This window comes from Carboxylicivirga linearis (assembly GCF_018271995.1).
In the GTDB taxonomy this organism is placed as follows: Bacteria; Bacteroidota; Bacteroidia; order Bacteroidales; family Marinilabiliaceae; genus Carboxylicivirga; species Carboxylicivirga linearis.
Genome location: NZ_JAGUCO010000010.1, coordinates 1 through 115,343, shown reverse-complemented (window position 1 = coordinate 115,343; position 115,343 = coordinate 1). Strand labels below are relative to the sequence as shown.

Sequence of the window (115,343 nt, the reverse complement as noted above, 5' to 3'; positions counted from 1 at the left end):
CCATTGGTTACTGTAACCGTAACACTACCTGTTCCTTCAGCTGCAACATCATACGTACCTACTCCGCTAACGGTGGAATTATCATGCATAGCGGAAGCTTCAACTGTAAACTGAGTGGTTTCTGCCGGCAATACCACACGATACTCAGTAACCGTAGCATTAAATGAAGGTATTAAAGCATTGTCAAGAACACTTAACGACTCTAAATATGTATTATATTGAGTTTCTAACTGATTTGGAGTAACAATTGACCACACAGCCAATTCATTTCCATCCCATTTATCTGAGTAAACACCACCAAACAGGTCAGAATTATTGGTTCCCATAAATACATTTTCGAATTCATTGGCACGGGCCACTGAAATAATCTGGAAACGTCCTTGTTCAAATTCGTTCAACTCAAAACGACAGCTATCCTCGTCGGTCATTATTGATGACTGCATAATCATATCCCAAACCTGGTCTCCTTCAGCAGGAGCTAATCTCAGGTAATTTTCGTTTTGATTCTGGATATAATACTGACCATCCACATCGGTTGCAACAAACTTAAACAACTGAGTAGGTTCGTTATAAGGTTCGTATATTTTTATAAGGTTATATTCTTCTTCACTTTCACTCAAAACATAACCCGAAGCTTCGTGCTGTAAATAATAATCAACTCCGGTTGTTACTTCTGTTGCGTAAATAGTTACGTTATAATCCATTTCACTATTGGTATCTTCCGATACAACATGAATGGTAGTCGTTGCTACACCATCAGTAAGGTTAATTTCACCATCGCCTGTTACCGTTGCATTAGCCCCAAAAGGCACACCGGTAATATTAACAGAAGTAGCTCCGTAATCGGCTCTGATATTGTAGGCTGTTGTGTCTGGATTAAAATCACCTATTAAAGTACCACCAACAACCTCTATATCTGATAAACGTTCTGAAGTTTCGGCAGCATAGTGAAGAACCTCCACATAATAATATTTTTCATTTCCACTTAATGCAGTAACATGAATAGTTAAATACTCTCCTGCTTCATCGAAAGTTATTACTCCATCATCTTCTACAACTGATCCATCGTCGGTATAAATCACATAGTTTGAAGCACCTGCAACTGCTTCAGCAGAAACAACAGTTAGGGTATCTCCGTAAGGCACATATACAATATAATCTTGCTCATTAGCATCAAACTCAGGTGTCATATCACCCGGAGCAAATGCAAGAGAGCCTAAATCAGCATTTACATAATCTTCTCCTACATAGTCGATATAATTACTTTCAACTGTAGCGGCATCCATTTCGCCTTCATAAATGTTGAATTGATCAATAACACCCTCCCATGTTGGATCACCCCAATAGGCACGTCCGATGTAGGCATAGGCAGCATCAATTGCATAGGTTTCTGTAAGCTCTTCACCAACCAGAGCTCCATCAGCATACATTGCGATTTTAGTATCGGTCATAATCACAACTACATGATGATACTTACCATCATCGTTACTAGCAACTGTAATTTTAGGATCGGTATTATTTTTATATAGTCTATATTCACCCCAGGTATTTACCCCTGCCATAATACTACTGGCACCTGATTCTCCTCCAAAATAAGTAATCCAGTTCCAGTGATCGGCATTTGCACCCACTGTTGAATTATACATAAACTCAATGGTAATACCCCCAGTATATGCATTTAAATCCATTACAGTACCATCAAAAGATACATAGTCACCGTTGGCTGCTAATACTAATTCGCCACCAGTAACACTGGCAGCACCTTGTAGTGTACCGTTTGCTGAACCTATTTGATCATAAACAGTAGTACCTTCAAAAGTACCATCTTCAAAAGTATACGAATGTTTTAATGTTTGTGAAACACCCGGTAGTGTAATAATGCTAAATAGCATAAGCACACACCACCCTTTAAAAGGTAATTTTTTCATTTTCATAATAACTTGATTAAAATTTGTTGTTCCCTTAAATCTTTTTTATTGCGGATCAAAACTATAATTTTCACTTTATCGAACACAATTTAACCCTAGCATATAATCACATATTTCTTTCATTTTTTCAACATCAAAGTCACCTTTTTCACCAACACCAAACACACAAGAAGCCTTGCATATTAAGTCTTTCGTGTAATTTTACCCCAACCTGTAAACTTGTATTTAAAAATAAATTCAGTTCATTTATGCATGTAATATTTCTGAATTACCAACTGTTTTTGCTGATTATATGACTATAAAAACACCACTTGCCAACACACAATTAACAGATATAAACAATTATTCAAGAAAAAAAAGGCAATCATTTTCTTTGTTTGTTATATAATAAATTTATATTATTGTAACTCAACAACAGGCCAACAACTATGAATTTACCTTTATACTTTACTCATACCTTTTTAAGCAAGAGCCCAAAACCAGAGAAAACAAATCTCGATTGTTTAATCACGAATAGAAAACTTCAAAGTTTAGGTCGTAATTAAATAATTGAAGTAAGAATACTGCAGAAGACACCTCGCAATTACACAATTGAAGCCTTACCGCACAGGTTTCTGGACACAAACAAAAAATTACAGCTAAATAATCCATTTATCAGTTAAACTAAAAACGATTTTTATGAAAAAACTTTCCAGAATTATTAACACAATTCGCGTAGCCGAACTTGCCGACCTGGGAATTGATATTAAGAGCACCCTTGATACAACCGGCATTGAAGACGAAAATCTTAAAACAATTAGTAAACAAATTGAAGTACAGCAGGTAACATTAATTACAGCCATCAATCAGGATAAGGCTAAATCGGATTTAAACACCTTTGATGATAACCGCGATAGCATATACAGTTCAATTCTTCGCCTTACCGAAGGTTATACGCACCATCCGGATGCTCAAATAAGCCAAACAGCTACCCAGGTTTTAGAGATAATGAACAAGTATGGTTATGAATTAACAAAGGCCAATTATTCGGCTCAATCGGCCTTAACCGAATCTTTTTTAAAGGATGTACTACAACCCGAAACCGTTATTAAAACAGAACTTTTACCGGGCGTTAAAAACCTGATTCAAAAACTAAAAAACGAGCAAAAACAGTTTAAACAGGCTGAAAATACCTGGGAGCAGAATCAGAAAGAAAACCAAAATGCTATCAGCGCTTCTGCTGTTAAGAAAGAATTAATACGAATTATTAACAGCACCCTAATCAATTATCTTATAGGAATGGGAGGTGTACAACCAGAAGTATATAACGATTTGATTGAAAGCATGGCTTTGAAGATTGATAGGATTAATGGCGTAATAAAACAACGTAAACAAGATAATTAACCAACTTTATTGATTATGGAATAGCAAGAGATCATTGGTTAAACACTGGTGGTCTCTTTTTTTTCTGGCCTAATTAACTATAGATATATTCACTCTTCTGCCAGCAATACTAAATCTACACCACCATTAAACTGAAGGTTATTACAAGCTCATACATGAAAGAAAGAATAAAATTTTACGTCGAACTCAGCTAAGAAGATTTATGTACATGAAAAAGGCGATCCGTAAATAAATTACGAACCGCCCCTCTCTAATAATTAATATTTGCTACTAATCTATTGTTTGAAGACCTTAAATAATTTAGTATCTCCATCAGAATCTACTTTTACAATGTACATACCTTTTTGATCCAATGAGATAACCTCGCGTTGTGCATTTGTTTTTACTTGTTTTACCAAACCGCCAGCTAAATCATATACACTAATCACTGATGTTTTACCTTCCATTTCAATTGTAAACTCACCTGTTGAAACGGTTGGATAAACTTTGATTGTTCCTTTATTAATATCGCTTCCAATACCAGTGGCAATTTCGAAGTTAATTGTGTAAGTATTTTCAACTCCACCGTTGGCTACAACAATTGTTGCGGCACCCGGAACTTCGGTAGCCTGAGTAACAACTGGCGTCACTCCGGAAGTAGCTGTTGCACCTACAACAGGTATAGCAGCTCCTTCATCAACAGCTACAGTGTATACCAGTGTGGCAGCATTAAAATCTTCCATAGGAACACCATCAATAGTAATCTCACTTAAAGTAGCATCCACCACATCATCAGCAGGCCAATTAATAGAATGAGCCATAACTGTTAACTCATCCATTGCTCCTGAGTAAATATTAAACTCTTCGATTTCACCTAACCATGTGGGATCGTTATAACCACCATAACATAACCAGGCATTTTCGTTACTTAACTGAGGAATATAGTATGCATCATTTATAGCAGTTGTTTCAATATGTGTTCCATTCAAATAAAGTGAAATGGAATCATTTGTTAAAGTGGTTACCAAATGCAAAGACGCATCACTAGTTGCTTCCTGTGGATTAATTGCTCTTGATGCTCCAGAACCTTGATCAATTACGGCTTTTATGTTATCATCGTCATTTTGAATTGATGTCCAGTAAGTATTACTTCCGGTTAAACCTCCAAAGTAGGTAAGCATCGACCATCCATTATTAACACCCACATTTTTAATATAAACTTCCATTGTGATAGAAGGATAAGTATTGATAGCGATTTCTTCGGCAGGAAAAGTGATATATGAAGAGTCTGAAGCATTAGCAAATATACCTTCAGCAAATACACCTCCATTAGTAATACCATGAGCACTACCCACTACATCCTTTGCAGTTCCGTCAGCAAAAGTATATGAGTGCATAAGAGTAAGAGCTGTATCCTTAATGTAATGGATTACATAGTCTTTTGTATATGCTTCATCTGCGGTAGTTACGGTAACTGTAATTATTCCACTGGCATCAGTAACTGAAACACTACCAGCACCTACAATGTCAGAAGTTGCTTCCTCTGCCACAGCTGTTATATCAATAGAAGTTGTTCCTTCTGGTAATGTTACATAATACTCTGTTACTGTCGCATTGAATACAGGCTTAATGTTGGCTGCATCAATACTAAGATCTAATAAATAAGCATCTGGTGGAAATACCTCTTCAGGTGTACGAACAACCCACACACCTCGTTCATTAGTAACGCCTTTATCGCAATACAATGAGCTTCCGGCAGAGGTCGCATCAGTAGCAATGTAACCATTATTACCTGCGGCATCTTTTGCTACAGATATCATACGGAATTTACCCGGCTCCATTTCATTAATAATAAAAGCACAACTATCTGTATTCTGCGTCAGCTCATCAAGCATTACCATATTCCAGGTATTGGATGATGAAATTGACATATACTGACTATCTTTGTTTTTAATAAAGAATACTCCTTCTGCGCCTGCATCTTCAAACTGCATTAATTGTGTACTTTCACTTTTCAATGCTTCATAAATATGAACACCTTCACCAATCACCAAACCAGATGCTTCCTGCTCAATATAAAAATCTTCACCGGTTCTGATTTGCGATTCATAAATACTTAATGTATAAGTAGTAGTAGCAGTTCCATCTTGTGAAGTTACTGTAAGTGTAGCAGATCCTTCGCCATCAGTTAAGGTAACGGTACCATTTCCTGTTAAAACGGCATCATCCCACGCTTTAATTCCCGTAACATCAACACTGGTTGTACCATATGGTACCATAGCTGTATATTCAGTAACCGTTTGATCAAAATCAGTTATTAATGACCCGGTTGATAATTGTATATCACTAAGGTATGCGTTTGAAGCACCTTCTTCAAAGTCAATGTATACAATATAAGTAGCCTCACTACCATCAAAAGCTGTAACATTAATATAGGCATCCGCTCCTTCTGGTGTTAATGGAATAACACCTCCTTCATACGGATTCATATCATAATCACCGATCAATACATCAGCGCCTATTCCATTAGTTGCAGCAGTTAGTGTTACCTCTGTAGTGCCATAAGGTACATACAACTCATACTCTCCATATTCTGCATCTATTAAAGTAAGTTCACCAATACTTGCGCTTAACTCACGTAGGGTAGCATCATCACTGGTTTGCAACTCTATACTCTTAACTTCTACAGAATCGGGCTCTGCATCCGGGTTATGTATAGTCGTCCATTTATTAATGGCAACTATATCTGTTTTTCTAAAACCAGCATTTTCATCAAACACCAATTCAGGATAATCCATATCAATATTCTGCACATAAGTTTTACAAGATAAGTTTGGAACATCCAATGCAATCCATACTTTCGTAACTTCACCTGCAACCGGTATAATATCTCTTGATTTTGAAAAACCACCCCCGTTTCGCACCACAAAACCTTCATCATAAAAAGCCAATGCTGTTGAGTAATCGCCCCATGCTTTTACTGTGTCTTCTGCCAGGTTAAAAGAGGCATCAAAATTGCCATCCTCATCCACATCATGTAACATTACTTCGGCATAAACAATATGTCTGGCCGATAAGCCCGGATCAAAAATGCCAATAGTGTCAGTTTGTTGAGCCATTGACATTGATATTCCCAAAAAGGAAATAACACCAAGCAATGCATACTTTAAAAGTAAATTTTTTAATTTCATAATAGATTGTTTAAATGATACTTCAAGTTAGTGCGATAAAAGTAGGTATATGCACCTATCATGAGTTGCAGGTATTTGACATCTATTTTCATTTTTTCACAATCAATCTTTTTTATTTTTATCACTACACTCTGGACATTAAAACAACGAAATACCAAAAACCAACACTATACAACTGTTTTATTGCACATTAACCAACTTAGACCTCGTAAACACTTTTTTACATTGCTTAATTTGTATTAGTAATTTGCATATTTCTTGCACATATGTGTAAGAAGATAGGATAATTTTGCAGTAACCTTCCTTCGCTTTTAACTAGAGTTAGCAGTATGAATTTTAAGTAGTAAAATAAAAATGAGTAGCAGATTAAGTAATTACAGGTTGAAGCTTGTCCTTTCAGTATTTAGTATTGTTCTATTTTTAAGTTCTTGTACCCAAAAAGAAGAGTATTCAGGTTATTTATTTGCCTATTTTGTGGGTAATGGTCCTGGTCAGGAACAAATACATTATGCCGTTAGTGAAGACGGATATAATTTCAGAGCTTTAAACAATAACCATCCTATTATCGACTCCAAAACAATCAGCAACTCTGGAGGGGTACGCGACCCTCATATACTGCGTGGAAAGGATGGTAAAACGTTCTATATGGTAGTTACCGATTTGTATGTACCTGAGATGGGCTGGAATAATGTTGCTATGACATTGCTTAAATCAACTGACCTGATTAACTGGACTTCAAGTGTATTAACTATTCCTGAGTTGTACCCTGAAGAATTTGGTCAGGTAAATCGCGTTTGGGCTCCACAAACCATCTATGATAAAGAAGCTGATAAATACATGGTGTATTTCTCTATGAAATCGAACGGCGACCCGGATATTATTTATTACGCTTATGCCAATAAAGACTTTACCGGTTTTGAGGAAGCTCCCAAACAGCTTTATTTCAGTCCAACCAACAACGCCTGTATTGATGGTGATATAGTTGAGAAAGATGGAAAATATCATTTCTTCTTTAAGTCTGAAGATGGAAAACCAGGTATTAAATTGGCTATTTCAGATAAACTAACAGAAGGATATGTGCAACAAGGCAGTCAGCGTGTAGATAAAGAATCTCATAATGTTGAGGGATCGTGCGTATTTAAAATTAATAATAAAGAGGAATGGATTCTGATGTATGATGTGTACATGAAAGGTACTTATCAGTTTGCAAAATCATCTGACTTAATCAATTTTGAAGTGATAGATCACGAAATATCCATGAACTTTCACCCTCGACATGGTACTGTTGTACCCATCACCAAATCTGAGATGGAGCGTTTAATCAGTAAGTGGGGAAGCTCTAGTGATCCTATTATTGAAGCAACCTCATTGCAACTAAAACTGAATAATGTTAATATCAAAGGTGATAAGAAAACCATTCATTTGCCTGTTAAAAACGGAACTGACCTTAGTGCATTTGATCCTCAATTTATTGGTTTTTCGGGTTTTTCAATGAGTCCGGCTGGCCCTCAGAATTTCTCTAAAGGTGCAGTCAAATATAACTTAACCATTAAAGACCAAGGTTCGACCGAATACACAGTAACTGCTAGTGAAGATCACAACCCCGTTTTGGATGGTTATTATGCCGATCCTGAAATTTTGTATTCCAAAAAAACAGGTAAATATTACATCTATCCTACCAGCGACGGATTCTGGGGATGGTCTGGCACCTACTTTAAAGTTTTCTCATCAGACGACATGGTTAACTGGAAAGAAGAAAACATTATCCTCGACCTGGAAAAAGATGTTAGCTGGGCCGACCGTAATGCCTGGGCTCCTTGTATTGTTGAAAAGAAAATTAACGGAGAATATAAGTATTTCTATTACTTCACAGCTGCCCAAAAAATTGGAGTTGCAGTGGCTGATAACCCAACAGGGCCTTTTGTTGATATGGGTAAACCTCTGTTCGGTGAACACCCCAAAGGAATTAACCGCGGTCAGGTTATTGACCCGGATGTTTTTACCGATCCTCAAACAAACAAAAGTTATATTTATTGGGGTAATGGCTTTTTAGCTGGTGCTGAGTTAAACGATGACATGATGTCGATCAAAAAGAACTCATTAAAAATAATGACACCAGACAGAACCTTCCGCGAAGGAGCCTACGTTATCTTCCGCAATGGAACCTATTATTTTATGTGGAGCGAGGATGATACACGCAGCCCTAATTACCGGGTTCGTTATGCCACAGCCAAATCTCCGTTGGGTAAATTAACCATTCCTGAAAATAATATGGTGATAGAGAAAGATCCTTCGCAAGGCATCTATGGTACCGGACATAACTCGGCTATTCAAATACCAGGAACTGACGATTGGTACATCGTTTATCACCGCTTTACTTTACCTAAAGGAATTGACATGGGAAGACCTGCCGGATTTCACCGTGAAACTTGTATCGATAAATTAAACTTCGATGAAGAAGGTAACATTGTACAGGTTCAACCCACTTTAGAAGGAATTCAACCAGTAAAATAATATAATTTCGACTGATTAATTTTTAATAAAATGACCTTAAAAAAAAAAGCTTTAACACTATTTTTTGCTGTCTTGGGGCTATCATTTGCAACTCAAGCGCAAAACAACAATTCGAATAATACCTTTCAATTAGATAATCCCAATTACGACATTAGTCCGTATACGGGCATGACAAGGCAGCATTGGCACGATGCTGCCTTGTATTTGTTAAAGGGAGCCTTTACTTACATCGATGATTTGGATGATCCGATGAAATTCCCCAAACAACCGGGAAAAAGTTACCCTCACAATGAAGGTCGCGTACCAACCGAAAAGCTCGAAGGATTATGCCGTACCCTTTTTATTGCTGCTCCTCTCCTACACGAAAATCCAGAACTTACCATTAACAACATCAACGTTGGAGAATATTACCGCCATCAGATTAAACAATTAATCAACCCTGATAGTCCGGCCTATATTGTGCACCGGGCTAAAAACGGTGGCCCCAGCCAAAATCTGGTTGAGTATGGTGCTTTAGCTATCTCCTTATTTGTGGTACCCGAAGTTATTTGGGAGCCTCTTTCACAACAAGATAAAGATGACTTGGCAGCCTCAATGCTTAGTTATGGCGATGGCCCAACGGTTGATTCCAATTGGAAGTTCTTTAACATTTTTGTTTTGAGCTTCTTTAAGGATCAGGGCTATGATGTAAATGAAGAGTTACTGGAAAAATACCTTGCTCGTTCATTAACTCATTATAGAAGTGATGGCTGGTATAACGATAGTCCGGCTTACGATTATTACAGCATGTGGGCATTTCAGTTATACGGAGTTCTTTGGACCGAAGTATTCGGAAATAAGTACTACCCTGAGTATGCCGAAAAATTCCTGGCCAACTTTAAAGACCTTTACAATTCATACCCACATATGTTTGCCAAAGATGGTTCGATGATGATGTATGGCCGATCAATCTCTTATCGAATGGGATCTATTTCGCCTTTCCCATTTATGGGCAAATACGGAGGAGATGATGTGAATTTGGGCTGGTTAAGAATGATTTCATCCAAAACCATCCTTCAGTTCTTGCAACATCCCGATTTTTTAAAGGATAATGTTCCAACACTTGGCTTCTACGGAGCCTATGAACCAACTGTTCAAAACTATAGCTGCCGGGGTAGTGTATTCTGGATGGGCAAAGCCTTTTTATCGCTATTACTGCCCGAAGATAATCCATTCTGGACAGTTAAAGAAGATCAGGGTGATTGGAAAGACTATGAAAATGACAAGGTATACAACTATTTTGCCTCCTCACCGGAATTGTTGATAACTGACTATCCTGAGTCAGGAGCTTCTGAAATAAGAGCCTGGTGTCATGAAAAAGTAAAAGACGACTGGCAAAAATTCCGTTCAACAGAGAATTACAACCGTCTATCATACAATAGTATTTTCCCATGGCAAGCCGATGGTTCCAATGGTGAAGTGGCCATGAACTACGCCTTCCTTAATCAGAAGAATGAATGGGAAGTATTCAGACTTTATTCTTTCCAGAAATTTGAAGATGGAGCTTATTATAGAGATGCTGTTTTGGAAACAGATGAGCAAATAAAAATGAACCTGGTTGACATTCCTCTTCCAAATGGTATTTTAAGAGTGGACAGAAACATCACTGATAAAGATGTTAAAATGCGTTTAGGGCATTATGCATTGCCTGAATTTGAAACTCCAATAACTTCTACAACAAAAAAAGCGGGTAAGTACAAAGCCACCATTATTGACAATGGTAAACACCAATTAGCCATGATTCCTGTTATGGGATGGACTGATTTGGAAGTAATCGAAACAGAAGGGTTGCATCCCGAAAGTAAAAAAAGCAGTATTATCAATGCTACCTATCAGCACAAAGCTTCTGACACTCCCGAATTCCATATTTCATTAATGCTTTGGAAGGAATCGGGTAAAAAATGGAAATCAAAAGAAATCAACCCAATTAAATCATTGGAGTTTACAAACAATAACAAAAGCCTTATTTTGCATTTCCATAATGGCGACGTAAAAACCGTTCAGTTTGACTAATATTAAAGAATCCATACGTTATGAAGAGACATTTTTTATTGATCCTGCTGCTGGTTGGCATTTCAATAACAAGTAAATCCTATGCCAATGAGCCTGACTCTGCATATATTTTCAGTTATGCAACCGCTAAAAATTACAATCACAATGGATTGCATTTTGCATGGAGCGTTGACAAAGAAAACTGGCACACCATTGGTCCTGAATACAAGTTTTTAGGTAGTGATTTTGGTCGCTGGGGATCTCAAAAACGAATGATTAATCCCTACTTATTTATCGATAACGAAGGTGAATGGCATTGTATCTGGTCGTTAAACGAAAAGGTGGAGCAATTTGCTCTTGCCTCATCGTCCGACCTTTATAATTGGGGGCGTCAATACTATCCGTATATTATGGAAGAAGGGCCTATTGAAAAACCTGAAATACATTTTAATTCAGAAAAGGAAGTGTATTCCATTACATGGCTGAGTGAAGATCAGGCTTATCTATCAGAAACAACTGATTTTAAAACCTTTTCAGAGGCACAAAAGATAGATACAGATCAAAGACAGGATAACAGAGTTAGCCAATACATTAATGGTGAAAAACAAACGGGTGTTATCAATAAAACCGATTGGGCAACCATTCAAAATCTGATTGTTCGATACGAATGGATGAAATTTAAGGATCAGGAGAATGCTGAAAAAATGAAGGATGATGCCTCTCGTTTTGGCTATCTTGAGGAACTGACTGCTGATATTTCTTTTCAACCTGAGAAAAGTAAAGCCATTAGCGATAAATTAATCGGTGTCTTTTTTGAAGATATTAATTATGCTGCCGACGGTGGAATTTACGCTGAATTGATTCAGAATAGAGGATTTGAATATAACCTACACGATAAATTAGGAAGAGACAAAAGCTGGACTCACGATAAGGCCTGGAGTGTAAAAGGTGAAGGTTTAACTTTTACAATAGATACTGTTGCCCCTATTCATATCAACAATAAGCATTTTGCGGTATTAGATGTTCAACAAAATGGAGCTGCTCTGATAAATGAGGGCTTTGATGGCATTGCTGTTAAAGGAGGCGAACAGTATAACTTCTCTGTATTTGCCCGTTCAATGGATGAAGCAAAATACAGTGCAAAAGTCCAATTAGTAGCTAAGGACGGTACGGTTGTGGGAGAAACAATCATTAAAAACATCAAAGGTAACTGGGCCAAAAAAGAGGCTGTAATTAAAGCTACTCAAACCGTTAATGATGCACAACTGCATATTATTCCTATGCAATCGGGTAAGTTGGCTTTAGATATGATTTCATTGTTTCCCAAAAACACTTTTAAAGGACGTAAAAACGGTTTGCGGAAAGATTTGGCTCAAGTGGTTGCCGATATTCATCCTAAGTTTGTTCGTTTCCCGGGTGGTTGTGTGGCTCACGGTGACGGAATAGGAAATATCTACCATTGGAAAAACACCATCGGTCCTTTAGAAGCTCGTAAACCCAATCGAAATCTTTGGGGATATCATCAAACAGCCGGTTTAGGCTATTTCGAGTATTTCCAATATTGCGAAGATATCGGTGCAGAACCTCTACCGGTAGTTGCTGCAGGTGTTCCTTGTCAGAATTCAGGGGATTGCGGCCACGGACAACAAGGTGGAATTCCAATGTGCGAAATGGATAGTTACGTTCAGGATGTTTTGGATCTGATTGAATGGGCTAATGGCGATAAAAACACGAAGTGGGGTAAAGTAAGAGCCGAAGCAGGTCATCCAAAACCGTTTAACCTAAAATACCTGGGGGTCGGTAATGAGGATCTGATCACGGATATTTTTGAAGAACGTTTTACTATGATCTACAACGCCGTCAAAGAAAAATACCCTGATATTGTTGTAATCGGAACGGTAGGTCCCTTCTATTATGGAACCGATTATGTAGAAGGTTGGGATCTGGCAACCAAGCTTGAAGTGCCTATGGTAGATGAGCATTACTACCTTCCTCCGGGTTGGTTTATCAACAATCAGGATTATTACGACCGTTATGATCGTTCTAAGCCTAAGGTTTACCTGGGAGAATATGCCTCTCACCTACCCAACCGCCATATGAATATTGAAACAGCTCTTTCTGAGGCACTATACCTAACAGCGGTTGAACGCAATGCAGATGTTGTTGAAATGACATCTTTTGCTCCACTTCTGGCTAAACATGGTCACACTCAATGGAATCCTGATTTGATTTATTTCAATAATACCGAAATTCACCCAACCGTTGATTACTATGTGCAGAAGCTATTTGGCCAAAACAGCGGCGATGAATACATCCCTAACCAAATTAATTTATCGGATTCCAACACAAAAGCTCAGAAAAGAGTTGGTGTATCAATGGTGAAAGACAGTCAAACAGGTGATTACATTATTAAGATGGCCAACTTATTACCAATTGAAGTTGCCGCCAATATCGACCTTAATCAATTTATTTCTGAAGAGGCTGAGGTACAAATAAACGTATTAAAAGGAGCTCCTGATGACAGAAAAGCCGTTCCATCAGAAGAAACAATGACAGTAAAACCTGATGCGGTTTATTCTATGCCAGCCTATTCATTTACTGTTATACGCATACCCGCTCAAAAGAAATAAAAACATAAGAAGCTAAATAAAATTCAGATGAAAAAAACTATTAGTTCAATGGCAGCAATGGCAATATCACTTGCATTATCAGCACAGATCCAGATGACTGTGAATGCAAAAAAGCCTGGCGCTGAAATTCAGCCTGAAATGTATGGTGTTTTCTTTGAAGATATCAACTTTGGCGCCGATGGTGGAGTTTACGCTGAGTTAATTAAAAACCGATCGTTTGAGTTTGAACATCCGTTTGTTGGGTGGACTCCCTTTGGAGATGTGGTGGTTAAAAACGATGATGCATGTTTTGATAAAAATCCCAACTACGTTCGCGTTACTGGTAAAGGTCTTCGTACTTTCTCCGGACTAGAAAATAATGGTTTTAAAGGTATTGGAATAAAAAAAGACGCTGAATACCACCTATCCTTCCATGCTCGCGTTGAGAAAGGTAAGACCATTAAGCTAAAACTGGAGATTATCAATTCTCATAACGATCCTATCTCAGTAAAACACATTGAAGTTACAGGTGATGACTGGCAAAAACACACAACAGTTTTAACTGCTAATTCAACCGATGCTCATAGTAAATTCAGGTTGATGGTTGAAAACTGGGGATACATCGACATGGACCATATCTCTTTATTCCCTGGTGATACGTGGAAGGGTCGTGAAAATGGCTTACGAAAAGATCTGGTTCAGGCCTTATATGATTTAAACCCCGGTGTATTTCGCTTTCCGGGCGGTTGCATTGTGGAAGGAAACACTTTGGAGAGTCGCTACCAATGGAAAAATAGTGTAGGTCCTGTAGAGAATCGTCCATTGAATATCAACCGTTGGAATTATACTTTCAAACACAAGTTCTTCCCTGATTATTACCAATCGTATGGAATGGGCTTTTATGAATACTTCTTGCTTAGTGAAGACTTAGGCGCAGAGCCTCTTCCTGTTTTGAGTTGTGGACTGGCTTGCCAATACGAAAGCAAAGAGTTAGTATCATTAGAAGATTTAGAACCTTACATTCAAGATGCTTTAGATTTAATTGAATTTGCCAACGGAGCTACCACTACCAAATGGGGTAAAGTGCGCGCCGACATGGGCCACCCTGAATCATTCAACTTAAAATTTCTGGCTATTGGAAACGAGCAATGGGGTGAAGTTTATGTGGAACGTTTGCAGCGATTTATTGATGTACTAAGCAAAAAACATCCTGAGATTGTTTTAATCGGATCATCGGGTCCTCAGCCAGATGGTAAAGATTTTGATTACCTGTGGCCCGAAATGAAAAAGCTGGACGTAGCTTTGGTTGATGAGCATTATTATCGCAGCCCTGAATGGTTCTTGGAGAATGCTGGTCGCTACGATTCATATGACCGAAAAGGTCCTAAAGTGTTTGCCGGAGAGTATGCTGCTCATCCCAAAAACAGAGATAATAACTTTGAAGGAGCTTTGGCCGAAGCTGCTTTCATGACCGGTTTGGAGCGAAATGCAGATATGGTTCAAATGGCAACCTACGCACCTTTATTTGCACATGTTGAGGCATGGCAATGGTGCCCCGATATGATCTGGTTTGATAACCTAAAATGTGTTCGTACTCCTAATTACTATGTGCAGCAAATGTATGGCACTAATGCTGGAACCCATGTCCTTTCTCTACAAGCCGAAGGATTTGATTTAAAAGGTCAGGATGGTATTTATGCCAGCTCTGTTATCGATAAGAACAAATCGGAGATTATTATAAAAGTGGCCAACACTAATACTGAGACAAAAGATCTATCATTAACGATTGAAGGCCTAAAGAAAGGATTGAATTCAAACAAAGCAGAAATCACCATGATTCAATCCAATGATTTAAGTGTTGTTAATACTTTGGATAATCCACTTAATATTATTCCTCAGAATTTCACTGAAAGTATTTCTGGCAGCACCTTAAACCTCAAATTGACGAAAAATTCATTCTATGTGATTAAATTCTCATACTAGATTAATTTTTAATCTCATTCTCAACCGTGTTAATATTTCTTCAATAGAAAAATTAACACGGTTTTTTAAATTACTGTCACTTGCTAACAGTCAACAATTATAATTTTACCTTTACGATTAGAATAAAAACACAACTATTCTCCAAATCTAAATCATATTAATAGTTTACAACCAATTACAATAATTTAATGAAGAAACTGGTATTATTATCGCTCCTGACTTTGGGTATTTGTAAGCCCTTTCAAGCACAGGATAACGATTGGGAAAATCCGGCTGTTTTCGGGATTAATAAAGAAGCCCCCAGAGCAACAGCTTTTCCTTATGCAAATGCACAACAAGCTCTGAAAGGAAATCCGGCTGCATCGCCTTTTTACTATTCTCTTAACGGAGAATGGAAATTTAACTGGGTGTACAAACCAGCTGACAGACCTGTTGATTTTTACAAAACAGATTATGATGTAAGTAAATGGGATAACATTCAGGTTCCGGGCAATTGGGAATTGCAAGGATATGGTACACCTATTTATACCAATATTAAGTATCCTTTCCCAAAAAATCCTCCATTTATCGATCATAAACACAATCCGGTAGGTTCTTACCGTCGCACCTTTAATTTACCTGAAGACTGGAAAGGTCGTGAAGTATATCTTCATTTTGAAGCCGGAACATCAGCCATGTACATTTGGGTGAATGGACAAAAAGTTGGATATAGCCAGGTAACAAAGAGTCCGGCTGAATTCAATATTACACCATACCTTCAAAAAGGTAGTAATATGATTGCCCTTGAAGTTTACCGTTGGTCTGATGGTTCGTATATTGAGGATCAGGACTTCTGGCGTCTTTCTGGTTTCGACAGAGGAATATCATTGTATTCTACTCAACCAACTCGAATCCAGGATATCTTTGCCAAAGGAGGTTTAGATAAGAACTATGTACATGGTTTGTTAGATGCAACCATCGACATTAAAAGCCTGGCAAAGAAAGGATCGAAAAACAAGGTGACTGTTACTTTATATGATGCCGATAAAAAAGAAGTTTACTCTGCAACTCAAGATGTAACCGTTGACAAAAATGCTACTTCGCAGGTTAACTTTTCAAAGACTATTATTGATCCGTTGAAATGGAATGCAGAAACTCCTAATCTGTACAAATTAGTAGTTGAGCTGAAGAACTCAAAAGGTAAGACTATTGAAGCTACCTCAACAAACCTGGGTTTCCGAACTGTTGAAATTAAAGATAGCCAGCTATTGGTGAATGGTAAATATGTTTTAGTGAAAGGGGTAAACCTGCACGAGCACCATCAAACCATGGGACACCATGTTGACCGTGCCACTATGCTAAAAGATATTGAAGTGATGAAGCAGCACAACGTAAATGCTGTTCGTACCAGTCACTACCCACATAGCACCGAGTGGATTGAACTTTGCGATGAATATGGATTGTATTTAGTGGATGAGTGTAACATCGAAACACACGATATGGGTGCCACTTTCCAAAATTGGTTTGATAAAGGCAAACACCCAGCATATTTACCAGAATGGCATGCAGCTCATATGGATCGTATCCACCGTTTGGTAGAACGCGACAAAAACCATCCATCGGTAATTATCTGGAGTATGGGAAATGAGTGTGGTAATGGCCAGGTATTTTTTGACGCATACGAATGGATGAAAGAACGTGACAATACACGTCCTGTTCAATTCGAACAAGCTGGTCAGGAATCAAATACTGACATCGTATGTCCGATGTATCCGGGTATGGGATCAATGCATGAATATGCCAACAAAGAAAATCCGGGTCGACCATTCATTATGTGTGAGTATTCTCATGCTATGGGTAACAGTAATGGTAACTTCAAAGAATACTGGGATTTAATCCGTTCTAAACCACATATGCAAGGTGGTTTCATCTGGGATTGGGTTGATCAGGGATTAGTTACCCAAAACGAGCAAGGCGAAGAGTTTTGGGCCTATGGTGGTGACCTTGGTGGTGAAAAATACACCAACGACGAAAACTTCTGTCTAAATGGAGTGGTAAACCCTGACAGAACACCTCATCCTGGACTATATGAAGTAAAAAAAGTATATCAAGATATATTATTTGATGTAGTTGACATCAGAAATGGTTCTTTTAAAATCACCAATGAGTTTTCTTTCACTTCAACCAAAGATTACCAGTTTAAATGGCAATTGATTGGAAACGGAAAAGTGGTTGAAACCGGATTATTTACTGCAGATGTGCCTGCTTTAGACTTTAAGATTGTAGATATTGAAATGCCTGAAGTAGATTTCAACAATGGAGTTGAGTATTTCTTTAACTTATTTGCATACACAACAAAAGACGCTCCGTTTATTCCTTCGGGACATGAAGTAGCTCGTGAGCAGTTTAAACTATCACCTGAAGCTTATTCTCCTCAATTGAAAAGCTGTACTGCTCCGGTTAATGTAATCGATACCAAAGAAAGCTTTATCATTAGCAACGGAAAAATTCAAACGGTTATCAGTAAATCAACCGGTCTAATCAGCAGTTATACGATTGATGGCACTGAATTAGTTGATGAAGCGCTGGCTCCTAATTTCTGGCGTACTCCTGTTGATAATGATTTTGGAAATCACATGCAAAACAACAGTGCTGTATGGCGCGAAGCGGGTGCTAAAGCTAAGCTTATCTCTTTAACTAAACAGAAAGGGAAAGATGCCGTATTTACTGCCAAATTAGCTCTGAATGATGTTAAAGCTGATTACACTTTAACTTATACTTTCAATGCTGGTGGTGCTGTTAAAGTAGATGTTGCTTATAAGACATCAGAAGAAGAGATTGCAGAAATGCCTCGTTTTGGTATGATGATGACTCTTGCCAAGGATTTTGATAACTTCTGTTATTACGGTCGCGGACCATGGGAGAACTATTCAGACAGAAATACTTCTTCTTTTATTGGAGAGTACAGTTCTAAAGTACAAGATCAGTATTTTGCTTATATCCGTCCGCAGGAAAATGGTAATAAAACAGATGTGCGTTGGTTATCATTAACTAATAACAATGGTGTTGGAATTAAAGTTACCGGAATGGTTCCTTTAAGTGCAAGTGCATTGCCATTCAGCCCTGCTGATTTAGATCCGGGTAAAAGCAAAGATCAACGTCATACGGATGATGTTCCTGCATTCTCAAATGTTTATTTATCAATCGACCTTGTACAAAGAGGTGTTGGTGGAGACAACAGCTGGGGAGCTCTTCCGCATAAACAATACCGCTTACTGGATAAAGCTTATTCATATTCGTATGTGATAAGTCCGGTTTGGTAACACACAAATAAGCAAAATTAATAATAAGCGTCTATCTATATTATAGATGGGCGTTTATTTTATATTAAGGCACTAGATCATTACTCTAGCTATTTAAATAGAGCACATACCTTAAATTAAATGTTAAATTTTGTTTTATTTTGTCATTTTAACTACATTGCTAACCACTATCTAAATCCAAAACCTAATGTCTACTGATCGAAATGATATTGACTTAATTGATCAACTAAAAAATGATAACTCAATAGCATTTGATTCAATTTTCAATAAGTATTCTAATCGATTATATGCCTTTTCTCTCCGTTATCTAAAATCGGAAAGCGAAGCTGAAGAATTAGTACATAATGTTTTTGTAAAAGTTTGGGAGAAGAGAAAAACTATTAAAAAAGAGGCTTCCATTAAAGCTTTTTTATTTACTGTTGCCTATAACGATATACTCAAACATTTTCGAAAACAGAACTATCACCAACTATATTTGTCTAATATTGTAGAGAATAACAGCAACGAACTTTCTGAACGATTAGAGTATGCTTCCATTTTAGAATATATAGATGAACTTATTGATCAACTTCCTGAACGTAAAAAACAAATCTTTTTAAAAAGCCGTATGGAAGGTAAATCAGCAAAAGAAATTGCTGAAGAATTAAACCTATCACCAGGTACAATCGATAACATAGTATCAGAAACAATTAAATTTATTAAAGAAAGAGTGAATAAAGAATCTATCGCATTGTTGCTGTTTATTGCCCTCTTTCTTTAGTTGTCATTACCCAACATCAAGGTATAGTACTCGATTGAAATTTAAAATATTTTTATTTTTTTAACTTTTTGAATGAGATTTTCTCGCCTCATGGATCTTACCTATAGACAAGCCAATAAATAAGATTACATGACTAAGTTTAAGAATAAAAAAATCCTTGAGAAATATGTTTCCGGTCAAACAACTTCAACGCAAGACAAAGTTATACAATCGTGGCTTGTTGAAAATAGTGAGGACAGTGACGTAAGATCTTACTTTAAGAACGATTGGAACAATTTTTTAAGCACATTTAGTAAAAATGAAGAAAAGAAGCTAATTCATATTTTAAATAAAGTACACCATACCATTAGAACCAATGAGGAAAAACAAAAAGAACGCCTTTCAAAAAGATTTATAAAATGGTATTACAGAGCTGCAGCTATCTTGTTTATACCTTTGCTATTAGGAACTTTTAGTTATTTTGGAATAACCTCCTATTTTTTCAGTTCTAACGAAGATTCAACTGTTCAAGTAATTTGTCCTCTGGGAAGTAAAATGGCTTTTGCTTTACCTGACGGAACTACAGGAATGCTCAACAGCGATTCATACATCGAATACGCAATGCCATTTAATAAGAGAGCACGTAACGTAAATATCTCCGGAGAAGTCTATTTTAATGTCTTTCATGATAAACAAAGGCCTTTCACTGTGCATTCAACCCAATCCGAGATAACTGTTCTGGGTACCTCCTTTAATGTAAGAGCATATGAAGATGAAGCCACAGAAATTGTTTTAGTTAATGGAAAAATCAGCTGCATACCTTTCAATTCTGCTAAAGAAATTATTCTTAAACCGAATGAAAAACTGGTAATAAAAAAAGATAAGATTACAAGATTATCAATAAATGCAGCGTCCTATACCTCTTGGAAAGAAGGAATATTGATTTTCAGAGGCGAATCAATGAAAGAATCCCTAAACAAATTAAGCAGATGGTATAACATTGATATTGAAGTAACCGATGATGAAATATGGACCTATTCCTTTACTGGTACATTTATTAACGACTCATTGGATGAAGTACTTAAATTATTAAAACTAACTTCTCCAATGAATTACAAAATTATTCCCCGTACTCAAAAAACAGATGGGAGCTGGACTAAACAAAAGGTATTATTATCCAGCAGCACAACTCATTAACCAATACTATTTAAAAGCTAAATCCAATTACTAATTATGAAAATGAACCTAAAGCCACCGTAAGAAAAAACAGGGAACCGCTGCAACGATTCCCTGAAAATCAGTTGTTTTTTTATTAATCTTTAAATCACACAAATTTATGAAAAAAATCCATGAGTTATGTGCATGGGATAATTATGCCATAACCAAAACACTCAGAGTTATGCGATTAACCATATTATTCCTGATGGTTGGTGCAATGCAAATTTTTGCAACATCTTCTTATTCCCAGAAAACGAGGGTTACTCTAGACCTTACAGATACTTCTATTGAAGAGGTTTTAATGAATATAGAATCACAAAGTGAATTCTACTTCCTGTATAATAGAAAACTTGTCGACATAGAACGAAAAGTTAATGTCTCAAAAACAAATTCTACTATTGATCAAGTACTGGATGATATTTTTGCAGGTACAAATACGGAACATCAGGTAGTAGATAGAAAAATCATTTTGGCACCCGCTGAAATAATCTCATCTCAACAAGACAAAATAACCGTTTCAGGTATTGTCAGCGATACTAAAGGAGATCCTCTACCTGGAGTATCCATTGTTATTAAAGGCACTACAGTGGGTACAATAACCGATATTAATGGTCAATACTCACTAAATAACGTGCCTTCAGATGCTACGCTGGTTTATTCTTTTATTGGAATGGAAACAAGCGAAATAATGGTGGGTGGCGAGTTACAGATTAACATTACCATGAAAGAAAGCTCGTTTGGAATGGATGAAGTGATTGTTGTTGGTTACGGTACACAAAAGAAATCAGATATTACCGGATCGGTAACTTCCGTTTCTAGTGAGCGCTTAAGTAAAATACCTGTTAGTAACGTTATGCAGGCAGTTCAAGGATCTGTTTCAGGTGTGGTTATTAACCAAACCTCATCTATTCCGGGTGAAGCTCCTGATATTACAGTACGTGGAGGAGGATCCATTACTGCATCAAACAGTCCTTATGTGGTGGTGGATGGTATACCTATTACTAAAATGGGCGGTTCAATTAACGATATTAACCCAAACGACATCCAATCCATCGAAATATTGAAAGATGCTTCAGCAGTTGCCATTTATGGTATGAACGGTGCCAATGGTGTTATTTTAATTACTACGAAAAAAGGTAAATCAGGCAAACCTGTTATTCGTTACTCGGGTTACGTGGGTGTTGAACATTTCGCGCACATACCCGATATGGTTTCTCCGGAAGAATTAATTGCTCGTTACAAAGAAGGTAACCGTATCAATGGTTCACCAATGTATCACGAAGAAGTGAAGTATGAGTACGAAGTGGAGAACTATGAAAACGGTCATACCATCGATTGGATAGATGCTGTTTCGCAAACCGGTATTCAACAAAACCATAATATTAGTATTTCCGGAGCCAACGAGAGCTTAACTTACTATATATCTGGTGACATATTGGACCAAAAAGGAGTTGTAAAAGGATACAATTACAAGCGATATTCATTACGTACCAACCTGGAAGCCAATGTTACGGATTACTTGAAAGTGGGTACCAATTCATCTATTGTGGCTCATAACAGGGATGGTGGACGTGCCAATCTATTAAATGCTGAAGCCATGAGTCCTTATGGCAGAATGTATGAAGAAGACGGATCTTATACCATTTACCCCATGTTTGGTGAAACCTTATGGGCAAATCCTTTATTACCAACCACAACTGATCCTGAACGTCGCCAATACAATGTGAATATTAATGGATATGCTGATCTTGATTTTGGTAAAATATGGAAACCTCTGACAGGTTTAACTTATAAGTTAAATGCTGGATTCTCTTATATCCCACGCCGCACCAGTAGCTACACCGGAGCATCTGTTAATGACTTATTAGGTACTGCCCAAATATGGCATTACGAAACACAAGCTTATACTGTTGAAAATATCTTAGGATACAGTAAAGATTTTGGTAAGAACCACATTGATTTAACAGCTGTGTACTCGGCACAAGAACGCAATTACAACGAGAACTGGGCACGAGCTCAAAACTTTGTTAATGATGAGTTGGAATGGAACCGTATGCAAGCAGGGGCTACCTCTTCGGTTAGTTCATACGCCGATCGTTATGCAGCCGTATCACAAATGGGACGTTTAAATTATGCCTACGACAGCAGATACCTGTTTACTTTCACCGTTCGTCGTGATGGATCTTCTGTATTCTCACAGGATTTAAAATACGGAACCTTCCCTTCTGTTGCTTTGGGTTGGAACATGCACCACGAGAACTTTATGAGCGGGCTGGAAGCCATTAACAACTTAAAGCTACGCTTATCATATGGTACTTCCGGTAATGAGGCGGTATCAGTTTATAAAACTTTTACCACCATGACAGATGTTCAGATTGCCATGGGTGGTGAAACCAACATCGCCATGGTTGCCAATCAACTAGGTAACTCTGATTTAAGTTGGGAAAGCAAAAAGAGCTTAAACGTTGGTTTAGACTTTGGATTCTTCAGAAACCGTATTAATGGTTCGCTAGAAATATACCAGGCCACCAATACTGATTTATTACTATCACGTAAGCTTCCTTCAGCTTCGGGTTTCTCTGATGTAACAGCTAATATTGGGGAAACCAAAAGCCATGGTATTGAACTAACGCTTAACACCGTTAATATTAATTCTTCCGATTTCAGATGGAACAGTTCATTGGTTTTCTCTGCTAATAAAAATGAAATTGTAGAATTGTATGGAGATGGTCAAGACGATTTGGGTAGTGGCTGGTTTATTGGTGAACCCATTGGTGTAATCCGCGACTTTCAAAAGGTAGGTATCTGGCAGGAAGATGAAATTGCCAATGGTGATCATCTGAATTGGGATCCTGTAGCTAAACCGGGTGATGTCAAATTAGCTGATATCAGTGGCCCTGATGGTGTACCTGATGGAATCATCGACGACAACGATCGCCAGATATTAGGACAAACAGCCCCTAAGTGGACAGGTGGTTTAACCAATACATTTACCTACAAAAACTGGACGTTGAATATCTTCATACAAACCGTTCAAGGTGCTATGCGAAACAACCATCATATTGGTATGGCGTCAGACGAGTTAGAACGTCGTAACAGTTTTGCCGAAGTGGGTTACTGGACACCTGAAAACCAAAGCAACGAGTGGCGATCATTAAATAAAAACTCTAATCCGCATGGATATGGTTTCCCTGTTAAGAACAATTACACCCGAATTAAAGACATTACATTGAACTACGATTTCTCAAAACGTATTACTAATAAAATTGGAGTAGATGCATTAAGCATGTATATCAGTGGACGTAACTTGTATACTTTCACCGACTGGATTGGATGGGATCCTGAAGAAAGAAGCGACGGCCGTGGATCAGGTAATTGGGAGATAAACTACCCAAGTGTGAGAACAATTGTATGTGGAATAAACGTGACCTTATAAAAAGAAGCTATGAAGACAAGAAAATTCACAATGATAGTAGCGATGGCTTTCATTTTTATAGCCATCTCATGTAGTGATGATTTTTTAGATGAAACACCCTATTCATCTTATGCACCCGAAACCTTAACTGACGAAGCTGGTATTGAAGCAGCACTAAAAGGTTTACACTACCGTTTTGGACAATTATGGACATGGTCTAACCGTCAGGGATGGAACTGTGTGTGGCAAGTGGGAACCGATGTATGTTCTCCTGGTGGTATTGAAGGGGTTGAGATACCGTTCTTTAAATATGAAGACCTGAATGGTGAAAATGGTGCCGTAAGTTATATGTGGAGCCAATGTTACCAAATCATCAACAACGCCAACAATACTCTTAAAGCCATTGGCGAAGATGGTGATCCTGAAAAAATTGGTGAAGCATTATTCTTCAGAGCATACGCCTATAATCTTTTGGCGACACTGTATGGCGATGTTCCTTTATTAACGGAACCAACTTCATCGGCTAAAACGGATTTTGTACGTACACCCGTTGCAGAAGTAAACGCTCAAATTATTGCCGACTTAATTTATGCAGCCGATAATCTTCCTGCCATAGACGGAACAGTTTCTGAAAGCAGAGCCAATAAACATATGGCCATGCAATGCCTTGGCGAAGTTTATCTGAGAACCGACCAACCTTCTTTGGCTGAGGAAGTGTTAACTACCATCATTCAAAGTGGCAAATTCAATTTGATTGAAGATCGGTACGGAATTGCAGAGGCTAAAGACGGAGATTATTTTCATGATATGTTTATGTATGGTAACCAACGTCGTTCTCAAGGTAATATGGAAGCCATCTGGACTTTTGAGTTGGAATATACCAAAAACGTAAGTGGTGGATTTACCAATGCTCCTCAGCAACGCCGTGTTTGGGTTCCTGCTTATCACAATGTTCCAGGTATGGCTTATGAAGTAAATGATCCGGATGAAGGAATTATCAGTCCGTATGGTGGACGTGGTAACGGCAGAATGCGTCCTAGCAACTGGGTTAAATATGAGTTATATGAAGAGGGTGATATGCGTAATTCCGAATTTAACATCACTCGAACATTCCATTACAATGCTGCTGATTGGAGCGCTACTATTGGAATAGATGCTGATGGTTATCGTGTTTCTGCCGATTCACCGGATGCTGTTGAAGTACGTGAAGTAAAAACAGGCGATCAGGTTGTAATTGCCAGAGCTGATACTTTAGAAGCAATGTTCCCTTATACCCGCAAATGGGACTCATTTGACCCAGATGATGCATGGGGATGGACTTGTATTAAAGATTTTCCAATGATGCGCCTTGGTGAAACATACTTATTAAGAGCTGAAGCCCGATTTAAAAACAACAATCCGGGCGGAGCCTCAGACGATATTAATATTATTCGTAATAGAGCCTTTAAGAATGCCAGAATAGAATCAGGTAACAGCACTTTAGGCGAAGTGAGCTCCTCGGATATTACCATGGATTTCATCCTTGATGAAAGAGCCCGTGAGTTATTTGCGGAAGAGAACCGAAGAATTACACTAATGCGAACAGGTACTTTGATTGAAAGAGCTCAAATCAACACCGATGTTTCCATTAAAGGAACCATTAGTGGTCTTGAGCCGCGAATAATGTTATTACCTATTCCGTTGAGCGAAATTCAACGAAATACAGATATTAAATGGGATCAAAACCCAGGGTATAATTAATAGAACACTTAGAAAGAAACAAAGGCTACCTGTAATATTAGGTAGCCTTTTTCTTTTCCAACTAGGTTTTACTTGCCAAAAAGTAATTGATAAAATAATTATTAAACCATATCGATTTATGGGAGTTGTTGTATTTTATATACCTTGATTGCAAGCACCACATCTAATAACTGATGCTTAATGATTTTTTACAAACCTAAATCGGGTAATACAAAAGATTTAGAATTCGGATGCAGCCTGATCCATAATCCAGGGTTGGCATTAAGCTGTTTCATCAATTCATCTTTATCGGAACTCAATTGAGTGCTTAGTACATTTGAAAAGGTTTGGACCTTTGCCGGAGCTGTGCTGGCATCAACCACTGACTGAACTACCTTTTTGGCATGTAATATGGCAGCAGGCCCTAAAGTAAGAATAAACTCAGCTGATCTGCATTCCTTTTCATCACTTTCACTTACAACACTTCCACCCGCTTTAAACTTACTGATGTGATGCTCTAAAATACTGCTTGATATGGGAATGATTCCTGCTACATTATGATATTGAGCCCCGGAAAAAGGCTTTATATAGGCTAAATGAGAAGCTTGATTTTCTTCCGGACCATGGCCAATAAAAAAGATATCTAATCCGCCTAAGTCCTCCAATTTTGTGAGATACTCCATAAATGCCGATTCAAGATCTTTTGTATCCGTTCGCATGGGAGTAAAGCTTTTGATTTTCTTAAAAAAGTCTTCGCCTAAAATTCGCTCAAAATCCCTGACAAAACTAAAACCATTACTCATACCCATTGGCGCCAAAGCATCCTGAGTAAACACATTTAACCGGGCAAACAAGTCATCCTGTTCTGATGACTTGGCAAGTTCTCCTAACAAACGATGTAATTCCTGTGCACCTCTTCCTCCAAGTAGAGCAATATTAATATCCCCCTCTTTTGATGCAGCAGTTTGGTATAGTTCGTTTAACATAGCCTTACCTACTTCCGCTTCACTATTAAGCACAGTTGGCTTTATGCCATAATCAGTAAAGGTAATTTCCTGATCGCTATTTTTCGACAACCAAACATTATTGTTGTCTTCATATCTTGTAAATTGCATATTCTTTTCACTCATAACAAATACCTATTTTATTGCGATAGAGATTAGTTTTTTATTTACTTAACGCAAAATACACATTTTCGAAGGGAATTGAAGTATCAAGTATTTACACATGGCTTTCTTTGTTCTAAAATCTGATTTTTTGGTTTAAAGAAGTTAATTTTGGACTATATCTAAATTGATTATCCAGCATGCACTTAATTCTATTTAAAAATCGTCGCTTAGAAAGGGCCGACTATGCCTCAACCCATGGAAAATATCAAATGGCGATTAAACTTGCGAAGCCCATGGTACACTCTCGAAATAAGGTAATTGCATTTAAATCGAATCGAATCTGTGGATTATCACTTTATAAACGAAAGAAATACAATGAAAGTATCGTTTACCTGAAAGAAGCATGTCATTTAGGAAACTACCGACACGATTGGTATAACCTGGCAATGGCTTATGCATTTAGTGGCAAATTAAACATGGCAGAACAAGCTTTTCAAAACATTTATCGCACCAATGTGCAACCCGGCTATATGTATGCTGTTCCTGTTCCTGGATTGATTTTTCAATATACAAAGGCTTTAATCCAAAAACAGTTTATGGAGGCTGCAAAAAAAAGAACAAGAGAGTTGAAGCAAATGTATCAGGGTGTTGGAAATGATATTACCAAACAGGTTCAGCGAGGTCTTCCTTCTTACCCTATGTTTCAGAAGGAAATAGAATTAAAATTACAGATACAATAATAAAACTAAAGGCTGCCTGAAAATACTTCAAACAGCCTTTTAATATATACACGTCAAATTAATTTACTTATTCGCTTTAGCTTTTATATAAGCAGTGGGCAGCATTCCATACTCTTCCTTAAAATACTTACTAAAATAACGTGGACTGTTAAATCCAACTTCATATGCTATTTCAGCAACAGTCAACTGACTTTTTTCCAGTAACTGAGCTCCTCGTTTCAATCTTATTATACGAATAAATTCAACCGGACTTTTACCCGTTATGGCCATTAGTTTCTTGTAAAGATAAACCCGACTCATTCCCAATTCTCTACTTAAATCTTCCACCGAGAATTTTGATTCGGATAAATTCTTCTCAACACAAGCAATGGCTTTTTTTATAAGTTTTTCATCTAACGAAGTTATTTCAACTTTTGATGGAGCTATATCAACATTCTTTTGAAATTGACTTTGGACTTTCTGTCTTTTTTCAACCAAATTCTGAATTCGAAGCAATAACAAATCCATATTAAAAGGCTTAGTAATATAATCATCTGCACCTATTTCCAAACCTTTAATTTTATCTTCATCTGCCGTACGAGCGGTTAAGAGAATTAAAGGAATATGCGAAGTTCGGATGTCACTTTTCAGTTTCTTACACATCTCCAAACCATCCATTCGTGGCATCATTACATCACTTATAATCATATCCGGTATTACCTTATACACCAGCTCATATCCTTCTACTCCGTCTGCAGCTTCTTTTACTTCATACAATTCCTCCAGGGTCTCACGCATAAATGATCTGAAGTCGAAATTATCTTCTATTAACAGAATAACCGGTTTACCTTTACTCTTACTTTTTTTCGGTGTTGGAGCCTTTGGTTTTTCTTCTGGTACAACTTCTTTTTGCACCTCTTCAACCAGAGCTTCTGCTGGAATAGGTATCGATACAATAAATTCTGCTCCCTGATTGGGCTTTGATTTCACTGTGATGGTCCCTTGATGAAGCTCAACCATTTCTTTTACCAGATTCAAACCTATTCCACTTCCCGAAAAACCCAATGCGCTACTGTTGCTTGATTGATAAAATCTTTCAAAAATCTTATCATGATCTTCTTCTGCAATACCAACGCCATTATCTTTTACCGAAATAATAATCTGCTTTTGACCATCTACATTACTTATTGACTGATCTACATTGAGTTTCACCCAACCTCCTTTTTGTGTAAATTTAAGTGCATTAGACAGTAAGTTCATCGTTACTTTATTCAGTTTCTCATGGTCAAAGCGGAAGAATAACTGGTTAATGGAACATTGAAACGAGAACTGAATTCCAGCTTTCTGAAAAGAATCTGAAAAGTTATTACAAACACCACTTAAAAACTTAACAATATCGCCGTACGACGGATTAAATTGTAAACCATGAAGATCCAGTCTTCTAAAATCAAGCAATTGATTGACCAGATTTAATAATTCATGCGTATTTCTATTGATAGTTTCCAACAGCTTATGCTCACCAGGCTCCTTATCCATTTTCAATAATTTCTCCAACGGAGTCAATATCAATGTTAACGGAGTCCTAAACTCATGACTAACATTGGTTAAAAAACGAAGCTTCATCTCATCCATCTCATGATGCTTCTTTGCCAGAATTCTATCATTCTCCATTTGTAACTTTATCCGCTCTTTTTTTAGCATTGAATAGCGGATATAAATGAGAATACATGCAATAATTATAAAATAGATTACAAATGCTAAAGTAGAAGCATAAAATGGTGGAAGTATGGTAATTTTTAATTCCACGGGTGTTTCGTTCCAAAAGCCATCATTATTACAGGCTTTTACTTTAAAAACATAATCACCCCTGTTTAAATTCGTGTAGGTTACTTTGGGGTTTTTACTTGATTTCTCAATCCAATCCTGATCAAACCCCTCAAGCATGTACTTGTACTTTATTTTTTGAGGATTGAAAAAGCTTAAAGCTGCAAACTCAATTGAAAACACATTCATTGAATGCTTAAGGGTAATTTCATTTGTTTCTGTTATTGATTCTTGCAGAACCTGACGACCATTGATTTTTTCTCCAACATTTAATGACTTATTAAATATCTGCAAATCGGTAAAGACTACATCAGGAAGAACTTTATTAAACTTTATACTCTTGGTTTCAAATAAATTAAAACCATTGGGACCACCAAAAATCAATTCATTTTCAGAGGTTCGCAAACTGGCATTTACATTAAATTCCTTCCCTTGCAAACCATCATCCTCGGTATAATTGATAACATTAAATCCGTATTGATTTACCTGAGCAACAGGTTTAGGAATAATCTGAGATAAACCGGATGATTTACTGATCCAAATGGTTTGAAATTCATCCTCTAATATACAATTAATAATTTCAGCCGGCAGTCCGTCATCATCATCAAACGATCTGATATAATCATTGTTAGGATCAAACATGGTTAAACCCTCACGCGTTGCAATCCAAATCCACCCGCGGCTATCCTCAAATACATCGTTTACATTATTATTACTAATAGGCAAAGCTGAGTTTTTTACCTCTTTTGGATGGTATCGGTACCTTTTTTCTTGCATATCGTAAAAAACTACTCCTAAAGCAGTTCCAAATACAAGATTACCTGAACTCATTTTATATATCTGACTAACAAACGGTGAAGGAAGTTGCACATTTCCGGTATTGGGTATATCAATAAACTTACTGGTTTGTTTATCAAATAAACTTACTCCACCTCCTAAGGTTGCAATCCATAAGCGGTGTTCGTTATCTTCTACTATATCCCAAATATCATTACTTGAAATAGAATGCTCGTCGCCTTTTATCGTTTTATAGTGAGTGAAGTTTCTGCCGTCAAAAGAATTTAATCCGCCAGTATATGTTCCAATCCATAAGGTGCCATCAGAGTCAACAAGCAACCCCACAATAACATTACTGCTTAAGCTATTTGTATTTTTGGGATTGTGTCTATACCTGGTATATGTATTCTTCTTTCTATTAAAATAAATGAGTCCACCGCCATTAGTTCCAATCCATAAATTTCCGTTTTCATCTTCGGCAAAACAATTTACATCGTTAAACGGAAGTGTATTGTGAAGATTACTGGTACTATGATAATGTGAGAATTTATGTATGCTCTCGTGATAGTAAGATATTCCATTTTTAAAAGTACCCACCCACATAATGTTGTTACTATCTAAAAATAGTCCTGTAATGGTATTTTGTGATATACTTGTTGGATTATCTCTTTGATAATACAAAGTCTGAACCTTTTGAGAATACTTATTAATTAAATCAATACCTCCGTGGTCGGTACCTACCCAAATTAAACCTTTACCATCTTGCTCTATCTTGCGAATAATATTACTCGATAACTGAATTCCGGAATCTGTAGTTAAATGTTTCCATTCTTTTTCGGCTGAATGATAATAATAAATCCCGTCATTATTTCCGTACACATATAAATCACCATCGTCATCTACAAAAAGCACTGGAAGGTGATCATTTGAATAGATTTGTGTTATTTCATTATATGCATGAATTAACTGATAATTTTGGTCATTGTAAATTTCAATCTTACCATTTTCATATAGGAGATAATACAATCCTTGTTTATGAATTAATTGCTGCTGACTATCATTCTCTGTATGAAAGGGATCATACAATTGTTTCGAAACAGAGTCAATTAATAAGTATTTACCGCTGGCTCCCGACCGATACCAGGTTTCCTTATTCATATCAACATAAACTCTGGATATCTGCTCAGTAATTCCCTTGGGTAAAAGATAGTCGCTTATATTATTAGTAAACTGATTGGTTAATGGATTATATATCGACATTTCCCAGCGGGTCTCAATCCAAAGCAAACCATCTTTATCTTCCTGAATATTTGAAATATAATTATCTCGAATACTTGTTGAATCGTCTCTATTGTGGGAGTAATTTACAAAATGGGTGCCATCAAAGCGACTTAGTCCGGAGGTAGTTCCAATCCAGATAAAACCTTTTGAATCCTCAAATAAATAGGTAACCTGGTTATTAATTAGTCCGTCACGAGCACTCAAACGAAGAAATGAATATTGCTCTGCAGCTGATATAGAGGAAGGTAAAATTAAGATCAGCAGAAGTAACTTAACAAACAACTTACGTATATTGAGACCCATTCAATTAATTTTTATTGAAGGTCTTCACCAACTAAATTTAATTGATGAAGACCTTGTAATAGTTATTTAACCGAAACTTTTATTTTCTTTTTAATATTATCAGATGCTGTTCCAACATAAACCACATACTGACCTTTTTCAAGTTCCCAGTCACTTTTATCAGTACAATAATAAGCTAAATCATCAATATTGATCGTAATATTCACCGATTGTTTACCATTAGCAGCTACCTGAATTTTATCAAATCCTTTCAATTCTTTTACTGCTCTCTCCACTTCTGATTTTGGTTTACCCACATAAACCTGCACCACCTCAGCTCCATCAACTTCTCCAACATTAGCAACATCGCAACTAACAGTCATAGTTTCACCGGCAAAATAACTATCCTTATCGGTTTTAATATTACTCATCTCAAATGAGCTATATGATAAACCATGACCAAAAGCGAATAATGGTTTAACTTTTTTAGTATCGTGCCAACGGTATCCTACCAATATTCCTTCTTTGTAATACTGATCAATACTATCGCCAGGATAAGATAACTCGCCATAAAAATGCGCTGCATTATCCTCCAATTTAGCAGGGAACGAGAATGGCAGTTTACCTGATGGATTCACATCTCCACTTACTACATCAGCAATGGCATTTCCGGTTTCACTTCCTAAGTACCAAGCTTGAATCATCGCTTTAACATCCTTCAACCAAGGCATAGCTACTGCATTACCACTGATCATTACCATACCTACGTTTGGATTGACTTCAATGATATCGTTCAACAAGGCATCCTGATTAAATGGTAATTCAAAAGCCAAACGATCGCCACCTTCACAATCCTGATGATGGTTTTTATTTAAACCACCTACGAACAAAACAATATCTGCTTTTTTTGCCGTTTCAACAGCTGCTGCATGTAAACTATCCTGATCTAAATATGGAGGAATAACGCGTCCGTATGCTGAAGGACCTGATGAATAACCCATTGAATGCAAAATAGTAGCTTTGGTAAAACGTTGTTTGATGCCCTCCAAAGGACTGATTTCGTATTGTGCTTTCAACTCAGAAGAACCTCCGCCGATGGTCATCATCTTTGTTGCATTTTCTCCGATTACAGCAATGGTCATCTCTTTTTCTGAATCGAGAGGGAAGAAATTCTTTTCGTTTTTCATCAGTACGATACCCTCGGTGGCCACCTTACGTGCCACATCATGATGCTCTTTATTGTTCATTCGGCCTAAAGGACGTTCCATATTCATATTAGTACGGAACATTAAACGCAGAATACGACGTACTTTTTCATCCACAACAGACTCATCAATTTCACCACTTTTCAACAATTCATAAAAGGGATCAGCCAAATAGTAGTTGTCGTAAGCAAAATTGGTTGAAGAAGTCAAACCATCGGTCCAGGTTCCCATTTCAATATCCAAACCGTTATAGGCTGCCTCTTTGGTATTGTGAGCACTTCCCCAGTCTGTTACTAATACGCCGTCGAAGCCCCAATCTCCTTTTAAAATCTTATTTACTAAAACCTCGTGATGACTGGTGTGCTGACCATTATACTGGTTATAAGCACCCATTACCGACCAAACATGTCCTTTTTCAACAGCCGCCTTAAAAGCAGGTAAATAAATTTCGTGTAAAGTTCTGTCATCCACATTTACGTTGATATGGCCTCGCCATTCTTCCTGGTTATTTAAAGCATAGTGCTTAAGACAGGCAGCTACTCCGTTTTCCTGCACACCTTGCACATAAGGAACAACCATTATTGATGCCAAATAGGGATCTTCTCCCATATACTCGAAGTTGCGACCATTTAAAGGTGTACGGTAAATATTTACACCAGGTCCTAGCAAAATATCTTTTCTGCGATAGCGAGCTTCTTCACCTACAGCCACACCATACTGGTGTGATAAATCAGGATTAAAAGTGGATGCCAAACAGGTTAAAGCCGGAAAGGCAGTTATTGAATCGTTGGTCCATCCTGCATAACCCCAGTTATCCCAGTTTATTTCACCACGTACACCATGTGGCCCATCCGACATCCATATCTCAGGAATACCCAATCGGGGAACACCAGGAGAGCTGAACTTAGACTGTGCATGACACATATTGACTTTCTCTTTCAAAGTCAATTGTTTGATAATTTCATCGATTTTTTTCTCAACATCCTGCTGGTTTTGTTGAGCCGTAATGAGCTGACCTAACAGCGCCAACACTACAATTAAAAAAGTCTGTTTCATTAAGTTGTATTTAGCAATATTTTTAAGGTTTTCAACACAAAAGAAATATCATTGATATTCCATTCCTGTTGTATCTTTCAGTTCCATCGCAATTTAATAAATCTACAAGGCAGATCATAATAGGAAACTTAAACTTACATCTCTTCCTTCACTTCTTCTTATTATTTGATATTTAGACGCTCAAGCCGCGGAGGCTTTTCATTTCTTGTTTTAACACAAGAAACGAAACAAAGAAAGTCAAGACTACAAAAAAATATGAACATTGATTATTGTAGTATTTAAGTGCGGCCGAGAGATCTTCGAACAAGTTCTCAGCTTCTCGGTCTTACTAAAACACTTCTGTAAGTCAGATTCCATATTTTTTAAGGTCATCCAAATTGAAATATTAAAAAATTATGTATTTAATTCAATTAAAAATCCCGACAACCTTTCGATTGCCGGGATTTGTATTTTCCCGGTTACTTGTTATTGCATTTTAATGGTTAATTCTTCACCACTATATTTTTGCACTTTACCTTTAGTTATTTGAGCAGCATCAATACCCATAGCTTTATCTTTGGATACGAATACAACATTGAATTCACGATCTTTAATCATACCCTCAAACTCACCTTTACGGGCACCAATGGTAAGTGTTTTTTCAGCTTCATTATACGAGAATGGAATTTGAGCGTATTTTCCTTTTTCGTAGTCATAATTGGTTCCTTCATCTTCATAAAGTGTGAAAGATCCATCTGCTCCGGTATAAACAACCAAAGTAATGTTATCTGCTGGCTTTTGCGTTGTATACTCAATTTCAGGTCCTAATGGAAGAATTGAACCAGCTTTAACAAACATAGGCATTTTTTCGTATGGTGCATCAGCAGTTATTTTGATGCCAGCATCCAACCATTTACCTGTGTAAGCATCGTACCATCCGGCTGTTTTTGGTAAATACACTTCACGCGAGCGAGCTTTATATTCATATACCGGACAAACCATTAATGATGGTCCAAACATATACTGATCACCAATATTGTAAACATTTTTATCAGATGTAAAATCCATCGCTAAACCACGCATCATAGTATAATCATCGAAGTGAGTCATACCGGCCAATGTGTAAATATATGGCATTAAACGATAACGTAATTTATTGTAATACACCATTGATTTATAAGCTTGATGCTTTTCAGGTGCAATATTCCAGACTTCGCGGAAAGGATATTGACCATGCACACGGAAAAGAGGTACAAAAGCACCAAACTGGTACCAGCGAGTGTTTAACTCTCTCCACTCTTCCATATCTTCGCTGCCTTCTTTGGCTACTTCGTAACGTTTTTCAACGCAGAAACCACCAATATCCATTGTCCAGTATGGAAGTCCAGACATAGCAAAGTTGATACCTGCAGAAATCTGAGCTTTCATATCTTCCCAAACGGTTCCAATATCACCACTCCAGGTAACAGCACCATAACGTTGTAATCCAGCAAAACCTGAACGAGTTAGAATAAACACGCGAGTATCGTTATCTACCTCACGTTGACCTTCATAAATACCTTTAGCATTCATTAAAGCATAGGCATTGAAGTATTCGGTTGAAGGACCTAAGGCTGTTGGATTCATCAAATCTTTGCGATATTCGATGCTTGCATTTGATAAGATATCCGGCTCTGAAGCATCCATCCACCAGGCATCAAAACCTTTGGTATATAATTTATCATGAATCTGATCCCAGAATAGTTCACGGGCACCCTCTGAATAAGCATCGTAGAAAGAACCAATATATCCCTGACCAATCCAGTCGCGAACACTGTCTTCGACGGCTTGCGTATACATCCAGCCTTTTTCGTCGAATTGTTTATAATGCTCTGTATTGTGATAGAATTTAGGCCAAACTGAAATCATTACATGAGCATTTTGTTCATGAATTTGATCATTCATTGCCTGAGCATCAGGAAAACGAGTCTTATCAAAATCATGGCTTCCCCATTCTGTTTCGGGCCAGTACGACCAGTCAACCACAATGTTATCCAACGGAATTTTACGTTCTCTAAATTCTACTAACACATCTAATAGCTCATCCTGTGTTTTGTAACGTTCGCGACTTTGCCAGAATCCCATCGACCATTTAGGCATTACCTGAGCTTTACCAGTAACGGTTCTGTACTGGCTGATAACATCATCCATTGAAGAACCCGTCATCATATAATAACGAATCTCTTGTCCCATTTCAGAGAAGAAAGAAAGATCGTTCTTTGCCTCTTCGCTTCGTGGTGATAAGGTTTTCAAACCAATATATGAAACACCACCGTCAGGCAACCATTCAAGTTTAATATGCTTTTTAACGCCTTTCTCCATGGCAACATGAAATTTAGCTACTGAAGGATTCCAGGCAGTACGCCATTTATCGAATTGCAATTCGCCGTCAACCCACAATTTGGTATAACCTGCATAATAGCACAAGAAGTTATACACGCCATTTTCATCTCCTTCGATAAAACCTTCCCATGTTATTTTGGCATGCTGAAAATTAAATCCTTCGGGAAACTTTTCGATGGTAGTTAAATTCTCGTAGTCAATTGTTTCCTCAGTACGAACTAAAAATTCATGACCTTTATTTAAATCATCGATGTAGGTAGCAGTTAAACCACCTTCGTTGCCCTCTTTATCATACAACTTTAAAGTATTGATATTGCTGTATGGGCGAGGATCACCAAAACGAGTCAGTGAATAATTATCCCAAAGCACACCATACTTTTTAGTTGATACCACAAAAGGTATTGACACTTTGGTATTGTACTGAAACAACTCCTCGTTTTTACCCTTATAGTTCATTTCATCGGCCTGATGCTGACCTAAACCATATAAGGCTTCATCTTCGGGCGAATCAAACACCTGAGATAATTCAAAACCATCAGTTCCATCTATAGTAATCTTTTTGAAATGACGCTTGCCGGCATCTTCTTTCATAATCAACTCTCCGTTAGCATCAAAAAAAGACACTTCACCCGTGACAGTAGATACTTTAGCTGTAGCTTTATCTGTTTTGATCACAACCATTTCGCCTTGGGCAGATGTTGAAAATTCAACATCTTTGGTTGATATGCTTATCAAACTTTCTTCAGCTGTAAGTTCAGATGCGGCTGTAGCTCTCACTTCAAATGTTTGATCGCTCACCGGTTGAACTCTAATAACTTTTGCTCCCCTCTGGGTTGGGTTGGTAGGATAAACCGTAATTCCCCCAGCGTCCTCTTTCCAACTTTGACCACAAGCCATCATTACTAAAGCCAGTGCCAAAAACACAAATAGTCTATTCATTTTGTATATATTTGATTTCACCTAAAATTTACTTAATTCGTTGCTCCTTCAATAATGGCCTGTATAGCACCGGAATTCACCTGTTCGGCTGTATAACGATTAAACAAACCAAAATCATCACCACCGTTATCCCATATAAATGGCACCATACCGCTAGCCTTGGCTTCACCTGTAACTGTTTTTAAGAAATAATTACGTGACTCATTATGAAGAATCAATTCATTACCTGTTAAATTTGAACGATACATTGCACCGTACTCTCCCAATATAATCGGAATTCCTTTATCGTAGAACTCCTCTTTCATTGATGCAAATGTACTTTGCACGTAATCTTCTTGTCCCCAATAAGAGTTGTCGTAACCTTCTCCCCAGAGTGTTTTTAGTCCGTCTCCATTATTCAGAGTAAAGTCATACGGATCATAGTAATGTACTTCAACAAATAAACGGCCATCCACTTCGTCGGTTGGCATATTATGTAGTTCTACTCCCCAACCAATATTGGTATTATAGGTTTGCACTATTAAATTACGATAGGCATTTTTACCTCCTGTTGATCTTACAGCATTAACAAATGTTTGATTAAATGACTGTTGAACTTCAATATTTTCATTGGTAGGTTTTGTATAAACATTTTCAACATGAACTTCATTTGTTCCTGCAAATAATAAATGTTCATCATAAATTCGGAAATAAATACCTACTTGTTGCCAAATAGCATACAATTGCTCATTTACCTCTTCTTGCTTGTCATAGGTCGGATTATTCTCTAACCATCCTCCATCCCAATGGGTGTTAATAATCGCATACATATCATTATCGATACAATAATCAACTACTTCTTTTACGCGAATTAACCATGCAGGATCAATTTCGAATGTTTCTCTATCAATGATATATCCATCCCAAGCACAAGGAATACGAACCGCATTGAATCCAGCTGCTTTAACAGCATCAATCACATCTTTGGTTACTTTTGGGTTATTCCAGTTGGTTTCTCCTCCGGGTACTTCCAAGGAGTTACCTACATTCCAACCTGCTATCATTTTTGCAGCCAGTTCAATGGCTGTACTTTCTACACCTGTTTGATCTGCAGGAATTGTAATATCATCTCCATTTTGGTAAATAGTAGCAGTTTCAACTATGTCACCCATTGTAAATGTAATGGTTCCTTTTCTGGTCAAAAAAGCTAAATTGGCATCTATCACAAAAACTTTAGAATCTTGTATCTCGCTTTTTAATTCTTTAAGTGAAATCCAACTATTGTTTATTGTAATTTCCACTTCATCAGAGCGTGTAAACGCAATGGTTAATTCCTGAGCTTCCCGGGTTAAGGTAAATTCATTTTCTTCTAAAACGAGTAGATTATTTTTATCCTGACTAATTGTAATTGTCTCTGTTAAATCACCGGCTGTGATAATTAATTGAGCAGTACGCTGGTCCGTAGTGCTATTAGCCTCTGCTGTTACTTTTACAGGTTCAACACCTGATGAACCAGATAAGGGGGTTACGGTACACCACGATTCTGTGCATTCTAATATCCAATCAACATTTGATGTGATTTTAAAAGCTTTTTGCTGTCCTTCATTTGAAAAACTCAACTCTGTTACCGAAACTTCTAATTCAGGTGTAACCCTAGGTGAGTCTTCTTCACAAGCTATAAAGGCAATAAATGTGAATAAAACCACAAACATTTTCCAGTGTAAATTTATCATCTCTGTTGTTATAATATCCCCGCCCATTAGGGCGGGGATTCAAGTACACATTATCTTTTATTTTATTCTCCAGGAACAAAAACATATGTCATAGCAAATGCATCTTCACCTGAGCGATCTGCATCTCTCATTACTTTAAGTAACAGAGCTCCATCTTCAATTCGATGAATATCAATATCACCCCAATTCAGCACATAATAATCGCATGTCCAAGGGTGAACGACTCCTACAGTCATTAGTAATTTACCATTATCTAAGTCAATACTCCATGAACCAGTCAAGTCTACAACATCCTCTGTCTCCAAAACATCTCCTTCCTGTGGATCACCATGCCTTTCTAAAGTTTCACCTGAAACTTCATCAACGTAAGTATAAATTCTTCTACGTTGCTGTACTGTAACGGTACCATTCATATCAAACTTCATACTTCCATAATCAACTCCTGCTTCACCTGCTGCATATTGCTCTCCAGGAAGAGGATTCCATGACCAGGTTGCAAAATCGGAGAAGATGACAGGACCTTGTTCCCATCCCCAGCTATATTCTTTCTCATAGGTTCTATCAGAATCTAATTTCCAGGTATTGGCAGTAAGGATATTTTTAATATTAGCCAAAGCATCATCACCACCGGCAACCTCAGGAACTAACTTCCAACACATATATTCAGGCTTGTCTGTTGATAACGCACCAACCCACATACCTGTTACAGCGCCTGTTGCACCTTTCTCAATAGAAAGAATTCTCCACTGATTTTCATTAGTTGTATATAAGTTAACCCATCCATTGCAGATAGTAAAGAAAGGAGTTACTCCTGTAAAAGTATATATACCTTTTTCATCTAACTCATAAGTACCACTTGACTCTGTTCCATCAGGCAACACCATGGCAATCGAATTATCCTGAGAATTCATAGTTAACGAAAAATCAGCATACGTTTCGGGTACATCAGCATTCATACCTGTCCAGTCTGCATAGGTATCAGGCGACACCCAACCTGTATTCATTAAAGAACCATCCAGATTAGCCCAGTTAAATGGAGTTTCGGGTGACAATACCCACTTAATAGTTGAATTAGTTGTTGATGAGATATCGTTTTCCCAACCATCTGGCAACTCAGGTTCTGGATCAGGCGTATCTTCAGGTACCCAGTTATCAAAATAATCTTTTGAGATAAAATTATAAACCAATAAACAAGGACCTTCTCCAGATAATGCTTCATCACGCAATGCTGCTAATTGCATATAGTCTTCTGTTAAGGATAATATTTTTAAATCACCCCAATCAATAACCTGACCATCACGTCCTGCATCATGCAATGGACCTGCATCATACATCTTAAGTGTTTTTGCATCAGCATCAAGAAAGTATGTTCCAACTTCTTCTCTACCTAACATTAAATGTTCTGCATGTACATTAGCATTTCCTTGTAAATCAAATGTTATTGATCCATAGTCTCCAGCATCCATTAGCCATGAGTTCCCTGGATAATCAGGATTCCAATTCCAACAGTCTTCACCATAACATTCTCCTAACCAGCCATTGTCGGTTCCATAAAAATAGAGTGGTCCGGCAAAATAACGACTCAGTCCATCAGCATCTAAATCTAAATACCATGTTTTACTATTACCTACACCACCTGAGATTAGCTCCCAAAGTGGATCATTTATGTAATCAAAGTTGGTGGTTGTAATGTTTACAACTTCATCATCAGCTTGGATATATCCACCTGGAGACTGCACTCCATAGGCAAATGTATATTCATCCGGGAAAGCTAATTTAACGGTATCAATAACACGAGTTGACCTTCCTAAAGGAGTAATCCAATGTGGTGTAACTCCAGGTGTCAGGCTTTCCAATATCACCATATTCGGATCCTCTTCGTTTTGAGTGATTATGTATTTCAAATCATCCTTCGAAATTACTTCACCCAATTCTAGCGTTTCCGGAGTACAGGCATTAAATACTACCAATATCCCCAAAAAGGCTGCTAATATGTAATTTATAAATCTTTTCATGATTTAGAATTTTTATCGATTATTACCATCCAGCATTCTGAGTTAAAACTCCACTTGATCGGGTAATCTGATATTGTGGTATCTGCTGTAACCCTTTACATTCAACAATCTTGCTTTCAAGAATAACTTTACTTGTTTCAACGCCTCCGTTTTGAACTTTTGTGTCAATGCTGATTACATCAGCTGCTGTATTTACTCCCTGACGTAACAAATCCCAATAACGAATACCTTCAAAGGCAAATTCATAGCGTCTCTCTCTCATTATATTAGATTGAGTTGCTGATACAGCTGTAAGTCCGGCACGGCTTCGAACCTGATTTAAATAATTATCGGCATTGGCACTACCTAATTCTGCTGCCATTAATAAAACATCGGCATAACGCATTACTACATAATCCTGAAACTGACCAATCATAAAATTAGTACCTCCATGTATAACAGGCAATTGACCAACCTGGATACTTCCATCATCATCAACATAAGGACTGGCCATTGGAGTATACTTTTTATTGGTATACCCTGTAAATTCTCTTTGTCCTCCGTTATCAAATTCAAGACCTTCACCATTAATTGAAATAATAGAAGCATCACGACGAAGATCTCCTTCTGCATAAGAAGTAAATAATTCAGGTAGTACTGTACATGCTCCCCACCCCTGTCCATAAGGAGGATATAAAGTTGAAGAAGCATCGCGAAGACCTAACATTACCAACCAATGATTACCATCGGTATTTCCATTATAATCTGATGTAATGTTATATTTAATCGCAAAAATAGTTTCCATATTATCTTTACCAGCATAGGTGGTTTCTAAACCATCGCCTGCCTCATTAACTTCAGACGAGGCAGCAGGCCAGAGGTTTTTATATTCATCTACCAAGCCATAACTCGAGTTTCCAACAACATCTTCCAAACCAGCTAACACATAGTCTTTATCAACAACACCTACCAAATTATCTTTTTCATAATAACCGGTATAAAACAGAAATACACGCCCGAGCAAAGCTTTACCTGCATATTGATTTACTCGTCCGGCTTCTACTATATCTGAGCCATATTCAGCAACATATTTCAAATCTTCTGCAATCACTTTATATGTGCTGTCAGCCGGGCTTTGTGGTATATTTCCACTCATTGGTTCTGTCAACAATGGAACTCGTTCCCATAAACGAACCATATCGAAGTAACAATAAGCTCTTAAAAAACGAGCTTGTGCTTCAATATTCGTTTTATATTCTTCATCGCCTTCCCAGTCTATTTGCTCCATTTTTGATAATAACATGTTCATGCGATATATAGCCTTATAATACCCAATCCAAGTATCATTTAAGATATCAACTTCTCCGGCAGATGTATTAATATCAAATTCATCTAATACCTGATAGTTGTATCCATCGGTATTTCCAACTCCTCCGAAGCAATTATCAGATACTACTTCTGACAAAACTGGAAAGGCAATGCCGTATGCATACAATGCTTGCACTCCATCGTAGCACCCTACAATGGCTTGTTCTGCATCGGCCTTTGTTCTGTAGAAATTTTCTTCAGTGATTTCTGTTATTGGCTCACTATCCAGGAAATCTGAACAGCTCGAAAACAGAAGAGCACTTAACGCCATTATATATATCGAAAATCTTTTCATTTCTCCTTGATTTAAAATTTAATATTTACACCCATTAAATAAGTCTTAGGACGTGGGTAGAAACCTAAATCTACTCCAGCAGAACCATTCTCCAAACCGTATCCAACTTCTGGATCCATTCCATCATATTTTGTGAAGGTGAATGCATTTTGTGCAGTAGCGTACAAACGAACCTGCTTGAATAAACCTTTATCAATGATTCGTGAAAAGTCGTACCCTAAAGTGATATTACTTATGCGAAGGAAGTCACCGTCCTGAACGTAAATATCAGAAAACTGCCAGTTTACATTAGTTTCTGTAACACGAGGCATTGAATTAGATGTTCCTTCTCCATGCCAGCGACCTAAAATAGCAGTGGTATAATTAGCATACGAATTTGCATGATTACGATATGATTGCACAATTTGATTACCGGCAACACCATTAGCTAAAACTGAAAAATCAAATCCTTTATAGCTAAACCCAACATTAAAACCATAGGTAAAGTCAGGATTTGGATCGCCAATCATGTGTTTATCATCATCATCAATTACACCGTCTCCATTGCGATCAACATAGATTAAATCGCCCGGTTTAGCATTCGGCTGAATCATATTACCTTCTGTATCGGTATAATTTCTAACCTGATCTTCATTCTGGAATACTCCATCTGTTGACCATCCCCAGAAATAACCAATTGGCATACCTGTTTCTGCTCTTCTATAGAAAATACCAGCATTGTCGTATAATTGATTAGCCAAACCAGGAACTATACCATCGTCGGTAGGTACCTCTGTAACATCATTTTTATTTTTAGCAACATTAGCAGAAATGAAATATTTGAAATCTCCTATATTATCATTCCAGGATAGAACTAATTCAATCCCGGTATTAGTTACTTTACCACCATTAAAATAAGGAGGATTCGCACCATCTGTTGCATACCCTGGAGCTTCAAGCAACCAGTCTTTTGTTTGCTTTTCGTACCAATCGAAGTTTACCCCTAAACGAGCATCTAAAAAGCGGGCGTCAAAACCAATGTTTAATTGCTCTGATGTTTCCCAAATAATTTCAGGATTACCTAAACGGCTTGGATAAGATCCAATGGTGTTTCCGGAAGCATCAAAATCAGCTGATCCGAAATAGTAATTAGCATCACCTGTACTGATAGGAGCTAAATACTGCCATGCAGCAATATTTTGGTTACCTACTTGTCCCCAACTACCACGCAATTTAAAGAAGTCAACCCAGTCTTGTCCTTCTGCAAACGTTTCGTTGGTTACCACCCATCCTGCTGATACAGAAGGGAAATATCCCCAGCGGTTATCTTTTGCAAATCGAGATGATCCATCAGCTCTGAAAGTAGCATTCAACATGTAACGCTCTTTATAATTATAGCTTAAACGACCAAAGTATGAAAGTAACATTGACTCATCATAAGGTGCCCCTCCAATAGACAAACGCGTCAAATCCTGATTGGTAGTATTATCAATCCAGGCATGATCTAAATCTCCAATTGTTAAATCAGCATTAGAAGCATTAAGCCATGAACCAGAATTAGTATAAGCTGATGTACCCACCATTGTGGTAAAAGCATGATCTGCTATTTTAAAATCATAAGTAGCATAATTATCCCATGTTAGAGCTAAACCTTTACCAAAACTCTGACTTGCCGAATCAAATAAGCGTTGAGCATATATTGACAATTGGTACTGAGGAGAGTAAGAACGATATTCGCTTGTGTAAAAATCAACACCCAAACGAGTACGAACTTTTAAATTTTTAATTGGACTAATTTCCATGTAAACATCACCAAATAGTTTTTGGTTATTGCTAACATTTTGGTTATTAAGCATCATAGACGCATATGGATTACTTTCTCCATCAGCCCATGGCACCCATTCTTCTCCCTGATACATTACTCCTGCACCGGCAGTATTATTCAAATAATTACCATCATCGTCATATACAGGTAAAAACGGACTAGTATTAAAAGCACCTCTTAACGAGTTATTATACTGGTTACCAACAGAAATACCATTATTATCAACATAACTAAATGTCAAATGCTGACCAACTGTAACAATATCATCAAATAATTTATGTTCTGAATTAACACGGAATACATATCTATTATAATCTGAAACTTCGGGACCTCCAATAATACCTTCCTGACCAGTGTATGACAACGACATTGAATAAACAGACATGTCGTTACCACCATTCAAACCTAACGAATAGTTTTGGGTAACTGCATTTGGATAAGCCATTTGATCTAGCCAGTCAGTACCTTCACCCATTGCAATAATCTCCTCTTGAGAAAAATAAGGAAGTTTACCAGAATTGATCGCAGATTCATTCATTATAACAGCATACTCTTTACTGTTAAGCATACTAATTTGACGTGTAGGATTCTGAACACCATAATAAGCATCCAAATTCACATTCATCTTACCGGACTTACCTGTTTTGGTTGTTATTAACACTACTCCGTTAGCCGCCTGCGAACCATAGATGGCAGCAGATGCAGCATCTTTTAAAATATCGATACTTTCGATATCGGCATTGTTCAAATATGAGATATCACCAGTTTGCACCCCATCAACCACATATAAAGGACCTGAGTTACCAATAGTACCTACACCACGAATTTTTACACTCATGCCCTCACCAGGTTGGCCAGAAGTAGAGGTAATTTGCACACCTGCAGTTTGCCCCTGCAATCCTTCTAACGCACTTGTTGTACTCTGTTTGGCTACGTCATCACCTTTTACCTGAACAGTAGCTCCGGTAACCAGCTTCTTTTGTTGAACACCGTATCCAACAACAACTACCTCATCAAATTCAGATACTTCTTCTACAAGAGATACATTTAATGAAACTTGATTTGAAACGAGGATTTCCTGAGTTTGAAATCCAATAAATGAGAATACTAATGTCTCATTGCTCGATGCCTGAATAGAATAATTTCCATCCATATCTGTAATTACCCCACGTGTAGTACCTTTTACAAAAACATTTGTTCCAGGTATAGGGGTATTATCTGATTCAGAAAGCACTGTACCCGTAATGGTTTGTGTTTCCTGCCCATAAGCTATCGTACTTGATAGCATCATTAAAACAATTCCTGTAAGTACTAACCATTGTTTTGGTATAGCAAAAACCGGAATCAGATTTTTGGCTTTTTTAATCATGATTGATTCAGATTTAATTAAAACTTGATTTTTAATTATCGAAGCCAAATGTATAGTATGCCGGATGCGAACATGTAAATTTTTGTTAATGATATATGTTCAAATGATAACTCCAATGGCTATTTTGTAATGTATGTGTACACAATTAGTTAACAAGCATCAATACAATATAATACGCAAAGCATTTATTATCTGATATTTATAAAGCCAACCTAATTCAATAACATTTTTTCACAATTAGCATCCAAATCTTAAGTACAGGATAGAAGAGAGAACAGGGATTAAACCCTTCAATCGAAAAATTCGCAATAAACTTTCAAATCCGTTCAATTATATTAATTGACTGATGCTAGCAAATATACCAAACCGGCCTGCCAGTTTATGGCAATTTCGTTATGACTATAACTAGCCTCTTTATCTACCCAATCGGTAGCTGTGTGCCCTCCACCAACAATATAACCCGGCCATGGAGCTTCAATTGAATCAGCGGCACTTCTACGGGAATGTGGAAACATAGGTGGATTTACTCCTAAACCGGTAACAAACGACCTACCATAATAATTACAACCAAACAAGTGACCTACAATGCTAACTGTTGCATCTATGTATTTCTTATCTGGTTTAAGAAGATTAGCCACACTTAAATTAATAGACTGACGAGCGACTGTACCATTGCATCCCCAGAAGTATTTATCCATTGGTCGGCCATACACATCTTGTTGAGTATTGCTTACAATTGCATCTGCAATTGAAATAACAGCCTCTTTCACTTTTCTGTATAATTCCTCGTTTTGAGCTTCATCAGCATGTAACACATACCCGAAAACACCCAGATTGCCAACATTACCCCAATCCCAATTTAATTCAACAGGATTTTCTATGGCTGATAAACGCTGTTCGAAATCATCAAGGTATTGCTTTTCACCGGTAGCCAGCCACATTTCTGATGCAGCCCATAATCTATCATCAGAATCATCGGTTTGGTACCCTCCGGTAGAGAATTCGCCTTGTTCGAATTTAACATGCATTGGATGTTCTAATAGACACTGATAGCTTACTTTAGCTGCAGCCAGACAACTATCAGCATATGTTTCATCATATTGCCTGAAATTACGCGATGCCATTGCCATCATTGCAACAAAATCAGCCGTAGCAGCAGAACTCCATGTGGTAAAATATCGTTTTTCGTTATCTTCTTCAGGCATAATGAAACCTGAGAAATTCTTACGAGTTAGTTTATGAGATACTCGGCCCGATCCATCGGTGTATTGCATCTTAAACAACCAATCTATCTCGTACTTTATTTCTTTTAGAAAATCCGGAAAGTGAGCATTGCTTTCATCAGAAGGTAATTGCAGATCTAGATTTGACAACTTATCATTAAAATGCTCCCAGGTTAAAAATAATGCACCAACGGTAACACCGGCATTAACTGTGTATTTTCCATAATCACCTGCATCATGCCAGCCACCTACTCCATCTTTTTTTTGCTCTTTGCCATCTTCATATGCGATATAGCCATCATCAGTATGACATGCTGCATGTTTATACATTTGCCCGTTATGTTCACCTTCAACAGCTTCACCACATCGCCATAAATACATAGCACGCATTGAGGTGTATAATGAAGATTTGTAAACATCTTCACTGATTTCGAAAACAGAAGACTTAACATCTCCTACTTTGATGTAATATTTTCCGGGTTGTTTTAGTTTTGTGAAATTTATTCTCGCCACTTTCTCATTAACATCAGACTGATAAACAGGTTGATTAATGTTTCCTTCGATAACGATTTCTTGGGTTTGATTATATACTATCGAGAAGGTTGATGCAGCAGGTTGAGTAACGCTTGCAATCTTCGCATCATTAGGCCTAAATCCTAATGAATTGACTTTTATGCTTGTTTTTTGCGCACAAGACGCAATAGAAATGATAAGAAGTAAATTAAGGAAAGTGATTTTCATAGGGCTGGAATTTAAGGGAACAGCCTGCATCTGATTTTTGATACAGGCTGCAATTGTAAATTATTTCTTTGGTGTTAGTCTGATCATCAACACATCATGTCCTTGGATAGTAGATTTCAGACTCTTTTTAGTAGTTACTAAATCCTTATGATTATAAAGATCTCTGATAGTGTATTCAATGCGATCAACTGCTAATTCTCTTCCCGACAAATCATCTTTTACCGGATGCCATGACCAATTGTGATTGATTTCTACAGGCTCTTCAGTCATGTTAACTATTGCAAAAGCCCATTCTCCATCAGCCATTGGCTTAGCCCACATTTCAATTTTACCTTCATCGGAATGACAATAAGCCTGCACACCCAATTTATCTTGATTAACGGCAATAACTTCCTTGTTGGTTAATATTTCGATGGTTTCTTTAGAAGCTGAACGCAAATCATTACCCATAATCAATGGCGAAGATAGCATTACCCACATAGCAAAATGTACACGATCTTCAGCAGCTGTCATGCCATTACCTACTTCCATCATATCAAAATCGTTCCAATGGCCAGGTCCGGTATATTTACGAATATCTTTACGTAATTTGATGATAGGCCAAACACCTAATGACGACCAGGTTCCATGGCCAACCTTACAATCCCAGCAATTGATAATATCGCCGGTAACACGCCACATGTGCCCCATTTCTTCGCCCCATTTCCATGGATCGTTATCACCCCATTCGCAAATACTGAATAGAATAGGACGACCAGTAGCATGTATGGCATCTCGCATGGTTTGATAAGCACCTTTAGCATTTAAATTTTCAGTATCACACCAGTCATATTTCAAAAAATCAACACCCCATTCGGCATATAACTTAGCATCCTGAAACTCAAAACCACGACTACCAGGATAACCAGCACATGTTGTTGCTCCTGCACAGTTGTAAATACCAAATTTTAAACCTTTGCTGTGCACATAATCCACAACAGCCTTCATTCCATTAGGAAACTTTTTGGGATCGGGAACCAGATTGTAATTCTCATCACGCTCTCTTGCCATCCAGCCGTCATCTAACACTAAGTAATCATATCCGGCATCTTTTAAACCTAAATCAACAAAGGCATCGGCAATATCTTTTACCAATTGCTCATTAATGTCGGTTCCAAAAGTATTCCAACTATTCCATCCCATAGGAGGTGTTAAGGCAAGGTTTTCTGCTTTTTGAGCATTAAGTGAAATACTCAAGATCAATAATGCCACAAAAGTTATTTGCTTCTTCATTCTGATTAATTTTAGTTTTAATTAGAGATTCTGTATATCTCTTTCTTAAACTGTTTTCAATAAACCTATTTAAATTATTCTTTCACAGATTGAGTAATTGCATCCGCTATCTCAGGTTGAAACCACTCAATGTTTCTACGATCAAAGATTCCAAACTCATTACTATTACCATTATCCCACCAAATAGGACAAATACCCCGTTGAATACAACCTTCGGCATAGTATTGCGCATGTCGGATCCTGTCTTCCAAATTATCATGATTTAAATTACCCCATTCTCCCAGAACGACAGCTGTTCCATTAGCAATAAATTTGTTATAGATTCGATCAAATTCATTATCCAAAGCCTCTTTATCGGCATCTGTCCCCCAGTCTTTACCATTTTCTCCCAGGCATAATTCGTAAGGATAGTAATTATGAATTGAGACAATCAGATTTGATGATAATGGTAACTTTAATCCATCCATAGCAATTGTGGTAGCTGATGCAGCATAAGTAGAAATCATAATATAACGATCAGTATTATTCTCACCTGTATTGCGAATGGCCTCCACGGCTACCTGGTGAAACTGATTAAGACAATCGCGCCCCTCTGCACTACCTCCACTCCATTCGTTAGCTGATCCTTTTAACCGCGGCTCATTTAGTGTTTCGAATAATAAGTGCTTATCATACGCTTTAAATCGTGTGGCTATTTGAGTCCACACTTTTCCTAATTGATCTTTTACAATATCAGCCTCAGCATAGGTAGGTATAATCCATTCTTCGTCGTGATGAATATTGACAATAACATGCATCTCATTATCCAAACCATAATTAACAATTTCTTCTACCCTATCTAACCATTCCTCTTCAATAAGGTAATCCGGAGCATCACCTATGTGATATTGCCAGGTAACAGGAACCCTGAGTGTTTGAAATCCTTTAGCTTTAATGGCATCTATCATCTCTTTTGAGGTATACGGATTGCCCCAAACCGTTTCATCCAAACCTTTGGCATCAAGAGTATTTCCTAAATTCCACCCCACACCCATATTAGCTACAAATTTCATAGCCTCATCATCAATTACCGGAGCCTCAATAGTTGTAAAAGAAACTTTAACTTCATCGGCCAATAAAATTCCGGAAGTATTAACAAGAGCACCTTTAGGAATAACAATCTCATATATTGTACCATGCACTAGTTCAGCGGTAAATATTAATTTAGTATAAGCTTCCTCAATATCAATCGGTTCGCCATTTATAGTTATTCCATGATCTGCTACAAGTTTTACCACCTCACTAAAAGTGAATACAATTTCAGTTGATAATTCTACATCTTGAGCATTATTCTCTGGAATACTTGATTTAAATACAGGAACTGGTTTTGGTTCCTCTTTCTGCCCCTTTGAACATGCAGTAAATAAAAGAAATTGCGCTAAAACCAACGTCCAAATATAGATTGTTTTCATGGCTGCATGTTTTTATTCAATACCTAATAACGAAAGCATCATTTCAGCGTATCTCTCACCTAATAAACGATACCCGGCCGAGTTAAAATGTGCATTATCCTGACCAGGGCATCCTTCGGATGAAATAATATGAGCCGTTGGCACATATTCAGGCAAAGTATTAATAATGTCATTCATACTACTACAACAATTCTCCTCTCCGGCAAATACTTCACCGGCCAATATAGGCACATCATCAGCACTGAGAGTTAAATCATCAAGCATATCCTCATATATTTTTTTTACGTACAAAGGCCATTGATCGTCGCCCGTATTGGTTTCACCCTGATGCAACAAAATGCCTTTAATCACACCGTCTTCTTGAGCTAATTTTGCCAGATTGATCAAGTACTGATATGGATTACCTTCATAAGCTGCTATTTTATCCTGAAACCAGCTTTCTGTATACGTATTGGTATAATCCTGATAGATATCTTTATCGAATAATCGAATATCACATCCACCAATAGCTACATTAATAACGCCTACAGTAACGTCGGTAGGAAGATTATCGATAAGTGTCCTACCAAAATAATCGGCAGGCGACAAACCTGATGCGCATTGACAAAGAGGAGGTACAGCAACACGCCACTCGCCCTTTGTTCCTAATTCGGAGCAATCTAAAGCTTGCATCACCTGAAAACGCTCATTAACAGTTTTGTCCTGAGATTCAATAGCGCCTTGCCCTTCCATATTAGACTGGCCAAAACACAAGTAAATATGAAAGTTGGGATCTTTTTCATGTTCAATCTTTTCTTTAGTAGAAAAGCTAAATTCAATTTCTTCCTTTAATTCAATGCCCGAGGTATTTATTACAGCTCCTGAAGGAATATTTACTGTATATGTGGAATTATTATCCAATTGGGCTTTAACCATCAGTTTTGTATATGATTCCTCAACATCTGTTGCTTTATTATTAATAGTGATTCCATGATTAGGTGTAAGTTTTACTACCTCATTAAAAGTGACCACAATTTCAGTTGAAAGCTCAACATTTTGTGCATTGTTTTCTGGAATACTTGCTCTGAACTCAGGAGCAGGTTTAGGCGCCTCTTCTTGCCCTTTTGAACAAGCAATGCAAAAAAGCGACTGCAAAAGAATAAAAGTAAAAATGTTAATTATTTTCATATACTACTCCTTATTTTACTATTAGATAAATCACTAAAAAAAATGTCAACCTATTGTTATTGAGCTTAAAACACAAATAATTATTTATCTAACATCTTCAATCGATTGATAACCTCTATTAAAGCCCTGGAATTATGGTAAGGACATTTCCAAAACCCAATTTTACATTCTTCAACATCCGGATTCCCATTCAAATGAACCTTTCCAAACCACTCACCACACTCACTATCTTTCACATTGTTTTTAATGAAAGTCCATACTTTAGTCATTGCTTCCATGTATGCTTCATCACCGGTATTTTGATATACATCCATCAAACCTACCATAGCTTCTGCCTGCGGCCACCAGTGCTTATCAGTATCTAAATGACCATTTTCTTTTTCATAGAAAATGCTACCATCATTATCCATTCCTTCATTGATGGTAACATCTACCATTCGTTTTCCAATTTCTTTCATTTGAATTAGCAACTCATCATCCTTTATTTCATGAGCCGCCTCGGTTAGTAACCAGGCTCCTTCAATATCATGACCATATGAAACAATCTCGGACTTAACTGTCCAATCCATATCAAAGAACAAATTGAAATGCGCTGTTTGCTGATCAATGATATGATCGCGAAAAACTTCCAGCAAATGTTGAATTTTAGTTTTCAATACCGTATCTGGCCATACTCTGTAAAGATTTGTATAAGGCTCGATGATATGAAGATGTGTATTCATCGATTTGGGCTCATTTGCATCCTTAGCACTTAATCGCATATCTTCCAAGGGCGACCAATCATTATCCAGTGCTTCAATATATCCCCCGAACTTATCATCTTTAAAATGCTTTTCAATCAGATGATAGAGAACAATCGCTTCATCCAGGCTTTCTTTTTTACCTGATGCACGATAATATTCCGACAAACCATAGATTCCAAACCCCTGAGCGTATGCCTGTTTACGACGATTAGCAACTTTTCCGTTATTATCAACAGCCCAATACAAACCTCCAAACTTCTGATCTTTGAAATACTCCATCAAATAATCGTAAGCTCTGTCTGCTAACTCAAGGTATTTGGTATCCTTGCTATAATTGTAAGCTGCTGAATAAGTCCACAATAAACGAGCGTTTAAAACCGCACCTTTATCAGCATCTTCAACCTGAACTCCCTCACGGTTTGTTTCACCGATAAAGCCACCATTAACATCATCTATTGATTTATCTGCCCAAAACTGAAGTACCTCTTTCAACTCCTGATCCTGTTCTGAGATCAGTTTAGCTATTTTGTCTGTTTTCATTTTGTCTTTGTTGTAAACTAAATAGATTGCAGATTATTTAATATCTGAATTAAAACATGAGGCCGGTAATCCATCACTATTAAATAAACCGGGCGTAGCAGCATTACTCCAGGCAAAACGCACTGCCTGTGGAGATTTTACAATGCTACTCAATACAATGGTGTTTTTTCTAACCTTTGCTTTGGCTGTATGCCAATTCCCTTCTTCATCCTTAATCTCGAAGAGCGATAAAGCATCTCCTTTTACATTTAAACCATCAGCATGATCGAACAACACAGTTACTTTTTTCCCTTTAACTTCGTATGATGAATACAATGGTCCAAAAACAGGTAAATCGGTTTTACCGTAAGTTTTATGTAATGCCAGATTGGCAAAACGTATTCCAACATCTTTCTTATTACGAGGATGAATATCAACGGTATCACCAATGTCGCTAGTCACAATCATTCCTGTATTATCAAGGCTTAAAGCTCTTCGCTGAGCTTCCCTAATTTCAACTCCGGTTGTTCCACCATAATCTTTCCATGGAGCTATTTGAGCAAAGTAGAAAGGTAGATCTTTATCAAAATCGTTACGCCATGATTTAATCAACATCTGCAGCATCTCGGTATAAGTAGCTGGATTTGCAGTATTAGCCTCTCCCTGATACCAAAGCACACCGGCAAAATTAAAAGGAATCATTGGAGCAATCATTGCATTATAGGCTCTGCCCGGTTCCACAGGCCCCCATGGAACAGGCTCTAACGATTGTGCTGACTTTAATAAATAAGGATCAGAATTAATAACATCTTCCGACATCCAGACTTCAGCAGGGGTTCCACCCCAGCTGGAACATACTAAACCGATTGGTACATCCAGATTCTTGTTAAGAATTTTACCAAAATAATATCCCACAGAACTGAAATCAAGCATCGTTTCCGGAGTACAAATTGCCCATTCACCGCTCACATCATGTGTTGGTGCAAGTGCTGTACGAGGTGTAACGGTAAAAAGACGAATATTAGGTAAGTCAGCTTCTTTAATAGCATCTTCTTTAGTTGTTATGCCGCCTCTGGTAGTCCATTCCATATTAGATTGACCGGATAGCAACCAAACCTCACCAATCATTATATCTTTTAGAATAACCTCATTATATCCCTGCATTTTAATCTCGTATGGACCACCTGCTTCAGGCGTTTGAATCTCAACCATCCAATGTCCTTGATTATCAACTACAGTATTTAAAGTATCTACATTCCAACCTACAGTTACCTTAACTTTTTCCAAAGGTTTACCCCATCCCCATAATTTAATGTTGCTTTGTTGTTGAAGCACCATATGATCAGCAAAAACAGCTGGAACTGATATATTGGCAAATAAGGTTGTTGTAAATAACGCAGACAGAACAGCTGCAAACACTCGTTGAATTTGTTTCATTTTGATTGATTTAATATCCACTTAACAGTTTGAAAAAGGTTTAAAATCCTAAAGATTTTTCAAACAAACCATTCTATACAAAACTAACTTTAGACTTATCAACCCGCAAGTATGATTTAGTCATTATTAAATGATTTTTTATCATGCCAATAAATAAAAATGCTACCTACTAAGCATAGCAGATAGCATTCAATTATATTTTATTCATTATTTTAAGTCAGGCATTTGATCACGAGTAATAACATATGATTGATTCATTGCATCAATCCACCAATTGGCATCTGCATGTTCATGTGTTGTACCAGTAAAATTATCACTATTCATATCATTGGTACGATCATAATCATACCAAGGCATAAAATATGACCATTTAGCACCCACATTCCATTGGTCTGACAGCTTAGAAATATTTCCCATCTCACTTAGAGTAACCATTTTATTCGGATAGGTATCCTGAATGGCATTAAACTGTAAATCTATATCTGAAGGATCTGAATTGTTATATATATCCCTTCCTATAATATCCACATAATCATCTCCCGGATAAAACTCATTATCCTTAGTTTGAGTAGTCCAAACCCAAATCAAGTTGTTTAACCCTCGAGATTCGAAATATTCAAACATATAAATCCACAAGTCCTTATACGTATCAGCTCCATCGGCTCCCCACCAAAACCAGGCTGTACCATTATTAAACTCATAAATATTTCCGGCTGCCTCATGAAATGGACGCCATATCAATGGAATATCATTTTCCTGTAAAAGCTTTAAGTAATCGGCTAGTTTTTCAAGATCTGCCTTTGCAATTTCATTTTCCCAGGTTCCTTCCACTAAAACATTAGAAGCTTTAAATGTGGTTTCTTCAGGTTTATATGTATAATCGTATGAAAGAGGAGCTCCTTCGTAAGGAGGCACAATCCAATGCCAATTAGCACATAGCAAACCATTATTATCCCACCAATCCTTTACTACAGTTAAATCGCTATAATCAATCCACCCTTCAGAGGCATATGGTATATGTATATAATCCATAGTGTTCATGGCTGGATATTTATCGGTATGTTGCTTCACCCATTCTGCCTCATTTATATTCCAATTTACATTGGCATGGGTCGCCGACAAAGATTTTTTACCATAGTTTTCTAATAAGAAATTATAAACGTTAACGGCCTGAGTAGATGGATTAACACAAACCGGATCTTCATCAATGTTGATAGAAACACCTTCTTCTGTTGAAAAAGTAAACTGTATGTCATCAGCCAATGGTACATCATCCATATTAATTAATGATCCTTTAGGAATAAGCACTACATAATCTTCTCCCTTTTCCAGAGTTGTATTGATTATTATCTTGGTATAAGATTCAATAACTTCTGTAGCTTCATTATTTACAGTGATATCAACATCATCCACTACATAAACAACCTCGTTAAAACTAACTTCAATTTGCGTTGATACACTTACATCCTTAGCATTATTTTCAGGAATACTACTTTTAAACACGGGTGGATTTGCACCTATTCCATTACCTTCATCATTACTGCAAGAAGTAAACATTAATACAAATCCTAAAAATCCTATCCACAATCTCGTCATGAAATATTAATTAAGAGATAGCCTTCTCAATATGAAAAGGCTATCTGAAATTTTAATTCTTGTTTTTCGTTTTGAAAAACCTATTGTTACTTGAGTGCCACTTTAGTGACAACAAAATCACCTCCATAAACACCTAATCCACCATTATTCTGGATAGAGTTTATATCATCGGCAGTTAACTTAAATGATATACTAGATGTTCCAGCGGGTATCGTAATATTTCCTTCATCTGAAGTATCTCCCGATTCTTTAGCTATTGCAATAGTTGAAGGCAAGGCAGCCCAATTACCATTTCCAATACGCATTGTGGCATAAGAATCTGCAGTATAATATACATACATGGTTTGCCCAACTTTTAATCCGCTAAAATCGTATCCACCCCATGTCAGTGTTGTAAAAGCTGTACCCCAACCAATAACTTCCGCTGAACCTTCCCAAATAGCTGTTGGTGCAGAGTAGTCAATAATCATAGAAATAGAAGATACAATAACGCCATCAGCATTAAACATTATCTTACCATCCCACCATGGATTATCATTTTCATCATGGAAGACAGAGAAATCAACATCGACATAACCTTTACTCAATTCTTCAGGAGAGAACTTAATTACATTTTTCTTGGCATCATCGGTAATAGCCCAATTAGGTCCCATTCCCCAATAACCATCCATTACTTGAAGTTCGGAATTTGCCTGTGCAACTCTGATTCGAATTTTAGCATTGGCAGGTAGTGGAACTTCAACTATATACGGTAGAGTAGCTCCTCCCCATCCTACCACTTCAAGAGGAATATCATACAGTACAGTTTCAACAAGTCCGGCACCAACTACTTCAACTTCGTAATCAACTTCTGTTGCATCACTTGATACGAGTGTCATCTTCTGAATACCGGTATTATACCCTACATTAACAAAAAGAGTGTTTCCATTAAGAATATATCCTGTACTAACGTCATTCAGTTTAACATCGGTCAGGTTTGCTCCATTGACCACAGTACATCTAAGTAAGTCTCCAATTGAAGTAGTTTCTTCGGCAAATTCATCTACTGCACAGAATGTATATGCATTGATGGACATACTTCCCAAATCAACAGTTTCATCATTATCCATCACTAGTGTAACATTTCCTGATACTGCCTCCAATGGAACAACTACTGTAAATCCATCACCTGCATCCGTAGCTTCAGCTTCAACTTCACCAAACAAAAGCATTTTTACACGATTACTCAAAGTAGATTCGATAGTAAGCTCATCCAATGGTGTGGCACTGGATGGTAGTGTGGCAACTGGCTTTGTAGTTACAAAACCCTCAACTGATACAATTGTGCCATTGTTTGTGGTTAATGTTATAGGTCCACTTTGTGCTTCTGCAGTTACTTTTAAATTTATTTTCCCTTCAGTAAGAGTTACCGGAACAGCATCTGCACCTGTAAATGCAGCTGTTGTAAATAAATCTATATCAGCACCTCCGATAACAACTGTTTCATCAATGCCGTAAGAAGCCTGCAAATCTTCAATCTCAGCAGTTGGTTCAACCAATGTGATCTCACCTGCTTCAATTTCTATGCCTGAGGGTAGTAACAATTTCACTGCACCATTTTGCGTATTGGTTGGGACGGTCACTACCAGAGCTGTTGTGCCCTGACTCACAAATTTAGTAATTACAATTTCACCCCCCATTGTAACACTGGTTACCAAATCAAGATCTGTTCCAGTAAAAGTTAAATCTTCACCTGGTTTCACAGGGTTAGGAGTCGTTTCTGAAAGTGTTGGTATCACTACTTCCAACTCATCTTCAGAATAAATTATAATTGGATCATCAGCCGCATTAGACAGAGCGATTGTACCCGATTGCGCCTCTGCAGGAACGATAAGTGTGAGTTCTTTTCTAGATTGCGAAGCAAATTGAGTACTATCAACACTTACATTCTGAGCAAAAATTACTTCTCCAACCAAATTCAAATAATCACCAGTTATAGTTAAAACACTACCCGGTTTGATTGAAGCAGGTGATAATTCCTCAATTGAAATAGGTTCATCAAAACCCAGCATCGTTTGGGTTGTTAATGTATCATCCTCCGTTGTCAATTTCACATATCCTTCAACAGCATCCTGAGGAACAATTAACTTAATGCTTGTTTCTGTGTGACTTGTAAAGTTTGCACTGGAAATTACAATATTCTCGGGCAAAACTACACTGGTTATTTTATTTAGATTTTCTCCTATAAACCTTAGTTCTGCACCTCTGGCTACCGGCATTGGACCATAGCTTAAGACATTAGCTTCGGTTGATGTATTTTCATCATCATCTTTATCACACGACACCAGAAATACACCGGAAACACTAATATACATCAGTGCCAGTAATATAGTCGTGAATTTCATCCTTATATAATTATGTTTTTTCATAATACTATTCATTACTTAATACTTATTAGGCACTATTCTAAAATTGTCAAAGGCAATATCACAATCTAAATCTCCGGCACCGTGAAATAAGACACGGGTCCAATAACCTTCAGGACGCACCTCCATGGTTGATCCATTTGCCTCATATTCAGCCACCATTTCTTCGTAAGGTATAGTAACAGTTCTCCATTCGCCACCTGTATCATAAGGTGGAGCCCATAAGTAAGCATCGTTATTTTCTGAACCCAGACCAAAATTGAACTTAATCATATTGTTACTGTATGGCAATAGCGTATTAATCTCAAATTTTAAGCTGTAAAGGGATGGCTTTAAAATTGCCTCATCAGGAATATTTTTACTAATATCTCCCATTGCGTCAGCAGGTCCTCCTGCAACTTCCAACCAATTCCAACTAGAAATAGCTCTTCTAACCCTGATATAATTTCCATTGATCAATTCAGGATCATCAGGTCCAGGATTACTCACAACAAAATCGGCATTCCACCATCCGGTAAATGGATCACTGCTAATAACAATATTGCGATCATCACGGAACATAAAAGAAGAACGCCCCGTGCCATAATCTGACCTAACAGCTATTTGCCCCGGTGTGGTTCCTTCAGGTACTATTACCTCTATTGCTTCATCCTCTACCGAAACAATTTCACCCTCGAGATTTCCGGGGAAAATTACAGATATAGGTTCGTAAAAATAATTCCCTCTTACAACAGCAAGTCCACCATCATTTACGTATTCACAATCCATGGAAATAACACTTGGCTTGTTTATGGCTACACTAAAATCGTGCGATAAGCTATTTCCATCCTTAAAGTAAAGAACAAATTGATTAGTTACTTCCTCGGGTATTTCAGTAGGAACACGAACGAGGATAGAACTATTTGTAATATAGGGTGAGGTAAGCATTGACGGAATATTATTAAATTCTATTCCAATTGCTCCGCCCAGATTTTCACCCATAATAGCAATCAGCTGCCCCTGACCTGCACTTACAATTAATGAATCAGAAGCATCGGGGTCAGTTATACGAACATAATCTATTCGTGGTGATCCTGTGTCATCATCGTTATTGCAAGCAGTATGAACCAACACTAAAGACATTGTCATCAGCGCAATAAATATATATCGAAATTTATTTTTCATCTTTCTCAATTTAAATTTCATCCTAAATTTTATTCACCTGCATAATAATCAACCGGATCAAGCGACAAGCTTGGCATACTACTTAAATCGGCAACAGGAATTGGCAAATAGAAATTACTTTCAGTCACATTAATACTTCTGTTAGAATCCCATGAGGTTTTAACAAAGGTCCAGCTATTAGGATTAGGAAAAGCATCAGGATAGACAGCAAACAATCCTCTGTCCTGATTATTCAAGATATTAAGAGCTCTCTCTTTATCGTAATAAAAGATGTTGCTTAGATCATACATCAGCATACTTTCCATGGCAAATTCCAAGGTACGCTCATTAAACAGATCCTCAACTGTATAATAAGACCTATCACCCTCATTATCTGATAGATTATTTAATCCTGCTCTTCGTCTAATAGTATTTACATACTCTAAAGCAGTTGCATCAGATGATTGATTGCTATTTCCCAATACAGCCTCAGCATATATCAAATACATTTCTGCCAACCTTAACATATATATATTGTTAGGATAATGTTGAGAAGAAGCACCTTCTGCAATATCAACATTTTTACCACAGATATATTTTTTAGTACAGACAAAACTTAAATCGGCCGTATTATTAGGATAGATACATTCACGTTGTCCTTGAGTTCCGTCCTCCATTGTATAATCTTGTGTGATCTCAGGGTAATGAGCTCCAGGCAACATAAAAGTATTATACAAACGAGTATCTATAGTGGCTCCTCGTATAGAATCTCCAGTAGTACCAATTGGATTAATGCCTTCATATTTATTTAATAACCACCAGGTTGCCGACTTATTTCCTCCCCAACCGTCACCGTTTGCAATATCGGAGCTATAAGCCAGGTAAGCTGGCACTGAATTACTGGCTCCCCATGTAGTTGAAAAAACCCATTGAAGCTCAAATAACGATTCGTTGTTATTATCATATGGATACAAAAACAACGAGCGATAATCATCCAGCAATGACTTACCACTATACTCAATTACATGCTGGGCATAATATTTAGCACTATCCAAATAGGTTTGATTACGAACACCTCCATCTGCTTCTACACCAGCTCTAGATAAATAGAAACGCGCTAACATTCCTTCAGCTGAATATTTAGTTATACGACCCGTAGCGTATGGTTCTTCCGGCAAATCATCAATTATTGCACGCATTTCAGTAGTTAAGAACCTCCATATACTAGAAGGTGTATTACGTCTGATATCCGTAGAGTTCATAATGGCAATATTATCTTCTATAATTGGAACTGCTCCCCAGGCTAACACCAGGTTACGATATGCACAGGCTCTCATAAAACGTGCTTCGGCAATCGCATATTTTTTAATATCGTCGGTAACGGCATCAGTTGCGTATGCATTTACATTACGAATTGCCAGGTTTGCCTGCTGTACAACAGTAAAAAAAGCATTCCACGCAGCAATTAAGCTCTGATTATTGCCCGAAGCATTGAATTCTACAAATTCACGATCGTTCCAGGGATCAAATATAACCCCGCTTCTCATATCGCCAATTGAGTATGAAGCCTTATCATTATAATCGAACCACATACGGCTATATAATGGAGCAATAGCTGCCATCACTTCTTCATTTGTTTTATAGAAATCAGCATCGGTTAAAGCATCTTCCGGAGGTCTTACCAGGTAATCTTCCGAACAATTGGTAAGAGCAAACATTGTAAAAAGGCTCAACAGCCATGTATATTTAATTATTTTCATAATATCTGATCATCAAAAGTTTACCAATAAATTAAACGTATACGTAGGTGTTAAAGGATAACGCCCTGTATCAATCCCAATAGCCTGATTTGCACTGGATGCATTACTTCCCACGTACGATCCAACTTCAGGATCATAACCTGTATAATTAGTGAAAGTGTAAAGGTTTTGAGCACTCACGGCCATTCTCAAATTTTTAATAAAACGTGTTCTATTAAGGAATGCCTGAGGAACCGTATAACCCAAGGTTATATTCTTAAGTTTAATGTATGAACCATCTTCTACCCAACGACTTGAGAAACGATCCCAGTTTCCATTTGGACCATATGATATACGAGGCAGATCAGTATCTGAATTAGTAATAACTACGTCACCGGCTTCATTAGTACCAATTCTTGCAAAGTCTATCGCATCAGCCATTAAGTTTCTACCCAGGTTAATTTGCGAAGGATTAGAATTAATCATTTTGACGTAGTTATAAATATCATTTCCATAATTAAATGTAAACAATACACTTAAGTCAAAATCTTTATATCGAAAATTATTGGTAAAACCACCAAAAAACTTAGGCCATGGATTTCCTATAAAAGTCATATCATTTTCATCAATAACACCTTCTGCACCACCTTCTCCTGAGATATTCTTATATTTTACATCACCTACCCAAACTCCATCTTCACTAATCTCTAATCGGCTGCCATCTGAAGCTGTTGGAATGGAGCTGTTATAAATTTCATCAACGGATTGAAATAATCCTTCATACTCGTATCCCATAAACATCCATGGTGAGTATCCAACCGCAGTACGTTGCGTCCAGTTATTCATCCACCAGGAAGTACGATCGAAAAATCCTAATTCACTATTTAAGCCCTCAACTTTTGTATTTACTCCTGAGATATTGAAGTTCATATCCCATGTAAAATCAGCTGTTTGAATATTGGTTGATATAAAAGTGAATCCCCAACCTTTGTTACTAATTTTTCCTGAATTTACTGTTGGAGGTCCTGCTCCACCATTACCAGCTCCTCCCATAAAACCAGGTTGACTGGCATCAAAAATCAGGTTATTAGTCTTTTTCTCATATATATCAGCATCAATTTGAATCCGATTATTGAATAAATGAATATTTATACCCAAGTTGTTAGTCATTGTTTCTTCCCATTGCAAATCAGGATTGGCTATTTTACCAGGTGAAAAACCAGTTCCCCACTCTGTTGCCGTTGTAGACAGTGGTGCATATATGCCAGCACTCCATCCTGAGTTACCTGTTAAACCTGTTTCAAAACGAAGTTTTAACTCATTCATGAATGATAGGTTATACCAACTTTCTTTACTAATCCTCCATGCTGCTGAACCTGCAGGGAAATACCCCCATCTATTATTGGATCCAAAGTTGGAAGAACCATCACCACGTATAGATCCTTGAAGTATATATTTTTCTTTATAATTGTAATTCAACCTTAATAAGTATGATTCCATAGCCCAAGAATTACTTCCACCACTGGCAACTGAAGTACTTTCATCTCCGGCATTTAAATCCATGATATCATTAGTAAGAAAGCCTTCCCTGTATCCTGTATTTTGTTTCCAGGTACCTTCTTTGTATTCATGTAAAGCAATAGCATCTATAAAGTGATCTCCAAAGGTTTTGTTATATGCCAGTTGTTGATCCCAGCTATAAAATGTACTTACACCAGTAAAATCATTAAAAGTAGCTCTATCATTTACATACCATCCAATCTTCATTTTTGGATTAAAATAGATTGCGTTTTGTGTATTGTAACTACCATTTACCGATGTTTTAAAAACAAGACCATCCACAATGTCTGCTTCCAGATTAAATCCTCCATTCAACTCTCTTCTCACATTTTCGTTTGTTCTTAAGCTAGCAATAGCAATTGGGTTGATTGGTGCGAACTGATTGGATCCTTCATCGTTTTCAAAACCACCCCAACTTCCATCGATATTTTTAACCGGCACTTGAGGTGTATTTTGCAACGCATTACTGATTACACCTTCAGATGTGGTAGTCAAGGTTTCCCTTATTTGCCTGAAGTTAGCTGTCTCACGCATACGAAGCCATTTTCTTGGCTCTTGGGAAGTATTAATACGAAGGTTATACCGCTTAAACTCAGATCCTGTTGCTACGCCTTCCTGATCAAGTATTTCACCGGAAATGTAATAAGTAGAAATCTCTCCTGCACCGCTCACACTAATCTGATGTTTTTGCATCGGAGCATTTTGAAAAAGTTCACTTTGCCAATCAGTACCGGAACCTAAAATTGAGGGATCCAAAAATTCTTCGGGAGTTGTACCTCCTGCTATATCGTGAAACTCTTTATTCATTTGAGCATATTGTCTCAGGTCCATTACATCTAAATGCTGTGGCGTTGCCTGAACCGAGTACGAAAAATTATACGATATATCCGCATCACCTTTTCTACCTCTTTTGGTAGTGATGATTACAACACCATTAGTAGCTCTTGATCCATATACAGCCGTTGCAGAAGGTCCTTGCAAAATCTGAATATCTTCAATATCTGATGGATTGATACCTGCCATCGGATTGGTAGAACTAGTACTACCATAGCTTACAGAACCTCCTTCAACCTGAAGTCCATCAATTACATATAATGGTTCGGTGGAACCATTAATTGTACTAACCCCTCTAATCACCATTGACATTCCTCCACCGGGTTGGCCTGAGTTTTGAGTGACATAAACTCCAGCCGCCCTACCCTGAATAGCTTGTTCCATGGTAGTATTAACCGTTTTTTCCATTTGCTCAGTAGTTACCCCAACCTGAGCTGTTGTTAGATTCGTCTTCTTTGCCGAACCATATCCAACCTTTACAATTTCATTAAGAAATTCAACTTCAGGAACCATGCTAACATGTAGTTCTGTTTTGTTAGCTACATCAAGAACCTGATCTTTAAACCCAATAAAAGAAAAGACCAGCTTCACACCTTCCTGCGGAACAGTCAAAGAAAAGACACCATCCACATCTGAAATGGTTCCTTGTGATGTTCCTTCAATAATAATGGATACACCAGGTAAGGGATCACCGGTATCATCCTTCACTGTTCCGGTTATTGTCTTGGTTTGGCCATAAATTATATGAACCATAAGCAACATGACAATAATGGTCAGAAATCGCAGATTTACATTCATAAGATTTGTTTTAGATTAACTGATTATTGTTAGTTATTGTATTTTCAACACTAAGCTTGATTAACAAATTTATACATTTTTTTCTTATTAATTAACTTTTAGATAAGATTTTTTTATCCTGATTTAATTACCCAGTCCACCTACAATAGAGCCACCAAGCTATTCGTTTATATAGTACAATAAGAAAAACACCGTCAAAAAAAACACCACTTAAAGATCATTATAACAAGTACTAATTAACACTACAAACAAATCAGCATCAATCAAACAAGGGATACCAAGCAGTAGACACATTGAAACAATTATTGGAATCTTTCATCATCGAATTACTCTAAGAACAGATCTATTAACACTTATTACTTCATAAATAAGTGTCCAAATAACAAGTTGTATTATAATAAATATAATATTCCTTTTCTATCGAATTTTAGAGCCATGATATATCTTACTTTTTCATCAATTAGCTCAATCTCTGAGGTAGAATAATGAAAAAGTTTATCCTATTATCTTGAAGAATTAGAATAAAACAAGCAAGGATGCCATAGAGACATCCTTGTTATATTCATACATTAAGAATTACATTAGTCAAATAATGTTGCTTTTAAAGCATTTAATTTAATTCCCTCAGGAGAGTTCATAACATCGTCTCCCCAGTTGGTTAAAGATTTCCAATCTTCTCTTGAAACGATATCTAACCATTGATTAGCCTCGTTGTTACCTGTCCACGACCATGGCAAATAGCCTATTTGAAGATTCTGACATTCCTCAAGCAAAACCTCATGATTAACCTTACAAGCTAAATTATTATCTCCCTCATTAAAATTGTATCCAAACTCACCTATTATTAAAGGAAGCTTTAATTGTTTCACTTTTCTAAGATTTGATCTAATTTTCTCAACATCATTCCATGAGCCATACATATGAACAGAAAACAGTATATTATGCATGGGATCTGCATCATTTAGATCCTTACCATAAGTAATTATTGGAGAGATATTCTGCCCCCAACCAGAAGCATCTATTACTAAAGTTGTTCGATATCCGGCATCACGCATCTTCTGAATTGCTTTTAAATATGAATCACGCCAATATTCATCAGTCATAGTATGATCACCCCATTCATTGGCTATGTTTAGCAACAAATATTGCTCATACTTGATAATTATATTTTTCATTTGGTCGCTTGTATAATAGTCCACCATCTCTAACAGTTTAGTTTCTGTTGAATCTCCGGTGGCATTATGCAACTCAACCATAGGAATCATTTGTAAGTCAACACATCGTGCAACTACTTTTTCTAACTCCGATGCCTCCTTCCCTGATTCCCAAACGATTCTAACACAATTCACATTGTATTTAGTCAATTCATTCAAAGCCTCATATGATTGATCAGGAAACCAGGCATGCGGCACATTCATCCCTCTAATTACAAATTCCTGTCCGTTAGCATCCAACAACTTTCCATCATTGACAGTGAAAAACTCTTTTTGAGTAGAGGTGTCACAACCAATAAAAAACAGTAAAACAAATGAAATAAACCAATAACGTTTTGAGACTTTCATATATTCATAAAAAAAAGAAGAAAACCATTTATTTAACCAATTGCAAATGCATTAATTCAATATCATCAGACGAGATCAAATCAACATCTCTCATTTCTACCGAATACTTCACTCCGGGAAGCATGTTGAAATAATTATCTGACAACTCAAACTGCTGACCTTTACCTTTTATATACAAGCTAAATACCATCTTATCAGCCGTTAAATCAAGATAAGTTCTATCACCTTCTTTACGAATTTCTTTTTTAATGGTAGCCTCAGCAAGTTGCATAAACTTTGGCTTAACTATGCTTGAAATATTATCAGCTAAAACTTTTTCATCTTGCTTTACAACCATATACAATACAACATCTTCCTTTTTAGCCCCTTTCAATAAAGCTTCATAACCAAATGATTTTATCAAAAAAGACGTATTGGGAGCCATTTCTACTTCTTTATTAAACGACGAAACAACTTCACCATCTAACTTCATAACAGTAAGTGATAAATTAACCTTTTGGGGTTGATGAAAATCTGAAACCAAATAAAGATCCACTCCTTCTTTTTGAACATCTGCCGAAACTAAAACAGGTTCATAGCCTCTTTTTACAGCATAATGCATGGCTTTCCACTTATGATAATAGTCGGTACTGCTCCAACTGGCTACCGGCCAACAATCGTTTATTTGCCAAAATAAAGTACCCATACAATAAGGCATTTCGCGACGATGTGCTTCTATAGCCATTTTAGCTGCACGAGCCTGTAAAACATGACTCATATACAAAAACTGCTCAAAATCATCAGGGACTACTTTATACTCCCAACCCATATATTCTTTTATACGAAGATTTCCAATACCACTTCGTTGATGAGCAGCCATCACTTCCGACTCAATATCATAATCTTCAGGAATAGCATAAGTTTGTACAGTTTCAAAATCGGGAAATGATTGAAATCCATACTCACTTATAAATCTTGATTTATACTTTTTAAAATCTTCGAATGGGTGCAATCCATGCCATACACCCCAATAATGCATATCACCCGAAGTACTTTTGTATCCGGCATGCTCTTTAGGTTCGTAACCCGCTTGAGGTGATGATGGCCAATAAGCTATATCTGAATTCTTGTCCGCAATAACATTGGGGAGAATCTTATGAAATACATCAAAATACGCTTCCTGCATTTCTTCCTGCTGCTCCTTGGTATATTTTTGTTTCCAGCCCCATCCGCCTTTTCCATAATAATGCCAGGCAGTATTTATTTCGTTATTACCACACCACAAAGCGATTGAAGGGTGATTTCTTAAACGTGTTACATTATCAATTGCTTCTTGTTTTACATTATCTAAGAATTCCTGATCGCCAGGATACATAGAGCACGCGAACATAAAATCCTGCCAAATTAGAATACCATTCTTATCACATAAATCATAGAAATAATCATCTTCATAAACACCACCACCCCATACGCGAAGCATATTCATGTTAGCATCAACAGCATCAGCAACTACTTTTTGATAATCTTCTTTGCTTACACGAGGCAAAAAATTATCATTTGGAATATAATTAGCTCCTTTTGCAAAAACTCGTAATCCGTTTAACTCAAATAAAAAAGATTCTCCTTTCTCATCTTTTTCACGAATAAGTTTAACAGAACGAATACCGGTTGATACTTTCTTACCTGCAAGTAAGGTACTACCCTTTTTAATTCGTACTTCAAAATCGTACATATGAGCATCTCCCAAACCATTACTCCACCAAAGTTTAGGATTTTTAATTTCAAAAGGAATCATTATCTCATTACTTCCTAATTGTAATTCAGCTTCGCGACTCACCAACATAGTTTGATCGGAATTATTGTACAATTCAATTTGCACCTCACCTTTCATTTCTGCATCAATATCAACCAAAGCCTGCAGCTTTGCTTTTTGAGCAGTTATCGAAGGCTGCTTAATATACAACGATCTAACACGCGCATCATTCCATGCCTGCAACTCAATGGGACGCCAAATACCTGAAGTCACAAATCGAGGTCCCCAGTCCCATCCGTAATGATAACCCGCTTTACGTGTAAAAACAGAAATTTTCTTATCACCTAACTCTCCATTTTCTGATTGATCGTTGGGTGCCGGATACGAATAATCAGCTTCTTCATACAACTCCAATCCTTTTTTTACTGGTGAATGCAAATATACTTTCAGATTGTTTTCACCTACCTTAGCAAATTTCTTAATATCCACCTCCCACTGACGATGCATATTAAAAGCTTTTAGTAATAAAGAATCATTCAAATAGACATCGGCATAAGTATCTAAACCATAAAAATGCAATACAATCCTATCGCGCGACAATGTTTCATCATCAAGATGAAACATTGTTTGATACACCCAATCTTCCTTATCTATCCATTGTAGCTTTTTTTCGTTGGTTCGATAAAAGGGATCTTCAATCTGACCATTGTTCAGCAAATCGGTATGAATGGTTCCGGGTACAGTTGCTTTACCCGAATATTTGCCATTTACCTGCTGATAAGTCCAGCCTTTATTTATTTGTTTAACAACCATTGTTTCTGATTGAGGTTGCTGACATGCGTTAAGTATTCCTAAAGCACATAAAGAAGCAACTATTAATTTTTTCATAATATTTTGGATTTAAGAACCTAATCATTTTTAATTCTATCTTTCATCTAGGTCTTTCTTTACTTTTGCCATATACGGCTCATTTAGCTTATACATCCATAAAAATACCACAGACAACCCTGCAGCAATGGCAGGCACAAAACTCATCATTATTCGAATACCTGACTGAGACTCTGCTGTAACCTCATTAGGCGTATATCCAAAAGAAGCAAGAATATACCCCGTTAATGCAATACCAATTGTACTTCCAAACTTTTGTGACATAGAAATTGATGAAAAAATTAAACCAGTAGCTCGACGCCCTGTTTTCCATTCAGAATAATCCGCAATATCACCAAACATCGCAAGCATCAATGGAATTGGTAAGCCCGCGGCAACACCGACAAATATTTGCAATAGAAGCAAAACATAAAGACTACCCGGAGCAACCGGATAGTACATTAAACTAGCCACTAAGGAGATCAACATAAAAATGGTATAGGCTTTTTTCTTCCCTATTGTTTTCGCCATCCAAGTAGCCATAAAAACCCCCAGAATATTAGCACCTGTCCATACAGGAACCAGAATGCCTGTCAATACTTTATAATCAAGATGCATTGATTTACCAAAAAACATTACATCTTGACCTCCAAAATAATACTTCAAATAGTAAACCGCTGCACCTTCTCTAAGTTGATTAAAGATGACTGTAAAGACACCTACAGCTAACATCACAAACCACTCTTTATTTTTCAACAAATCCTTTAAATCATCTTTTAAGGTTGATTGCCGTTCTTGTTTTGGCTGTACACGTTCTTTTGTCCAAAAGAATGTAATTAAGAAAAAAACTATTGACAAAATTGCAAAAACTCCAACTGCCAACTGCCATCCAAGTGGTTCATTATCTCCACCTAATACACCTGCCATTTTTAACAACAAACCTTGCACTAGTATTCCACCTCCAAAAGCAAAAGCATAACGATACGAAGCCAAAGAGGTCCTCTCAACAGAGTCAGATGTCATCACCCCAATTAAGGATGAATAAGGTACATTAATAGCAGTATATATCATCATCAACAAAGAATAACTGATATAAGCATATATCAACTTACCTCCATCAGTAATATCAGGACTTGTAAAAGTAGCAACTCCAACAACTGCCAATGGGACTGAAAACCAAAGCATATAAGGCCTGAACTTCCCCCATTTCGTCTTTGTACGATCTGCAATCGCCCCCATAATTAAATCATTAAAAGCATCCCAAAGACGGGTGATTAGTATCATAGTACCAGCTGCCGCAGCTGAAATACCAAAAACATCAGTATAAAAGAATATTAAAAAAGTTGTAAACAACTTGTAATAAATTGATGAGGCGGCATCGCCAAAACCATATCCAATTTTTTCTCTTAAGGTAACTTTATCAGTCATAAAAAAGTTTGTTAGCATAAAGGGTGAAGCCCCTGCATTAAGCAGAGGCCATTATTTTTTGTTCTTAAATGTAGTACTTAATCATTCAAAAGACCCATAAAATCTTTGTTCTTATCGATTAACTCATTAATAGTTTCAACACTTAAATGCGAATGCAATTTATCTTCTGGCGTATTCAAACAATAATCAACCAACTGATCAATAGTGGTTGTAGCCACATGCATGCGAGTATCGGACGATGCATAATAGATGAACACTTTTCCGTCTTCATCAGCAATCCATCCATTGGCAAAAACAACATTGGATACATCACCCACACGCTCATCTTTCAATGGAGAAATAAAATGACCGTTAGGTTTATGAGTTACAATCCATGGTTTTTCCAAATCCGTCATAAACACATACAAGGTATAACGTAAACCAGCAGCAGTATTACGAACACCATGTGCCAATTGCAACCAACCATGTTCTGTTTTGATAGGAGCAGGCCCCAAACCATTCTTCACTTCATAAATGGTATGATAAGTTTTAGCATCCACAATCACCTCTTCTTTCACCTCTGCATTTTCAATGGTTTCTGATAAGCCAAAACCAATACCACCACCTTTACCGGTATCGATAAACCCATCTTGCGGACGAGTGTAAAATGCGTATTTACCATCAATCAAATGAGGGAATAATACCACATTACGTTGCTGACCTGTGGTTGATATTAAATCAGGAAGACGCTCCCACTCTACTAAATCTTTAGTGCGAGCAATTCCAGCTGCTGCTACAGCACTACTGGTATCTCCATCAGGAGCATCCGGATCTTTACGTTCGGTGCAGAAAACGCCATAAATCCAACCATCGTCGTGTTGTGTTAAGCGCATATCGTAAACATTAGTATCAAACTCATTGGTTTGAGGCAATGTAATAGGCTTATCCCAAAACTTAAATCCATCGATACCGTTGTCACTTTCAGCTACTGCAAAAAACGATTTACGATCATTCCCTTCGGTACGAACAACCATCAAATATTTATCGTTCAACTTGATAGCTCCAGCATTAAAAGCTGCATTAAAACCAATGCGTTCCATAAAATATGGATTGGTTTCTTTGTTTAAATCAAAACGCCAATGCAAAGGCACATGATTACGTGTAATTACCGGATATTTATATCGTGTATATATTCCATTCTCACTGAACAAAGCTTTGTTAGGTTTATTAATAACCTTACGATGCTTTTTCTTGACTTTTTCTAGTCTTGATTCAAAAATATCTTCTTTCATACCTTTTATAATTCTTTCTTATTGATTTACTCACTCTATTTTTTCTCCAATGCCACAAGATCATTCAATAACCAAATATGATCCTGATTCAATAACTCTTTTGCATATTTTGCACCCGGATGCCCTGGATAAGGAAAAAAGAAATGGACATCCGGATCATTTCTCCAAACCATTGCATAACTAATATTAGCAGCTACTTTATCATCATTTAAAACCACACCTAGCTTTTGCACATACCAGGTTGAATCGGCAACATTCTCAATTCCGGATTCTGTTAAGGCAGATATTTTCCCATTCTGGTTGGCATAATCAATTACAATATGAAGCTTGTTAATTGCAGCTTGCACATCACCTCCAACACGTAAATCATAATAATTATCAACACCAACAACATCTATGTATTCATCTCCCGGATACCAGGTTAAATACTGATTGAGCGAAGTAAAGCTGCAATCAGGCGAATAGGCTACCACCATTTGATCAACACCCTTTTCATTTCTCAGGTAATCAATGGTAAATTGGAAAAGTTGTTTAAATTCATCTGGAGTACAACTTTTACTGCCCCACCAAAACCAACCTCCATCCATCTCATGCCACGGACGGAAAATAAATGGTATTTTCTCACCATTTTCGGTTTTAATAGAATTAAGAAAATCAGCTATTTTATCTAATTGATGTACAAATGCCTCATGCTTATCTCCACCAGGAATAATGTACTTAACAACAGTTGTATCAGTATTCCACGAGTTTTCACCATTAACTACCGAATAAGGATGCCAACTAAAAGAGTTAATTCCACCTTTTTGATAGGCAGTTAAAGCCAGGCGACGCATTGTATCAAATGGAACACTATCGAGATTAACAGCATCACCTCGTTCCAAGCCTCCCAACTCCCAACCAAACAAAGCCGGATAGTCGCCTGCCACGCGCTTTACATCCGATTGACCATCGACGTATTTCCAGTTGATACCATAGGCCAAATCATCCTGATGACCAAAAAGAATACCTTTTCCTTTTACTGATCTCAAAACGTCAATCAGCTGTTCTTTTCCAGATAATTCTTTACTTTTCTGATTATTACATGCAGAAAATAAACCGACAATTATTAAAGCATAACTTATTCTATAAATACATTTCATCATAACCGATTCAGAAAGCTTATTTAATTACATAAGCAAAATTAGTTCGGCACCAACATCGTTACAAGTATTTTTAGATCACTCACAAATACTATTTTATCAATCATAAATTAACCACAGTAACACCATCCAGAGCCAACAACACCTATTACTACACTGATTTTTGGCATTATAAATACTATAAAAGTCATTCTTATATTATTTTCAAAATTGATTAATAGCGCGATTTACCTCGTAAAATTACATATCAATTGTACTATTTTATCACTTCTATTATATTTGCATCAAATCCTAAGGCTATGACAAATCAAATTCATCGTGAAATAACACCTCTTAAAGAGAACGATTGCTTCTTAATATTTGACAGAGAACGAGAATTTTTCAACTTCCCAATCCATTTTCATCCTGAATTTGAAATCAACTATATACACAATGCCAAAGGAGGAAAAAGAATTGTTGGGGATCATATAGGCGAGATTGAAGAAAAAGAATTGGTGATGGTGGGACCTAATTTATATCATGGATGGGAAAACTTTAAAAATAATGGCGATAAATCACTACATGAGATTACGATTCAATTTCCACGAGAACTATTTAACGAAGAAACCTTAAATCGTAACCTTCTACAACCCATTAGAGAATTATTAAATAATGCCTACCGGGGAATTTTATTTTCGAGCGAAACCATTAGAATGATTGAACCACGGTTACAAAGATTAAGTCAGAAAAGAGGTTTTGACAGCTTTCTTGAGTTTCAATCTCTGTTATATGATTTAGCCATATCTCGCGACCAGCAATTACTAACGAACATGTCCTTTCAACGTCAGAATGATTTTCATAACAGCGAACGAATTGAAGCCATATATGGATTTGTAAAAGAAAACTTTGGTAAGAAGATAAAACTGGAAGACGCAGCCAACCAGGTTAATATGACAGTTGTATCTTTCAGCCGCCTAATTAAACAGCGCACAGGCAAATCGTTTGTTGACTTTGTAAACGAAATACGACTTGGCTATGCAACACGCCTGCTAATTGAAAGCAATAAAAGTATCGGTGAAATTTGTTTCGAATGTGGCTTTAACAACATTTCAAACTTCAATCGCATTTTCAAAAAGCGCCAAAGCTGCACTCCTTCCGAATTCAGAACTAATTTTACGGGTACAAAAAGTGTTTTTTAGCAAAAGGAGGTTACCAAATGTTATGGCAACCTCCTGACTCAACAACAATTAACCCATTCGCTGAGAATTTATTTGTTAATTATGATTCTTATTCAAATAAGCTTTGCTGCACTTGTGAAATATCTTGATATTCAACATCTGCTGGTGGAGTAAAACGACTAGAAGCAACGTTTACATCTTCATCAAACAAAGTTGCTACTTCATTACTTTCGATACCCATTATTTTTGCCTCCGACTTCAATACCACTCCTTTATATATCCATATTTTAGCACCCATTACTGATAATATTTCACATGAATGACCTAAAAATGTTTCAGTCCCTAATTTTTCACCGCCTAAAGCATCCATTATTTGCTGCTCTAATTGTTTTGCCTCTTCTTCTGTCATATCCTCAGCAATGGATTTAGCCATTTCCTGCGTTTCCGAAACTCCTTTTTGCCCCGTGCCCTCTATTACATTTACCGACCAAAATTGATCGCCAACCATAACGGTTATGGTATGCACCTCTTCACGATTTTTCATACCAAACATTTTCACCTCGGTAACTGCTTTTATCTCTTCATAGGTTTTATCTCCGTAATCATCCCACCAAACACTTTTTGTACCTGTTGTATTTCCAGATAAAGTATATTGGACATGCCCCGATTTTACAGCATATTTTTCCGGATTAATTTGAGCATTCATAGCAATCGAACATCCCAATAAAATAACAACCAGTATATTTTTAAACCTTTTCATTGCTCTGATTATTTATTAACCACCAACTTCTTAACTATTGTACCTTCATCGGTATATATTTTTACCAGATAAGTTCCCAAAGTCAGGTTTTCAATATTGATAGGAGAATTGGAATTAACATTAGGATATTTCGCCATCAGATATCCAGCCACATTGAATATTTCACAATCGAAAGATGAAGATCCGTCAATGTAGAAAATTCCGCTGCAAGGATTGGGATAAATGTTGAATGACGAATCAAGAATATTATCACCAATGGCTGTACTTGTTTCATTCGGTATAAACTCAACAGTAAGACTACCATAAACAGAGGCAATACCAGTCCCTGCTGTTTCAGCGTAATTTTGAGCTACCGCATAGAAAGTATGGCTTCCTGCAGCAATATTATAAACGCGGGTATGCGAGAATGAATTCCTATTCAAATCATCGTCCACCGCCTGAACAGATACATTTCCGTCATTTACTCCCCAATCAGGAGTATCACTGGCCGCCAAAACAATCATATCACCATCATCAGAAATACACAATCCGTCGAAATGAACAATGGCTTTTCCAGCAGTTTGCGGATTAATAGTAACCTGACCAACAGTAGTTACATCACTTAAATCAGTATTCGCATTTACAATAGAAGCAAAGGCAACAGGAAGAATTTCGTCTGGAATAAACAAGGCAGTTAGCGTACCATAAATTGAAGCGACACCGTTTCCTTCTGTTTCTACAGAATTATGAGCAACAGCATAAAATGTTTGACTACCTGCACTAACATCATAGACTCGTGTATGTGAAAATGAATTTCGTTTTAAATCAGAATCAATTGCTTCAACCCCTACATTTCCGTCGTTTACCTCCCACGATGTTGTATTACTTGCTGCCAATACAATACGATCACCAGGATCGGATATACATTTCCCGTCGAAATGCACAATCACCTTTCCTGAAGTTGTTGGATTAAGAGTAACTTGACCAACTGTTGTTTTATCAGATAAGTTGATGTTCGATTGCACTACACCCTGATATTCGACCATATATTGTCCTTCCGGAACAAATTCTACAGTTAAGCTGCCGTAAATGGATGCTTTACCCGAACCCGCTGTTTCAACATAGTTATGTGCAATAGCATAAAAAGAATGAGCTCCTGCCGTTACATCATAAACGCGAGTATGGGAAAAAGGTCTGCTTCTTAACGATTGGCTGATACCTTCAGCAGAAACACTTCCGTCGTTTGTTCCCCACGATGTTGTATTGCTTGCTGCCAATACGATTCGATCTCCAAAATCAGAGGAACAAACACCGTCGAATCGCACAATTGCCTTACCGGAAACTTGAGGATTGATTGATACCTGCCCAACAACGGTTTCGTTTGTTACATCAATTCGCGTTTTTGAGATACCTTGAAAAGCCACTATTTGAGCCATCATGGTCATTACACCTGTTAGGATGAATAAGATTGAAAGTAAAATTTTCTTTTTCATGTTGAATTATTTTTAAGTTATAGTTTGTTATACATCACAGTTAATATCTGAGGAAATACCAACCTTGATTCTTACCACTCAATCCGTTGAGGCTTTTCTTCCATAAACAAAAATGCGACACGGTAATAGATTTTAGAGATCCCATAACAATAAGTTTTAAGTTTAGATTTTTACAAACTCAACGCGCCTGTTGCTGGCTTTTTCTTCAGGTGTAGCATTGTGATTCAATGGCACCGATTCTCCAAATCCTTTTGCTTGCAAACGAGAAGAATCAATTCCCATCTTTATCAAAGTATTCATCACTTCCTGCGCACGTATTTCGGATAATGATTGATTCTTCAAATCATCTCCATCACTATCTGTATGGCCCTCAACTGAGAATTTCAAATCTGCATTTTTCTGCATCAACTCATATATCTCGTTGATTTGCCCCATTGATTCTGGTTTGAGAGTAGCTTTATTCACATCGAAACGAATGCCATTACAAACAATCTTTCCATCGCTTAGCACTCGATCGTAATATTTTACACCACCTTTGGCAATTCTCACATTTTTTAGATACCAGATTTTGTCTTCATTTACATCGGCAAAATAACATTGAACGGATAGGCCTGTAGGATTGTACTCGTAATGAGGAATATTTATCAATCGCGTATCATCTAAATACACTTTCATTTTACCTTTAGTATAAGCAATGGAGACGTGCATCCAACGGCCCTGATCTCGATCTCTCGCAGGTGCATATTCACCTGTAACATTATTAACAGCAACGCTATTAATATTAATTTCTATTTCCTGATCACCGCCACTGCGTTGACGTTTTCGATCCCATAAATAAACAAAGAAGCGATTTCCATGAGCAGGACGATAGATGTCAAATTCAATGGTAAAAACATCAGGCAAATAATCAGTTTCAGCATTTTTAAGATAAGGAACAATTTCAGGACTGCCATCGAAGAAGGCAATTACTTTCTCACCATCAACTTCTACAATTTCAACCTGACCGCCTTTTAAATCCCAGCGTGTTGGAAATTCACCATTTTCTTCATCTATATCAGGAGCATCTGAAAAAATGACCTCATCACCAGGAACAAAATCGAATTTACTCCAATTCATGGTTACTTTATCTGCTACTGGTGCTTTATCAGAAACTTCCTTATCAGAAGATGAAGTTGAAACTTCAGTCTTTTCCTGAGCCACTGAACTCTTTGAAGATTTTTTCTTTTTCTTACCAAACAATGAGCCAATACCTTCTTCGAGTTTGTCGAAGGTTTTATCAATAGCTTCGTCCGTTTTTTGGTTAGCTTTTCTGTTGGCCGAACTTTCAACTTTTTTACCAACATCCACTTTTACCTGTGCTTTTATCTGAGTTGAAAGCACAAAAAGGCAAACAATTATTATCAGATTTTTCATAGCGAAGATTCTTGGGTTAATCGAATTGAAATAGAGAAATTGTTTCGAGACATTCCTCAAAGAACATCCCGAAACTCGTTTCCCGATAATCTATAATCAGAAGCAGTACATTAACCCAGCTCCGATATTTAAGTAATCGGCTCCGCCCAATGTGTATTTTATTTCGCCAGAAAGAAACAAATTATCACTTAAGCCCATTCTTCCACCTAATCCAATATTTAAGCCAACTTCAGAACCTTTTGCTTCCATATCAGAGGTCATACTTACCATTAAATCAGAATACTCATCGCCATAGTACTCTCCATAATAATCATCATATCCAGTGGTATAGTCACCAACTATATCATCATACTTAATTTTGTAGAAAGTTACATTTAGGCCAGCTAAAGCATACAAAACACCTTTATCGCTGCTAGTAAAAACATAATGTCCGTTAAAATCAAGTGCTGACCAGTTGGTATAGTTCTTTTTGAAGTAATAAGTATAACCAGCATCAGCTTCCCAGTCATCGTTTATAAGGTACAAGCCTTTTAGGTGGATACCCAAATTATCAATATCAGTAGCATAATCGAGGCCTGCTCCCAACATAAATTTCGAATCCTGAGCTTTAGCTGTTAATCCCAAAACACATAGCGCACCCAGCACTAAGTACATTTTAATTGTTCTCATGTCAATAGGTTTTTAATTGTTTATACTTCAAAAGTAGAACCTATCAATATGTGTTTTTGGGGTATATTTGAATTGGTAGTACGCTAACTTGAAAGCGTATTGAATTTAACTGAATTTGTTTTGGGCTGTATAAACATTTACAATCACAACGCTTCTACCATCTGCAGCACATAGGCTTTTCGGCGCCCTGACACGGGTATTTCCTTTCCGTTATTTAGGATGATAAATCCACCGTCAGTTTTATCAATCTTGTTTACACAGTTCAGGTTAACCAAGAATGATTGATGAGGCCGAAAAAAACGATATTCCTCCAACAAATCAGCAAACTCTTTAATCGATTTCGATACTAAAATCTCTTTTTGATCTTTTAAATAAAAAGAGGTATAACTATTATCGCTTTTACAATAAACAATATCGCTAACCTCAACTAAATGGATAGCATCAGAAGTACGAAGTACGATTTTCTTGCGCTGCTCTTCCTTCTCAAAATGATCAATAAAATTAGTCATCTGAGCCGAACTTAACGATTGCTGAATACTATCAATGGCATTAGAAACAGCTTGCACAAACTCGGTTTCGTTTACAGGCTTAAGAATATAATCGATGGCGCTAAACTTAATGGCTTTGATGGCAAATTGATTAAATGCCGTAATAAAAATCAATTTGAATGAGTAGGGTTTTACCTTTTGCAAAATATGAAAACCCGTTCCTCCCTTAATTTCAATATCTAAAAATACAATATCGGGTTTATGTTGCAGAATAATTGCCACACCTTCATCTACCGATCCGGCTTCAGCCATTATTTGAATTTCGGTGAAATTATCAGCAACCAACTCACGAAGCAACAAACGCATATTAGGTTCATCATCAATAATTACAGCTTTAAAACGGCTCATAATTTCAGGAATTTAAAATGGGACTTAATTCAAGTATTGGCAGATACAAATCAATTCGGGTACCTTGACTATCATTCTCAGATAAGTCGTAAATAACAGGCTCAGGAACATTCGGGAATTTATCGCGGATAATTTTCATTCGCTGCTTAAAAATAGTAGTAGCCATCGACTTGTGATTGATTGTACCTTTTTCTTTCGTCGTGTTTATTCCCTCTCCATTATCTTCAATCACTACATGAATAAGATCTTCCTTCTCTTCAAAAGCAAGCTTCACCTTTCCTCCCGAACTGTAATTTTTAATCCCATGTTTGATGGCATTTTCAACAAAAGGCTGGATCAACATGGGAGGAACAGCTACAAATTCTACATCAATATCTTCAGGCACTTCAATACTGTACTGGAAATTGGATTGCAAACGCATTTTTTCAAGTTCCAGATAATTTTTTAGTGTACTTATTTCTTCATCGAGCGATACCTGTTCTACTGCCGAATTATTCAAAATAGAGCGAGTTAACGAAGCAAAGTTACCCATATATCTTGCAGCTGTTTTAACATCATTCTGATACATATAACTTTGAATGCTACCCAGAGCATTAAACAAGAAGTGAGGATTCATTTGTGATCGCAACAACTGTTGTCTTACTTTATCACGCTCTAACAGAATTCGTTTTTGTTTCTCCTTCTGCATAAAAAACCAAAAACCAATGGTAAGAACCAGCAATGCAATAATGGCAATACCTATTTTAAGTCGTTGCTCTTTTATCTCATTTTCGGCCGAAAGCAGTTTAATTTGCTGTTCACGCTTTTCGGTTTCGTATTCGATCTCAAGCGCCTGCATTTCCCGCGCTTTCTTCAAGCTGTAAATACTATCGTTTATTTGCTCATTTTGCACCATCACCTGCATTGCCAAAGGCCATTGCCGCTGATTCTGATAAAGCTCTTTCAGACTACTATTGATGGACAATAAATTTTCGTACGAGTGTATATTGGTAGAAATTGATTTTGCTTTTAATAAATAATCGGCAGCTTCGTCATACTTATTCTGCTTAAGCTTTATTTTACCCAAATAATCGTAACACAAGGCAATGTATCGTTCCGTATGATATTTTAGATGTAGATTTAAGGCTCCGTTCAAATACGATTCAGCTTTAAAATAATCGCCTTTATTAAAATAAGCCTGACCAATTAAATGGTTCGATACACCAAGCCCTTTCTTATCACCCATTTCCAGTTTAATATCTTTGGCTGTAGTAAAATATAAAATAGCTGAATCGGGTTGATTTTGCAGCATATAAACTTCACCCATAGCTCCCAGGTTATAGGATTGGGTTCGTAAATCATTTCTATGCTTCGCTGTTTTCTGCGATTCTCTGAAATAATGCATCGCCTGATCATACTCCTTTTGTACAACATAAACCGCACCCAGAGTATTTTGAGTAAACGACGCTCCTTTATCATTGCCATTAGCCTCCTGCAAATCCAGAGCTTTATGAAAATTTTTAATGGCCAAACTATTCATATCCTGCAATCGATACGCCTGACCAATATTATTATAGTTATAAGCCATCTGAAAACTATCCTTGAGCTGAATAGCCAGTTCCAACGATTTATGATGATAAAAAACAGCAGAATCAAATCGCTCGCTATATCGTTCGTTTAGTCCTAATCGATCATACATTCGCATGGCTCCGCGAGTGTAGCCAATATCCGAAGAGTAATTGATATAATCAACCAGAATATTTTTATACTCATCTTTTAATTGGCGACGATAGATTTTTATGAGCGCATAAACACTATCGACTAATAACGTATCATTACCGGCATCAGTTAAAACACTTACTAAACTATCTTTTAATTCAACAGGTGGAAGCTTGCTACCTCTTGCGTAGCTTTCAGGGAAGAAGGTAAGACTTAAGATAATTCCTAATAAAATTGTCTTTCCCCAATTTACAGACAATAGTTGGCTACTCATTTAGTTTGGTTCAATTAGATTTGGTCAAAGGTCTTCTTTATCTGTGCAAAACTAAATAATAATAGCCTGAAATTAATCCCATTCACGTAAAGTTTCATAACGTTAGTGGATTATTAGCAGCACATTGTTAATTCCATTATTCATTACGATCCAGACAAATAGTCAATATAAGATTAAAATAATTTCAATTTTATTTTGAGCATATTCTCATTATTTATAATTTTGAGCATATTCTCATTTAAATTTTAAATTGATGCCTCGCAGAAGAAGATTACGAAAAATAGTAGCTCCACCCGGATTTAAAGGGTACAAACCATATGGCCACAGACCCAATAACAGATCGGTAGAACTTCTTTACGAAGAATACGAGGCCATTAAACTGGCTGATTACGATTTAATGAATCAACTGGAAGCATCAAAGCTAATGGGAATATCGCGGGCCACCTTTGCACGGATTTACGAAACCGCGCGACGAAAGATAGCTGAAGCTCTGGTTGAGACCAAAGAAATAAGAGCCGTTTATGGCCATGCACATATGGACGAAAGCTGGTATGTATGCAATCGTTGCAATGCCCGATTTAATTTACCTGATTGTTCAACTAGCGATTGCTGCCCAATGTGCCAGTCAAAAAATATTGAAACCATCATTACCAACAAAGAGGAATAAGTTATGAAAATAGCCATTACATCAACTAATAATTCACTCGATTCAACCTTTGATTTAAGATTTGGCAGAGCAGCCTACTTCTGCATTTTCAACACAGAAGACCTCTCCACTGAATTTATTGAGAATAAAAACGTCAATACCAAAAGTGGTGCAGGAAACAAAGCTGCACAAACAATAATAGAATCAGGAGTTTCAAGAGTTATCTCGGGCGATTTTGGTCCCAAAGCAAAAGACATGCTGAACAAGTTTAAAATTCAAATGGTAATGTTGGATGATGATAGTAAAACCATTTCATCCATCATAGAACAGTTAAAATCAAATAATAATTATGCCTAGAATGGATGGTACCGGTCCTTCAGGACAAGGTTCTGGAACCGGCAGAGGACAAGGAAGATGTCAATCTTCAAACAATAATGGAAAAAATCGTTCAAACACTCCAAAGGGTAGTGGAATGGGACGTAATTCGGGTCGCGGTAGGGGACGCGGATTAAGGTGGTTTAATTCAGATAAGAGTTAGCACTCTATTTCTTGTCTGACTTTTACTTTGTCTGAGTACGATAGCGGAGTAGTTTGTTAGGGGCAGACTCTCCGCTATTTTAACCTGATTTAATTTCATACAAATGCCAATTAAAATAGCTGTAGCTAGCGGCAAAGGAGGTACGGGAAAAACAACTGTAACAGTAACCCTATTTCATTATATAAAAGAAAACATCACAAGCAAAGTTCAAATTGCCGATTGTGATGTAGAGGAACCTAATTCATCTATATTTTTTGATGATCTGAAACCAATTGAATCCAAAGAGGTATTGCAGATGATTCCTTCTATTAATACAGATAGATGTTCGTTTTGCAAAAAATGCGTTGACTATTGCGAATTCAATGCGACTGTTGTTATTCCAGGGGTTGGTTTTGCCGAAGTCAACTCAGCTCTGTGCCATTCTTGTGGAGCCTGCCTTTATGCATGTCCTGAAGATGCACTAACGGAAAAAAGCCATGCAATTGGTCAATTGATAAAGTTCGGAAACAATCAGGAGACTCCTTTAATTGAGGGAAAACTAAAAGTTGGTTCAGCTATGCAAACCATGGTCATCAACCATTTAGTGAATGATGATTGGCTTAACGGAGATATCATACTTTACGATGCGCCTCCCGGAACCAGCTGCTCAGTGGTATCAACTGTCAGTCAGGCCAATTACATTATTTTAGTTACTGAACCCACTCCTTTTGGTCTGCACGATCTGAAATTAATGATTGAATTAGTTAGAAAGCTAAATAAACCGTTTGGAGTAATTATTAATAAGGCTGACAAAGGCTTTGAAGAAACAAATACTTATCTGATGAGCGAAGGAATAGAAATATTAGCCGAAATACCATTTAGGGTTGATTATGCCAGTTCCTATGCACAGGGAAGCATTTTAAAAAATATACCTGGCGATATTAATGCAGCTTATTCCAAACTGATTTCTAATCTTAAAAATAAATGGGTTCACTATGCTTGAGATTACAGTATTAAGTGGTAAAGGAGGCTCTGGAAAGACAACTATATCAGCAGCATTAGCAAGTTTGTTTACTTCTGCGGTTATATGTGACAACGATGTTGATGCTGCCGATTTGTTTCTATTGCTCAACCCAGTAATAAAAGAGCAAGGTAGCTTCCTTAGTGGACAAACGGCTAGTATCAAAACAGAAATCTGTTCAAGTTGTGGCTTATGTCAGTCACTTTGTAGGTTTAATGCCATTGAATTAAATAACAATGATGAATATGTAGTAAATCCATTTAACTGTGAAGGATGCAGATTATGCGAGAGAGCCTGCCTTCAACAAGCCATTACAACCGTTCAAAATGATGGACACAGGTGGTATGAATCTTCAACACGTTTTGGATCATTTGTACATGCTCAAATGGAACCAGGAGAAGAAAACTCAGGTAAGTTGGTCACCTTCATTCGCAAAAAAGCAAAAGATCTTGCAGTCAATCAAGCAGCTAATGTTATACTTAACGACGGACCTCCGGGAATTGGATGCCCTGTTATAGCATCTCTTTCAGGAACCAACATGGTTCTTTTAGTGATTGAACCTACTTTATCGGGTCATCATGATGCTTTGCGTGTGGTTGATCTGATCAACAGTTTTAACATTCCGGGATATGCGATTTTAAATAAATCAGGAATTAATAAAGAAGTCGAAAAAACAATTATTGCAGACCTGAAAAAATTGAATATCCCTTTGTTAGGCAAAATTCCGTATGCGAAAGAATTTTGGGAAGCAATGAAAGAGCAACAAAACATTTTTGAATATGCACCTTCATCACAACCGGCTCAGGCAATCCAAACCATTTGGCACAACCTAATTCAATACCAGCCTGAAATAACAACAGAAAGTAAAATAATAACTCATCAATAAAAAATCATGTCTGATTATAAAATGGTAACACCTCTAGAAAAACAACCTGAACTGCTTAGTTCTGTTAAGAACGTTATTTTGGTGGCTTCGGGGAAAGGAGGCGTAGGAAAATCAACCATGGCAGCCAACCTTGCTATAAGTTTGGCGCGGGAAGGATATAGAACCGGCTTGCTCGATGCCGACGTTTACGGCCCCTCTGTCCCAATTTTGTTTGATATTAAAAACCAGCGACCCGTTGCTGAAAAAGAAAACGAGAAAGCCAGAATTATTCCCATCGAAAAATATGGGGTTAAAATTATGTCGATTGGTTTATTAACCAAGGAAGAAGATGCTATGATTTGGCGTGGTCCCATGGCATCAAAAACGCTAAAACAAGTTATAGAAGACACCAAATGGGGTGAACTGGATTTCTTATTGATTGACATGCCTCCCGGCACAGGTGATATTGCCATCACCATGGCTCAGGATATCAAAAAAGCAAAAGCTCTGATTGTGATTACACCACAACAGCTGGCTGTTGCTGACGGCAGAAAAGCCGGATATATGTTCTCAAATCCACACGTTCAAACACCTGTTTTGGGAATCATTGAAAACATGGCCTGGTTTACACCTGCTAATCATCCAGATGAACGTTATTTCATTTTTGGTAAAGGTGGAGGGCAGCAATTGGCTGATGAATTAAACGCTCCATTGATAGGTCAGATTCCTTTAGTTATGGAGATTGAAGAAACATCAGACAGTGGCAAAAATATTTTCCTGACAGACACGCCATCTGTTCACAAAGCATTTCAGGAGCTGACTAATAACATACTTAAAAAAGTAAATTAAGTATCAACTTAAAATCCGAGTCCAAAATGAAAAACAAACGCATTGTTATTATAGGTGGATCTGCTGCCGGACCAAAAGCTGCAGCCAGAGCAAGACGATTAGATGAGTCTGCTGAGATTACTATCTTCCAGAAAGCACCTGATTTATCAATGGCTTCATGTGGTTATCCTTATTATGTGGGTGGTTTTTTTGATGATAGAAACAAGCTACTCTGCACCCCCACCGGAGTTGTTCGCGATCCGAAATATTACCTGAATGCAAAAGGTATTGATGCCAAAGTTAATACAGAAGTAACGCGGATCGATCGCAAAAATATGTTGGTTGAATTTAAGGATCTGACAACTGGTGAAACAGGCATTCAACCCTATGATAAACTTATTATAGCCACCGGATCAACACCTAAAATGCCTCCTATACCCGGCATCGATCTGGAAGGAATCACTCCTTTACAATCAATGCAAAACGCTGATTATTTGCGTAAGATCAGAGATGATAAAAGCATTAAAAAAGCAGTTGTTATAGGTGGGGGTTTAATTGGTATTGAAACAACCGAAGCGCTAAATCTGGCTGGCATTGAACTCACCCTTATTGAGTTATTACCACAACTATTAACCTTCCTTGACTGGAAGATGGCTAAGCTGGTTGAGAACTACCTGAAAACAAAAGCCAATGTTATTACTAAAAACGGTGTTGCCGAATTTATTGGTGAAAACGGTAAACTTAAAGCAGTGAAGCTTGCCAATGGCACTGAAATACCTTGCGAACTGGCTGTTGTAGCAATTGGTGTAACTCCTCGAGTGGATCTAGCTCGCGAAGCAGGATTAGATATTGGTGAACTGGGAGGACTAGCTGTTAACGACTACATGCAAACTTCAGATAAAGACATATATGCTGTTGGCGACTGCATTGAAGTAACCAATAAGATAACAGGCAAAAAAGTATTGGCACCTTATGGCGACCTTGCTAATCTTGAAGGACGTGTCGCCGGCGAAAATGTAATATTGAATGATGTTGCAACATTTAAGGGAACCATTCAAACCGGTATCTGTAAAATATTTGACTACGGCGTTGGTATTACCGGTCTATCCGAAGCAATTGCTGAAAAGGAAGGATTAGATTACATTAAGGTTGTTAACGCCAGTCCGGATAAGCCAGGCTTTATGAACGGAAAATTACTCATCACCAAATTAGTGGCTGAGAAGCAAACTGGTCGCATATTGGGGGCCCAGGTTATTGGGCCGGGTGATGTAAGTAAACAAATTGCTATTTGGGCAACCGCTATCATGGGCAAACTTACAGTGGATGATTTGGCAAATAACGACTTACCTTATGCCCCACCATTCTCGTTAGCCATCGATCACAGCATTGCTACAGCTCATATCATGCAAAATAAAATGCGCGGATTATTCGATGGAATATCCGCACTGGAGGTAAAAGAAAAATTAGATAAGAATGAACGCCTTTATCTATTAGACACCCGCGGACCCGATGAGTATGAACAAACTCGTTTGGGTGCAGGTGAGACATTGATACCAATAGGACAGTTACGTACTCGCATTCAGGAATTACCTGATGACAAGTCTACTCCTATTGTTACATACTGTAAAATCTCATTACGCGGATACGAAGCTTCACGTGTATTAAAAGCTCATGGTTACACCAATGTTAAAGTAATGGAGGGAGGCATTATGGGCTGGCCTTTCGAAAAAGAGAAATAATACAGCTTAGTATTACAATCCCGGTATCACGTTCCTACTTTTATTGATACCGGGATTTTTTACATCATTAAGTCTTTTCTATCTTCACTCCCAACTTATAAATAGCTATTAACAATTGCTGATAAGAGCAACACAAAATATAATTTAATGATTGATTTTTGGCTGATACGACATGGTGAGACTGAAGAAAATGCGGCAGGTATATGCCAGGGGCAAACACCTGGAACATTAAGTACTATTGGCAAACAGCAAGCCCAGGCTGTGGGTGAAGTTTTAAAAGATGAAACATTCGACTTGTTTTATTCCAGCGACCTGAAGCGTACAATGGAAAGCATGCTAGCTATTACATGTCATCACAATAACCAGGAAATTATTCCTGAGCCTTTACTTCGCGAACGTTATCTTGCAGGCTGGCAGGGACAACCTTTTCCAAAAAACTGGGATATGAAAACACTTCCTGAAGGTGCCGAAACAGCCGAAGACCTCATCCATCGGGCAAAAGAATTTCTTAAACTGATTACGACTCATCATCATGGAAAGAAAATTGCAGCCATGAGTCATGGGGGATTAATCCGTGCATTCTGGACCGTTTTGCACAATTATGATGTTGATACATACCATCAATGGGAGTCGCCCAAAAACACCTCCATCAGTAGATTTAAACTAATGCCGGATGGAACAGTTGAAGTTATTTTTATTAATCAGGCAGATCATATCTCATTTGTTCAACTCAACTCATCAAATAATAGCCAATGGCAGTTATAGTTGGCACCCTATAAAATCATCCAATAGTTATTAGCAATTGCAGAATAGGCCTATCTTTTATACATTTGAGGAAGCCTATTATACGATGAAAAAACAACTGAATGAGAGAATTCGTCTTGCCCTGACGAAAGAAGGAGTTGAAAACTGGCATTTATGGGGACCATACCTCAGCGAACGCCAATGGGGGACAGTACGGGAAGATTACAGTGAAGGAGGAGATGCGTGGAATTATTTTTCGCATGCACAAAGCCTGATGCGAGCATACCGATGGGGTGAAGATGGTATTGGCGGCATATCAGACGACACACAACAGCTATGTTTTGCCTTCGCTTTTTGGAATGGTAAAGATTCGATATTAAAGGAACGCTTGTTTGGACTCACCAATAATCAGGGTAACCACGGAGAGGATGTGAAGGAATATTATTTCTACAAGGATAATACTCCTACCCATAGTTATATGAAATATATTTACATGTACCCTCAAAATCCGTTTCCATACAGTGACCTAATTGAAGAAAACGCCAGACGAACCCGACAAGAAGATGAATTTGAATTAATTGACACAGGTATATTCGATCAAAACGAATATTTTGAAATTAGCATAGAATACGCCAAAGAGGAACACGATGATATTTTTATCTGCGCAAGTATTATCAATCGAGGGCCTAAAATGTCACAGATTCATTTGCTACCAACCCTCTGGTTTCGCAATACCTGGTCGTGGGAAAAGACACCTGATCAGATAACACCCACTTTAAAAGGGACCGATTCAGGTAATCAACAATTTATAACAGCGCATTACAGTAAGCAGAAAACCAAAGAAGATCAAACTTACTACCTGTACTTCGATACTCAAACATCGTTGTTATTTTGCAACAACGACACCAACAATAAAGAGCTATTTGATGGTAATAACTGCACCGAGTACACAAAAGACGGCATCAACAACTATGTCATCAATAATCAGGCTGAAGCCGTCAATCCTTATTTGATTGGAACCAAAGCTTCGGCTCATTATGTACTAGATATTGAGGCTGGTGAAAAACAATCGCTATGTTTCCGATTATCAACCAAAGAATTTAAGGCTGGTGAAAATCCGTTTGAAAACAAACAAGAAGTTTTTAAGGATTGCCTTGATGATGCCAACGATTTTTACCGAAGCATTGCTCCCGATACCGATGATGAAGACATACAAAACATCTTCCGCCAGGCTAAGAGTGGTATGCTTTGGACCAAACAATATTACGAGTTTGATGTATCGAAATGGCTTTCGGCTAACGGTATCAAACCCTGGGTACAAATGGAAACGCGCGAAAACAGAAGAAATGCTTCGTGGTTTCAATTGAAATGCGAAGACATTTTATCCATGCCCGACAAGTGGGAATATCCATGGTTTGCCGCATGGGATCTGGCTTTTCACATGATTCCTTTTATGGAATTAGATCCTGATTTCACAAAAATGCAGCTGAAGCAGATGCTAAGTGCCGATTATATGTCGATTAATGGCCAGATACCTGCTTATGAATGGAACTTCAGTGATGTTAATCCTCCGGTTCATGCCTGGGCAGTGATGGAAACCTACCTTAGAGAACGAGAGGGAGTTAAAGGCAGAGGTGATAAAAAATGGTTAGCCTATTGCTTTCAAAAATTAAGTCTGAATTTTAACTGGTGGTTGAATCGTAAAGATCCGGATGGCAATAACCTGTTTGAAGGTGGCTTTTTGGGTTTAGATAATATAGGTGTGTTCGATCGTAGCAACAACCTGCCCACAGGAGGCCATATAGAACAAGCCGACGGGACATCGTGGATGGCTTTTTTCAGTTTACAGATGTTTCGTATGGCCATAGAGTTATCTAAAGAAGAAGATATTTATAACAGCTTTGTGTTTAAATATTTTATGCAAACGATTTGGATAGCAGGTGCTCTCAATAATAAAAACGAAGAAGGTCAGCAAATGTGGGACGAAGAAGACAACTTCTTTTACGACCTGCTACACTTTCCTGATGGCAAAACCATGCGACTCAAAACAAGATCACTGGTGGGATTGCTTCCTCTGATGTCGGTATGTATTTTACCTCAAAGCATTTTGGAAGAGTTTCCTCAAATAACAGAACGCGTCGAAGACTTTGCCAATCGTTTTCCTGAAATATACCGCAATATCCATCGTCCGGGAATATTAGGAGAACAAAACTGCATAATGGTTTCTATTTTAGACAGACATAAATTAACCTGTATCATAAATCGTATGTTTGACGAAGAGGAGTTTTTAAGTCCTTATGGAATTCGCTCTTTATCAAAATACCACGAAGCCAATCCTTATGTTTTTGAATGGGGCGACGAAGAATTCAAGGTTGAATACATTCCCGGTGAATCAGAAAGCGATATGTTTGGTGGAAATTCAAACTGGAGAGGGCCAATATGGATACCTTCTAACATACTTCTTCTTAACTCCTTACTTGCCTATTACACCTATTACGGAGACAGTTTACAGGTTGAATGTCCAACCGGATCGGGCAATCAAATGCACCTGTTACATGCTGCTCAATTTGTTGCGAAAAGGGTATTGAAATTATTTATTAAAGATGAAAATGGACAACGTCCTTACAATCTGGGGAATGATAAATTCCGAACCGATGCTAACTGGGCTGAAAACCTGCTCTTCTATGAGTATTTTAATGCCGAAACTGGAAAAGGATTAGGTGCCAGTCATCAAACAGGATGGACCGGCTGTATCACCGATTTAATGACATTGGTTTACGATGTAACCGAAAAGAACTTTAATAAAAACATGCATCTGGTAGGTAACATTACCTTTTAGAATAAATAATAAGTAAATATATAGCTGTCCAAAATATTTCTGTTTATTGGCGCTTCGCCCAAACCCGACTTCATTTTTTGTCTTGACACAAAATATGAAGCAAAAAAAGTCAAGGCTGCACCCATCTCACTCAAAAAACTACGGTTAGCTGACTGAAATCGTTTAAACTCACTGCGTTCAAACAAAAACGATTTTTATCCGTCAATCTAACCTTGTTTTTTGGCTCACTGGCTGAGGCCCACTAAGAACCAACTGTAAGAAAAGCTTTATTTCTTATTTTATGATAGCAATGAAGAAAATATAAAATAAGCCCGGATTGCATTTTTATCTGATTCGGGCTTTTATTTCTTAAAACACCATTTCAACTTCGACATCATTTATCGTTGCTAATACTCAAACATTATTATCTTTACCGCTTGCTAACATGTTAAAGTTGATACTGCTTTATTCATTCGAATAACTTGTCTACCTATGAAAAGATTCTTGTTTTTGACATTCGGTCTATGCTACCTTTTGAGTCTGGAAGCACAAAACACTAAAATCGATTCATTATTTCAATTGCTGGATAATGCCATTGAGCGAAAACCCATTTTCATAAAGGAAAGAATACAAACTATTGATAGTCTTAAACTACAACTCAATCATACTGAAACAACTGAGGATATCTATCATTTCAGTCAGAAGTTGTACGACGAATACAAAACCTTTCAATACGATTCGGCCTACCACTACGCAATGGCTATTTACAGGCAATCAAAAAGCTTAAAAGATACATATTGGTACAATCAGAGTTGCCTTGATTTGGCTTTTATCATGACCTCATCGGGGTTATACACCGATTCGTATCGGTTTATTGAAGATATTATTACCGACTCATTAACCAATAAGCAGCGATTACTATATTACAACTATTGCTCAAGGTATTTTCATGATCTAACCCTGTTTAATGGTCGAAATCTTTTTTCTGATGAATACTGGTATAAATCTCGCGACTATCTGGATTCTCTGATTACATTATCTGAGCAATTGAACCAACCCGATTATATTCATCGTGGGCAATTGGAATTGTATGATGGAAACATTGAACGTGCTAAAAATCAATATCTCCGTTTTATTGAAAATCAGAATTCATATAGTCAGGATTATTCTATCACTACCTCTACCCTCTCGTTTATTTACAGTGTGTCTGATAACCCGGAATTACAAAAGCAATACGCCATTATGGCTGCCATTTCAGATATTCACTGTGCCATTACCGAAAATGCCTCTTTTCATAAACTGGCATTGATATTATACGACGAAGGTGATACCGAAAGAGCCTATCAGCTTATTAAGTTATCGCTCGATGATGCCAATTATTACAATGCCCGCTTGCGAAGGGTTGAAATCGCCAAGTCGTTACCCATTATTGAAAAAGCTTTTCATGATAAGTTAAATCGCGAAAAGCGACGATTGGCTATTGCCCTAGCAGCCATTAGTTTTCTGGCTTTATTGATTCTATTCGCAGCCTTTTATATTCTTAAACAATTAAAAGAATTAAGGCAAAACCGTATGGTGATTCAATTAACCAATGATCAACTGAATCAATTAAACCGCGATTTACTGGAATCGAACAAGATTAAAGAAGAATACATCGGGCACTTCCTGAATCTTTGCTCGCAGTATATCGATAAAATTGAGCAGTTTCAGCAATTGGTTCAACGCAAAATTAAAGTGGGGCAGATTGATTCATTACTAGCTATGACCAAATCGAAAAAACTGATTAATGAAGAGATGCAGGAGCTTTTAATGAGTTTCGATCGTATCTTCCTGAAACTATTTCCTGATTTTAAAGATGAATTCAACGCGCTCTTTGAACCTGAAAATCAATTCTCGTTAAAGAAAGACGAGCTTTTAAATACCGAACTTCGCATTTTTGCATTAATCCGTTTAGGTGTGCACGATAGTTCGAAGATTGCACAGTTTTTACGCTACTCGGTAAATACCGTTTATACATATCGCACCAAAGTTAAAAACCGCGCTAAGATCGATAGGGATAAATTCGAAAATGAAATTATGAAGATTGATAGTTTTACATCGTAGTTATTCATTTTTTATATCTAAATGATTAAAAATCCATATAAAATCAAGCATACTTAAGTATAACCTATCTATATTTTTTATCCCACAACAAAACCATATACCACTACCCCACAATAACTTAAAGGATTTACCCCTTCTTAAAAGTCTATATTTTCGTTCATATACATCTACAGAGCACATAGATCACAAATAGTTTTGTAATCGGAATAATCCGAGTTCGAAATTAAAAGTTTTGTTATGAAAAAAATCTATGTGAGCTCAAGGACTTTGCGAACCCATATGTGGTTACCAAAAGTCTTTGCACTTCTGTTATTACTAACTAGTATTTCCGGCTTCGCCCAGGAAACACATTCCGTCTCTGGTATTGTCAAAGATCAATCAGGAGAGACCATAATAGGGGTTAATGTTATTGTTAAAAGCAAGACCATTGGTACTGTAACCGATCCCAACGGGCAATTTTCGTTAAGTGACTTATCTACATCCGACACCTTAATTTTTTCCTTTATTGGATTTGATGATCAGGAAATTGCTATTGCTGGTCGTCAGACCATAAATGTAGTTATGACATCAACCGAAGAGTTGGTAGGTGAAGTGGTTATTATTGGTTATGGTTCTGTTAAGAAAGACGACCTTACCGGTTCGGTATCAGTGCTAAAACCCGATTTAAAGACCAGGGGTTCAGCTCCTAATCCTCAGGATATGTTAATCGGTAAAATTCCCGGGGTACAAATCACCACTGCCGGTGGTTCACCAAGCGCAGGAGCAACTATTCGTATTCGTGGAGGATCATCTCTTTCGGCCAATAACGATCCGCTAATTGTTGTAGATGGTATTCCATTGGGTGGAGGTCCTGGTGGTGTTGGTAATATGCTAAGTACCATTAACCCAACCGACATCGAAACATTTACAGTATTAAAAGATGCATCGGCAACCGCCATTTACGGTTCACGCGCTTCAAACGGTGTTATTCTTATCACCACTAAAAAAGGTAAATCAGGTAAACTACGTATCAACTACGATGGTAATGTATCGGTAAGTCAACGCAAAGAAGGCATTGATGTACTGAATGGTGATGAGTACCGCACTTTCATTCAGGATGCCTTTGCCGGTTTATCTAATGAAGAAGAAGTGATTGGAAAACTGGGAAGTGAAAACACCGATTGGCAGGATGCTATTTTCCGCACATCGATAAGTACCGAGCACAACTTAAGTGCTTATGGTTCATATAAAGATATGATGCCTTACCGTACTTCGGTAGGCTACACCAATCAGAATGGTATTTTGAAAACATCCAATATGGAACGTTTTACAGGTAGTTTCTCTGTTACACCAAAGCTGTTAGATGATCATTTATCGGTAAACCTAAACGGGCGTGGAATGTATATTAAAAACCGATTCGCCAATCAGGGTGCCATAGGATCAGCCATATCAATGGATCCAACTCAACCAATTTACGACGAAAACAGCCCTTACGGTGGTTATTGGTCGTGGACAGGAACTGATGGAAATATTTTAAGTGTGGCTACCAAGAACCCTGTTTCATTATTAGAAATGCGCGACGACACCTCAGAAGGTTATCAGTTTATTGGTAATGCACAGGCCGATTACAAACTACACTTCTTCCCAAAAATCAATTTCAATTTAAATATGGGAATTGATTATTCCGAAACAACCGGACATAATGCAACACCTCATACTGCACCTGCCGAAGCTAATTCAGGTGGTTACCAAAACGACTGGAAGAATACACGAAATAATTCTTTGCTCGATTTCTATGGTCAGTATAAAACTGATATGGACTTTATGGATAGTAATATGGAAGTGATGGCAGGTTATTCGTGGCAACACTTCTGGTGGGAAAACAGCAATCTGGCTATCCGCACTGCTCCCGACCGCTATGGTGAAGTAATAGAGGATAATGTACCCTACGCTGAAGAGTATTACCTGGTATCTTTCTTTGGACGAATGAACTGGAACATGTATAACAAATACCTGCTTACTTTTACGGTTCGGCAGGATGGTTCATCAAGGTTTAATGAGGACAACCGCTGGGGAGTGTTCCCGGCAGCAGCCTTTGCATGGCGCATCAATCAAGAGAATTTCCTGAAAGACTCGGGCGTTTTATCCAATCTTAAATTGCGTTTAGGCTGGGGACTTACCGGTCAGCAGGATATTGGTTACACCTATCCGTCTGTTAGAGTTTACCAGAATAGTGTGGGTGAAGCAGCCAATTATTATCGAAACGGAGTTTGGCAAACGCTTATCAAACCATTATCATATAATAACGATTTAAAATGGGAAACCACTCGTACATGGAACGTTGGATTTGATTACGGTTTCTTCAATAACCGCCTGAATGGTACCATCGACTTCTATAGTCGCGAAACCCGCGACTTGCTGAATCAGGAAGTTAAAGTTGCGGCAGGTAGCAACTTCAGCGAATATGTGGTAGCCAATATTGGTACCCTGGAGAATATCGGTACAGAATTCTCGGTAAATGTGATTCCTATTGTAAAAAACAACTGGAAGTGGGAATTTGGATTCAACTTTGCCTATAACAAAAATGAAATTACTGCACTTACCTTTAACAACGATGCAGCTATGCACCGTTTTGGTAACACAGGAGGTGATGGAGGATTCGATCTACTTGCTCATACTGTAGGCAACCCTCACTCGATGTACTATGTGTACGAGCAAATTTACGATGAAGCCGGTAAGCCTATTGAAGGAATGTATGTGGATAGAAATAATGACGGCACTATCAACGAAGAAGATTTGTATCTATACCATAAGTTCACTCCCGACTGGAACCTTGGTTTTAATACAAAACTAAATTACAAAAACTGGGACTTTTCAATTGCTTCTCACGGAAGTTTAGGTAACTACAACTACAATGCTGTTGCTGCCAATAATGCTGAACTGGCTCCTGCCCGTGTTTATGCCAACGAGTTTTTAAGCAACCGACATTCAACGGCTTTCGATACTAATTTTAACTACAAACGCGTGTTGTCCGATTACTATGTACAAGATGCCTCTTTCTTCAGAATCGACAATATCACACTTGGATATTCGATAGATAAAGTGTTGGGTTTTGAAACGCAAACACGTTTATCAATGGCGGTACAAAATCCTTTTGTATTTACAAAATACGAAGGTCTCGATCCGGAAGTATATGGCGGTGTGGATAACAATTTCTACCCTCGTCCTATCATGTATGTAATGGGTGTGAGTGTTAACTTTTAATTGAAGCGGAAATGAAAATCTTATATAAAATAACAATACTCTTTGCAATAGCATTGACAATGAACTTATCGTCTTGTACCGACGATTTAAATACGGTTCCTCCCGGAGGAAAAGAAACAACTGCCGAAGAGGCATGGGACGATCCTGAAACCTATAATAAATTTGTTGCCAAGATTTACGCCTGTTTTGCTCTATCGGGTAACCAGGGCCCAAGCGGATATGATGATATTGTTGGTGATGATCAGGGAGAAGCTACTTTCCTTCGCTCGTACTGGAATTTACAGGAATTAACTACCGATGAAGCGGTTTGTGCATGGTCGGATGATGGATTGAACGGACTTACTTTTTGTAACTGGACTTCAAGCAACCGATTTTGCGAATTAACATACAACCGTATGCTGGTAACCATTGCTTTCTGTAATGAGTTTCTTCGCGAAACAGAAGAAGAGGCTTTGAACGAACGTAATGTGGCTGAAGCTCTCAAAGCCGAAATTCAGGAATACAGAACGGAAGTAAAAGCCATCAGAGCTATTAAATACTATTTACTGATGGATTTATTTGCCAATGTTCCTTTCTTAAATCAGGAAGATGGTGTGGGTGCCTATATGCCTGAACAAAAAGGTCGCGACTTTCTATTTCCATGGATCGAAGATGAACTGCTTGCCTGTGAAAACAATCTTCCGGAAAGAAGTGATGCAAACTATGGCAAAGTAACCAATGGAGTTATCTGGATGGTATTGGCAAAAATGTATTTGAACGCCGAAGTATATATCGCCGAAAGTAAATACACCGAAAGTCTTACCTATTTAAATAAACTAATGGGCGAAGATTATGAATTAGATACACAATACAGTTATATGTTTGGTGCCGATAATGATCTTTCACCCGAAATCATTTTCCCAATTGTGTTTGACGGTAAAAAAGCCACTACTTATGGTGGAACAACTTACCTGATGGCAGCCTCATGGGGATCGGATATGGAGCCTGGAAGTAATTTCGGATTAGGTCAATCATGGTCGGGACTTAGAGCCAAAGAAACGCTTACTACTTTGTTTGAAGAAAACGATTCAAGAGCTCTTTTCTGGACTGATAAACGTACACAGGAAACCAGCGTATTAAACGACTTTAACTACGGTTACTCTGTTATTAAATATACCAATATCATACAAAGTGATCCATTGAATGTACCGGTTGAAAATCGCGAATTTGGTTCCGACAACCAGTTTCCTGATACCGATTTTCCAATGTATCGCTTGGCAGATGCTTACCTGATGTATGCCGAAGCAGTATTGCGTGGTGGAACCGGAGGTGACAGAAGCACTGCTCTGGGTTACATCAACGAAATACGCAGCAGAGCTAATGCTTCAACCATTGCTGATAGTGATTTGACTCTTGATTTTATTCTACAGGAACGCTCCAGAGAACTTTATTGGGAAGGCCACCGACGTACCGACCTTATTCGTTTTAACCAGTTTACAGCCAACTACGCATGGCCTTGGAAAAATGGCGTGTATAGTGGTACGGCCAACATCAACAACATATATAAAATATTCCCTATTCCGGCAGCTGAGTTAGTGGCTAATACTAACGTTAAACAAAATCCGGGTTACTAATTGGTGAATGTTAAATCAAAATTTAGGAAAAATGAAAAAACAAATAATATATCTGAGCTTACTATTCTTATCGATCGCGCTATTTAGCTGTAGCGACGACGAGAATAGTCCGGTTCTGACACATATCGAAGCCAGCGAATTAAACTATCTTCCTTCTAATATGATTGTGCTCGAAACAGTTGAAACTGGTACTAACCCATTACTTTTTACAGTTACCTGGACAGAAACCTTCTTCTACCTCGATGGTTCGGATCAAACAATGCCGGCAGGTCCGGTTAGCTATCAATTACAAATTGATATAGAAGGAAATAATTTTGCCAGTGCAAAAACACTTGCATCCTCTATGCAATTATACACCGATATTTTTGTGGCAGACTTAAACACCTTTCTGTTAACTGAGTTTGAAATTCAACCTGCAGAACCTGTGAATTACGAAATGAGAGTGGTAGCCACTTACGGCGAAAACAATCCTGAGAATGCTATTGCCTCTGCTAACACTCTGCCGGTAACCATCACTACTTATAATCCTCCTACAGATGTAGAACCCATATACATTATTGGTGATATGCAAGGATGGAATAACACAAATACTGAGTTTATGATGTATCGTAACAGCAGTGCTTCTGATGATTATACATATACCTACACCGGATTTATAGCAGGTAATACATATTTTAAACTTTGCCCCGAAAGTTATCTGGGAACCTGGGACAATATGTACTGCGCAGGTGCAGATGGCGTCCTTGAAGTTGGTGATCTGGGTGCGTTCTTCATCGAAACCGATGGCTATTACACATTAACCATTGATTTGAGTGCCATGACATGGTCCATCGAAAACTACGATGTAACAAACGCAGTTGAATGGCCTGTAATGAGTTTGGTTGGAGCCTTCTCGGAATGGGGTGAAGTGAATGAACCCAATATGATAGTTTCAAGTTACGATCCTCACCAATGGAGTTTGGATATTACACTCGACAATATTGAGTATGGTGTAAAATTCCGAGCCAATAACAATTGGGATAATCGCTGGTGCCCAAAAATATCAACCGATGTTCCTTGGGGTGTTGCAGAATTAAACCCAACAACTCACGACAACAATATCAGTTTGGATGAATTTGGTTTGGGTACTTATCATGTTCGTTTCAACGACTTGACAGGACACTATGCGATAATGTTTCAGGAGTAAAACTTAAAATGAGATTATCATGAATACAATAAAATATATAATGGCTTTCGTATTTCTTGCAGCTATCATGACGTCTTGCGAGGATACATACGAACGTACTGCCGGAGGTGAAATTATCACCTCCAATCCGATACTGAATTCTCTGAGCGAAAATGAATTTACATTAGAAGCTCCGGAAGAAGGTGACAATGGTGACTTTTTGTTCCGAACAACATGGACACGCCCCCGCATCTCTTACGAAAACGGTCTGCCAGTTGATGTACAAGATATTAGCTACGCCTTAGAAGCAGGTATCTTAAGTAATAATTTCGAAACTAAAGTGGAGGTCAAATCTACTGATGAATTATTCATAGACATTTATTCCAGCACACTATACAATGTTACAGCAAGTTTGGCCGGGGAAGATTTTGAAGAAACACAAAATATTGAATTCCGTATAGTAGCTTCTTACGAAGGAGGTACCGATTCAATTATTTCCAATTCAATACCAGTGGTTGTATCTCCAGTTGCCACCTGGCAACCTGAAGAGCTAACCATCAGGTTTAAGCAAACAACTGGTACTTGGGCAGAATTTGCGGTATATGCATGGGGTGCCGAAGAAGCTTACGGAGGATGGCCGGGACAGGTATTAACAGCAGATGCCGAAGGTTGGTATTCTTTCACCGTACCTACAAGTCGCCCTATCAACCTTATCATGAATGATAACGGAGCCGGTCAGCAATTCGATTTTTTGGTTGATCCAACCGAAAGTGCCTGTTATGAATTTGATACCGACAACAGCACCTTTACTGCTGTAGATTGTCCAACGCCTCCAATAACTATTAGCTGGAAATATGTGGGCAGTGACTGGGCTTCATCAAGTATTTATGCCTGGGGCGGTGATCCCGTTGCAGAAACGTTTGGAGCTTGGCCAGGACAAACAGTCACTCCTGATTCTGAAGGATGGTGTACCGTAACAGTTCCTGCAGGTCAAACAGTGGGTAACGTCATCTTTAATAACGGAACAGGTGGTGATGGAGGACAATTTGATCTTTCGATGTCTATTACCGAAGATGTATGTCTCGAGATAACCTCTGATTCCTATACGGTAGTTGATTGTAACTGAGAACAAATTGGATAATCACAATAATACCTATTCGGCCTCATTGAGAATGAGGAGTGTTACGTAGTTGAACATTAGTAAGACCGGGAAGTTGAGAGCCTCGCTCGAAAATCACCCGGCCGCACTTAAGTTCAACAATTAAACAAGAGTCATTCTCAATGGAGCCTTGATTTTCTTTGTTTCCATTTCTTGTATCAAGACAAGAAATGAAAAGCCCCCGCGGCTTGAGCGGTGAAAATCAAGTAAAAGATTATTTAGGTATTAAGCGACATTAAACTTATTTCGAACACATCAAATAATATCACTTTACGGTGTGTTCGAAATCAAATATAACTTGTGTAATAACATTTACTTTTATGAAGAAGATAGTAATTCTGGCCGGATTTTTAATGACTCTGTCACTCTTTACGGCCTGCAGTAACAACGATACACCTACCCCTGATGAACCACAAACCAGTGAAGAATTCTATGGCGAACCATTTGATAGAGTACCATCGATTGATAACATTGTGATGTACGAAGCCAATGAGCGGGTTTTTGCTTCAGATAATTCTTTCAATGCTATTACTGATCGATTAGATGAGATAAAATCATTGGGGGTAAATATACTTTGGTTAATGCCGGTGAACGAACAGGGTATTGAAAATGCTATTGGCTCGCCCTATTGCATTAAAAACTATGTAGCAACAGAACCGGAATACGGAACGCTGGATGACCTAAGAGAACTGGTTCTACAAGCCCATAACAGAGAGATGGCTGTTATAATTGATTGGGTGGCTAATCATACCTCATGGGATAGCGAGTGGGTGAGTGATCATAAAGATTGGTACACACAAGATGATGAAGGTAATATTATTCCACCGGTTGGCACTAACTGGTCCGATGTAGCAGATCTCAACTATAACAATCACGACATGAGAGATGCCATGATATCATCTATGAAATACTGGGTGCGCGAAGCTAATGTGGATGGTTTCCGCTGCGATGCTGCCGACTGGATTCCTGCAGGTTTCTGGCGCGATGCTGTTTATGAGTTAAAAAACATGCAGGAAGGACGCACTGTGTTGATGCTGGCCGAAGGAACAGATCCTATCAATCTTCAGGCTGGATTTGATTTGGATTACGGATGGAACTTCTGCGATGTTTTGGAAGGTCTTTACGCCGGAACCAAAAGTACCGCTGATTTATATGCCTCTCATCAAAATGAATTTGGTCAGATACCGGAAGGTAAACAGAAACTACGTTTTACTACCAACCACGATCGTGCTTCGGAAAACAGCCCGATATCAAAGTATAATGGACAACAAGGAGCACTATCAGCTTATGTTGTTTCAACAACCTTGGGAGGTGTACCACTCATGTACAGTTCGCAGGAAGTTGGTTATTCATCCACCATTAACTTTTTCAATTTTGTAAATGTTGGCTGGAATAATAATCAGGATATCTATCAGTCGTATCAGAAAATAATGGATATATACAACTCATTTGAAGCTATGAAAACAGGAGCTTTGGAAACATTTACCGACGATAATGTGGTTTGTTTTACACGCTCCTCTGATAGTGAAAATATTCTGATCATTGCCAACATCAAAAACACTGAAATATCATTCACAGTACCCGATGATTTTGTTTCTGAATCAAGAATCAACATGATAAAAGAATCATCTGTAACCTTGGAAGCAACTATCGATTTATCGCCGTACGAATTTTTAATCCTGAAAAAACAATAAATCATTTACCTAATCTGAGTCTTTCTTTTTACCTTTTATAAGAAATACATTACAAAATGATAAAATACTTTTTCTATCTACTTATTACGCTAGTTATTGTGTTGACTTCATGCACCAATAACAGCAAAAACACCATTCTTTCACCAGACCAAAATCTGCTAGTGAATGTGAATATTGATGAGACTGGTCGACCAACCTACTCTGTAGTTTTTAACGGAGAAAAATTGATTACTGATGCCGCGCTTGGTCTACAAATGAATGGTATTGACTTAAGTTCCGGCTTACAAGTAAAAGGAATGAAACGGAGTACTTTTACTGAACAATGGGAACCGGTTTGGGGGCAATATGCCAAAATTGAGAACCATTATAACCAGGCAATATTAAGTCTTCAAAAAGATGATCAGCAAATCGATGTTACTTTCAGAGTCTACAACGACGGTTTAGGTTTTCGGTACACTATCCTTGGTGAAGGAGAAGCTACCATCAACAGCGAAGCTACTCAATTCAACATGACATCCGACAATAAAACCTGGTGGATTGCTCCTTGCTGGGATAATGACGAATATACTTACCAAACAACCAAACTAAGTGAGGTAAGCGAAGAGTTGCGCAACCAATCTGCCACATCGGCACATGCCAACAGTTTTGCATGTTCAACCGGCTTTAATACACCAGTAACCATGAAAACTCCTACAGGTAACTATTTGAGTATTCATGAAGCAGCAATTGTTAACTATCCGGGATCATCGTTATGTCTCGATCCTCAAACTTTAAAAATTGGCATGGCTGCAGCCGGTAAAAAAGGTGAGATAGCTAAAGTTACTTTACCTTTCAGTACACCGTGGCGTACCATTACTGTAGGTAAAAAAGCAGGCGATTTAATTGAATCATCGTTGATTTTAAACCTCAACGAACCCAATAAACTGGAAGATGTCAGCTACATCAAACCCATGAAATACGTGGGAATCTGGTGGGAGATGCATGTTAAAAAATCAACCTGGGAAATGGAAGGAAGCCACAATCACGGAGCTAACACTGCCAATGTTAAGCGCTACATAGATTTTGCTGCTGAAAACGGATTTGGTGGTGTATTGGTTGAAGGATGGAACCAGGGATGGAACGGTTGGGTAAATTTTAATTACACGCAACCCTATGCCGATTTTGACATGGAAGAGTTGAGTGCATACGCAGCTTCAAAAGGAGTAGGTATTATTGGTCACCACGAAACAGGAGCCCAGGTAGCCAACTACGAACGACAGCTGGAAGATGCCTATCAGTATTATCAGGACAATGGCATACATGCTGTTAAAACAGGCTATGTAGGTAAAATCGAAAACCATTACCACTATGATCAGTGGATGGTGAATCATTACAATCATACGGTTGAACTGGCTTCTAAACATCAGATAGCTGTAAATATTCACGAACCAATTAAACCAAGTGGATTAAGCCGCACCTACCCTAACCTATTAAGTGGAGAAGGTATGCGTGGTCAGGAGTTTAATGCCTGGAGTGATGGTAATGCTTTGAACCATGATGCCATATTACCTTTCACGCGCAACTTAGCCGGACCAATGGATTATACTCCAGGTATATTTGATTTGCAATTGCTTAATTCTGTAAACAAGGATTATAAAAAGCTGAAGACTGATGAGGAACGAAAAAACTACCCGTTCAAACACCGAGTAAAAACAACGTTGGCACATCAACTGGCCTTATATGTTGTTTTCTACAGTCCTATACAAATGGCGGCAGATTTACCAGAGAACTATGAAGGTGTTGATGCCTTACAATTTATAAAAGATGTTCCGGTTGATTGGGCTGATACCAAAGTACTGAATGCCGAAATTGGTGAATTCTGTACCATTGCACGTAAAGACAAACACTCTGATAATTGGTTTATCGGAGGAGTAACCAATGGTGATGAAAGGCAAGAATCATTGCAACTGGATTTTCTGGACGAAGGAGCTACCTATGAGTGCACCCTTTATGCCGATGATGCCAATGCCGATTGGGATTTGAATCCAACACTTTATATCATCACAACAAAAGAAGTTAAAAAAGGAGACAGCCTTGACACGAGGTTAGCTCCGGGCGGAGGCTTTGCTCTTTCGCTTATTAAAAAGTAACTGTACAGTTATTATAAACATAGATTTTCTTGATTAGCCGGCTAACGAGCCGGCTTTTTTTGTATAATCAAAAAAAGGATAAACTGCCTTAGCCCTAAAAAACGAATACTATTTTATTGTTATTACAGCTGATCAATTACCATTAACATCTTTGACACAACGAAATCCCACAGCAAAGTCGGACCAGTTACTTATTAAGCCTTTGCGATAATAAACTCGCTTACACATCTTACCCGAGTGCCAACTTCCTCCTCTTATCACACGATTTGAACCTTTATCAGGGCCTTGCGGATTATCGTATATTTCTTCTGCGTAGTAGGTATCAGAATATCTATCGGCAACCCATTCCCAAACATTACCACCCATATCATATAAACCATAGCCATTGGATTCATACTGGCCGACCGGTTCTATAAGATTTTCCCATGCTCCTTCTTCCTGACTGGCTTTTTCTTTATTCCAATTATTGCCATTAGGATAATCCTTATCAATCAAACCACCACGTGCAGCATATTCCCACTCGGCCTCTGTGGGAAGCCTTTTACCTGCCCATTCAGCATATTTCATGGCACTAAACCAGTTGACTCCCACAACAGGATAATCAAGAAAAGCATCACCACATCTAAATAATTCTGTATTCCAGAACTCAGGTAAAGCGGTATTGGTTTCTTTACAAAACTGCAAGTACTGACGGTTGGTTACTTCACAGGTATCCATATAAAATGCATTAACCTTTACTTTATGAGCAGGACTAAACGGTGGTTGACTCTCCATATCTTTTCCCATCACAAATTCTCCGGCAGGAATTAAAACCATGTTATCAGTAATTACAGATTGGGAATTAACCATTATAGACAGAAGCCCCCAAAAGGCGAGTAATAAATACCTCATTTCTTATTTTAGTTGAGTTAACCGGGTTATTGCCAACTTTCTAATATCACTATTATCATCATTGAGTGAGATATGAGTTAGTGTTGACTGCGAGGTTAATTTCTTAATTGCCAACACCCTTAATTCCTCATTATTATCATTTAAGGCAACATGCGATAATGTTGATTGTGAAGTAATCTTCTTCAAAGCCATTAATCTTAGCTCACAATCTTTTTCATTTAAAGCTATATGCGATAAAGTAGACTGTGAGGTAGCTTTGGCAATAGCCATTTGGCGTAGTTCCGGATCTTTATCATTTAAGGCAATGTGCGAAATTGTTGATTGCGAAGTAACCTTTTTTAAAGCCATCCACCTCAATTCCCTGTCATTGTCGTTTAAGGTAATATGGGATAAAGTTGATTGCGATGTGCATTTAGCGATAGCCATTCGTCGCAACTCAGGATCATTATCATTTAAGGCTATATGCGAAACGGTGGACTGTGAATTGACCTTCTTAAAAGCCATCCACCTCAATTCAGGGTCATTATCGTTTAAAGCAATATGAGATAAAGTTGATTGCGATGTGCATTTAGCGATAGCCATCTGTCGTAACTCAGGATCATTATCATTTAAGGCTATATGCGAAACGGTGGACTGTGAATTGACCTTCTTAAAAGCCATCCTTCTCAACTCCCTGTCATTGTCGTTTAAGGCAATATGAGATAAAGTTGATTGCGATGTGCATTTGGCAATCGCCATCTGTCGTAATTCAGGGGCATTATCATTTATTGCGATATGCGATAGGGTAGATTGGCTATTGACATGTTTTATTGCCAGTTTTCTTAATTCCGGATCTGAATCGTTTAGTGCAATATGCGAAAGCGTGGACTGACTGGCATGAGGTAATGATTCTGCATTTATCTCTTCATCGGAATAAGTGGTAATTGTAACTACCCTTTGCTCGTGAAAGCACGACGCCAAAGTAAAAATAAGCAGAAGATACAACGATAACTTTTTCATAAGGGTTGGGTTTATTGATTTAATTAACAATAAAGATATAAAATTTATCTATCCATGTTAATGTAAAAGAATACTTTATGCTTTAGTTTATTATTCCGATTGTTTCATAATTTCCTGAGCTTTTGCATAATCTGACTCCAACACCTGCAGTTCAACGGTAAATGTTGCCATATGGGTCATTACCTGATTTGTATATTCGTTTTTCAAAAAACATTCTATCCCTGCTGATTCCAAAATACTCTTCAGTATTAATAAATCTGCTTCAACGTGCGATTCTTTTATTGTTATAAACTTCATAATGCTTCTGTTTTATATTTATGAATTAATTGATCTTAGTACGTTGGGTATGCTAACCAAAATCTTAAATTATTATATCCTAAAACGCAACAAACAATAAAAATAAATATTCTTCATATCGAAATCAAAAAAAAGCAGCTTATCCGTAGATTAGCTGCTTTGCTGATTTATACTTCTATTTAATTCTGATTTAAAAAAATGATAAACTAGTCAATAGGTGTATACTTAAAGTTTTTAAATACAACTTCTCCATCGCCCATTGAACACAATCCGATTCTTAAACTCATAAATCCACTTAACACATTATGATGATAAGCCGATGCTTCAAATGAGTTCTCAATCTTTGTCCATTCCTTGCCATCCAGGCTATAGAACATATCAACCGTGTTTTCAATGTTTTTTAGTCGCAGATAAACATGACGATCCAACACATTGGGTTCTGTGGCAAACTGCCATCCGCGCAGGTTAGCGAACACATTTTCTTTATCAGCTAAAACACCTGAGAATGCTCTTTCGTTATAGAATAATACTATTCCACCAACAGCATCTCCTTTTATCTCCATTTCTACATCGGCAGTATACGAATGATCTTCAGGGATACACAACATAGGCGAGCAACCTGCAACATTATCACTCTTGCCTTTGATGATAATACTGTTGTCTTTAATTTCAAATCTGTCAGGATTATCTTCTTTAAAAAATCTCCAAGAAGGATTGAGTGTTTTGCCTGAGAAATCATCCGATAAAGTAAAATCTTCACCTGATTTCTTTCCTTTGGGCTTTTGGGTTGGTGTTTCTACCGTATATCCTTCAGGTAGTTTAAACCATCCGTCTTCAGTCCATTCAAGAGGAGCCAACATGGTTTGACGCCCCATATTATAATAATCCTTTTCGTATCCGTGAAGAATCATCCACCAATCGCCATAGGCATCTTCGAATGGCGTAGCATGACCTAAAGACCACCATCTGTCTTTATTACTTTTAGCACGTACAATTGGATTATAAGGTGAATTCTCCCATGGACCAAGTGGTGATTTAGAACGAGCCGATATAACCATATGACCAGTTGCAGGTCCTGCTGTACCACCCTCGGCAACTGTTAAGTAATAATACTCACCTCTTTTACACAATTTAGGCCCTTCCATACAGAAACACTCAATCGACCATTCGCGTGGAATTTCCCAACCGGAATAACTATGTACAACAGGTCCGTCAATGGAAAGTCCATCAGGAGACAATGGCACATAACTACCGCTACTGAAATACAGATAACGATTACCGTTTTCATCCACCACATGACCCGGATCAATCATAGTTATATCCAACTCAATTGGGTCGCTCCAGGGGCCTTCAATCTGATCAGCCCAAATCACATAATTGGTATTGGAAGCCGGAAAATAGATGTAATACTTATCGTTGTACTTCACTAAGTCAGGAGCCCACACAGAGCCCACATACTTATGAAGCGTGCTAACAACCGGTGTCCAGTTTAATAGATCGGTGGAATGCCAGATTAACAAGCCGGGGTAATATTCAAATGATGAATGAACCATATAATAATCTTCACCATCAACTAAAATACTTGGGTCGGGATAATCGCCATCAAACACAGGATTCATAAAGGTTTCCTCATTGTTTACCTGCTCCTTTTGCTGTTCTTGTTGCATTGTGCAATTAGTTGATATAAGTCCTACAACTAAAAGTATGCTGATAAAAAGTTTATTCATTGATAAAAGTTTAATTTAGATTGTTAGTTTTTAAGCAGTAGCAGGTAGGGGGCTACCTTAGTTCTACCTCAAAATTAATTATTCTTGATCATTATTCCAGACGTATGGTACTACAGGATTAATTTCAAAATCGAACCATTCATAATCGGCAGGATTAGTATTAGCCTGGCCGTTACCTGATGCATACATACCGATAAACACTCCTATAAATCCTCCCACTTTTTCGGTTGAAAGATCTTTGGTTGGCGCTGATGCAATTAAGCTTGTTTCAAAGCCTTTGGCCTGAACCCAAAACTGGTATTCCAAAGGTGTAGCTGTGATTCGTAAAACAACATCACCATCCGGAATAGCTGTATAAATCTCATCCTCTAACAGCTCTTCTAAAACCCTTCGAAATTTAACTACTCGCTTTCCATCCTTTTGTGTCACCACCAAAGCATAATGATTAGCATCGTTGGCCCTGATAACCAAACCTGCTTCTTCATTATCTGCAGTTGGTGTGAAACTCATTTTAGTGGATGCAGCAATATTTAAAGCTGATTGACGACGACCAACAAAAGCTGGCGAATCCATCTCTTTTAATGTGATAGCTGATCCGTTCAGGCGCAGGTACCCCTTTCGACCTGTCAACGACCAATCATTCCCATAAGGTTGACGAATAAAAGTCCAGTCCAATCCTAATGTTACTGCGTCAAAATCATCTCGAACAGGGGCTTTCTCCCATTTATGTTCGGGTAGATTCGGGACTACATAAGATGTATCCATCATACCATTGGTACCGGCTATTGGCCAACCATCTTCCGTCCAGGTAACCGGAGCTAAAAAGGTTTCACGGCCTAAATGTTGAAACTTCCCTCCTTGCGGACGAATTCCCAAACAAACCAACCACCAACTATCATCAGGCAATTGAACCAAATCGGCATGACCAATTGCCTGAAAAGGACTCTCGGGATGATTCATATTGGTGATAACAGGTCCATAAGGACTAGGATCAAATGGACCATAAGGAGATTTGCTTCGTTGAATAACCTCACGATGCTCATAACCCGTTCCTCCCTCAGCCGACATCAGGTAATAATAATCGTTTATTTTATACATATGCGGCCCTTCTGGCGATGAACCTCCCTGGCCCGATGCCACCAAACGCAAAGGTGTAATGGTTTCTCCTGTTTCGGGATTGATGGTACCAACCATAAAACTCCCCTTATTATCAGGACTAATCCAGTACATGCTATCATTGGCAAATAGGATGGAAGGATCTACATTCCAGTTGCCAACCCAAACCGGATCGGACCATGGACCTGCAGGATCAGTTGCTGTTACATAATAAGCTCCCTGCGATCCTTTGCCACCATAATTAGTACAGGTCACATAGAAAGTGCCATTATTATAACGAATAGCCGGAGCATAATTACCTCCGGAAGAATAAGCTCCTTCTGCCAGACAATTTTCCGGGCGATGCAATACATGACCAATCTGCTTCCAATTTACCAGATCTTTACTGTGATAAATTGGAATACCCGGAAAGTATTCGAATGTTGACGTTACCAGGTAAAAATCATCTCCTACCCTGCATATGCTTGGGTCGGGATTCATTCCTCTTATAATCGGATTCTCGTAAGTTCTTGCCGTTTCTGTTTTACATCCGACAAAAACAAAGAGAATGAAAAGTGTAAACCAACTTACTTTTATCATTCTATCTTTTTTACAATTTTTCTATATCGATAAAGTACACATCGTTTTCCCTCATCTTCAATTCTGAAGTATATGTACCATCAGTTCCTATTTTAATAATCTCAGTGGATACCAGTGATTCGTTAGTCATCTCCTTTAAAAGATCCACCTGCTTTTTGCTTAACTGATCAGGGCTACCCAAATCGCTATAAGCCGTATAAGCATCGGTGCATCTGTAACCCACTTTATGTATTTTTAAACTATAGGTTCCGGTGGTTAAACCTTTTACCTTAAGATCCACAACTCCCTTACCTTTTGCAGGTAAATCGTTGTTATAGTAATCCTGATTATTGATTGAATCCGGTAAGGTATGAGTGTAATCCCATAACAGTAACTGAACGCTGCCTTCGTCATTTTTACAGGCCCACGAAGCCTTATCTGTGTTTTCCAATTCTGTCTCGCCCAGTTGATTCATCAAAGCATAAGCATGATAGGCCGGCTTTTTAATACCTTGAGTGTTCATCAAACCAAAACCGCCATGAAAAGGTGTGAAGCGAGGGCCGGCTTCTTCAAAGATATCGGTGAATACCCAATACGACATGGAAGTGGCAGCATCACCTATTTGCTTAATTTTATTGAGGATAAAAGCGGCTTCGTGATAGCTATCGTGCAAAGGATCGGAAGGAGTATACGATGAACTCCACTCGGTATAATGCAGCTCCAAATCGGGCATTGAAGATTCAGATATCTCTTTGCGAGATTGAATCACATCTTGACTAACAGCCATATCGTTTTTACTCAATCGGGTGCCATTGTTTCCAAACTCATCAAGGAATCCAACATCAACACCATACGAGTGGGTACTGATAAAATCGAGCGGCACATTCTTTTTCTTACAGAATTCAATCATTTCCGATTCCCAGGCAGCTCCGGCAGTGGCAGGACCACCCACCGGATAATCGGCACACACGCTTTTTACCGCTTCGGCAGCATATTTATATAGTTTAAAATATTCTTTTTGCGAGCCGGTCCAAAAGGCAGGCACCAAATTTGGTTCGTTCCACACCTCGAAGTACCATTTTTTCACTTCTTCTTCTCCATAACGGTCGGTGAAGTGTTGCACCAGACTTTTAATCAAATCGCCCCACTTATCGTAATCTTTAGGAGGAGTAACATTTCCTTCCCACCAAAATATGGTTTCTTCACCACTGGCAAGATCCTTTGGCATAAATCCTAATTCAACAAAGGGTGTGATATCAATGCTCAACAAAAAATCAAACAAAGCATCGACATACATAAAGTTATATTGCGGATTACCATCATGATCTTCTTTATAAATACCCATATCATCGGTGAGTATACCATGAAAACGGATGTATTTAAAATCGCACTCTTTTTTAACAGTCATTAGTTGTTGCTGCCAGTCGGCACGCAAGCCTTCGTTAGCGCGTCCGGCACCAATACACTCTTTAAACATGGTATTCATTTTACCATGCTCCTGAGCCACATCAACAGAAATAGTCCGGTGATTGGTTTGAGCTTGAGCCATCAAACCAGCTAATAAAAGCAGGATGAAGGTTATTAAGGATTTTTTCATGTTTTATATTTTTTATTGAGAATTCGAATTAATAACAATCCATAAATGTCTGGAATAGATAGTTCGATATCAAGGCTTATAGAGCAACTAACGAACTTATAAACAGACTTTAATTATGCGAATCAATGTTGAACCCACTTTTGGGTTCCTTTATAATACGTTCATACTCCACGGGTTCCGCCCGTGGCTATTCATATTAAATCCCTTCAGGATTTGAAAATGCTCGAAGGACATTAACAATAATAGCCTCGTGTGGAGCGCGGGGTGACTATTTGACTAATGATACAATCCCGAAAGTGGGTTGAACTTTGCTATAAAACAATTTGAACTATTGATTCGCATTAATTATTAATACCTTCCATTAAAGCATCCAAGGCCTGCTGATCAAACACTGTGTTATTCTCACGGTTAAAAAGAGCCGAAGCATTTTCTCCCATATTACCTGCATCCCAATAAAAGGGAAGTATTCCGTTTGCCTTCGCTTTTTGGGCTACGCATTTAAGGAAATAAGCTCTTGAATCGAGATGAAGCTGAAGATCATCTCCTGTAAGAAAGGTTCGTTTAATGACGGCAAACTCGCCCAATATCACAGGGATTCCTTTATCTACAAACTGAGTCTTCATAGAAGCAAATAAATTATCCATATCCTCTTCCTCACCCCAGTTTGCATTGCGTTCGGTATCGGTTGATGAATGATAGCCATTTCCCCAATAGTAAAACATCTTCCCCCAGTTTGCATCTTCGGTCATCAGGCAAAACTGGTAAGGAGTATAGTAATGTACCTCCGCCATCATTCTGTCCGCAACCTCATCATCAGGCATAGCCGACATCAGATTCTGTGTTTTTTCAATATCTGTTGAGGGCCCTTGCACCACCAATACGCGATAGGCATTTTTACCTCCTGTTGATCTTACAGCATCCACAAAGGTTTGATGGTAGCTCATAAGTACATCCATCTGTTCCTGTGACTCCACATTAGGTTCGTTGGCTCCTGCAAAAATAAGGTGCTCATCAAAATCTCTCAAATGAGTGGCTATCTGCTCCCAAAAGGCTTTTTGCTTGGCATTTACTTCCATTTGTTTATCAGGCGTACAGTTGTTTTCTAACCATCCGCCATCCCAATGAATATTGAGTATAGCATACATTTCATTATCGGCACAATATTGTACTACCTCCTTCACCCTATCGAGCCATGAAGCTTTGATCTCAGCTGTTTGGGTATTCGCAAGATATTTATCCCACGAACAAGGAATTCGGATAGCATTAAAACCATTTGCTTTCACCAATTGAATTAATTCCTCTGTAACCATTGGATTACCCCACGCCGTTTCTCCTCCAATAGCCTCCAGTGTATTCCCAATGTTCCATCCAATTTTTATTTTTGAAGCCAATTCTACGGCAGAACTCTCCACCCCAGTCATATCAGCAGGAAGCGGTGATGTATTATAACTGGGATACATATTAGGAATTTGATTGATAGTTAGCAGAATTGTTTCTGATGCCTCTGCTGTAATCTCAACCGTTGCACTCCTATCCTTTCCATCGGTAATTTCATCTACCTCAATAGTAATCTCTGTATCACCCGGTCCTCCGGTTGATTTACTAAAATGAATCCAATCAAATGTATTGTTTATAGTCCATTCAGGAGCAGTAGAAGTTAGTAGGATTTTAGTAGATCGATCGTCTTGAACAAATTCCAATTCATCTTCATCAACCTGCAACTCATAAAGATATTCAGATTCTTTTTGAGTCACCAGAACTTCAACAGGAACAGCACTTCCGGCTGTAACAATAAGTGTTTCATTTAAAGCTTCCAGAGTTCTGCCTGCAACTTCAACTATAATAATTTCATTTTTGCTGGTTCCTTCTGTGAGGGTTAAATCTATAACATCGGGTTTGGGGTTTTGTATTTGCCATGAAGAAGCATTGGTTTCAATAGTAAAATAAGCTTTACCTCCTGATCGAGGTATTTCAATTACGGTAGGTGTGACACTCAAAATATCTTCTGCATTTTCTTTTTCGCAACTAAAAATAAAAAGTGCAGCTGTAATAAGAATATAAAATTTGAGTGTTCGGGACAATGTAATAATATTGGATTTTTTCATTTTTAATTTTAGTTAAATTGATCTGTTAACAATGATATAGTATTAATCAGTTTTAACCTTTACAAAAAATGATAATCCTTTTACATTTTTGTTTAACTACCTAATATGTTAACGCCGACTAACTAAAATCGTAACAAAAGAACACTCCCTCCTAAGCTGCTGAATACAATTATTTACAGATCACTTCATATTCTTGTGGATCAGTCATAACTTCACCAAAAGAAATTCTATTCTTTAATTCAAGTTTGGGTTTTAAAAAATGGACATAGAATGCTGCAATAAACTTTCAATAAATCTTGTTATCTCGTCACTCCGACCTCAGCAACGCAGCTTGGGACCCACTAGCAAAAGCGAAGGATAGAAAAATTTGAGATACATTCTGTAAATCTTTAAATTTTTCCCGAAGCGTTGCTCTAGTGGGTAAGTGAGTGCTGTTGTCGGCGGCTTTTTTGTCAACCTGTTAGCCGCAGGCAGGCTTTTTGAGCTGGAGGCAATTGTAGTGAAACGTAAATCGTGAATACCTTTTAATTATAAGAATATATGAACAAAAAGTTGAAGCCATTCCGGCTTGAGCGAAGAATTCTATTATTCCTTTTTTAGAAAAAGGAATCAAAAATCTTTCGGATTGAGGCGATTGCTGCGCAACGTTGACGAACTTATGGCTTCAGGTACAACTTCTCGTTCCTCGAAGCCACCATTCCGCCATGTTCGCAACTATCGCTGACAATCCGAAGTTCGAAACTTTGTTTCGAGTGGGGGATTCTGGCTATTAAAATTATTCGAATAAAAATAAGTTTATTATTAATTTTCAGATTCTCCACAACTTTTTAAAGTGATCCTTATTTACATTTAAAATATTTTGTTTTTCACTTTTCGATGAGGTGCCCCCCTCTTTGCTCTAATTTAAAATAAATCTATATTATCATAGTATAATTACTGAAATCATTTGCTGATAAGGAATACAAACGATTTTAAAAAATAAAATGCATACAACGGTTGTGTGTACTAGTAAAGGAGATGATTAGTAAAGTGCTAATTTATTGCATTAAAGTTTGTGTGGTAATTAACAATATAGTATTTTAAGAAGTAAATATTGACGGAAAACCCTCCCCGGCTGGTCATCAACCTACCTGTTTTAAGCGACCGGAATGGAAGAGGAGGCCGGAGAGGTGACCGCAATATATCATTAAATTTTTTGAATTATGAGTTTCAACGAAAACTATGAGGAATGGAAAGAATTGATTGAAGCAGTGCCCGATGGTGAGGTTAAATTACCCAATCAACCCATTGATGATTTTGCAGCATCGTGTGAGACCCTGGCCATAGAAGCCCAGCATGATAAGGAAGCATTAACCGGTGCAGGCCTTGATGTAAAGATTATTGACGAAGTTACTCCACTTACCGGAGCGCTGCGTTATATACAGGCGAATTGGATGAGTGAATTCAGAGCCCGTCAGGAGGCCCAAAAAGAATGGCAGCAGCAGTCTCCTGAGGCTTATAAGCTAAGAGATGATATGCTGCATCATTTTACATTTGCCTATCGTAAAGACAATAACCTGCTACAAAAAGTCCGTCGTTTACGTGAGGGAAGCAGCAATGCCGATATGATTCAGGATTTAATAGAACTGGCTGTACTTGGTGAAAATAATCCTCAACCTCTAGGGACAATTAACTTTGATATGCCTGTTTTACAAGAGGCAAAGAAGCTTTCGCATTCTCTTTCGGAATTGCTGGCTCAAGCTAACGGAACAGCAGAAGAGGGGGGCGGAAATAAATTATTACGAGATAAAGCTTATACCCTTCTTTATAAAAAAGTACAGGAAATAAGAGAGTATGGTCGTTATGTTTTTTGGAAGAATGATGAGCGACTTAAAAAGTACATTAAAGCTTAAAACCCTTTATTTTGTTAGCCCCCGAGATTGTTTCACACCTTCTTCGGGGGATATTCACCCTTTTTTATGCAAAATATTGATCTCAACGGGCAAAATATCAATCTCAACGAGTAAAATATAGTGGTTAATCACTTATGAGAACCGCATTTTTGGTCGTTTTTTTGAAAATAATCAGCAATTTTAAGCCGCCCCTGAGCAATTTGACAAGCTTCCTGAGTAAAATATCTAAAATTACTTGTCAAATAATAGTTCCCATTGGGATATTTAACCCTTCCCTGAGCAATATTTTGCTTACCACGGCAATTTCTTCTAACAAACAGCCCTTTTATTTAACTAATAAACAGGTTGTGTGCTTTTAAGTTACACCACCTATATAACAATAAAAGACACATAAGTATGTATTTATAATCTGTTTATTATTGAAATACAAAATTATACCATTTATCTTCTGTTTTACTCCGTTAAACTAAAAACGCAATGGTTTATTAGCATAATACCCGTATTCTGCTATTTTTGTAAACGCTAATTTTTAATCAAATACTATGAATCCTTATTTCTTAACTATCTGCTTTTTACCTTCAACCATGTGGGTCAATTGCTTAATCGCTTATAAACGTATTTTTTTAAATAAACGACTATAAGTAATTAAAATGATTTTATAGCATATATACAGGTATTTACAAAAGAATAGGAAGTAATGGCGGATATATAGTAGTTATAGCCCATAAACTGGTATTGGAACTTTAACCTTTACTCTGTTTGTCTAAAAGTAGTCAGAAAAGGAATCATCTTGTATGGTAAGAAG

Annotated in this window: 68 protein-coding genes (1 of these 68 running past the window's edge); 29 read left to right on the top strand and 39 right to left on the bottom strand. The window is 37.7% G+C overall.

Features of this window, described 5'->3' with window-relative positions; genetic code table 11:
- On the bottom strand, nt 1–1,934 hold the 5' portion of the coding sequence (locus tag KEM10_RS13930) for a LamG-like jellyroll fold domain-containing protein (RefSeq protein ID WP_212216631.1). 1,195 nt of this gene lie to the left of the window's left edge; only the first 1,934 of its 3,129 coding nucleotides appear in the window; the start codon lies at nt 1,932–1,934; the stop codon falls past the left edge of the window.
- Between the two features lie 672 nt (nt 1,935–2,606).
- On the opposite strand from KEM10_RS13930, the gene KEM10_RS13925 reads away from it, so the two are divergent.
- Nucleotides 2,607–3,311, top strand: a complete 705-nt coding sequence (locus KEM10_RS13925) for a DUF6261 family protein (protein WP_212216630.1) — start codon at nt 2,607–2,609, stop codon at nt 3,309–3,311.
- 275 nt (nt 3,312–3,586) lie between these two features.
- Here KEM10_RS13925 and KEM10_RS13920 read toward each other — a convergent pair whose 3' ends face one another.
- Entirely contained in the window at nt 3,587–6,481 is a 2,895-nt protein-coding gene (locus KEM10_RS13920) for a cadherin-like beta sandwich domain-containing protein (protein WP_212216629.1), read from the bottom strand.
- Nucleotides 6,482–6,835: 354 nt separating this feature from the next.
- Between KEM10_RS13920 and KEM10_RS13915 the strand changes: the two genes are divergently transcribed.
- The 9 genes from KEM10_RS13915 to KEM10_RS13875 all read left to right on the top strand — a co-directional run bounded on the left by KEM10_RS13915 (nt 6,836) and on the right by KEM10_RS13875 (nt 26,032).
- Nucleotides 6,836–8,995, top strand: a complete 2,160-nt coding sequence (locus tag KEM10_RS13915; RefSeq protein WP_212216628.1) for a family 43 glycosylhydrolase — start codon at nt 6,836–6,838, stop codon at nt 8,993–8,995.
- 30 nt (nt 8,996–9,025) lie between these two features.
- Nucleotides 9,026–11,047, top strand: coding sequence for a DUF2264 domain-containing protein (locus KEM10_RS13910; RefSeq protein WP_212216627.1), 2,022 nt, complete (start codon nt 9,026–9,028; stop codon nt 11,045–11,047).
- Between the two features lie 20 nt (nt 11,048–11,067).
- Nucleotides 11,068–13,656, top strand: coding sequence for an alpha-L-arabinofuranosidase C-terminal domain-containing protein (locus tag KEM10_RS13905; protein ID WP_244825858.1), 2,589 nt, complete (start codon nt 11,068–11,070; stop codon nt 13,654–13,656).
- 27 nt (nt 13,657–13,683) lie between these two features.
- Entirely contained in the window at nt 13,684–15,618 is a 1,935-nt protein-coding gene (locus KEM10_RS13900) for an alpha-L-arabinofuranosidase C-terminal domain-containing protein (RefSeq protein ID WP_212216626.1), read from the top strand.
- Between the two features lie 188 nt (nt 15,619–15,806).
- Nucleotides 15,807–18,920: a glycoside hydrolase family 2 TIM barrel-domain containing protein gene (locus KEM10_RS13895; RefSeq protein WP_212216625.1), complete on the top strand. Its 3,114-nt coding sequence runs from the start codon at nt 15,807–15,809 to the stop codon at nt 18,918–18,920.
- A 187-nt stretch (nt 18,921–19,107) separates the two neighbouring features.
- On the top strand, nt 19,108–19,680 hold the full coding sequence (locus KEM10_RS13890) for an RNA polymerase sigma factor (RefSeq protein WP_212216624.1): 573 nt from the start codon (nt 19,108–19,110) through the stop codon (nt 19,678–19,680).
- Nucleotides 19,681–19,809: 129 nt separating this feature from the next.
- A complete protein-coding gene (locus KEM10_RS13885; RefSeq protein WP_212216623.1) occupies nt 19,810–20,856 on the top strand; it encodes a FecR family protein in 1,047 nt (348 codons plus the stop codon).
- Nucleotides 20,857–20,995: 139 nt separating this feature from the next.
- Nucleotides 20,996–24,313, top strand: coding sequence for a TonB-dependent receptor (locus KEM10_RS13880; RefSeq protein ID WP_212216622.1), 3,318 nt, complete (start codon nt 20,996–20,998; stop codon nt 24,311–24,313).
- 9 nt (nt 24,314–24,322) lie between these two features.
- Entirely contained in the window at nt 24,323–26,032 is a 1,710-nt protein-coding gene (locus KEM10_RS13875; RefSeq protein WP_212216621.1) for a RagB/SusD family nutrient uptake outer membrane protein, read from the top strand.
- A 188-nt stretch (nt 26,033–26,220) separates the two neighbouring features.
- On the opposite strand, the gene KEM10_RS13870 is transcribed toward KEM10_RS13875, so the two are convergent.
- The gene (locus tag KEM10_RS13870) at nt 26,221–27,141 is read right to left on the bottom strand and encodes a hypothetical protein (protein ID WP_212216620.1); all 921 of its coding nucleotides are present in this window, start codon (nt 27,139–27,141) and stop codon (nt 26,221–26,223) included.
- A gap of 176 nt (nt 27,142–27,317) precedes the next feature.
- Here KEM10_RS13870 and KEM10_RS13865 point away from each other — a divergent pair, with 176 nt between their 5' ends.
- Complete coding sequence (locus KEM10_RS13865) at nt 27,318–27,860, top strand: tetratricopeptide repeat protein (protein ID WP_212216619.1); 543 nt, start codon at nt 27,318–27,320, stop codon at nt 27,858–27,860.
- Nucleotides 27,861–27,923: 63 nt separating this feature from the next.
- Here KEM10_RS13865 and KEM10_RS13860 read toward each other — a convergent pair whose 3' ends face one another.
- The 23 genes from KEM10_RS13860 to KEM10_RS13750 all read right to left on the bottom strand — a co-directional run bounded on the left by KEM10_RS13860 (nt 27,924) and on the right by KEM10_RS13750 (nt 72,736).
- Nucleotides 27,924–32,024 (bottom strand): hybrid sensor histidine kinase/response regulator transcription factor, encoded by a 4,101-nt coding sequence (locus tag KEM10_RS13860; RefSeq protein ID WP_212216618.1) that lies wholly within the window; start codon nt 32,022–32,024, stop codon nt 27,924–27,926.
- Between the two features lie 62 nt (nt 32,025–32,086).
- Nucleotides 32,087–34,264 carry a glycoside hydrolase family 3 C-terminal domain-containing protein gene (locus KEM10_RS13855; RefSeq protein WP_212216617.1) on the bottom strand — a complete coding sequence of 726 codons (2,178 nt, stop codon included), beginning with the start codon at nt 34,262–34,264 and terminating at the stop codon, nt 32,087–32,089.
- A 465-nt stretch (nt 34,265–34,729) separates the two neighbouring features.
- Nucleotides 34,730–37,564: a glycoside hydrolase family 31 protein gene (locus KEM10_RS13850; protein WP_212216616.1), complete on the bottom strand. Its 2,835-nt coding sequence runs from the start codon at nt 37,562–37,564 to the stop codon at nt 34,730–34,732.
- Between the two features lie 32 nt (nt 37,565–37,596).
- A complete protein-coding gene (locus KEM10_RS13845) occupies nt 37,597–39,276 on the bottom strand; it encodes a cellulase family glycosylhydrolase (protein WP_212216615.1) in 1,680 nt (559 codons plus the stop codon).
- Nucleotides 39,277–39,338: 62 nt separating this feature from the next.
- Entirely contained in the window at nt 39,339–41,291 is a 1,953-nt protein-coding gene (locus KEM10_RS13840; protein ID WP_212216614.1) for a hypothetical protein, read from the bottom strand.
- Between the two features lie 22 nt (nt 41,292–41,313).
- Complete coding sequence (locus KEM10_RS13835; RefSeq protein ID WP_212216613.1) at nt 41,314–42,933, bottom strand: RagB/SusD family nutrient uptake outer membrane protein; 1,620 nt, start codon at nt 42,931–42,933, stop codon at nt 41,314–41,316.
- Nucleotides 42,934–42,944: 11 nt separating this feature from the next.
- The gene (locus KEM10_RS13830; protein WP_244825856.1) at nt 42,945–46,106 is read right to left on the bottom strand and encodes a SusC/RagA family TonB-linked outer membrane protein; all 3,162 of its coding nucleotides are present in this window, start codon (nt 46,104–46,106) and stop codon (nt 42,945–42,947) included.
- A gap of 335 nt (nt 46,107–46,441) precedes the next feature.
- Nucleotides 46,442–48,070, bottom strand: a complete 1,629-nt coding sequence (locus KEM10_RS13825) for a glycoside hydrolase family 9 protein (RefSeq protein WP_212216612.1) — start codon at nt 48,068–48,070, stop codon at nt 46,442–46,444.
- Between the two features lie 60 nt (nt 48,071–48,130).
- Complete coding sequence (locus tag KEM10_RS13820) at nt 48,131–49,342, bottom strand: glycoside hydrolase family 27 protein (protein WP_212216611.1); 1,212 nt, start codon at nt 49,340–49,342, stop codon at nt 48,131–48,133.
- A 74-nt stretch (nt 49,343–49,416) separates the two neighbouring features.
- On the bottom strand, nt 49,417–50,793 hold the full coding sequence (locus KEM10_RS13815) for a cellulase family glycosylhydrolase (protein ID WP_212216610.1): 1,377 nt from the start codon (nt 50,791–50,793) through the stop codon (nt 49,417–49,419).
- Between the two features lie 12 nt (nt 50,794–50,805).
- The gene (locus tag KEM10_RS13810) at nt 50,806–51,960 is read right to left on the bottom strand and encodes a sialate O-acetylesterase (RefSeq protein WP_244825854.1); all 1,155 of its coding nucleotides are present in this window, start codon (nt 51,958–51,960) and stop codon (nt 50,806–50,808) included.
- Between the two features lie 80 nt (nt 51,961–52,040).
- Complete coding sequence (locus KEM10_RS13805; protein ID WP_212216609.1) at nt 52,041–53,243, bottom strand: AGE family epimerase/isomerase; 1,203 nt, start codon at nt 53,241–53,243, stop codon at nt 52,041–52,043.
- 33 nt (nt 53,244–53,276) lie between these two features.
- Nucleotides 53,277–54,659, bottom strand: coding sequence for a sialate O-acetylesterase (locus KEM10_RS13800; protein WP_212216608.1), 1,383 nt, complete (start codon nt 54,657–54,659; stop codon nt 53,277–53,279).
- A gap of 207 nt (nt 54,660–54,866) precedes the next feature.
- Nucleotides 54,867–56,255: a glycosyl hydrolase gene (locus tag KEM10_RS13795; RefSeq protein ID WP_212216607.1), complete on the bottom strand. Its 1,389-nt coding sequence runs from the start codon at nt 56,253–56,255 to the stop codon at nt 54,867–54,869.
- An 86-nt stretch (nt 56,256–56,341) separates the two neighbouring features.
- Entirely contained in the window at nt 56,342–58,639 is a 2,298-nt protein-coding gene (locus KEM10_RS13790; RefSeq protein ID WP_212216606.1) for a hypothetical protein, read from the bottom strand.
- A gap of 39 nt (nt 58,640–58,678) precedes the next feature.
- Nucleotides 58,679–59,824, bottom strand: coding sequence for a glycan-binding surface protein (locus KEM10_RS13785; protein WP_212216605.1), 1,146 nt, complete (start codon nt 59,822–59,824; stop codon nt 58,679–58,681).
- A 29-nt stretch (nt 59,825–59,853) separates the two neighbouring features.
- Nucleotides 59,854–61,563 carry a RagB/SusD family nutrient uptake outer membrane protein gene (locus tag KEM10_RS13780; RefSeq protein WP_212216604.1) on the bottom strand — a complete coding sequence of 570 codons (1,710 nt, stop codon included), beginning with the start codon at nt 61,561–61,563 and terminating at the stop codon, nt 59,854–59,856.
- Between the two features lie 12 nt (nt 61,564–61,575).
- Nucleotides 61,576–64,734: a SusC/RagA family TonB-linked outer membrane protein gene (locus KEM10_RS13775; RefSeq protein WP_212216603.1), complete on the bottom strand. Its 3,159-nt coding sequence runs from the start codon at nt 64,732–64,734 to the stop codon at nt 61,576–61,578.
- 581 nt (nt 64,735–65,315) lie between these two features.
- Nucleotides 65,316–66,296 carry a cellulase family glycosylhydrolase gene (locus tag KEM10_RS13770; protein WP_212216602.1) on the bottom strand — a complete coding sequence of 327 codons (981 nt, stop codon included), beginning with the start codon at nt 66,294–66,296 and terminating at the stop codon, nt 65,316–65,318.
- A 28-nt stretch (nt 66,297–66,324) separates the two neighbouring features.
- Entirely contained in the window at nt 66,325–68,916 is a 2,592-nt protein-coding gene (locus tag KEM10_RS13765; RefSeq protein ID WP_212216601.1) for a beta-mannosidase, read from the bottom strand.
- A gap of 36 nt (nt 68,917–68,952) precedes the next feature.
- Nucleotides 68,953–70,323, bottom strand: coding sequence for an MFS transporter (locus tag KEM10_RS13760; RefSeq protein ID WP_212216600.1), 1,371 nt, complete (start codon nt 70,321–70,323; stop codon nt 68,953–68,955).
- 77 nt (nt 70,324–70,400) lie between these two features.
- The gene (locus KEM10_RS13755) at nt 70,401–71,594 is read right to left on the bottom strand and encodes a glycoside hydrolase family 130 protein (protein WP_212216599.1); all 1,194 of its coding nucleotides are present in this window, start codon (nt 71,592–71,594) and stop codon (nt 70,401–70,403) included.
- A gap of 35 nt (nt 71,595–71,629) precedes the next feature.
- Entirely contained in the window at nt 71,630–72,736 is a 1,107-nt protein-coding gene (locus KEM10_RS13750; RefSeq protein WP_212216598.1) for a glycoside hydrolase family 26 protein, read from the bottom strand.
- Between the two features lie 296 nt (nt 72,737–73,032).
- Between KEM10_RS13750 and KEM10_RS13745 the strand changes: the two genes are divergently transcribed.
- Nucleotides 73,033–73,911, top strand: a complete 879-nt coding sequence (locus KEM10_RS13745) for an AraC family transcriptional regulator (RefSeq protein ID WP_212216597.1) — start codon at nt 73,033–73,035, stop codon at nt 73,909–73,911.
- Between the two features lie 88 nt (nt 73,912–73,999).
- Here the strand turns inward: KEM10_RS13745 and KEM10_RS13740 are convergent, their stop codons facing one another.
- The 6 genes from KEM10_RS13740 to KEM10_RS13715 all read right to left on the bottom strand — a co-directional run bounded on the left by KEM10_RS13740 (nt 74,000) and on the right by KEM10_RS13715 (nt 81,072).
- The gene (locus tag KEM10_RS13740; protein ID WP_212216596.1) at nt 74,000–74,650 is read right to left on the bottom strand and encodes a hypothetical protein; all 651 of its coding nucleotides are present in this window, start codon (nt 74,648–74,650) and stop codon (nt 74,000–74,002) included.
- Between the two features lie 8 nt (nt 74,651–74,658).
- Nucleotides 74,659–76,122, bottom strand: a complete 1,464-nt coding sequence (locus KEM10_RS13735; protein ID WP_212216595.1) for a T9SS type A sorting domain-containing protein — start codon at nt 76,120–76,122, stop codon at nt 74,659–74,661.
- A gap of 162 nt (nt 76,123–76,284) precedes the next feature.
- A complete protein-coding gene (locus KEM10_RS13730) occupies nt 76,285–77,535 on the bottom strand; it encodes an OmpA family protein (RefSeq protein WP_212216594.1) in 1,251 nt (416 codons plus the stop codon).
- A gap of 96 nt (nt 77,536–77,631) precedes the next feature.
- Complete coding sequence (locus KEM10_RS13725; protein ID WP_212216593.1) at nt 77,632–78,204, bottom strand: outer membrane beta-barrel protein; 573 nt, start codon at nt 78,202–78,204, stop codon at nt 77,632–77,634.
- A gap of 143 nt (nt 78,205–78,347) precedes the next feature.
- Complete coding sequence (locus tag KEM10_RS13720; RefSeq protein ID WP_212216592.1) at nt 78,348–79,100, bottom strand: LytR/AlgR family response regulator transcription factor; 753 nt, start codon at nt 79,098–79,100, stop codon at nt 78,348–78,350.
- A gap of 4 nt (nt 79,101–79,104) precedes the next feature.
- Nucleotides 79,105–81,072 carry a tetratricopeptide repeat-containing sensor histidine kinase gene (locus tag KEM10_RS13715; protein WP_212216591.1) on the bottom strand — a complete coding sequence of 656 codons (1,968 nt, stop codon included), beginning with the start codon at nt 81,070–81,072 and terminating at the stop codon, nt 79,105–79,107.
- Nucleotides 81,073–81,325: 253 nt separating this feature from the next.
- Here KEM10_RS13715 and KEM10_RS13710 point away from each other — a divergent pair, with 253 nt between their 5' ends.
- From KEM10_RS13710 to KEM10_RS13635, 16 genes are all read left to right on the top strand, one after another.
- Nucleotides 81,326–81,739: a DUF134 domain-containing protein gene (locus tag KEM10_RS13710; protein WP_212216590.1), complete on the top strand. Its 414-nt coding sequence runs from the start codon at nt 81,326–81,328 to the stop codon at nt 81,737–81,739.
- 3 nt (nt 81,740–81,742) lie between these two features.
- Nucleotides 81,743–82,075, top strand: a complete 333-nt coding sequence (locus KEM10_RS13705; protein WP_212216589.1) for a NifB/NifX family molybdenum-iron cluster-binding protein — start codon at nt 81,743–81,745, stop codon at nt 82,073–82,075.
- Complete coding sequence (locus KEM10_RS13700; RefSeq protein WP_212216588.1) at nt 82,068–82,256, top strand: DUF5320 domain-containing protein; 189 nt, start codon at nt 82,068–82,070, stop codon at nt 82,254–82,256. The genes KEM10_RS13705 and KEM10_RS13700 overlap by 8 nt, the downstream gene beginning before the upstream one ends.
- Nucleotides 82,257–82,359: 103 nt before the next feature.
- The gene (locus KEM10_RS13695; protein WP_212216587.1) at nt 82,360–83,238 is read left to right on the top strand and encodes a nucleotide-binding protein; all 879 of its coding nucleotides are present in this window, start codon (nt 82,360–82,362) and stop codon (nt 83,236–83,238) included.
- Nucleotides 83,231–84,142, top strand: a complete 912-nt coding sequence (locus tag KEM10_RS13690) for an ATP-binding protein (protein ID WP_212216586.1) — start codon at nt 83,231–83,233, stop codon at nt 84,140–84,142. Before KEM10_RS13695 ends, KEM10_RS13690 begins: the two co-directional genes overlap by 8 nt.
- Before the next feature lie 6 nt (nt 84,143–84,148).
- Nucleotides 84,149–84,970 carry an Mrp/NBP35 family ATP-binding protein gene (locus KEM10_RS13685; protein WP_212216585.1) on the top strand — a complete coding sequence of 274 codons (822 nt, stop codon included), beginning with the start codon at nt 84,149–84,151 and terminating at the stop codon, nt 84,968–84,970.
- A gap of 26 nt (nt 84,971–84,996) precedes the next feature.
- Nucleotides 84,997–86,688 carry an FAD-dependent oxidoreductase gene (locus KEM10_RS13680; protein WP_212216584.1) on the top strand — a complete coding sequence of 564 codons (1,692 nt, stop codon included), beginning with the start codon at nt 84,997–84,999 and terminating at the stop codon, nt 86,686–86,688.
- A gap of 147 nt (nt 86,689–86,835) precedes the next feature.
- Nucleotides 86,836–87,453, top strand: a complete 618-nt coding sequence (locus tag KEM10_RS13675) for a histidine phosphatase family protein (protein WP_212216583.1) — start codon at nt 86,836–86,838, stop codon at nt 87,451–87,453.
- 85 nt (nt 87,454–87,538) lie between these two features.
- Complete coding sequence (locus KEM10_RS13670; RefSeq protein ID WP_212216582.1) at nt 87,539–90,271, top strand: MGH1-like glycoside hydrolase domain-containing protein; 2,733 nt, start codon at nt 87,539–87,541, stop codon at nt 90,269–90,271.
- Nucleotides 90,272–90,742: 471 nt separating this feature from the next.
- Nucleotides 90,743–92,353, top strand: coding sequence for a DUF6377 domain-containing protein (locus KEM10_RS13665; protein ID WP_212216581.1), 1,611 nt, complete (start codon nt 90,743–90,745; stop codon nt 92,351–92,353).
- A gap of 237 nt (nt 92,354–92,590) precedes the next feature.
- Nucleotides 92,591–95,596, top strand: a complete 3,006-nt coding sequence (locus KEM10_RS13660) for a SusC/RagA family TonB-linked outer membrane protein (RefSeq protein WP_212216580.1) — start codon at nt 92,591–92,593, stop codon at nt 95,594–95,596.
- Between the two features lie 11 nt (nt 95,597–95,607).
- Nucleotides 95,608–97,209 (top strand): RagB/SusD family nutrient uptake outer membrane protein, encoded by a 1,602-nt coding sequence (locus KEM10_RS13655; protein ID WP_212216579.1) that lies wholly within the window; start codon nt 95,608–95,610, stop codon nt 97,207–97,209.
- A gap of 31 nt (nt 97,210–97,240) precedes the next feature.
- Entirely contained in the window at nt 97,241–98,395 is a 1,155-nt protein-coding gene (locus KEM10_RS13650) for a SusF/SusE family outer membrane protein (protein WP_212216578.1), read from the top strand.
- Nucleotides 98,396–98,414: 19 nt separating this feature from the next.
- Nucleotides 98,415–99,500: a starch-binding protein gene (locus KEM10_RS13645; RefSeq protein ID WP_212216577.1), complete on the top strand. Its 1,086-nt coding sequence runs from the start codon at nt 98,415–98,417 to the stop codon at nt 99,498–99,500.
- A 353-nt stretch (nt 99,501–99,853) separates the two neighbouring features.
- Nucleotides 99,854–101,227, top strand: coding sequence for an alpha-amylase family glycosyl hydrolase (locus KEM10_RS13640; protein ID WP_212216576.1), 1,374 nt, complete (start codon nt 99,854–99,856; stop codon nt 101,225–101,227).
- A 56-nt stretch (nt 101,228–101,283) separates the two neighbouring features.
- Nucleotides 101,284–103,356: a glycoside hydrolase family 97 protein gene (locus tag KEM10_RS13635; RefSeq protein WP_212216575.1), complete on the top strand. Its 2,073-nt coding sequence runs from the start codon at nt 101,284–101,286 to the stop codon at nt 103,354–103,356.
- A gap of 132 nt (nt 103,357–103,488) precedes the next feature.
- Here KEM10_RS13635 and KEM10_RS13630 read toward each other — a convergent pair whose 3' ends face one another.
- From KEM10_RS13630 to KEM10_RS13600, 7 genes are all read right to left on the bottom strand, one after another.
- Nucleotides 103,489–104,247 (bottom strand): formylglycine-generating enzyme family protein, encoded by a 759-nt coding sequence (locus tag KEM10_RS13630; protein WP_212216574.1) that lies wholly within the window; start codon nt 104,245–104,247, stop codon nt 103,489–103,491.
- A gap of 3 nt (nt 104,248–104,250) precedes the next feature.
- A complete protein-coding gene (locus KEM10_RS13625; RefSeq protein WP_212216573.1) occupies nt 104,251–105,246 on the bottom strand; it encodes a HEAT repeat domain-containing protein in 996 nt (331 codons plus the stop codon).
- A gap of 90 nt (nt 105,247–105,336) precedes the next feature.
- On the bottom strand, nt 105,337–105,543 hold the full coding sequence (locus KEM10_RS13620; RefSeq protein WP_212216572.1) for a putative signal transducing protein: 207 nt from the start codon (nt 105,541–105,543) through the stop codon (nt 105,337–105,339).
- Between the two features lie 206 nt (nt 105,544–105,749).
- A complete protein-coding gene (locus KEM10_RS13615) occupies nt 105,750–107,270 on the bottom strand; it encodes a family 43 glycosylhydrolase (protein ID WP_212216571.1) in 1,521 nt (506 codons plus the stop codon).
- A 78-nt stretch (nt 107,271–107,348) separates the two neighbouring features.
- Nucleotides 107,349–108,965, bottom strand: a complete 1,617-nt coding sequence (locus KEM10_RS13610; RefSeq protein WP_212216570.1) for a glycoside hydrolase family 43 protein — start codon at nt 108,963–108,965, stop codon at nt 107,349–107,351.
- Between the two features lie 10 nt (nt 108,966–108,975).
- A complete protein-coding gene (locus KEM10_RS13605; RefSeq protein WP_212216569.1) occupies nt 108,976–110,541 on the bottom strand; it encodes a GH39 family glycosyl hydrolase in 1,566 nt (521 codons plus the stop codon).
- Nucleotides 110,542–110,882: 341 nt separating this feature from the next.
- Nucleotides 110,883–112,646, bottom strand: a complete 1,764-nt coding sequence (locus KEM10_RS13600; RefSeq protein WP_212216568.1) for a cellulase family glycosylhydrolase — start codon at nt 112,644–112,646, stop codon at nt 110,883–110,885.
- 1,202 nt (nt 112,647–113,848) lie between these two features.
- Here KEM10_RS13600 and KEM10_RS13595 point away from each other — a divergent pair.
- Nucleotides 113,849–114,538, top strand: coding sequence for a hypothetical protein (locus KEM10_RS13595; RefSeq protein WP_212216567.1), 690 nt, complete (start codon nt 113,849–113,851; stop codon nt 114,536–114,538).
- The last annotated feature ends 805 nt before the right edge of the window (nt 114,539–115,343 follow it).

Coding starts and splice junctions, on each gene's coding strand:
- KEM10_RS13925 (WP_212216630.1), top strand. CDS start 2,607: ATGAAAAAACTTTCCAGAATTATTAACACAATTCGCGTAGCCGAACTT.
- KEM10_RS13920 (WP_212216629.1), bottom strand. CDS start 6,481: ATGAAATTAAAAAATTTACTTTTAAAGTATGCATTGCTTGGTGTTATT.
- KEM10_RS13915 (WP_212216628.1), top strand. CDS start 6,836: ATGAGTAGCAGATTAAGTAATTACAGGTTGAAGCTTGTCCTTTCAGTA.
- KEM10_RS13910 (WP_212216627.1), top strand. CDS start 9,026: ATGACCTTAAAAAAAAAAGCTTTAACACTATTTTTTGCTGTCTTGGGG.
- KEM10_RS13905 (WP_244825858.1), top strand. CDS start 11,068: ATGAAGAGACATTTTTTATTGATCCTGCTGCTGGTTGGCATTTCAATA.
- KEM10_RS13900 (WP_212216626.1), top strand. CDS start 13,684: ATGAAAAAAACTATTAGTTCAATGGCAGCAATGGCAATATCACTTGCA.
- KEM10_RS13895 (WP_212216625.1), top strand. CDS start 15,807: ATGAAGAAACTGGTATTATTATCGCTCCTGACTTTGGGTATTTGTAAG.
- KEM10_RS13890 (WP_212216624.1), top strand. CDS start 19,108: ATGTCTACTGATCGAAATGATATTGACTTAATTGATCAACTAAAAAAT.
- KEM10_RS13885 (WP_212216623.1), top strand. CDS start 19,810: ATGACTAAGTTTAAGAATAAAAAAATCCTTGAGAAATATGTTTCCGGT.
- KEM10_RS13880 (WP_212216622.1), top strand. CDS start 20,996: ATGAAAAAAATCCATGAGTTATGTGCATGGGATAATTATGCCATAACC.
- KEM10_RS13875 (WP_212216621.1), top strand. CDS start 24,323: ATGAAGACAAGAAAATTCACAATGATAGTAGCGATGGCTTTCATTTTT.
- KEM10_RS13870 (WP_212216620.1), bottom strand. CDS start 27,141: ATGAGTGAAAAGAATATGCAATTTACAAGATATGAAGACAACAATAAT.
- KEM10_RS13865 (WP_212216619.1), top strand. CDS start 27,318: ATGCACTTAATTCTATTTAAAAATCGTCGCTTAGAAAGGGCCGACTAT.
- KEM10_RS13860 (WP_212216618.1), bottom strand. CDS start 32,024: ATGGGTCTCAATATACGTAAGTTGTTTGTTAAGTTACTTCTGCTGATC.
- KEM10_RS13855 (WP_212216617.1), bottom strand. CDS start 34,264: ATGAAACAGACTTTTTTAATTGTAGTGTTGGCGCTGTTAGGTCAGCTC.
- KEM10_RS13850 (WP_212216616.1), bottom strand. CDS start 37,564: ATGAATAGACTATTTGTGTTTTTGGCACTGGCTTTAGTAATGATGGCT.
- KEM10_RS13845 (WP_212216615.1), bottom strand. CDS start 39,276: ATGATAAATTTACACTGGAAAATGTTTGTGGTTTTATTCACATTTATT.
- KEM10_RS13840 (WP_212216614.1), bottom strand. CDS start 41,291: ATGAAAAGATTTATAAATTACATATTAGCAGCCTTTTTGGGGATATTG.
- KEM10_RS13835 (WP_212216613.1), bottom strand. CDS start 42,933: ATGAAAAGATTTTCGATATATATAATGGCGTTAAGTGCTCTTCTGTTT.
- KEM10_RS13830 (WP_244825856.1), bottom strand. CDS start 46,106: ATGATTAAAAAAGCCAAAAATCTGATTCCGGTTTTTGCTATACCAAAA.
- KEM10_RS13825 (WP_212216612.1), bottom strand. CDS start 48,070: ATGAAAATCACTTTCCTTAATTTACTTCTTATCATTTCTATTGCGTCT.
- KEM10_RS13820 (WP_212216611.1), bottom strand. CDS start 49,342: ATGAAGAAGCAAATAACTTTTGTGGCATTATTGATCTTGAGTATTTCA.
- KEM10_RS13815 (WP_212216610.1), bottom strand. CDS start 50,793: ATGAAAACAATCTATATTTGGACGTTGGTTTTAGCGCAATTTCTTTTA.
- KEM10_RS13810 (WP_244825854.1), bottom strand. CDS start 51,960: ATGAAAATAATTAACATTTTTACTTTTATTCTTTTGCAGTCGCTTTTT.
- KEM10_RS13805 (WP_212216609.1), bottom strand. CDS start 53,243: ATGAAAACAGACAAAATAGCTAAACTGATCTCAGAACAGGATCAGGAG.
- KEM10_RS13800 (WP_212216608.1), bottom strand. CDS start 54,659: ATGAAACAAATTCAACGAGTGTTTGCAGCTGTTCTGTCTGCGTTATTT.
- KEM10_RS13795 (WP_212216607.1), bottom strand. CDS start 56,255: ATGACGAGATTGTGGATAGGATTTTTAGGATTTGTATTAATGTTTACT.
- KEM10_RS13790 (WP_212216606.1), bottom strand. CDS start 58,639: ATGAAATTCACGACTATATTACTGGCACTGATGTATATTAGTGTTTCC.
- KEM10_RS13785 (WP_212216605.1), bottom strand. CDS start 59,824: ATGAAAAATAAATTTCGATATATATTTATTGCGCTGATGACAATGTCT.
- KEM10_RS13780 (WP_212216604.1), bottom strand. CDS start 61,563: ATGAAAATAATTAAATATACATGGCTGTTGAGCCTTTTTACAATGTTT.
- KEM10_RS13775 (WP_212216603.1), bottom strand. CDS start 64,734: ATGAATGTAAATCTGCGATTTCTGACCATTATTGTCATGTTGCTTATG.
- KEM10_RS13770 (WP_212216602.1), bottom strand. CDS start 66,296: ATGAAAGTCTCAAAACGTTATTGGTTTATTTCATTTGTTTTACTGTTT.
- KEM10_RS13765 (WP_212216601.1), bottom strand. CDS start 68,916: ATGAAAAAATTAATAGTTGCTTCTTTATGTGCTTTAGGAATACTTAAC.
- KEM10_RS13760 (WP_212216600.1), bottom strand. CDS start 70,323: ATGACTGATAAAGTTACCTTAAGAGAAAAAATTGGATATGGTTTTGGC.
- KEM10_RS13755 (WP_212216599.1), bottom strand. CDS start 71,594: ATGAAAGAAGATATTTTTGAATCAAGACTAGAAAAAGTCAAGAAAAAG.
- KEM10_RS13750 (WP_212216598.1), bottom strand. CDS start 72,736: ATGATGAAATGTATTTATAGAATAAGTTATGCTTTAATAATTGTCGGT.
- KEM10_RS13745 (WP_212216597.1), top strand. CDS start 73,033: ATGACAAATCAAATTCATCGTGAAATAACACCTCTTAAAGAGAACGAT.
- KEM10_RS13740 (WP_212216596.1), bottom strand. CDS start 74,650: ATGAAAAGGTTTAAAAATATACTGGTTGTTATTTTATTGGGATGTTCG.
- KEM10_RS13735 (WP_212216595.1), bottom strand. CDS start 76,122: ATGAAAAAGAAAATTTTACTTTCAATCTTATTCATCCTAACAGGTGTA.
- KEM10_RS13730 (WP_212216594.1), bottom strand. CDS start 77,535: ATGAAAAATCTGATAATAATTGTTTGCCTTTTTGTGCTTTCAACTCAG.
- KEM10_RS13725 (WP_212216593.1), bottom strand. CDS start 78,204: ATGAGAACAATTAAAATGTACTTAGTGCTGGGTGCGCTATGTGTTTTG.
- KEM10_RS13720 (WP_212216592.1), bottom strand. CDS start 79,100: ATGAGCCGTTTTAAAGCTGTAATTATTGATGATGAACCTAATATGCGT.
- KEM10_RS13715 (WP_212216591.1), bottom strand. CDS start 81,072: ATGAGTAGCCAACTATTGTCTGTAAATTGGGGAAAGACAATTTTATTA.
- KEM10_RS13710 (WP_212216590.1), top strand. CDS start 81,326: ATGCCTCGCAGAAGAAGATTACGAAAAATAGTAGCTCCACCCGGATTT.
- KEM10_RS13705 (WP_212216589.1), top strand. CDS start 81,743: ATGAAAATAGCCATTACATCAACTAATAATTCACTCGATTCAACCTTT.
- KEM10_RS13700 (WP_212216588.1), top strand. CDS start 82,068: ATGCCTAGAATGGATGGTACCGGTCCTTCAGGACAAGGTTCTGGAACC.
- KEM10_RS13695 (WP_212216587.1), top strand. CDS start 82,360: ATGCCAATTAAAATAGCTGTAGCTAGCGGCAAAGGAGGTACGGGAAAA.
- KEM10_RS13690 (WP_212216586.1), top strand. CDS start 83,231: ATGCTTGAGATTACAGTATTAAGTGGTAAAGGAGGCTCTGGAAAGACA.
- KEM10_RS13685 (WP_212216585.1), top strand. CDS start 84,149: ATGTCTGATTATAAAATGGTAACACCTCTAGAAAAACAACCTGAACTG.
- KEM10_RS13680 (WP_212216584.1), top strand. CDS start 84,997: ATGAAAAACAAACGCATTGTTATTATAGGTGGATCTGCTGCCGGACCA.
- KEM10_RS13675 (WP_212216583.1), top strand. CDS start 86,836: ATGATTGATTTTTGGCTGATACGACATGGTGAGACTGAAGAAAATGCG.
- KEM10_RS13670 (WP_212216582.1), top strand. CDS start 87,539: ATGAAAAAACAACTGAATGAGAGAATTCGTCTTGCCCTGACGAAAGAA.
- KEM10_RS13665 (WP_212216581.1), top strand. CDS start 90,743: ATGAAAAGATTCTTGTTTTTGACATTCGGTCTATGCTACCTTTTGAGT.
- KEM10_RS13660 (WP_212216580.1), top strand. CDS start 92,591: ATGAAAAAAATCTATGTGAGCTCAAGGACTTTGCGAACCCATATGTGG.
- KEM10_RS13655 (WP_212216579.1), top strand. CDS start 95,608: ATGAAAATCTTATATAAAATAACAATACTCTTTGCAATAGCATTGACA.
- KEM10_RS13650 (WP_212216578.1), top strand. CDS start 97,241: ATGAAAAAACAAATAATATATCTGAGCTTACTATTCTTATCGATCGCG.
- KEM10_RS13645 (WP_212216577.1), top strand. CDS start 98,415: ATGAATACAATAAAATATATAATGGCTTTCGTATTTCTTGCAGCTATC.
- KEM10_RS13640 (WP_212216576.1), top strand. CDS start 99,854: ATGAAGAAGATAGTAATTCTGGCCGGATTTTTAATGACTCTGTCACTC.
- KEM10_RS13635 (WP_212216575.1), top strand. CDS start 101,284: ATGATAAAATACTTTTTCTATCTACTTATTACGCTAGTTATTGTGTTG.
- KEM10_RS13630 (WP_212216574.1), bottom strand. CDS start 104,247: ATGAGGTATTTATTACTCGCCTTTTGGGGGCTTCTGTCTATAATGGTT.
- KEM10_RS13625 (WP_212216573.1), bottom strand. CDS start 105,246: ATGAAAAAGTTATCGTTGTATCTTCTGCTTATTTTTACTTTGGCGTCG.
- KEM10_RS13620 (WP_212216572.1), bottom strand. CDS start 105,543: ATGAAGTTTATAACAATAAAAGAATCGCACGTTGAAGCAGATTTATTA.
- KEM10_RS13615 (WP_212216571.1), bottom strand. CDS start 107,270: ATGAATAAACTTTTTATCAGCATACTTTTAGTTGTAGGACTTATATCA.
- KEM10_RS13610 (WP_212216570.1), bottom strand. CDS start 108,965: ATGATAAAAGTAAGTTGGTTTACACTTTTCATTCTCTTTGTTTTTGTC.
- KEM10_RS13605 (WP_212216569.1), bottom strand. CDS start 110,541: ATGAAAAAATCCTTAATAACCTTCATCCTGCTTTTATTAGCTGGTTTG.
- KEM10_RS13600 (WP_212216568.1), bottom strand. CDS start 112,646: ATGAAAAAATCCAATATTATTACATTGTCCCGAACACTCAAATTTTAT.
- KEM10_RS13595 (WP_212216567.1), top strand. CDS start 113,849: ATGAGTTTCAACGAAAACTATGAGGAATGGAAAGAATTGATTGAAGCA.